Annotated in this window: 109 protein-coding genes and 1 pseudogene; 60 read left to right on the forward strand and 50 right to left on the reverse strand. The window is 72.1% G+C overall.

Going from position 1 to position 108,558, the window contains the following annotated elements:
- Positions 1-157: 157 nt before the first annotated feature.
- From AC27LF_RS30875 to AC27LF_RS30900, 6 genes are all read right to left on the reverse strand, one after another.
- Positions 158-919, reverse strand: a complete 762-nt coding sequence (locus tag AC27LF_RS30875; protein ID WP_479660902.1) for a hypothetical protein — start codon at positions 917-919, stop codon at positions 158-160.
- A gap of 155 nt (positions 920-1,074) precedes the next feature.
- Positions 1,075-2,109, reverse strand: coding sequence for a UvrD-helicase domain-containing protein (locus AC27LF_RS30880; RefSeq protein WP_479660901.1), 1,035 nt, complete (start codon positions 2,107-2,109; stop codon positions 1,075-1,077).
- Positions 2,096-3,706, reverse strand: coding sequence for an ATP-dependent nuclease (locus AC27LF_RS30885; protein WP_479660900.1), 1,611 nt, complete (start codon positions 3,704-3,706; stop codon positions 2,096-2,098). Before AC27LF_RS30885 ends, AC27LF_RS30880 begins: the two co-directional genes overlap by 14 nt.
- A 690-nt stretch (positions 3,707-4,396) precedes the next feature.
- Positions 4,397-5,041, reverse strand: coding sequence for an ATP-binding protein (locus AC27LF_RS30890; RefSeq protein ID WP_479660899.1), 645 nt, complete (start codon positions 5,039-5,041; stop codon positions 4,397-4,399).
- Positions 5,023-5,373: a hypothetical protein gene (locus AC27LF_RS30895; protein WP_479660898.1), complete on the reverse strand. Its 351-nt coding sequence runs from the start codon at positions 5,371-5,373 to the stop codon at positions 5,023-5,025. Before AC27LF_RS30895 ends, AC27LF_RS30890 begins: the two co-directional genes overlap by 19 nt.
- Positions 5,370-5,684: a penta-EF hand family protein gene (locus AC27LF_RS30900; RefSeq protein ID WP_479660897.1), complete on the reverse strand. Its 315-nt coding sequence runs from the start codon at positions 5,682-5,684 to the stop codon at positions 5,370-5,372. Before AC27LF_RS30900 ends, AC27LF_RS30895 begins: the two co-directional genes overlap by 4 nt.
- 230 nt (positions 5,685-5,914) lie before the next feature.
- Between AC27LF_RS30900 and AC27LF_RS30905 the strand changes: the two genes are divergently transcribed.
- Both AC27LF_RS30905 and AC27LF_RS30910 read left to right on the forward strand, forming a co-directional pair.
- Entirely contained in the window at positions 5,915-7,081 is a 1,167-nt protein-coding gene (locus tag AC27LF_RS30905; RefSeq protein ID WP_479660896.1) for a helix-turn-helix transcriptional regulator, read from the forward strand.
- A gap of 17 nt (positions 7,082-7,098) precedes the next feature.
- Positions 7,099-7,818, forward strand: coding sequence for a 5-formyltetrahydrofolate cyclo-ligase (locus tag AC27LF_RS30910; protein WP_479660895.1), 720 nt, complete (start codon positions 7,099-7,101; stop codon positions 7,816-7,818).
- Positions 7,819-7,848: 30 nt separating this feature from the next.
- Here the strand turns inward: AC27LF_RS30910 and mug are convergent, their stop codons facing one another.
- The 7 genes and pseudogenes from mug to AC27LF_RS30945 form a co-directional block, all read right to left on the reverse strand.
- A complete protein-coding gene (gene mug, locus AC27LF_RS30915; protein WP_479660894.1) occupies positions 7,849-8,418 on the reverse strand; it encodes a G/U mismatch-specific DNA glycosylase in 570 nt (189 codons plus the stop codon).
- 5 nt (positions 8,419-8,423) lie between these two features.
- Positions 8,424-9,866: an adenylosuccinate lyase gene (purB, locus tag AC27LF_RS30920; RefSeq protein WP_479660893.1), complete on the reverse strand. Its 1,443-nt coding sequence runs from the start codon at positions 9,864-9,866 to the stop codon at positions 8,424-8,426.
- Between the two features lie 289 nt (positions 9,867-10,155).
- Positions 10,156-10,485 (reverse strand): annotated as a pseudogene (locus AC27LF_RS30925) (DUF4326 domain-containing protein); the annotation flags it as partial.
- A 10-nt stretch (positions 10,486-10,495) separates the two neighbouring features.
- Positions 10,496-11,305: an SGNH/GDSL hydrolase family protein gene (locus tag AC27LF_RS30930; protein WP_479660892.1), complete on the reverse strand. Its 810-nt coding sequence runs from the start codon at positions 11,303-11,305 to the stop codon at positions 10,496-10,498.
- A gap of 64 nt (positions 11,306-11,369) precedes the next feature.
- Positions 11,370-12,383: a hemolysin family protein gene (locus AC27LF_RS30935; RefSeq protein ID WP_479660891.1), complete on the reverse strand. Its 1,014-nt coding sequence runs from the start codon at positions 12,381-12,383 to the stop codon at positions 11,370-11,372.
- Positions 12,380-13,720: a hemolysin family protein gene (locus tag AC27LF_RS30940; RefSeq protein WP_479660890.1), complete on the reverse strand. Its 1,341-nt coding sequence runs from the start codon at positions 13,718-13,720 to the stop codon at positions 12,380-12,382. Before AC27LF_RS30940 ends, AC27LF_RS30935 begins: the two co-directional genes overlap by 4 nt.
- 274 nt (positions 13,721-13,994) lie before the next feature.
- Entirely contained in the window at positions 13,995-14,420 is a 426-nt protein-coding gene (locus tag AC27LF_RS30945; protein WP_479660889.1) for a GNAT family N-acetyltransferase, read from the reverse strand.
- A gap of 231 nt (positions 14,421-14,651) precedes the next feature.
- Here AC27LF_RS30945 and AC27LF_RS30950 point away from each other — a divergent pair, with 231 nt between their 5' ends.
- The 3 genes from AC27LF_RS30950 (at position 14,652) to AC27LF_RS30960 (ending at position 16,617) form a co-directional block, all read left to right on the forward strand.
- Positions 14,652-15,830 (forward strand): acyltransferase family protein, encoded by a 1,179-nt coding sequence (locus tag AC27LF_RS30950; protein WP_479660888.1) that lies wholly within the window; start codon positions 14,652-14,654, stop codon positions 15,828-15,830.
- Positions 15,831-15,995: 165 nt separating this feature from the next.
- Positions 15,996-16,238 (forward strand): toxin-antitoxin system HicB family antitoxin, encoded by a 243-nt coding sequence (locus tag AC27LF_RS30955; RefSeq protein ID WP_479660887.1) that lies wholly within the window; start codon positions 15,996-15,998, stop codon positions 16,236-16,238.
- A gap of 4 nt (positions 16,239-16,242) precedes the next feature.
- Positions 16,243-16,617 (forward strand): fic family toxin-antitoxin system, toxin component, encoded by a 375-nt coding sequence (locus tag AC27LF_RS30960; RefSeq protein ID WP_479660886.1) that lies wholly within the window; start codon positions 16,243-16,245, stop codon positions 16,615-16,617.
- A 55-nt stretch (positions 16,618-16,672) separates the two neighbouring features.
- Here the strand turns inward: AC27LF_RS30960 and bioD are convergent, their stop codons facing one another.
- From bioD to bioB, 3 genes are read right to left on the reverse strand one after another with little or no spacing between them, the layout of a single operon-like run.
- A complete protein-coding gene (gene bioD, locus AC27LF_RS30965; RefSeq protein WP_479660885.1) occupies positions 16,673-17,407 on the reverse strand; it encodes a dethiobiotin synthase in 735 nt (244 codons plus the stop codon).
- A 1-nt stretch (position 17,408) separates the two neighbouring features.
- Positions 17,409-18,689 (reverse strand): adenosylmethionine--8-amino-7-oxononanoate transaminase, encoded by a 1,281-nt coding sequence (locus AC27LF_RS30970; protein ID WP_479660884.1) that lies wholly within the window; start codon positions 18,687-18,689, stop codon positions 17,409-17,411.
- Positions 18,682-19,854, reverse strand: coding sequence for a biotin synthase BioB (gene bioB / locus AC27LF_RS30975; RefSeq protein ID WP_479660883.1), 1,173 nt, complete (start codon positions 19,852-19,854; stop codon positions 18,682-18,684). Before bioB ends, AC27LF_RS30970 begins: the two co-directional genes overlap by 8 nt.
- 146 nt (positions 19,855-20,000) lie before the next feature.
- On the opposite strand from bioB, the gene AC27LF_RS30980 reads away from it, so the two are divergent.
- On the forward strand, positions 20,001-21,128 hold the full coding sequence (locus tag AC27LF_RS30980; RefSeq protein ID WP_479660882.1) for an 8-amino-7-oxononanoate synthase: 1,128 nt from the start codon (positions 20,001-20,003) through the stop codon (positions 21,126-21,128).
- A gap of 75 nt (positions 21,129-21,203) precedes the next feature.
- Here the strand turns inward: AC27LF_RS30980 and AC27LF_RS30985 are convergent, their stop codons facing one another.
- Together AC27LF_RS30985 and AC27LF_RS30990 are read right to left on the reverse strand one after the other, a co-directional pair.
- Positions 21,204-21,428 carry a DUF397 domain-containing protein gene (locus AC27LF_RS30985; RefSeq protein ID WP_479660881.1) on the reverse strand — a complete coding sequence of 75 codons (225 nt, stop codon included), beginning with the start codon at positions 21,426-21,428 and terminating at the stop codon, positions 21,204-21,206.
- 9 nt (positions 21,429-21,437) lie between these two features.
- On the reverse strand, positions 21,438-22,298 hold the full coding sequence (locus AC27LF_RS30990; protein WP_479660880.1) for a helix-turn-helix domain-containing protein: 861 nt from the start codon (positions 22,296-22,298) through the stop codon (positions 21,438-21,440).
- Positions 22,299-22,510: 212 nt separating this feature from the next.
- Between AC27LF_RS30990 and AC27LF_RS30995 the strand changes: the two genes are divergently transcribed.
- Positions 22,511-22,969 carry an ATP-binding protein gene (locus AC27LF_RS30995; protein WP_479660879.1) on the forward strand — a complete coding sequence of 153 codons (459 nt, stop codon included), beginning with the start codon at positions 22,511-22,513 and terminating at the stop codon, positions 22,967-22,969.
- Between the two features lie 2 nt (positions 22,970-22,971).
- Here the strand turns inward: AC27LF_RS30995 and AC27LF_RS31000 are convergent, their stop codons facing one another.
- The 3 genes from AC27LF_RS31000 to AC27LF_RS31010 all read right to left on the reverse strand — a co-directional run bounded on the left by AC27LF_RS31000 (position 22,972) and on the right by AC27LF_RS31010 (position 24,954).
- Positions 22,972-23,445 carry a C40 family peptidase gene (locus tag AC27LF_RS31000; protein ID WP_479660878.1) on the reverse strand — a complete coding sequence of 158 codons (474 nt, stop codon included), beginning with the start codon at positions 23,443-23,445 and terminating at the stop codon, positions 22,972-22,974.
- A 560-nt stretch (positions 23,446-24,005) separates the two neighbouring features.
- A complete protein-coding gene (locus AC27LF_RS31005; RefSeq protein ID WP_479660877.1) occupies positions 24,006-24,314 on the reverse strand; it encodes a hypothetical protein in 309 nt (102 codons plus the stop codon).
- Positions 24,315-24,321: 7 nt separating this feature from the next.
- Positions 24,322-24,954 (reverse strand): ATP-dependent Clp protease proteolytic subunit, encoded by a 633-nt coding sequence (locus tag AC27LF_RS31010; protein ID WP_479660876.1) that lies wholly within the window; start codon positions 24,952-24,954, stop codon positions 24,322-24,324.
- 140 nt (positions 24,955-25,094) lie between these two features.
- Here AC27LF_RS31010 and AC27LF_RS31015 point away from each other — a divergent pair, with 140 nt between their 5' ends.
- From AC27LF_RS31015 to AC27LF_RS31050, 8 genes are all read left to right on the forward strand, one after another.
- A complete protein-coding gene (locus AC27LF_RS31015) occupies positions 25,095-25,373 on the forward strand; it encodes a type II toxin-antitoxin system Phd/YefM family antitoxin (RefSeq protein WP_479660875.1) in 279 nt (92 codons plus the stop codon).
- 1,167 nt (positions 25,374-26,540) lie between these two features.
- Entirely contained in the window at positions 26,541-26,843 is a 303-nt protein-coding gene (locus AC27LF_RS31020) for an urease subunit gamma (RefSeq protein WP_479660874.1), read from the forward strand.
- A 13-nt stretch (positions 26,844-26,856) separates the two neighbouring features.
- A complete protein-coding gene (locus AC27LF_RS31025) occupies positions 26,857-27,168 on the forward strand; it encodes an urease subunit beta (protein WP_479660873.1) in 312 nt (103 codons plus the stop codon).
- Positions 27,161-28,882, forward strand: a complete 1,722-nt coding sequence (locus AC27LF_RS31030) for an urease subunit alpha (RefSeq protein WP_479660872.1) — start codon at positions 27,161-27,163, stop codon at positions 28,880-28,882. The genes AC27LF_RS31025 and AC27LF_RS31030 overlap by 8 nt, the downstream gene beginning before the upstream one ends.
- Complete coding sequence (locus tag AC27LF_RS31035; RefSeq protein WP_479660871.1) at positions 28,882-29,556, forward strand: urease accessory protein UreF; 675 nt, start codon at positions 28,882-28,884, stop codon at positions 29,554-29,556. The genes AC27LF_RS31030 and AC27LF_RS31035 overlap by 1 nt, the downstream gene beginning before the upstream one ends.
- A 410-nt stretch (positions 29,557-29,966) precedes the next feature.
- Entirely contained in the window at positions 29,967-30,644 is a 678-nt protein-coding gene (gene ureG / locus AC27LF_RS31040; RefSeq protein ID WP_479660870.1) for an urease accessory protein UreG, read from the forward strand.
- The gene (locus AC27LF_RS31045; RefSeq protein ID WP_479660869.1) at positions 30,632-31,423 is read left to right on the forward strand and encodes an urease accessory protein UreD; all 792 of its coding nucleotides are present in this window, start codon (positions 30,632-30,634) and stop codon (positions 31,421-31,423) included. Before ureG ends, AC27LF_RS31045 begins: the two co-directional genes overlap by 13 nt.
- Before the next feature lie 119 nt (positions 31,424-31,542).
- Complete coding sequence (locus AC27LF_RS31050) at positions 31,543-33,138, forward strand: alpha/beta hydrolase (protein WP_479660868.1); 1,596 nt, start codon at positions 31,543-31,545, stop codon at positions 33,136-33,138.
- A gap of 43 nt (positions 33,139-33,181) precedes the next feature.
- Here the strand turns inward: AC27LF_RS31050 and AC27LF_RS31055 are convergent, their stop codons facing one another.
- The 5 genes from AC27LF_RS31055 to AC27LF_RS31075 all read right to left on the reverse strand — a co-directional run bounded on the left by AC27LF_RS31055 (position 33,182) and on the right by AC27LF_RS31075 (position 36,964).
- Complete coding sequence (locus AC27LF_RS31055; RefSeq protein WP_479660867.1) at positions 33,182-34,207, reverse strand: NAD-dependent epimerase/dehydratase family protein; 1,026 nt, start codon at positions 34,205-34,207, stop codon at positions 33,182-33,184.
- Positions 34,208-34,389: 182 nt separating this feature from the next.
- Complete coding sequence (locus AC27LF_RS31060) at positions 34,390-35,115, reverse strand: lysophospholipid acyltransferase family protein (RefSeq protein ID WP_479660866.1); 726 nt, start codon at positions 35,113-35,115, stop codon at positions 34,390-34,392.
- A gap of 51 nt (positions 35,116-35,166) precedes the next feature.
- Positions 35,167-35,712 (reverse strand): hypothetical protein, encoded by a 546-nt coding sequence (locus AC27LF_RS31065; RefSeq protein ID WP_479660865.1) that lies wholly within the window; start codon positions 35,710-35,712, stop codon positions 35,167-35,169.
- Entirely contained in the window at positions 35,709-36,599 is an 891-nt protein-coding gene (locus AC27LF_RS31070) for a hypothetical protein (protein WP_479660864.1), read from the reverse strand. Before AC27LF_RS31070 ends, AC27LF_RS31065 begins: the two co-directional genes overlap by 4 nt.
- Positions 36,596-36,964, reverse strand: a complete 369-nt coding sequence (locus AC27LF_RS31075; protein ID WP_479660863.1) for a hypothetical protein — start codon at positions 36,962-36,964, stop codon at positions 36,596-36,598. The genes AC27LF_RS31070 and AC27LF_RS31075 overlap by 4 nt, the downstream gene beginning before the upstream one ends.
- A gap of 23 nt (positions 36,965-36,987) precedes the next feature.
- On the opposite strand from AC27LF_RS31075, the gene AC27LF_RS31080 reads away from it, so the two are divergent.
- The 6 genes from AC27LF_RS31080 (at position 36,988) to AC27LF_RS31105 (ending at position 44,909) form a co-directional block, all read left to right on the forward strand.
- The gene (locus tag AC27LF_RS31080) at positions 36,988-39,855 is read left to right on the forward strand and encodes a CHAT domain-containing protein (RefSeq protein ID WP_479660862.1); all 2,868 of its coding nucleotides are present in this window, start codon (positions 36,988-36,990) and stop codon (positions 39,853-39,855) included.
- A gap of 77 nt (positions 39,856-39,932) precedes the next feature.
- Positions 39,933-41,048, forward strand: a complete 1,116-nt coding sequence (locus AC27LF_RS31085; RefSeq protein WP_479660861.1) for a tetratricopeptide repeat protein — start codon at positions 39,933-39,935, stop codon at positions 41,046-41,048.
- Between the two features lie 430 nt (positions 41,049-41,478).
- Entirely contained in the window at positions 41,479-41,994 is a 516-nt protein-coding gene (locus tag AC27LF_RS31090; protein ID WP_479660860.1) for a hypothetical protein, read from the forward strand.
- Positions 41,995-42,071: 77 nt separating this feature from the next.
- Entirely contained in the window at positions 42,072-43,541 is a 1,470-nt protein-coding gene (locus AC27LF_RS31095) for a flotillin family protein (protein ID WP_479660859.1), read from the forward strand.
- A 228-nt stretch (positions 43,542-43,769) separates the two neighbouring features.
- Positions 43,770-44,165, forward strand: coding sequence for a DUF6153 family protein (locus tag AC27LF_RS31100; RefSeq protein ID WP_479660858.1), 396 nt, complete (start codon positions 43,770-43,772; stop codon positions 44,163-44,165).
- Positions 44,166-44,249: 84 nt separating this feature from the next.
- Positions 44,250-44,909: a DUF305 domain-containing protein gene (locus AC27LF_RS31105; RefSeq protein WP_479660857.1), complete on the forward strand. Its 660-nt coding sequence runs from the start codon at positions 44,250-44,252 to the stop codon at positions 44,907-44,909.
- A 49-nt stretch (positions 44,910-44,958) separates the two neighbouring features.
- On the opposite strand, the gene rocD is transcribed toward AC27LF_RS31105, so the two are convergent.
- The 3 genes from rocD to AC27LF_RS31120 all read right to left on the reverse strand — a co-directional run bounded on the left by rocD (position 44,959) and on the right by AC27LF_RS31120 (position 47,625).
- Complete coding sequence (gene rocD, locus AC27LF_RS31110) at positions 44,959-46,176, reverse strand: ornithine--oxo-acid transaminase (protein ID WP_479660856.1); 1,218 nt, start codon at positions 46,174-46,176, stop codon at positions 44,959-44,961.
- Complete coding sequence (ddaH, locus tag AC27LF_RS31115; RefSeq protein WP_479660855.1) at positions 46,173-46,985, reverse strand: dimethylargininase; 813 nt, start codon at positions 46,983-46,985, stop codon at positions 46,173-46,175. Before ddaH ends, rocD begins: the two co-directional genes overlap by 4 nt.
- Positions 46,986-47,139: 154 nt before the next feature.
- The gene (locus AC27LF_RS31120) at positions 47,140-47,625 is read right to left on the reverse strand and encodes an Lrp/AsnC family transcriptional regulator (RefSeq protein WP_479660854.1); all 486 of its coding nucleotides are present in this window, start codon (positions 47,623-47,625) and stop codon (positions 47,140-47,142) included.
- A 77-nt stretch (positions 47,626-47,702) separates the two neighbouring features.
- Between AC27LF_RS31120 and AC27LF_RS31125 the strand changes: the two genes are divergently transcribed.
- The 4 genes from AC27LF_RS31125 (at position 47,703) to AC27LF_RS31140 (ending at position 51,857) form a co-directional block, all read left to right on the forward strand.
- Entirely contained in the window at positions 47,703-48,455 is a 753-nt protein-coding gene (locus AC27LF_RS31125) for a LytR/AlgR family response regulator transcription factor (protein WP_479660853.1), read from the forward strand.
- An 11-nt stretch (positions 48,456-48,466) separates the two neighbouring features.
- The gene (locus AC27LF_RS31130; RefSeq protein ID WP_479660852.1) at positions 48,467-48,820 is read left to right on the forward strand and encodes a hypothetical protein; all 354 of its coding nucleotides are present in this window, start codon (positions 48,467-48,469) and stop codon (positions 48,818-48,820) included.
- Between the two features lie 21 nt (positions 48,821-48,841).
- Positions 48,842-50,557, forward strand: a complete 1,716-nt coding sequence (locus tag AC27LF_RS31135; protein ID WP_479660851.1) for a sodium/solute symporter — start codon at positions 48,842-48,844, stop codon at positions 50,555-50,557.
- 94 nt (positions 50,558-50,651) lie between these two features.
- Entirely contained in the window at positions 50,652-51,857 is a 1,206-nt protein-coding gene (locus AC27LF_RS31140) for a sensor histidine kinase (protein WP_479660850.1), read from the forward strand.
- Between the two features lie 24 nt (positions 51,858-51,881).
- On the opposite strand, the gene AC27LF_RS31145 is transcribed toward AC27LF_RS31140, so the two are convergent.
- The 5 genes from AC27LF_RS31145 to AC27LF_RS31165 form a co-directional block, all read right to left on the reverse strand.
- Positions 51,882-52,052, reverse strand: a complete 171-nt coding sequence (locus AC27LF_RS31145) for a hypothetical protein (RefSeq protein ID WP_404038591.1) — start codon at positions 52,050-52,052, stop codon at positions 51,882-51,884.
- Between the two features lie 115 nt (positions 52,053-52,167).
- Entirely contained in the window at positions 52,168-53,118 is a 951-nt protein-coding gene (locus AC27LF_RS31150) for a cytochrome c oxidase assembly protein (RefSeq protein WP_479660849.1), read from the reverse strand.
- 408 nt (positions 53,119-53,526) lie between these two features.
- On the reverse strand, positions 53,527-54,552 hold the full coding sequence (locus tag AC27LF_RS31155) for a 6-phosphofructokinase (protein ID WP_479660848.1): 1,026 nt from the start codon (positions 54,550-54,552) through the stop codon (positions 53,527-53,529).
- 257 nt (positions 54,553-54,809) lie between these two features.
- Positions 54,810-55,538 (reverse strand): type 1 glutamine amidotransferase, encoded by a 729-nt coding sequence (locus AC27LF_RS31160; RefSeq protein WP_479660847.1) that lies wholly within the window; start codon positions 55,536-55,538, stop codon positions 54,810-54,812.
- Between the two features lie 31 nt (positions 55,539-55,569).
- Positions 55,570-56,808 carry a Mur ligase family protein gene (locus tag AC27LF_RS31165; RefSeq protein ID WP_479660846.1) on the reverse strand — a complete coding sequence of 413 codons (1,239 nt, stop codon included), beginning with the start codon at positions 56,806-56,808 and terminating at the stop codon, positions 55,570-55,572.
- 151 nt (positions 56,809-56,959) lie between these two features.
- On the opposite strand from AC27LF_RS31165, the gene def reads away from it, so the two are divergent.
- A complete protein-coding gene (def, locus tag AC27LF_RS31170; RefSeq protein WP_479660845.1) occupies positions 56,960-57,499 on the forward strand; it encodes a peptide deformylase in 540 nt (179 codons plus the stop codon).
- 135 nt (positions 57,500-57,634) lie between these two features.
- On the opposite strand, the gene AC27LF_RS31175 is transcribed toward def, so the two are convergent.
- Complete coding sequence (locus tag AC27LF_RS31175) at positions 57,635-58,276, reverse strand: TetR/AcrR family transcriptional regulator (RefSeq protein ID WP_479660844.1); 642 nt, start codon at positions 58,274-58,276, stop codon at positions 57,635-57,637.
- Positions 58,277-58,445: 169 nt separating this feature from the next.
- Here AC27LF_RS31175 and AC27LF_RS31180 point away from each other — a divergent pair, with 169 nt between their 5' ends.
- Positions 58,446-59,672 (forward strand): acyl-CoA dehydrogenase family protein, encoded by a 1,227-nt coding sequence (locus AC27LF_RS31180; protein ID WP_479660843.1) that lies wholly within the window; start codon positions 58,446-58,448, stop codon positions 59,670-59,672.
- Between the two features lie 345 nt (positions 59,673-60,017).
- Here the strand turns inward: AC27LF_RS31180 and AC27LF_RS31185 are convergent, their stop codons facing one another.
- The 8 genes from AC27LF_RS31185 to AC27LF_RS31220 all read right to left on the reverse strand — a co-directional run bounded on the left by AC27LF_RS31185 (position 60,018) and on the right by AC27LF_RS31220 (position 68,949).
- Positions 60,018-60,539: a cupin domain-containing protein gene (locus AC27LF_RS31185; RefSeq protein ID WP_479660842.1), complete on the reverse strand. Its 522-nt coding sequence runs from the start codon at positions 60,537-60,539 to the stop codon at positions 60,018-60,020.
- 7 nt (positions 60,540-60,546) lie between these two features.
- On the reverse strand, positions 60,547-61,761 hold the full coding sequence (locus tag AC27LF_RS31190; RefSeq protein ID WP_479660841.1) for a cytochrome P450: 1,215 nt from the start codon (positions 61,759-61,761) through the stop codon (positions 60,547-60,549).
- An 8-nt stretch (positions 61,762-61,769) separates the two neighbouring features.
- The gene (locus AC27LF_RS31195; protein ID WP_479660840.1) at positions 61,770-62,822 is read right to left on the reverse strand and encodes a type III polyketide synthase; all 1,053 of its coding nucleotides are present in this window, start codon (positions 62,820-62,822) and stop codon (positions 61,770-61,772) included.
- Between the two features lie 1,369 nt (positions 62,823-64,191).
- Positions 64,192-64,425: a DUF6213 family protein gene (locus AC27LF_RS31200; RefSeq protein ID WP_351733442.1), complete on the reverse strand. Its 234-nt coding sequence runs from the start codon at positions 64,423-64,425 to the stop codon at positions 64,192-64,194.
- A 25-nt stretch (positions 64,426-64,450) separates the two neighbouring features.
- Positions 64,451-65,836: an NADP-dependent succinic semialdehyde dehydrogenase gene (locus tag AC27LF_RS31205; RefSeq protein WP_479660839.1), complete on the reverse strand. Its 1,386-nt coding sequence runs from the start codon at positions 65,834-65,836 to the stop codon at positions 64,451-64,453.
- A gap of 103 nt (positions 65,837-65,939) precedes the next feature.
- Positions 65,940-66,410, reverse strand: a complete 471-nt coding sequence (locus tag AC27LF_RS31210; protein ID WP_479660838.1) for an NUDIX hydrolase — start codon at positions 66,408-66,410, stop codon at positions 65,940-65,942.
- Positions 66,407-67,945, reverse strand: coding sequence for an ATP-dependent DNA ligase (locus tag AC27LF_RS31215; RefSeq protein WP_479660837.1), 1,539 nt, complete (start codon positions 67,943-67,945; stop codon positions 66,407-66,409). Before AC27LF_RS31215 ends, AC27LF_RS31210 begins: the two co-directional genes overlap by 4 nt.
- A 29-nt stretch (positions 67,946-67,974) precedes the next feature.
- On the reverse strand, positions 67,975-68,949 hold the full coding sequence (locus AC27LF_RS31220; protein ID WP_479660836.1) for an NAD(P)/FAD-dependent oxidoreductase: 975 nt from the start codon (positions 68,947-68,949) through the stop codon (positions 67,975-67,977).
- A 78-nt stretch (positions 68,950-69,027) separates the two neighbouring features.
- Between AC27LF_RS31220 and AC27LF_RS31225 the strand changes: the two genes are divergently transcribed.
- The 4 genes from AC27LF_RS31225 to AC27LF_RS31240 all read left to right on the forward strand — a co-directional run bounded on the left by AC27LF_RS31225 (position 69,028) and on the right by AC27LF_RS31240 (position 72,239).
- Positions 69,028-69,651, forward strand: a complete 624-nt coding sequence (locus tag AC27LF_RS31225; RefSeq protein ID WP_479660835.1) for a helix-turn-helix domain-containing protein — start codon at positions 69,028-69,030, stop codon at positions 69,649-69,651.
- Between the two features lie 212 nt (positions 69,652-69,863).
- Positions 69,864-70,841, forward strand: a complete 978-nt coding sequence (locus tag AC27LF_RS31230) for an NADPH:quinone oxidoreductase family protein (protein ID WP_479660834.1) — start codon at positions 69,864-69,866, stop codon at positions 70,839-70,841.
- A 226-nt stretch (positions 70,842-71,067) separates the two neighbouring features.
- Positions 71,068-71,931 (forward strand): phosphatidylinositol-specific phospholipase C/glycerophosphodiester phosphodiesterase family protein, encoded by an 864-nt coding sequence (locus AC27LF_RS31235; RefSeq protein WP_479660833.1) that lies wholly within the window; start codon positions 71,068-71,070, stop codon positions 71,929-71,931.
- Between the two features lie 113 nt (positions 71,932-72,044).
- The gene (locus tag AC27LF_RS31240; protein ID WP_404038644.1) at positions 72,045-72,239 is read left to right on the forward strand and encodes a hypothetical protein; all 195 of its coding nucleotides are present in this window, start codon (positions 72,045-72,047) and stop codon (positions 72,237-72,239) included.
- Between the two features lie 124 nt (positions 72,240-72,363).
- Here the strand turns inward: AC27LF_RS31240 and AC27LF_RS31245 are convergent, their stop codons facing one another.
- The 3 genes from AC27LF_RS31245 to AC27LF_RS31255 all read right to left on the reverse strand — a co-directional run bounded on the left by AC27LF_RS31245 (position 72,364) and on the right by AC27LF_RS31255 (position 73,446).
- Positions 72,364-72,723, reverse strand: a complete 360-nt coding sequence (locus tag AC27LF_RS31245; RefSeq protein WP_479660832.1) for a DUF779 domain-containing protein — start codon at positions 72,721-72,723, stop codon at positions 72,364-72,366.
- Between the two features lie 147 nt (positions 72,724-72,870).
- On the reverse strand, positions 72,871-73,218 hold the full coding sequence (locus tag AC27LF_RS31250; protein WP_479660831.1) for a VOC family protein: 348 nt from the start codon (positions 73,216-73,218) through the stop codon (positions 72,871-72,873).
- Positions 73,219-73,266: 48 nt separating this feature from the next.
- Entirely contained in the window at positions 73,267-73,446 is a 180-nt protein-coding gene (locus AC27LF_RS31255; protein ID WP_479660830.1) for a hypothetical protein, read from the reverse strand.
- Between the two features lie 416 nt (positions 73,447-73,862).
- Here AC27LF_RS31255 and AC27LF_RS31260 point away from each other — a divergent pair, with 416 nt between their 5' ends.
- The 8 genes from AC27LF_RS31260 to AC27LF_RS31295 all read left to right on the forward strand — a co-directional run bounded on the left by AC27LF_RS31260 (position 73,863) and on the right by AC27LF_RS31295 (position 83,417).
- A complete protein-coding gene (locus AC27LF_RS31260) occupies positions 73,863-76,334 on the forward strand; it encodes a SpoIIE family protein phosphatase (protein WP_479660829.1) in 2,472 nt (823 codons plus the stop codon).
- Positions 76,335-76,669: 335 nt separating this feature from the next.
- The gene (locus tag AC27LF_RS31265) at positions 76,670-77,599 is read left to right on the forward strand and encodes a hypothetical protein (RefSeq protein ID WP_487227818.1); all 930 of its coding nucleotides are present in this window, start codon (positions 76,670-76,672) and stop codon (positions 77,597-77,599) included.
- Positions 77,600-77,759: 160 nt separating this feature from the next.
- Positions 77,760-78,557, forward strand: coding sequence for an SAM-dependent methyltransferase (locus tag AC27LF_RS31270; protein WP_479661957.1), 798 nt, complete (start codon positions 77,760-77,762; stop codon positions 78,555-78,557).
- Between the two features lie 376 nt (positions 78,558-78,933).
- A complete protein-coding gene (locus AC27LF_RS31275) occupies positions 78,934-80,676 on the forward strand; it encodes a sensor histidine kinase (RefSeq protein WP_479661958.1) in 1,743 nt (580 codons plus the stop codon).
- Positions 80,677-80,754: 78 nt separating this feature from the next.
- Positions 80,755-81,213, forward strand: a complete 459-nt coding sequence (locus AC27LF_RS31280) for a roadblock/LC7 domain-containing protein (RefSeq protein WP_487227771.1) — start codon at positions 80,755-80,757, stop codon at positions 81,211-81,213.
- Entirely contained in the window at positions 81,210-81,566 is a 357-nt protein-coding gene (locus tag AC27LF_RS31285; RefSeq protein ID WP_404034794.1) for a DUF742 domain-containing protein, read from the forward strand. The genes AC27LF_RS31280 and AC27LF_RS31285 overlap by 4 nt, the downstream gene beginning before the upstream one ends.
- The gene (locus tag AC27LF_RS31290) at positions 81,547-82,164 is read left to right on the forward strand and encodes a GTP-binding protein (protein ID WP_479661960.1); all 618 of its coding nucleotides are present in this window, start codon (positions 81,547-81,549) and stop codon (positions 82,162-82,164) included. The genes AC27LF_RS31285 and AC27LF_RS31290 overlap by 20 nt, the downstream gene beginning before the upstream one ends.
- Entirely contained in the window at positions 82,161-83,417 is a 1,257-nt protein-coding gene (locus tag AC27LF_RS31295; RefSeq protein WP_479661961.1) for a cytochrome P450, read from the forward strand. Before AC27LF_RS31290 ends, AC27LF_RS31295 begins: the two co-directional genes overlap by 4 nt.
- A 480-nt stretch (positions 83,418-83,897) precedes the next feature.
- On the opposite strand, the gene AC27LF_RS31300 is transcribed toward AC27LF_RS31295, so the two are convergent.
- Positions 83,898-85,124: a cytochrome P450 gene (locus AC27LF_RS31300; RefSeq protein ID WP_479661962.1), complete on the reverse strand. Its 1,227-nt coding sequence runs from the start codon at positions 85,122-85,124 to the stop codon at positions 83,898-83,900.
- Between the two features lie 271 nt (positions 85,125-85,395).
- On the opposite strand from AC27LF_RS31300, the gene AC27LF_RS31305 reads away from it, so the two are divergent.
- The 12 genes from AC27LF_RS31305 (at position 85,396) to AC27LF_RS31360 (ending at position 98,142) form a co-directional block, all read left to right on the forward strand.
- Positions 85,396-86,154 carry a cupin domain-containing protein gene (locus AC27LF_RS31305; RefSeq protein WP_479661963.1) on the forward strand — a complete coding sequence of 253 codons (759 nt, stop codon included), beginning with the start codon at positions 85,396-85,398 and terminating at the stop codon, positions 86,152-86,154.
- Positions 86,151-87,206 (forward strand): hypothetical protein, encoded by a 1,056-nt coding sequence (locus tag AC27LF_RS31310; protein WP_479661964.1) that lies wholly within the window; start codon positions 86,151-86,153, stop codon positions 87,204-87,206. Before AC27LF_RS31305 ends, AC27LF_RS31310 begins: the two co-directional genes overlap by 4 nt.
- Entirely contained in the window at positions 87,203-88,312 is a 1,110-nt protein-coding gene (locus tag AC27LF_RS31315; protein WP_479661965.1) for a hypothetical protein, read from the forward strand. Before AC27LF_RS31310 ends, AC27LF_RS31315 begins: the two co-directional genes overlap by 4 nt.
- Position 88,313: 1 nt before the next feature.
- Positions 88,314-89,162: a hypothetical protein gene (locus AC27LF_RS31320; protein WP_479661966.1), complete on the forward strand. Its 849-nt coding sequence runs from the start codon at positions 88,314-88,316 to the stop codon at positions 89,160-89,162.
- A 98-nt stretch (positions 89,163-89,260) separates the two neighbouring features.
- A complete protein-coding gene (locus AC27LF_RS31325) occupies positions 89,261-89,803 on the forward strand; it encodes a hypothetical protein (RefSeq protein WP_479661967.1) in 543 nt (180 codons plus the stop codon).
- A gap of 76 nt (positions 89,804-89,879) precedes the next feature.
- Positions 89,880-91,649, forward strand: coding sequence for an asparagine synthetase B family protein (locus AC27LF_RS31330; protein WP_479661968.1), 1,770 nt, complete (start codon positions 89,880-89,882; stop codon positions 91,647-91,649).
- A gap of 34 nt (positions 91,650-91,683) precedes the next feature.
- The gene (locus AC27LF_RS31335) at positions 91,684-93,036 is read left to right on the forward strand and encodes an aldehyde dehydrogenase family protein (protein ID WP_479661969.1); all 1,353 of its coding nucleotides are present in this window, start codon (positions 91,684-91,686) and stop codon (positions 93,034-93,036) included.
- Positions 93,037-93,331: 295 nt separating this feature from the next.
- Complete coding sequence (locus AC27LF_RS31340) at positions 93,332-93,547, forward strand: hypothetical protein (protein ID WP_479661970.1); 216 nt, start codon at positions 93,332-93,334, stop codon at positions 93,545-93,547.
- Between the two features lie 388 nt (positions 93,548-93,935).
- Positions 93,936-94,556: a hypothetical protein gene (locus tag AC27LF_RS31345; RefSeq protein WP_479661985.1), complete on the forward strand. Its 621-nt coding sequence runs from the start codon at positions 93,936-93,938 to the stop codon at positions 94,554-94,556.
- 121 nt (positions 94,557-94,677) lie between these two features.
- Positions 94,678-95,667 carry an Acg family FMN-binding oxidoreductase gene (locus AC27LF_RS31350; RefSeq protein ID WP_479661971.1) on the forward strand — a complete coding sequence of 330 codons (990 nt, stop codon included), beginning with the start codon at positions 94,678-94,680 and terminating at the stop codon, positions 95,665-95,667.
- Positions 95,668-95,895: 228 nt separating this feature from the next.
- Complete coding sequence (gene ctaD, locus AC27LF_RS31355) at positions 95,896-97,548, forward strand: aa3-type cytochrome oxidase subunit I (RefSeq protein ID WP_479661986.1); 1,653 nt, start codon at positions 95,896-95,898, stop codon at positions 97,546-97,548.
- A 3-nt stretch (positions 97,549-97,551) separates the two neighbouring features.
- Positions 97,552-98,142: a hypothetical protein gene (locus tag AC27LF_RS31360; RefSeq protein ID WP_479661972.1), complete on the forward strand. Its 591-nt coding sequence runs from the start codon at positions 97,552-97,554 to the stop codon at positions 98,140-98,142.
- A 75-nt stretch (positions 98,143-98,217) separates the two neighbouring features.
- Here the strand turns inward: AC27LF_RS31360 and AC27LF_RS31365 are convergent, their stop codons facing one another.
- Positions 98,218-98,706 (reverse strand): inorganic diphosphatase, encoded by a 489-nt coding sequence (locus AC27LF_RS31365; protein WP_479661973.1) that lies wholly within the window; start codon positions 98,704-98,706, stop codon positions 98,218-98,220.
- 211 nt (positions 98,707-98,917) lie between these two features.
- Here AC27LF_RS31365 and AC27LF_RS31370 point away from each other — a divergent pair, with 211 nt between their 5' ends.
- Both AC27LF_RS31370 and AC27LF_RS31375 read left to right on the forward strand, forming a co-directional pair.
- A complete protein-coding gene (locus AC27LF_RS31370; protein ID WP_479661974.1) occupies positions 98,918-99,292 on the forward strand; it encodes a hypothetical protein in 375 nt (124 codons plus the stop codon).
- 238 nt (positions 99,293-99,530) lie between these two features.
- On the forward strand, positions 99,531-100,079 hold the full coding sequence (locus AC27LF_RS31375; RefSeq protein ID WP_479661975.1) for a GNAT family N-acetyltransferase: 549 nt from the start codon (positions 99,531-99,533) through the stop codon (positions 100,077-100,079).
- Positions 100,080-100,206: 127 nt separating this feature from the next.
- On the opposite strand, the gene AC27LF_RS31380 is transcribed toward AC27LF_RS31375, so the two are convergent.
- The gene (locus tag AC27LF_RS31380) at positions 100,207-101,865 is read right to left on the reverse strand and encodes an FUSC family protein (protein WP_479661976.1); all 1,659 of its coding nucleotides are present in this window, start codon (positions 101,863-101,865) and stop codon (positions 100,207-100,209) included.
- 88 nt (positions 101,866-101,953) lie between these two features.
- Between AC27LF_RS31380 and AC27LF_RS31385 the strand changes: the two genes are divergently transcribed.
- Complete coding sequence (locus tag AC27LF_RS31385) at positions 101,954-102,541, forward strand: MarR family winged helix-turn-helix transcriptional regulator (protein WP_479661977.1); 588 nt, start codon at positions 101,954-101,956, stop codon at positions 102,539-102,541.
- Between the two features lie 86 nt (positions 102,542-102,627).
- Positions 102,628-103,941 carry an alpha-amylase family protein gene (locus AC27LF_RS31390; RefSeq protein ID WP_479661978.1) on the forward strand — a complete coding sequence of 438 codons (1,314 nt, stop codon included), beginning with the start codon at positions 102,628-102,630 and terminating at the stop codon, positions 103,939-103,941.
- Between the two features lie 47 nt (positions 103,942-103,988).
- Here the strand turns inward: AC27LF_RS31390 and AC27LF_RS31395 are convergent, their stop codons facing one another.
- Positions 103,989-104,651, reverse strand: a complete 663-nt coding sequence (locus AC27LF_RS31395) for a helix-turn-helix domain-containing protein (protein WP_479661979.1) — start codon at positions 104,649-104,651, stop codon at positions 103,989-103,991.
- Between the two features lie 353 nt (positions 104,652-105,004).
- Between AC27LF_RS31395 and AC27LF_RS31400 the strand changes: the two genes are divergently transcribed.
- The 5 genes from AC27LF_RS31400 to AC27LF_RS31420 all read left to right on the forward strand — a co-directional run.
- Positions 105,005-105,274 carry a phosphopantetheine-binding protein gene (locus AC27LF_RS31400; RefSeq protein WP_479661980.1) on the forward strand — a complete coding sequence of 90 codons (270 nt, stop codon included), beginning with the start codon at positions 105,005-105,007 and terminating at the stop codon, positions 105,272-105,274.
- Positions 105,267-106,037 (forward strand): SDR family NAD(P)-dependent oxidoreductase, encoded by a 771-nt coding sequence (locus tag AC27LF_RS31405; RefSeq protein ID WP_479661981.1) that lies wholly within the window; start codon positions 105,267-105,269, stop codon positions 106,035-106,037. The genes AC27LF_RS31400 and AC27LF_RS31405 overlap by 8 nt, the downstream gene beginning before the upstream one ends.
- The gene (locus AC27LF_RS31410) at positions 106,034-106,510 is read left to right on the forward strand and encodes a MaoC family dehydratase (RefSeq protein ID WP_479661982.1); all 477 of its coding nucleotides are present in this window, start codon (positions 106,034-106,036) and stop codon (positions 106,508-106,510) included. Before AC27LF_RS31405 ends, AC27LF_RS31410 begins: the two co-directional genes overlap by 4 nt.
- Complete coding sequence (locus AC27LF_RS31415; RefSeq protein WP_479661983.1) at positions 106,510-107,316, forward strand: SDR family NAD(P)-dependent oxidoreductase; 807 nt, start codon at positions 106,510-106,512, stop codon at positions 107,314-107,316. Before AC27LF_RS31410 ends, AC27LF_RS31415 begins: the two co-directional genes overlap by 1 nt.
- Positions 107,306-108,558, forward strand: a 1,253-nt coding sequence (locus AC27LF_RS31420; RefSeq protein ID WP_479661984.1) for a beta-ketoacyl synthase N-terminal-like domain-containing protein, incomplete at its 3' end; no start/stop codon positions are given. The genes AC27LF_RS31415 and AC27LF_RS31420, both read left to right, overlap by 11 nt.

Genomic DNA, 108,558 nt, shown 5'->3' on the forward strand with positions numbered 1-108,558 from the left:
GATCAACCGCTCACGGCCAGCGTACGGTTGGTTCAACTCAATCAAGACGACCGCGGAGCGGCGAGAGAGCGCCCCGTGATGGTGGCAGACGAGAGCTACTTGACATCTCGGAGTCCACACAAGAAGTGCCCGGCTCTGTGTCAGCCGGGCACTCCGCCTACCTCACCACAAACGACTTACGGTTCTTGAGAAGCGCGTCATCGTTACCGAACAAGGCGAAGAAATCTCCCAGATCGGGAATCACGTGACCCGCACCGCGTGCCGCATCCCCTCGATGGCGAAGCACTTCGACGGTGTACCGCGCCAGTGCCACACAGAGGAAGGTGCCTTCCTTTGCCACGTACTCGCTGTCGTGCTCAGCGATGGCGGCTTCTTCGATGCTCGTCACTGGGGTGCCGTCCTCACGCATGGATCGGATGAGCGCCTTGTCCCCAATAAGCTCGTGGATGGCACTAGCGTGCGCCGCGTTCCGGCGTGTCTGCCGCGCAGGCCGCTTGTCAAGCAGCGGCTTCCCAACTACCTGGAACCAGCGCGCTACTGGGTCAAGAGACGGGGTCTTTCCCGACAGCACGTTAAGGTTGTAGTAGCGGGTAGTCTTGGCGAACTCGGCGAGGAACTTTACCGCGCCGTCGATGATGTCTGGATGCGGCAGTTGCCAGCGAAGCCCACTCTGGTCGAGCCTCGCTCGGATGCGCTGGACGGCGTTGAGCAACTTGTTCAAGTCGTGGCCATACGCGCTCTTTAGTTGCTGATCGCTAAGGAACTTCCCGTCTTCCACAAGCGAGTCGAGCAGGACCGTCAATTTCATGACGCGCTCAAGCCCGATCGTGTAGCTGAAGAAGCCTCCGTAATATTTCTCCGGCTCCTGATAGTTGGCCTTGCGTAAGGTTGTGAGTCCAATGCACAAGGTGGGCTGCAAGGCCAGCCTCGTGAAGAAGCGGCTGGAAGATCGGCGAATCCCACGGACTTGCTGCCGACTTAGTGTTTGTCATGAGGCGTTCCTCTCGTGCACCAACCCCTATCCTGACCAACCGTAGCTACTGGTACGAGAGGATTCACCAGATTTTTGGGCTACTACGGGAGGACGAAGGCCACGCTGTACTTGGCTCGTGTTACCGCGACGTAGAACTTTGCCTGTTCATTGAGCGTGTTGAAGTCGCGAGTCTGGTAGTAGGCGATCATGGGCTTCGTCGGGAAGATGAGTACGCGGTCGTACGTGCTGCCCTTTGAGGCACCCATGTTCATCGCTTCGTGGCCACCAGTGGGCGTCCGGCGATCCCACCGCAGCACGACCGGCGAGTACTTCCGCATGTACTCGTCTACCTCGGAGCTCTTGATCGGAAAGATGCCGTCGTGCCCCGTGATTTCGGCGTTCTTCGAGATCGTGCGAGGAAGTTTCGGGTACAGATCATCCGCGAAATCGCAGATCGCCTGATTACAGCGGTAGCTTTCGACGCGGTTATCGATCTCGCAGCGGCCCTTACGTTCGCCGAACCAGTCGACGATACCGCTTCCCCTGTACCGCTTATTTCTTGGAGAGGTATTCGTCCAGTAGGTCGCCTGGCGGGGGTCACCCACCATCGTGAGGGAGATCGGCGACTTCATTAGAGCGTCGAGCAGGTCAAGGTCATAACCTGCCATGTCCTGGATCTCGTCGACGTAGATGTGGTCGTACATCCCCACGAGCCGATCCACGACCTTGCCGCCGCTTTCTCGGTTCGCCTCATGAGCGATGGCGGCGACCTCGTTGCGGTATGCCGCGCTGGCGGAGTCAAGGTAGTACTTCTTGGGGTTGTCCTTGCGGGCGAACCGGGGCCGCTGGCCCAAGAAGTTGAGTCCGCCCATCACACCGACATCGCCCAGTACATAGCTTTGGTACGGCCGGGCGCACTGGTTCATGAGAAACGTGAACCATCCCACGACGGTGACATGGCTCGGCAGAAGACCGGTTCCGCCGCTCAGTCGGTCCACGATCTGGTTCAGGTTCTCGTTGGTGTACGTCGTCACCAAGACGCGCTTCGTCGGGTCGCCGAGGACCTGGTCGATGATGTGCTGTGTCTTGCGTGAGCCGGCCGCCGCGATGATGGCCCGGTTGTTATGAGACTGCATCCACCGCGTCCTTGAGGTACTTCGGCATGGTGATGGTCTGGTCGCTCTCGAAGATGGCGAGCGCCGAGTCGGTCTTGTGCTTCTTCATGTGATCGAGCAGATCATCGTCAGTGGTGAAGCTCTGCCCGAGGACAGCATTCAGCGTGGCCCGGCCGTTCACCTTGAAGAGCTGCGGCTCCAAGGTTTTGAAGCTCTTGTCCTCCCCGACGTGCACGGAGATGTTGGGCTCCGTGGTGTAGCTCGCGTAGCGCTGCTTCACGTCGCTGGCGTCCTTGCCGTCGTTGTCCGTGACGACAGCGACGAAGTTCTGTGGGAGCAGCATGGCGATGTCGAGGAAGCGCTTGAAGGAGAGTCCTCGCACGTTGATGACGTCGATGCCGCACTCGGCAGGCAACTTGCCGCCGTGCATGTCCATGTGGGCGCGCTGCACTACCAACTCGTCCGATGGGCCTTCAACGAGGATCGACTTCTTCGCCAAGACCAGGCGAAGCGTGTCATACCCGGAGAGCTTCCTGAAGTAGTTCTGCGTACCGTCCGGAAGCCGATCGAGCCGAACCCCTTCGGTTGAAGACAGGAGTACGAGCTTGTCGAGCCCCAGCTTGTTCAGCACGTACGAACTGTGGGTGGTGATGAAGACCTGACGGTCCTTGCACGTCGTACTGATCTTGTGGACGAGCTTGCCGAGGTTCGGGAACGAGAGGTGGTTCTCCGGCTCCTCAACGAGCAAGATATGTGCGTCGTCCACTTTCTTGTTCAGGGCGAGCAGGATCTTCAGCGTGCTCTGCTCTCCCTTGCCGACGAATTGATACGGAAGGTCGTCGAGGTGGGGCACGATGCCGCTTTCCCAACTCGACTTCTGTGACACGTCGATGTTCAGCGTCAGCTCGCGGTCGCTTACATTGCTCGGAGCACCCCGCAGCGCCGCGTTGATCTTCACGATCGACTCGTCCTCAGCGAATGTCTCACGGAGGCCCCGGTAGGCGCGGGTCAACTTCACACGTTCATCGGTCTCAAGGTAGTCATTGAGGATGTGCTTCATGTAGTAGTCGACACCGCTTTGAAGGTGGATGTTCGCGGCGTCGATGAGCGAAGCAGTGGCCGGGATGCTGCGGAACGTGACCCCGTTTCCGTCAAAGGCCAGCCACTCAACCTTGTAGTACTCCGTCGGAATCAGCCGAACCTTGTCCGGCTGCGTGATGAACTCTTCGTATTCCGCCATGTAGTCGGTGTTCAAGGCCACGCGAATGCGCACGCCGGGTTCATCGGCCTTGAGGAGGTTGTTGGTCCCTTTCAGGCCGGCAGTCGCAGGCGACGGCGCAAGAAAGAGGTCGATGATGATTTCTGGAGGAGGAACGTTTCGCCCAGTCTTCAACGCAGCAATCCATTCGGATACGGCGTCTCGGTGGAATAGATACGGCGACAGGTCTTGATAGAGGGGCCGCCCCCGCAGCTTGCCCGTCAAGCCTAGTTCGATTGCTTCCAAAATCGTCGACTTACCTGCGTCATTGTCACCGACCAAGATGTTCATGTCGGGATCAAAATCGAGCCTGAACGCTCGAAAGGTGCGATAGTTCTGAATGACGATCTTAGAAAGCATGCGCCCCCCTAGTGTAAAACTTTCACTTTCCAAAGGCGAGCGTAAGTATGATCAGTAGAACCACTGTCCCCACAGGGCCCCACAACACGCCTTCGAACAAGTGAAGAGGAGCGTAGCAGGCGTCCCGCCAGTTACGCACATAGAGCGAACAAAGTCGAACACGTTATCTATTCCACGCAGGAAGTGCTCTAGTTCTTTCGATTATTTTCGGCCAACTGGCTCGATATTGACTCACCCGCGCGAATGGATGGAAATGACTTACCGGTAACAAGCAGGCGCCTGTGCTTCGCGAAGCACAGGCGCTCTTCTATGAAAGTGATCACTCATGGGCTATGTACGATCAGATGCCTGACCCGCTCCAGTCCTCCCTACGTAACCGCTCCTCTTCCTGTAGCGCAGCCACCGGGCGGCAAGTGATCGTGTCCTACGTGATCCGCTGCGGGGCGGTAGCTGGAGCCGTTCAAGCTGCCAGGCTCGACGGCCCGTGGCGAACCAATGCGACTGCTGCATGCGGGAGATGCGGTGGTGGCAGGCGTACAGCGGCAGTGTCACGTCATGTGCGGTCATCTCGCCGACCAGGGCGACAGGGATACGGACGGCTTCGCAGCGGAAGCAAGCACCCTGGTACCAGTCGAACAGATCCCAGATCTGACCCGGTCTCATCGGGCGTTCACTCGTCCTAGAACGACCTCACCAACGGTCCGCCGGCCGCGAGCCGTAGCTTCCATCGTCCAAGTGCGCAGCGCACAAGTGCTCAACGGTCGTATCCATCAGGTGCTCGAAGAGAGCCGTACGGGCCTGCCGTTCAACCGGTCCGCTGGCCGCACGGATACCTTCGGGCAGCATCAGCGGCGGTCGCTGGTGGTCGAGAGAGGGTTCTTCTACGGCCATCCCGAGAGGGAACTCAGCCCATACGACCTTGCCTCCGCTGCGAGGGCGAAAGACATCCCACTGCTTGGCAAGCGACTCAACAAGCACCAGGCCGCGTCCACCCTCTGCATCAAGCATGGGGCTCTTCCGGACGGGAGCCGCAGCGGTTCTGTCCCAAACATCGGTGTACAGGCTGGCCTCGATGGCGCGGATCTGTATCCCGATGACGTGCTCAGCCTTGATCTGCCAGGGTTTCGGGTTGAAGGCAGTGATGCCGCTGGCCCTGATCGCGTTGGTGACAAGCTCACTCATGATGAGCGTCGTCGTCTCCGCGAGGTCTTCCAACTTCCAACGCGTCAGCGTGTGCTGAACGAACATCCGCGAGCAGGCCACAGCCGAAGGCACAGCGGTCATCCGCAGCGACGCAGCAAGCAGAGGGATCGGGGTCACGGCGTCGGAGGGCATGACAGCTCCTCATCGGTAGAGATGACGATCCACACCTGACCGCCGATTTCTTCTTGCAGCAGCTCTTTCGCGAGGGTCGCGAGGACAGGCAGCGTGTTCAGGTGCTCGCTTGTCGGCACCACTACGTTGCGAATGTCGTGCCGCTGGCAGTACCGGGTCATCGCCTCAAGCGCCGTCGTCCGCGCGGGCTCCTTCTCGATGAACACCTCGGCCAGCGTGAGGCCCTCGCGTTCAGCGAGACGGGCCATGTCACCGCTCAGGCGCACGACATCACCCATGTCGATTCCAGTGAGGGCACGGACGTAGCCGATCGCAGGTTGCGCTTGGCTCATCGCTTGCCCCCTTGAACGATCCACAGCCGTGCGCCGATCTCGCGTTCGATGTGGTCGCGCATGGCGGCCTGGAGCCCTGGCAACCGAGCGAAGTGCCATAGGGACGGCACGATGACATGCTTGATCTCGGTGGTCTTGAGGGCGTCGACGAGCGTGAAGAACGCCGACTCGTCGTCATAGTCGAGGCGTTCGATGAACAGCCGCTCCAAGGAGAAGCCTTCGCGAGTGGCGTGGAACGCCAACTCCCGTTCGGTCGTCTGGATTTCGTCGCGGCTGTCTTCACCTGCGGTGAGCCGCATGTAGCCGAACATGGCTGGTCGCATCCGTTCCTCCCGGGGGACTGGAACGGTTGGCGAGCGGTGGCACCGTCTCAACCACTCGCCAACCTGCCAGCCAGAGAAGCGGTTTGACCTGCGCAAACACCACAGCAAACGTGCTGCACCGATGACGCATCCGTGTGGCACTCCGCGGTCTGGCCTGCACGGATGCGGTCAACGAGGCTAAGGTGAAACCTCGCCCCGTGCACCCGAAGGGATGGGCGATGGCAGCGAAGCGCATACGCCTCGCTCAACGTCGCAAAACGGCAGGCTTCACGCAAGAGGCACTGGCCGACTATCTAGGCGTCGAGCGTTCAACGGTAGGTCGTTGGGAGAGCGCCGAGACCGAACCACAAGCATGGATACGGCCAAGACTGGCGCGAGCGCTCGTGGTGTCGGTTGAGGAACTTCAAGCGCTACTGGACGACGTGACGGTCACTGACACTCGCCCAAGTGAGCGGATGTCGTACGCCCTGGAGAATCCAGCGTCGGCTGACCTGATGGTGGTGGCCTACCTTCACGAGCGGCTGCGTCAGCTGGATGAGTCCTACGACCTTGAGGTGTCGACCGGGCTACTCGGTACGGCCGGACAGCTGCACGGCCAGGTAAAGTTCCTTCGGGAGAATGCTGCGAGTCCGCGCGTGCGCCGGGCGCTGTACGAGGTCGAGGCTGACTCAGCGACGTTCATGGGCCAACTGGTGTGGGATGTCAGTCAACGACGCGACCATCACGCTCCGCTTGGGTACTTCGAGGAAGCGGTCAACGCTGCGCGGCACGCTCGCGATCCATCCACGGAGTCATACGCAACGCTGCGAATGGCTTACGTGGCGCTCTACGGCGAGAAGAATCCGACCAGAGGTGTGACGCTCGCCGAGCAAGCCGCCGAAGCCGCCAAGCTGGTGAGCCCGTCACTAACAGGTCTGTCGCTTCTGCATGTCGCTGAGGGTCACGCCATGACCGGCGCGACGAACGAATGCGAGGCAGCACTGAGGAAGGCGGAAGACCAGTTCGACCGTGTCGACCCGGATGATGTGGCCGCGCCGTACTACACGGTCAACGAATACAACCGGCTCGCTGGCTCGTGTTACCTGTTCCTCGACCTCCCCGAACGCGCCGAACCCATCCTCCGTATGACTACGCGGGCACTGAGTGCGAAGAAGAAGTCTCAGGCCATCGCACTCGGCAACCTGACCTTGGCGCTCATCCGGCAACGGAAGCTCGACGAGGCAGCGGCGGCGATGCACCGCACGATTGATGCGGTCGAACTGACGCGTGGCGGTGGCGGGCTTAATCTGGCGTTTGCCGCTGGTCGGGAGCTTCGGCCGTGGCGCAGTGAACCATGGGCGCAGGAGATCAACGATCGGTTGCTGGCCTTGATGGCGGCGAGTTAGGTACAGGGCGGGAGTACGTGAACGACATCGACCAGGCCAAGCAGGAGCTGCGCGAGAAGGTGTGGCGTCGTCTCATCGACGGTGGCGGCGCACCGGCCGACTCATACGGGAAGATCCCCGGCTTCTACGGTGCCGAGGGCACGGCGGAGCAGCTGGCCGGTCAAGGCTTCTGGCAGCAGGCCACCACCGTGAAGGCCAACCCCGACTGGGCGCAGCTTCCGGTGAGGGTTCGCGCTCTCAAGGACGGCAAGCGCGTCTACATGGCCGTGCCGCGTATGGCGTCGCTCGAACCATTCTACCTGCTCGACCCCAAGAATCTCGGGCTTCCGCCCGAGGAAGCCGCCGAGAAGAAGGGCGCGGCTCAGGTTGCCCGCCGGCTTGCGCCAGAGTCGATGGAACCTATCGACGTGGTGGTGTGTGGCAGTGTGGCCGTGAACCGCTCGGGCGCACGCATCGGCAAGGGTGCCGGGTACTCCGACCTTGAGGTTGCGCTCTTGATCGAAGCTGGCTTGGTGACGGACCGGACGGTGATCGTCGCGCCGGTTCATCGGCTCCAGCTGATCGAGGACGACATCCCCGAGACCGAGCATGACTTCTCCGTGGACTACATCGTCACGCCCGACGAGGTGATTCCGTGTGCCAACCGGCGCCGACCCAGCGGCCTTGTTTGGGCTGACCTTAGCTCGGAGAAGATCGCGGCGATTCCGGCGCTGGCAGCACGGGCCGGGCAGCGGTAGCCGTCGCTGGGGGTGGACTAGACGGCTAGACTACTCCTCGGGGCTACCCGCACACGACGCGTCGGGTGGCCTTGTGACCAGCCGAAACGCACGAAACGCATCCGTCAGTTTGGGTGTAGTCCACAGCGCATTGAGCCCGCTCGGGTTGGGCAGCACCCACACCCGGGTGTCCCCGATGCGCCGTTCCTGCGGCCCCACCTGTGCCCGCCGGTCGTCGAACGCCGCACGGTACGCGGTCACTCCGACCACGGCAAGCCACCTCGGCCGCAGCCGCGTCACCTTCGCGGCGAGCAGCCGCCCGCCCTCGGCGTACTCCGCGGCGGACAGCTCGTCGGCCCGCGCCGTCGCCCGTGCCACCACGTTGGTGATGCCCAGCCCGTACGACAGCAACTCCCGCTGCTCCGACGGCTTCAGCAGCCGCGGCGTGAACCCGGACCGATGCAGCACCGGCCAGAACCGGTTGCCGGGGCGCGCGAAGTGGTGGCCCGTCGCGGCCGTCATCAGACCGGGGTTGATGCCGCAGAACAGCACGCGAAGGCCGTCCGCGACCACGTCCGGCACCAGACGGCCGCGGGCGGCCTCCAGCTCCGCCCGGGTCAAGCGGGTCAGAGGATCGCTCCGGGGACGTAGCCCGCGGCCTGCGGGTGCTGCTTGACGATCTCCTCGATCCGGCCGACGACGACGCCGACCTGGTCGGCCGCCGCACCCGTGAAGGACAGCTTGTCGGCCATGAGCGCCCGCAACCCCTCCCGGTCCAGCGGCAGCCGCTCGTCGGCGGCCAGCTTGTCGAGCAGGTCGTTGCGCTCGGCGCCCTGCTCACGCATGGCGAGCGCCGTGGCGACCGCGTTCTCCTTGATGGCCTCGTGGGCCACCTCGCGGCCGACACCGGCCCGCACGGCGCCCATCAGGACCTTGGTCGTGGCGAGGAACGGAAGATAGCGGTCCAGCTCGCGGGCGATGACGGCGGGGAAGGCACCGAACTCGTCGAGCACGGTCAGGAAGGTCTCCAGCAGGCCGTCCAGCGCGAAGAAGGCGTCCGGCAGCGCGACCCGGCGCACCACCGAGCAGGACACGTCGCCCTCGTTCCACTGGTCGCCCGCGAGTTCGCCGGTCATCGAGGCGTAGCCGCGCAGGACCACCATCAGGCCGTTGACGCGCTCGCAGGAGCGGGTGTTCATCTTGTGCGGCATCGCGGAGGAGCCGACCTGGCCCGGCTTGAAGCCCTCGGTGACCAGCTCGTGCCCGGCCATCAGCCGGATCGTTCTGGCCAGCGACGACGGCGCCGCCGCCAGCTGCACCAGCGCGGTCACCACCTCGTAGTCCAGCGAGCGCGGATAGACCTGGCCGACCGAGGTGAAGGCGTGCGCGAAGCCGAGGTGCCGGGCGATCCGCTCCTCCAGCTCGGCGAGCTTCGACGCGTCGCCGCCCAGCAGGTCCAGCATGTCCTGCGCCGTGCCGACCGGGCCCTTGATGCCGCGCAGCGGATAGCGGCGCAGCAGTTCCTCGACGCGGCCGTGGGCGACGAGCAGTTCGTCGGCGGCGGTCGCGAAGCGCTTGCCGAGCGTGGTGGCCTGCGCGGCGACGTTGTGGGAGCGGCCCGCCATGACCAGCTCGGCGTACTCGCCCGCCAGCCTGCCCAGGCGTGCCAGGACGGCCACCGTGCGGTCGCGCATCAGCTCAAGGGAGAGCCGGATCTGCAACTGCTCGACGTTCTCCGTCAGATCGCGGGAGGTCATGCCCTTGTGGACGTGCTCGTGCCCGGCGAGGGAGTTGAACTCCTCGATCCGCGCCTTCACGTCGTGCCGCGTGACCTTCTCGCGCTCCGCGATCGAGGCCAGGTCGACGGTGTCGAGAACCCGCTCGTAGTCGGCGATCGCCGCTTCAGGTACCTCGACCCCGAGGTCCTTCTGGGCCCGCAGCACGGCGAGCCAGAGCTGCCGCTCCAGCCTCACCTTCTGCTCGGGCGACCAGAGCGTGGCCAGTTCGGCGGAGGCGTAGCGTCCGGCGAGGACGTTCGGGATGCGGGGCTTGGCGGGAGCGGAAGTCACGTGTACGGAGCATACCGGCTGTCCGGATCCGCTCCGGAGCGCGCATACACCCACGGACCGGGTGGGGCGCGTACGCCCACGGTCCGGGTGGGGGGCCGCGCCGATGTTCACCGCGGCCGGCGGTCATGCGGTGCCGCGCGTGCGCACGCCGGGCGCCGGGCGCGGGCTACGGCGCCTCGCCTGCCTGATCCGGCTCGGGGACGCCCTCGGCCGCCTCGCCTGGCTCGGGGGCGGCCTCGATCGCCTCGCCAAGCTCGCCGCCCTCGTCCGCCTCCTCCGTCTCGCCGGTGTCCGCCAGCTCCGCCAGCACCTGGGCGTGGCACATCTCGGGCACGCACCAGCAGGCGAGGGTCCGGTCGCGCAGCCCCGGCACCAGCTCCAGCAGCTCGGGGCGCTCCAGCAGATACGCCCGGTACATCGCCATGACCTCGGCCCGGGTGCCGTCCCGTCGCTTCGCCGCGGTGTGGTGAGCGAACGGGTTGTACAGCGGATGCCGGGGCAGGTCCCAGCCGCCCAGGGCCCAGCGGCGGCCCACGTACACGACGTCCGCGGGGGCGTTCTCCAGGCGGGGGCCGACGTCGTGGATCCGGCCCCTGAGGTTGATCACCCGGGTGGTCATGGCGGCGACGCTACGCCGTGGGGCCCTCGTAGGGGAGCAGTTCGGGGCGCTTGGCCGGGCGGCCGTCGCCGGAGGAACGCCCGGTCAGCCTGCGCCCGATCCAGGGCAGCAGGTGCTGCCGGGCGAAGCGCACGTCCGCGGTTCGCCGGGTGACCCAGCCCGGCGGCGCCTCGGCGGGCAGCGGGACGTGCCACTCGGTGTCCTCGGCGGCGTAGCCGAGCCTCTGCCAGACGGCCTCGGCGACCCGGCGGTGCCCCTCCGCCGTCAGGTGCAGCCGGTCCGCGTGCCACATCCGCGGGTCGGCAAGCGAGGGCGCCCCGTACAGGTCCACGACCAGGGCGCCGTGGCGTTCGGCGAGCGCGTCGACGCAGGCGTACAGCTCTTCCATGCGCGGCCGGAACCGCTCCAGGACGGGTCCGCGGCGCCCCGGGCTGCGCATCAGCACGAGCTGCTTGCAGGAGGGCGCCAGCCGTTCCACCGCCTCCGTCAGCAGCCCCCGCACCCGCCCCATGTCGCACCCGGGCCGCAGCGTGTCGTTCAGCCCGCCGACCAGCGTGACCACATCGGCGTTCATGCCGGCCGCCACCTCGACCTGCTCCTCGACGATCTGCCCGATCAGCTTGCCGCGCACCGCGAGATTGGCGTACCGGAACCCGGGGCTCCGGGCGGCCATCCGCGCCGCGAGCAGATCGGCCCAGCCCCGGTAGGAGCCGTCCGGCAGCAGGTCCGACATGCCTTCGGTGAAGGAGTCGCCGACCGCGACCAGGCTGGAGTGCGACGGACGCGGGGCGGGCGGGAAAGGCGCGGGGATCGTCTGCATGGCGTCAGCGATCGTATCCCGCGCGCGTACCCGCCGGTCGGTCGGGCCGGGGCCCCGCCGGGCCTCAGGCGTGCTGGCCGAACAGCTCCCGCAGCACGTCCTCCATCGTCACCAGACCGGCCAGCCGCCCGTCGGCGCCGATGACGGCCGCCAGATGCGTACGGCTGCCGCGCATCGCGGTGAGCACGTCGTCCAGCGGTGTGCTCTCCCGTACGCGCGCGACGGGCCGCATGTCCCGCAGCCGCAGCGGCATGTCCCGTGGCGAGGCGTCCAACGCGTCCTTGACGTGCAGATAGCCGACGATGTGGCGCCCCTCGTCCACCACCGGGAAGCGGGAGAAGCCCGACTGCGCGGACAACTGCTCCAGTTGCTCGGGGGTGACGCCCACGCGCGCGTAGACCACGTCCGCCAGCGGGACCACCACATCGCGCACCGGACGCCGGCCCAGCTCCAGTGCGTCGTGCAGCCGCTCCTGCGCCCGGTCGTCGATCAGGCCCGCCGCGCCGGCGTCCTTCACGATCTGGGCCAGTTCCGCGTCCGAGAACGTCGCCGTGACCTCGTCCTTCGCCTCGACCCTGAGCAGCTTGAGCAGGGCGTTCGCGAAGGCGTTGACCGTGAAGATCACCGGGCGCAGCGCCCGGGACAGCGCGACCAGGGGCGGGCCGAGCAGCAGCGCGCTGCGCACGGGTTCGGCGAGGGCGATGTTCTTGGGCACCATCTCGCCGAGCAGCATGTGCAGATACGTCGCCAGCGCCAGCGCGAGCACGAAGGACACGGCGTGGCCCGCGCCCTTGGGCACACCCACCGCGTGGAAGACCGGCTCCAGCAGATGCGCGATGGCGGGCTCCGCGACCACGCCCAGGACCAGCGTGCACAGGGTGATGCCCAGCTGGGCGGCGGCCATCAGCACGGACACGTGCTCCAGGCCCCACAGCACGATCTTCGCGCGCCGTTCGCCCGACTCGGCGTGCGGTTCGATCTGCGAGCGCCGGACGGAGATCAGGGCGAACTCGGCACCCACGAAGAAGGCGTTGACGACGAGGGTCGCCAGACCGATCAGCAGCTGTACGGCGGTCACTTCTCGTCCTCCGCGCTCGCGTCGGCCCCGGTGTCGAGCGGTGCGTGCAGCCGCACCCGGGCGGCCCGGTGCCCGGCGGCGTCGACCACGTCGAGCCGCCAGCCGGCGACCTCGACGCGGTCGCCGACCGCGGGAATCCGGCCCAGCTCGGTGGCGACCAGACCGGCCAGGGTCTCGTACGGGCCTTCGGGCACCCGCAGGCCCACGCGGGCGAGCTGGTCGGTGCGGGCGGCGCCGTCGGCCGAGTAGACGGCCCTGCCCTCCTCGTCGGCCCCGGCGGGGGCGAGGTCGGGTGTCTCGTGCGGGTCGTGCTCGTCGCGCACCTCGCCGACGACCTCCTCGACGATGTCCTCCAGGGTCGCCACGCCCGCCGTACCGCCGTACTCGTCGATGACCACCGCCATCGTGCGCTTGCCCGACAGCCGGTACAGCAGCCGGTCCACGGTCAGCGACTCGGGCACGAGCAGCGGCTCGCGCATCACCTGCGCGACGCCGCAGCGGGCCCGCTCCTCGCCGGGCACCGCCAGCACGTCCTTGATGTGCGCGACCCCGACCACCGTGTCCAGGCCGCCGCGGTAGACCGGGAACCGTGACAGCCCGGTCGCCCGGGTCGCGTTGGCCACGTCCTCGCAGGTCGCCTGGACGTCGAGGGCGACGACCTGGACCCGCGGTGTCATCACGTTCTCCGCGGTGAGGTCGGCCAGGTTCAGGGTGCGTACGAACAGTTCGGCGGTGTCCGCCTCCAGGGCGCCCTGCTTGGCGGAGTGGCGGGCCAGCGCCGCCAGCTCCTGCGGTCCGCGCGCGGAGGCCAGTTCCTCGGCCGGCTCCACGCCGAAGCGGCGCACCACGCGGTTGGCGGTGTTGTTCAGATGCGTGATGAAGGGGCGGAAGGCGGCGCTGAACCAGCGCTGCGGACTGCCCACCCGCCGGGCCACGGCCAGCGGCGAGGAGATCGCCCAGTTCTTGGGCACCAGCTCGCCGACGACCATCAGGAACACCGTGGACAGCGCGGTGCCGATGACCAGCGCGATGGAGCCGGACGCGGAGGACGGGACGCCGACGGCCCTGAGCGGGCCCGCGATCAGCCGGGCGATGGACGGCTCGGAGAGCATGCCGACGACCAGGTTGGTGACCGTGATGCCGAGCTGCGCGCCGGAGAGCTGGAACGTCAGATTCCGTACGGCCTTGAGGGCGCCGGCCGCGCCGCGCTCGCCGCGCTCGGCGGCGCGCTCCAGTTCGCCGCGTTCCACCGTGGTCAGCGAGAACTCGGCGGCGACGAAGGCGCCGCAGGCGAGCGAGAGCAGGACCGCCACCAGCAGGAGGAGCACTTCGGTCATCGGTTCACCTCCGTCCCATGATCGGCCAGGGCAGGGAGGATCGCGCGATGTCGCGGACTGGGAGGCTCGTCCATGAGCGGACGCTCACACCTTTCGTCACCGGGGCAGGGGGGCCGGGCGGCCCCATGATCCTTCAATAGTAAAGGACGAGCAAAGGGTGCCGGCCGGTGAGCCGGGCCCCGGCCGCCGCCCGCTCCCTTCCGGTACCCGGCGCCCCGCCGCGCATGCCGCGCGGACCGGGGCGGGGTGTGTCACCGGGGGCTAAGGCGCGTGCTCACAGTGGTTTGACCCAGCGCCGCCAGTGGTCCTCGCGGTGGTAGCCGGCCGCGCCCCAGGCGTGATGGGCCCGCTCGTTGGCCTCCAGGACCATGGCGTCGACCCGTCGGCCCCCGAGGGCGGTGAAGCGCTGTTCGGCCGCTTCGAGCAGGGCGGTGGCGATGCCCTGCCGACGGTGCGCCGGGTGCACGGCGAGCCGGTACGCGGAGCACCGCCATCCGTCGAAGCCGGCGATCACCGTGCCGACGAGGAGTCCGTCGCGCTCGCGCTCGGCGAGGAGCAGCGCCTCGGGGTCCCGTGCGATGAGCCGGCCGACTCCGTCGTGGTCGTCGCTGATGCTGGTGCCTTCCGCGGCCTCGCGCCAGAACCGCAGCACGGCGTCGATGTCGGCCGGGACGGCACAGCGGATGTGGAGATCACTCATGCGGCGAGCCAAGCAGAGCGCCCCCCGGCCTGGCGAACGGTTTCCGCCGCGGGCGCGCTGCCCGCGCAGTGAGACGAAGTGAAGCAATGGAAAACGTTGCGCGACCGGCAGATGAGAGATGTGGTAACTCTCTGTCACGGCATGCGTAATTTATTCTTTCCTGCCCCGATGGCGCGGAAGGCGTGGACGTAGCGTGAACCGTCCGTGGGCCACAAGGCCCGAGGTTGTCTCATGAGGGATGGCTTAGCCCTGATGCACGCTGTGGACGGCAGCTCGTCGACATCCACCGGCGGCGTCGCACTCGCCGAGCGTTCGCCCCAGCCGGAGTCCGCGTCGAAGCGCGCGACCGCCGGGCGGGCCCGCCCCCGGCTGTACGTCGTCGACGGCATCCGCCTGGCCGCCGCCCTGATGGTGGTCCTGCACCACTACGCCGGCACCAAGCGGGCCGACCGGCCGGGCAACGCGATCTGGGACCGGCCGGTGTCCGATCTGATGCCCACGGTGTTCCGGTTCGCCTCCTTCGGCTGGATCGGCGTCGAGATCTTCTTCGTGATCAGCGGTTTCGTCATCTGCATGTCCTGCTGGGGCCGCACCCCCCGGCAGTTCTTCGTCTCGCGGGTGATCCGCCTGTACCCCGCCTACTGGTTCGGCGTCGTCTTCACCACGGGCGTGCTGGTGGCGCTGCCCGGCGTGTGGGACCGGCTCGCCCTGCGCGACGTCCTGCTCAACCTCACGATGCTGCAGGCCGGTTCGGGCGTGCCGAACGTCGACCCCGTCTACTGGACCCTCTGGTCGGAGCTGCGCTTCTACCTCCTGTTCCTGGTCGTCGTCGCCATGGGCCTGACGTACCGCAGGGTCGTGGTGTTCTGCTGTGTGTGGGGCGCGGCGGCGATGCTCGCGCCGGTCGCCGAGCTGCCGCTGCTGAATCTGGTGGCCGACCCGAGCGGCGCCTGGTACTTCATCGCCGGCCTCGCCCTCTACCTCATGCACCGCTTCGGCCAGGACCTGATGCTGTGGGGCATCCTGGCCATGGCGTGGCTGATGGGCCAGCGGGAGCTGGGGATGCGGGTGGAGTACGAGGGTGTCTCCAGCTGGCGCGGAGCCGTACTGATCTTCACCGTGTTCATGCTGGTCATGGTGGCCGTCGCGCTCGGCCTGACCGACCGCATCCGCTGGAAGTGGCTGGTCACCGCCGGCTGTCTTACCTACCCGCTCTATCTGATGCACTACGTGGCCGGTACGACGCTGATCCACCGCCTGCGCGACACGATGGACGTCCGGCTGGTGGTCGCCGTCGTGATCGCGGCCTTCCTGGTGCTGAGCTGGCTGGTGCACCGGCTCGTCGAGCGCCCGGTCGCCCGGGTCCTGAAGAGCGGACTCGACGCCTCGTTCGCAAGGGCCGCCCGCTAGGCGCTCCGCTGGAAGGGCCGCGCTGTGCCGTCGGTCGTCTGCGGCACTGCCCCGCGCGGCCGACGCGGCCTCCGCCCCAGGCCGGGTCCCCGCTACCGGTGCAAGGGGCAAGGCCCGGGGCGGCCCGCTTGCCGCCGCTAGCGGTCCGGCGCTAGCGTCAGGGGTATGGCCAAGACCCAGCTGAACGTACGCGTGGACGAGGGCACCGCCCGGGCCGCCCGCGAGCGCGCCCAGGCCCGCGGCATGAGCGTCAACCGCTATATCGAAGAGCTGGTCCGGCAGGACACCGGGGAGGCCGGCCGCACCTTCGTGGAGGCAGCCGCGGACTTCATGAAGCAGTACGAGGGCGTGTTCGCGGAGGAGTTCGGCGAGGACCGCGGCACCGGCCGGAGCGAAGGCCGGCGCTGATCCGTTGAACGACCTGAGCATCGATCTCGCCTGGCTGCTCATGCTCGCGGAGCAGAAGACACCGGGGGACCCCCAGGTCACCGACTGGGGCGCGCTGGTCGCCGCGGTCGCCCGGCACCGGGCCGAGATATTCGACGTCCCCGTCTACGAGGGCCCGCACGCCCGCGCCGCCGCCCTGCTCCAGCTGCTGATCCATGTGCCCGCGCTGGAGCGGTCCAACGCCCTGTTCGCCTCCGCCGTCGCCTACGCCTATCTCGTCGCCAGCGGCCTGAAGGTCACCACCTCGCCGGAACAGGTCCGCGATCTGGCCCGGCTGGTCAAGGACGGGGAGGCGTCGGTGTCCGACATCGCACGGCGGCTGCACCACTGGACCCTGTGACCCGGCCCGGCCGACGCCCGCCCGCTCCTGCCCGCCGTACCCGAACGCCGCTCCGTCACCGTGGCGGGCCCGCGGGCGGAGCCTGCCGGGTCCGGAAGGACGCCGCGTCCCAGGTGCCCTCAAGGCGCGGGGACAGCCACGTCGGGGCCGCCCTGCGGAACTCGGGCGGTGGCAGGGCGCCGGCCCCGGCCGGCAGGGCGCCGAGCAGCGGGGCGTCTGCCACCTGAGGCAGATCCGCGAGATTGCACCGCGCGGCGAGATCGGCGGACCGGGGCCAGCTGCCGATCACCACCCCCAGCAACTCCACGGCACGCGCGCGCAGTTCACGCGCCGTCAGCTCCGTCGTGTTCAGCGTGCCCAGGCCGGCCGACGCGACCACCAGCACCGGCGCCGCGAGCAGCCGGGCCACGTCCGCCAGGGTGCCGCCCGCCGCGTCGAACCGCACGAGCAGCCCGCCCGCTCCCTCGACCAGCACCAGATCGTGCTCGGTGGCCAGCTTGGCGGCGGCGTCGGCGACCTCGCAGGGACGCACGGGGGCGAGGCCGGACCGCCTGGCCGCCGTCCACGGCGCCAACGGCTCCGGATAGCGGGCCAGTTCGGCCGCCGTCACCGGGCCCGCGAGCCGCGCCGCCTCGTCCGCGTCCCCGCGCTCGCCCGGCCTCAGCCCCGTCTGCGCCGCCTTCAGCACGGCCACCGACCGGCCGGCCGCCAGCGCGGCGGCGGCCACCGCCGCGGTGGTGACCGTCTTGCCGACCTCCGTGCCCGTGCCCGTGATCACCAGAACCGGCATCTCAACCCTCCCGCGCCGCCGCGCACACCGCGGCCGCGATCCGTGCCACGTCCTCGTCACCGGTGACATACGGCGGCATCGTGTACACCAGATCGCGGAACGGCCGCAGCCACACGCCCGCCCGCACGGCCGCCGCTGTGGCCGCCGCCAGGTCCACCTCGTGGTCGAGCTGCACCACGCCGATGGCGCCCAGGACCCGTACGTCACGCACCCCGGGCAGGTCCGAGGCCGGCGCGAGACCCCTCCGCAGGCCCGTCTCGATCCGCTTGACCTCCGTGCGCCAGTCCTGCCCCAGCAGCAGCTCGATCGACGCGCAGGCGACGGCCGCGGCCAGCGGATTGCCCATGAACGTCGGGCCGTGCGCGAGGACCGGGACCTCGCCCCGGGAGATCCCCGCCGCCACCCGCGCGGTGCACAACGTCGCCGCCATCGTCAGATACCCGCCGGTCAGCGCCTTGCCCACGCACATCACGTCCGGCGTCACGGCCGCGTGCTCCGCGGCGAACAGCGTGCCCGTCCGGCCGAATCCGGTCGCGATCTCGTCGAACACCAGCAGCACGTCATGCGCGTCGCACGCCTCCCGCAGCACCCGCAGATACCGGGGCGAGTGGAACCGCATCCCGCCCGCGCCCTGCACCACCGGCTCCACGATCACGGCGGCCAAGTCGTCGGCGTGCCGCCCGATCAGCTCGCGCAACCGCTCGGCGTACGCCTCCTCGTACCCGGCCGGCGGCGGGTCGGCGAAGACCTGGCGCGGCAGCACCCCGGCCCACAGCCCGTGCATCCCGCCCTCGGGGTCGCATACGGACATCGGCTGCCAGGTGTCGCCGTGGTAGCCGCCCCGCCAGGTCAGCAGCCGGCGCTTTCGGGGGCGGCCGAGCGAGCGCCAGTACTGCAGGCACATCTTGACCGCGACCTCGACCGAGACCGAGCCGGAGTCGGCGAGGAAGACATGCTCAAGCCCGTTGGGTGACATGTCGACAAGGAGCTTCGCGAGCCGGACGGCGGGCTCGTGCGTGAGCCCGCCGAACATCACATGGCTCATCCGCGCCAGCTGGCCCCGCGCGGCCTCGTTGAGCACCGGGTGGTTGTAGCCGTGGATCGCCGACCACCAGGACGCCATGCCGTCGACCAGCTCGCCCGAGCCGTCGGCCAGTCGCAGCCGGACCCCGCTCGCCGACGCCACGACGAGCGGTTCGGCGCGCCCGGGCATCGGGCCGTACGGATGCCACACATGCCGCCGGTCCAGTTCCAGCAGCGCGGGGACGTCGAGGTCAGGCATTGGGCGCGAGGTCCGTTCCGGGGCCGCGGCGGCGGACGGCGACCAGGTCGGTGCGCGCCTCGCTCTCCCGTGGCGGGGAGACGGCCGCACCGCACCCGCCGCCGCCCTCGTGGGTCCGGCCGCCCTGCTCGGTGTGCGATCCGCAGCCGCCCGCTCCGGCCGCCCGGTGCTCCGGCAGCGTCACCTCGTCGGCGCCCTCCACCACGAACCCGGCGTCCGCGATCATCTCCAGGTCGGCCCTGCCCGCCTGCCCCTCGCTGGTGAGGTAGTCGCCGAGGAAGACGGAGTTGGCCAGGTGCAGCGCGAGCGGTTGCAGGGTGCGCAGATGCACCTCGCGACCGCCGGCCACCCGGACCTCGACGTCGGGGCAGACGAACCGGACCATCGCGAGGATGCGCAGACAGCGCTGCGGCGTCAGGTTCCACTCCTTGGCCAGCGGGGTGCCCTCGAACGGGATCAGGAAGTTCACCGGCACCGAGTCCGGGTCCAGCGCGCGCAGCGCGAAGACCACGTCGACCAGGTCCGCGTCGCTCTCGCCCATGCCCGCGATCAGCCCGGAGCACGGGGACAGCCCCGCCGCGTGCGCCTTGTGCACCGTGTCCACCCGATCGGCGTACGTGTGCGTCGTCGTGATGTCCGCGTACGTTCCCTCGGAGGTGTTGAGGTTGTGGTTGTAGGCGTCGGCGCCGGCCGCGCGCAGCCGCTCGGCCTGGCCGTCGGAGAGCAGACCGAGGCACGCGCAGACCTCGACGCCCTCGTTGCGTTCCTTGATGGTCCTGATCGTCTCGGACACCCGGTCCACGTCCCGGTCCGTCGGGCCCCGGCCGCTGGCCACCAGGCACACCCGCTTGGCGCCGCCGGCCAGGCCCGCGGCGGCGGCCTCGGACGCCTCGTCCGGCCTGAGCCAGGTGTACTTCAGGATGCCGGCCGTCGAACCCAGCCGCTGCGAGCAGTAGGAGCAGTCCTCGGGACACAGACCGGACTTGAGATTGACCAGATAGTTGAGTTTCACGCGCCGGCCGAACCAGTGCCGGCGCACCCGGCCGGCCGCGGCCACCACGTCGAGCAGGTCGTCGTCCGAGGTGGCGAGCACGGCGAGTGCCTCGTCGCGGGTCGGCGGCTCGCGCCGCAGGCCCTTGTCCACGAGCGTGTTCAGGAAGTCCATGGGGTCCGATCCTGCCCTGCGGGAGCGGTCCCGGCCAAGGAGGGTTCATACAACGCCGACGGTTCGACGTGTGGGCATGGCCACACAATGGACGGCAGACGGCCCGGCTAGGGTCTGTTCACTGCCTACAAATCCCCGGAGGAACCATGGCGTTCGGCTGGATCGACGAGCAGGCCAGGCTGCGCCGCCGTGCCGGACTCGTACGCACGCTGCGCCCCCGTGCCGCCGACTCGCCGCTCCTCGACCTCGCGAGCAACGACTACCTGGGCCTGGCCCGGCACCCGGAGGTCATCGCGGGCGCCGCCGACGCGGCGCGCGCCTGGGGCGGCGGAGCCACCGGCTCGCGACTGGTCACCGGCAGCACGGAGCTGCACGGCGAACTGGAGCGCGAGCTGGCCGCCTTCTGCGGCTTCGAGGCGGCCCTTGTCCTCTCCTCCGGATACGCCGCGAATCTCGCCGCGGTCACCACGCTGGGGCCGCACGGCTGCCTGATCGTCTCCGACGCGGGCAACCACGCCTCCCTCATCGACGGCTGCCGGCTGGCCCGCGGTGTCACCCAGGTGGTCGGGCACGCCCACCCGGAGGCGGTGCGCAAGGCGCTGGGCCCGCACGAGGGGCCCGCGCTCGTCGTCTCGGACACGGTCTTCTCGGTCGACGGGGACGCCGCGCCGCTCACCGCCCTCGCCGAGGCGTGCCGGGAACACGGCGCGGGGCTGCTGGTGGACGACGCCCACGGTCTTGGCGTGCTGGGGGACGGCGGCCGGGGAGCTGCGCACGCGGCCGGTCTCGCGGGCGCCGACGACGTCGTCGTCACGGCCACCCTGTCCAAGTCGCTGGGCAGCCAGGGCGGCGCCGTGCTCGGCCCAGCGCGGGTGATCGACCACCTCGTCAACGCGGCCCGCACCTTCATCTTCGACACGGGCCTCGCGCCCGCCGCGGCGGGCGCGGCGCTCGCGGCCCTGCGCCTGCTGCGCCGCGAACCGCAGCGGGCGGCACGCGCGCGTCAGGTCGCCGCCGAACTGCACGCACGACTGACCGCGGCGGGCCTCCAGGCGGTGCGCCCGGACGCCGCGGTCGTCTCCGTGCGCGCGCCGTCCCCGGAGGAGGCCGTCCGCTGGGCGGACGACTGCCGTGCGGCCGGCCTCACCGTGGGCTGTTTCCGTCCGCCTTCCGTTCCCGACGGTGTCTCACGGCTCAGGCTCACCGCCCGTGCGGACCTCTCCGGGGCGGACATCGAACGCGCTGTAAGGGTGATCGGCGGGGCGCGACCATGAGTCGGCGTGACACGGCCGTGCGCCGCCCGGGCGGAATCGGTCAGTAGCGGTCGGTCGGACGGGGCGGTACGGGGGTCAACACAACGCGGCGAGGAAGTCCGCCCAGCTCTCGGGGGAGAAGAGCAGCGCGGGCCCGGCCGGGTCCTTGGAGTCGCGCACGGCGAGCAGTCCGGTCAGCGGACCGGAGCGCGGCCGTGCCGTCTCCACGCAGTTGTTGGCTCCCGTGCTGTAGCTGCTGCGCAGCCAGCGCACAGCGGGCAGTTGGGCAGTGGAAGGTACGTTCCGAGGCAGTGCGGTCATGGTGCCTCCTTACGCGCCGTCACCTATCGCGGCGATGTAATCCAACGAGTCCTCGGGCGAAAGGGCGTGGATCTGAAGGGAGTTGAAGGCCTCCGTGTAGGCCTGGAGGTCTTCTTTCCGTTCGAGGTAGAGGCTACTCGTCAGCTGGTCAAGAACAACAACATCCAGATCAGAAGTGCTCCGAAATGAGAAGATAACGAAAGGCCCGGTGATGCCGATGTGTGCTCCGGCGGCAAAAGGCAGCACCTGGAGCCTTACCTGCGGCAGCCGTGCCGCCTCCGTCAGCCGTTCCAACTGCCGTGCCATGACGCCCGGTCCGCCGACCTCCCGGCGCAGCACCGCCTCGTCCAGCACGGCGCTCAGCTCCAGCGGCGGCTGCGAACGCAGCACGTCCTGCCGGGCGAGCCGCACCTCCACCAGCGCGTCCAGCCGGTCCTCGTCCAGCGCGTCCACCGCGGCCCGGGTCACCGCGCGGGCGTACTCGGGCGTCTGCAGCAGCCCGGGCACGACCGACGTCTCCAGCGTGCGCATCCCGCTGGCCTGCGACTCCAGGCTGATGAAGTCCCGGTAGGTGGGCGGCAGCACCCCGCGGTAGGCGTGCCACCAGCGGTGTCGATCGCCTGCGTCCTCGGACCCCGCCAACACCAGCAGCAACTCCCGCAGTTGGGCGTCCCGCACGTCGTACGCGTCGAGCAGCAGCCGCACATCGGTCGGTTTCACGCCACTCGCGCCCGTCTCGACGCGGCTCACCTTCGACTGGTGCCAGCCCACCAACCGGGCCGCCTCACCGCTCGTGAGACCGGCGCCGGTGCGCAGGGCGCGCAGTTCGGCGCCCAGTTTCCGGCGGCGTACCGCGGGACCGTGCTGCATGGGCAACTCCTTACTCCTTACGAGCCGCCCAAATACGGTCTGCCGTCGCAGAGTTCACCGCTTCGAGCGACAGATATATGCATATCCCGGTGGATGCCCCGCGTGACCGGCGCACTGATGGCAGTCTGGCCACGAAGCACCAGTCCGGGACCGTACTCGAACCATCCGCTCCGTGTCGGACTGCGGTCCCGTGGGAAAGGGACGACACCGCCATGGCAGACCATCTGGAAGCATCCATCACTCTGCCGAGCGATCCCGCCTCGGTCTCCGCGGCCCGCGCGCATGTGCTGAGCACCCTCGTGGAGTGGGGTCTGCCGTCGGACACGGACGCCGCCGAGACGATCCGCCTCATCGTCTCCGAGCTGGCCACCAACGCCGTGCAGCACACCTTCGGCCAGTCACCCACCTTCACGGTCGACCTCGCGCTCGACCGTGACGCGCGTCTGCGCATCGGTGTCACCGACAGTCATCCGCGCTTCCCGAAGAGACTCCCCGCGGCCGTCCAGCAGGACAACGGCCGCGGCATGGTCATCATCCGCTGGCTCACCGCCGAAAGCGGCGGCAAGCTGCGCGTCCGGCCCACCCGCGAGGGCGGCAAGACCATCACCGTGGAACTGCCCTGGACCGTGCCGGCCCACCCGGTGACGGCGGTGGGCCGGCAGGAACCGTAGGGTCAGCCGACCCGGCCGTACCAGACGCTCCGCGTCCAGATCTTCTGCAGCCGCACCACGTCCCCGGTCTTCGGGGCGTGCCAGATCTTCCCATGACCCGCATAGATGCCCACGTGGTAGACGTTGGAGCCCGAATGGAAGAACACCAGGTCCCCGGCCTTGCGGCTCTTGGCCGAGATGTGGCGCGTCTTGTTGTACTGCTGGGCGGCCGTGCGCGGCAGGGCCTTGCCCGCCTTCTTGAACGAGTACAGCGTGAGCCCGGAGCAGTCGAACCTGCGCGGCCCGGTGGCGCCCCACTTGTACGGTGACCCCTTCTTGGACGCCGCGATCCGCAGCGCCTTCGTCGCCGTGGTCGCGGCCTCCGCGTCGGACGCGAGGCCGGGGACCACGATCGAGCCGCCCACGGCGGCGAGGGTCAGTGCCGAGGCCGTACCGGCCCGGGCCATCAGCGACGGGACACGATTGAGCGCAGTCATGCGCAACCCTTCGTCAGCCGCCTGTGAAGGATGACCTGTCGGATTCGGGCTGGCGAAGTTGCCCGGCCGTGTCGCCACGGCTTCACCCCAAGGGCTGCTCGGAACGGAACAGCGTCCGCTCCGGCGACCCGTCTTGCTCGGGTCCTCCACTCCTGCCGATCCACTCCTGTCGACCGGTCATCCGGGCGGCGGCAGGACTCGGCGTCCGCCCGGACCGCCCCGCCGCGGTGGCGGGGGCTTGTCGTCAGACAGGGATCTTCACTCACAACTGTCCGAAAATCCCAACGGAACCGGGGATGTGTGGCGTTGTTCACCACTCAGCCGTTCGGCTGGACAGTGCTCTGTTCGATACCCGGCCGAGGGGGCTGCGCACCCCCGGACCAGCGCCGAAGCACCTCGGCGCGGCTGTCGACCACTCGCCGTACCCAACTCTCCCGCGCCCGAAAAAGGAAGCCGGGCTACGCCGAACAGGGGTAGACCGTTTGGACCGTTTCGGCCCGTTCTATGACGGCTCGTCGGCTCGTCGGCTCGGCGGCCCGCGGGGGCCCGGTGCGCCCGCGTCAGCCCGCGCCGTCGGGCGGCACGGCGACCCGGGCGGCGCGCCGCTCGCCGTCCAGCACGCGCAGTGCCCGTGCCAGGGTGGCCGTGTGCACCTCGATCTCGCCTCGCGTGTGCATCAGGGCCAGCGCGTCCCGCAGCTCCATCGCGGTGCGCACCAGCGCCTGGGCGGCCCGAAGGCCGTGGTAGGTGTGCTCGGCCCGCGCCGGATTGATCCGGCCGAGCAGGTCGACCGCCTCCAGGTAACGGTCGATCAGCTCGCTCTCGGCCCGGGTCAGGGCGGGCAGCGGCGGCAGTTCAGGCGGCAGCATCCGCGGCTCACCCCGCGTCGGCCGGGCGCGCGGCCCTGCGGCTCGGGATGACCGCGTCCACCAGCCCGTACTCCAGCGCGCCCCGGGCGTCCAGGACCAGGTCCCGTTCCAGGTCCTCGTGGACCTGCTCCGGGGTGCGGCCGGTGTGGCGCGCCAGCATCTCCTCCTGGAGCACGCGCACGCGCGCCAGTTCCTCGGCCTCGATGACCAGATCGCTCGGCTGGCCCTGCACCGGCCGCGCCAGCGACGGCTGCTGGAGCAGCAGCCGCGCGCCCGGCAGCGTATACCGCTTGCCGGCGGTGCCGGCCGCGATCAGCACCGCCGCCGAGGAGCCGGCCTGCCCGAGACAGATCGTCTCCACGTCGCAGGTGACGTACCGCATGGTGTCGTAGATGGCCGTCATCGCGCTGAACGAGCCGCCGGGGGAGTTGACGTACAGCGAGATGTCCTGGTCCGGGGCGCGGTGTTCCAGGTGCATGAACTGTGCCATGACGTCGTTCGCCGCGGTGTCGTCGATCGGTGTGCCCAGGAAGACGATCCGCTCCTCAAGCAGCTTCGCGTACGGATCGAGCGTGCGGAGCCCTGTGCTCGTGCGTTCGGTGAACTCGGGCAGGACGTGGCGGGCGGACGGTCCGGTCATGGCAATACCCCTCCTCGCGGCGCGGCCGCTTGCGGCGACGCCCTCGATGGAAAATGTACAGGACGTACAGACTGGGTGGGTGCGGGTGGGGCGTCCTCGGGGCGGGAAAGGGGTCCGGGGCAGCCCCGTAAGCTGGGGTCATGGCCTACGAGATTCCGGTGACGCAAGCCAGGGCTGAACTCGCCGACCTGATCAACCGGGTGGTGTACGGCGGTGAACGCGTCGTCGTGACGCGCCACGGCAAGCCTCTCGTCGCCCTCGTCTCCGCCGCCGACCTGGAGCGGCTCGAAGAACTCCCGGAACCGGCGGACGAGCAGGTCGTCAGCTCGGTCTCCAGCGTCCGCGAGGCCGCGGGCCCGCACCGCGAACAACGCCGCTTCGGCATCGCAGCCGAACACAGGGGCGCGACGGGCTCCTGACCAAGCACCTCCGCCGCAGACCACCCGCCCGGCACGAGCGCCGCGACCTGCGCCCGGACGGCGGGGCCAGGTGCCGGCCGGGGACGCCGATCGGCTCCGCCGGCGGTTGCGGGGTGGGGGGCGGCGGGGCGCGGATGGCCTATCGGCATCACCGCGCCGCGCGCCGGCCTCGGCTGCGTCTGGGCCCGGGCGGCCCCGTGGGGGCGGGCACGGACGCGCTCAGGATCGATAGGGCAGGCCCGGGGGGCGGGGGGTTGCCCCGCCCCCCCGGCAGGTGCTGGCCGGGGGCCGATTGGCTTCGGCGGTGGTTGCGGGGTGGAGGTGGCGCGCCGGAGTAGGGAGTGTCGGGCGGTGTCACCACGCCCGCGCCGGTCCCGGCTGCCCGCGGGACCCGGCGGCGCCGTGGGAGGGGCCACGGATGTGCTCACGGTCGGCGCGGCCGGGCCGTGCGCCACGGTCTGTGGTCGGCAAGGGGGTCGGTCGTGCGGCGTGGTCTGCGGTCGGCGGCGGGGGTGTTCTGTCCCGGGCGGCAGCCGTCGGCCGAGGATGCCGATGGCTCCGCTGGTGGTTGCCCGGGTGGAGGGAGCGGTGCAGAGCGGGTGGCCGGGCGGTATCACCGTGCCCGTGACGGCAATCGGCTGCTCGCGGGGCACCTCGCGCCGGTCCCGGCTGCCCGCGCGGCCCGGCCGTCACCGCGCCCGCGCCGGCCTCGGCTGCTCGTGGGGTCAAGTGACGCTGCGGGGGCGGCTGCGGATGCGTTCGCGGTCGGTGTGGTCGGGTCGGGTGTCGTGGTCTGCGTCCGGCGGTTCCCCGTGATCACTCGTGCGGCCACCGCATGCGTTCCGCTCGGGTCCGACAGGGTTGCCGCGGAGCCGGTCGCGATCCCCCGGTCGGGCGCGTGGCGGTGCGTTCGCTGTCCGGGCGGCCTCGCGTGGAGCCCGCTCCGGAGCCGGGACTGCGTCGACCGTGCCGACCGGTGCGCCCGTACGGTCCGGTTAACGTCGTTGAAACTCCGGCGCACTAGCGTGCCCGTCCACACCGTCGGAGGTTCTTGTGTCCCGATTGGGTAAGCTCGCCCCATCTGACCCCATGTGAGATTCACCCCTGTCGGCGGTGGCTGCGGCAACCGGACCCGCACGGTCCGGAGCGAGGACTGTGAGGTGGGACGTGCAACTGACCCCGCACGAGCAAGAGAGGCTGCTGATCCACGTGGCGGCCGACGTGGCCGAGCGGCGCCGGGCCCGCGGGCTGAGGCTCAACCACCCCGAGGCGGTCGCGCTCATCACGTCGCACGTCCTCGAAGGCGCGCGCGACGGACGCGGCGTCGCCGAACTGATGGCCTCCGGCCGCAAGGTGCTCACCCGCAACGACGTCATGGAGGGCGTCCCCGAGATGATCCACGACGTCCAGGTGGAGGCCACCTTCCCGGACGGCACCAAACTGGTCACCGTCCACGACCCGATCGTCTGAGCGGGGCACGGCCATGATTCCCGGAGAGATCCTGTTCGCCGACGACCCCGTCGTCTGCAACGAGGGCCGCGAGGTCACCCGGCTCACCGTCCTCAACGCCGCCGACCGGCCCGTCCAGGTCGGCTCCCACTACCACTTCGCCGAGGCCAACCCCGGCCTGGAGTTCGACCGCGGCGCCGCACACGGAAAGCGGCTGAACGTCGCCGCCGGCACCGCCGTGCGCTTCGAGCCCGGCATCCCCGTCGACGTCGAACTCGTCCCGCTGACCGGCGCCCGCGTCGTGCCGGGCCTGCGCGGCCAGACCGGAGGCCGCCTCGATGCCTGAGATCCCACGTGCCGCGTACGCCGACCTGTTCGGCCCGACCACCGGCGACCGGATCCGGCTCGCCGACACCGATCTGCTGATCGAGATCGAGGAGGACCGTTCGGGCGGGCCCGGACGCGCCGGTGACGAGGCGGTCTTCGGCGGCGGCAAGGTCATCCGCGAATCCATGGGCCAGTCGCGTGCCACCCGCGCGGACGGCACCCCCGACACCGTGATCACCGGCGCCGTCATCGTCGACCACTGGGGAATCGTCAAGGCCGACATCGGCATCCGCGACGGCCGGATCACCGGGATCGGCAAGGCGGGCAACCCGGACACGATGGACGGCGTGCACCCCGATCTGGTCATCGGCCCGGAGACCGAGGTGATCGCGGGCAACGGGCGCATCCTGACGGCCGGCGGGATCGACGCGCACGTCCACTTCATCTGCCCGCAGACCGCCGACGAGGCGCTGGCCGCCGGCATCACCACGCTGGTCGGCGGCGGCACCGGACCGGCCGAGGGCTCCAAGGCGACCACCGTGACGCCCGGCCCCTGGCACCTCGCCCGGATGTTCCAGGCGATGGAGCACTACCCGGTCAACGTCGGCCTGCTCGGCAAGGGCAACACCGTCTCGCACGAGGCGATGATGTCGCAGATCCGCGGCGGCGCGCTGGGCCTGAAACTGCACGAGGACTGGGGCTCCACCCCGGCCGTCATCGACGCCTCGCTCACCGTCGCCGACCGGACCGGCATCCAGGTCGCCATCCACTCGGACACCCTCAACGAGGCCGGCTTCGTCGGCGACACGCTCGCCGCGATCGCCGGGCGCGGCATCCACGCGTACCACACCGAGGGGGCCGGCGGCGGGCACGCGCCCGACATCATGACCGTGGTCTCCGAGCCGCACGTGCTGCCCAGCTCGACCAATCCGACCCGGCCGTTCACCGTCAACACCGCCGAGGAACACCTCGACATGCTGATGGTGTGCCACCACCTCAACCCCGCGGTCCCGGAGGACCTGGCGTTCGCCGAGTCCCGGATCAGGCCGTCGACGATCGGCGCCGAGGACATCCTGCACGATCTGGGCGCCATCTCGATCATCTCCTCCGACGCCCAGGCCATGGGGCGCATCGGCGAGGTCGTGCTGCGGACCTGGCAGACGGCGCATGTGATGAAGCGCCGCCGGGGCGCGCTGCCCGGTGACGGCCGCGCGGACAACCGGCGGGTACGGCGCTATGTCGCCAAATACACCATCAACCCCGCTCTCGCCCAGGGCCTCGCCCGGGACATCGGGTCCGTGGAGCGCGGAAAGCTCGCCGACCTGGTGCTCTGGGAACCCGCGTTCTTCGGTGTGAAACCGCACCTGGTCATCAAGGGCGGGCAGATCGCGTACGCGCAGATGGGCGACGCCAACGCCTCCATCCCCACCCCGCAGCCGATCCTGCCGCGCCCCATGTACGGCGCGATCGGACGGGCACCGGGCGCCAACTCGGTCAACTTCGTCGCCCCGGCGGCCATCGAGGACGGGCTGCCCGAACGGCTTGAGCTGGACAAGCGTTTCGTCGCCATCGAGTCGACGCGCGGCGTGACGAAGGCGGACATGAGGGAGAACGACGCACGGCCCCTGGTCCGGATCGACCCCGACAGCTTCGCCGTGCACATCGACGGCGAACTGGTCGAGGTCACCCCGGCCGCCGAACTGCCCATGGCCCAGCGCTACTTCCTGTTCTGATGTCCCGGGCAGCGCTCCTCGTCCTGGCCGACGGCCGCTTTCCCGCCGGAGGGCACGCGCACTCCGGCGGGGCGGAGGCCGCCGTCACGGCCGGGCGGATCACCGATGCCGCGAGCCTGGCGGACTTCTGCCGGGGGCGGTTGCACACGGCGGGGCTCGTGGCCGCCGCGCTCGCCGCGGCGGCGGTGCTCGGCGCGGACCTTGCCGCCCTGGACGCGGCGGCGGACGCGCGCACACCGTCGCCCGCGCTGCGTGGCGCTGCGCGCAGGCTCGGCCGGCAGCTGCTGCGGGCCGCCCGGGCGACCTGGCCGCGCGCCGAACTCGACGCCCTGGCCCGGCAGTTCCCCAAGGGCGTGCACCAGCCGGTGGTGCTCGGCCTGGTGGCTCGGGCGGCCGGTCTTGAGGCGGCGGACGCGGCGTACTGCGCGGCGTACGAAAGCGTGAGCGGGCCGGCGACGGCCACCGTGCGGCTGCTGAGCCTGCATCCGTTCGAGGCGACCGGGGTACTGGCCCGGCTGGCGCCGGAGCTCGACCAGGTGGTCGGGCGGGCGGTGGAGGCGGCCCGGCGCACCGTCACCGACGGCGTCGACGCCCTGCCGGCGACATCCGCACCGCTGCTGGAGATCACAGCCGAGACCCACGCCACCCGACCGGCCCGGCTGTTCGCATCCTGACCGCGCCGCCCACGACGTCTGCCACCCGCCGACCGACCGTTCCCGCCCGCACCGGACCGACCCCGCCTGCCCGCTGACCGACTGTTCTCGCCCGCGCCGGACCGACCGTGCCTGCCCGCCGACCGACTGTTCTCGCCCGCGCCGGACCGACCCTGCCTGCCCGCCGACTGACCGTTCTCGCCCGCGCCGGACCGACCCTGCCTGCCCGCCGGCCCACCGCCGTGCCCGCCCACTCCCGACCGACCGTGACCGCACCACCCGGCTCACCGCCGTCCGCACCCCGCCCGACCGTGGCGTCGCCGCCGCGGTTCCCTCACTCACCCCGCTCCCGACCCCGGCCGCCGCGGCGTTTCGCCCGCGGTCGGCTGACATCCCGGCACCCTGAAGGCCGTTCTGAAGGAGAGTTGTTCATGCATCTCGATCACACCCAGCACGGCCCGGGCGCCGTCGGGGCCGATGCCCGGCGGGCGGACGGATCGCGGCGGGCGCTGCGGATCGGCCTCGGCGGGCCCGTCGGCTCGGGCAAGACCGCCACCGTCGCCGCCCTGTGCCGCACCCTGCGGGACGACCTGTCGCTCGCCGTCGTCACCAACGACATCTACACCCGGGAGGACGCCGAGTTCCTGCTGCGCGAGGCCGTACTGCCGCCGGAGCGGATCACCGCCGTGCGGACGGGAGCCTGCCCGCACACCGCGATCAGGGACGACATCTCCGCCAACCTCGAAGCGGTCGAGGAACTGGAGGACGAGGTGGGGCCGCTGGACCTCGTCCTCGTCGAGTCGGGCGGCGACAACCTCACCGCGACCTTCTCCAAGGGGCTCGTCGACGCGCAGGTCTTCGTCATCGACGTGGCCGGCGGGGACGACATCCCGCGCAAGGGAGGCCCAGGCGTCACCACCGCCGATCTGCTCGTGGTCAACAAGACCGACCTCGCGCCGTACGTCGGCTCCGACCTCGCGCGGATGGCCGCCGACGCGAAGGCGCAGCGGGCCGGACTGCCCGTCGTGTTCCAGTCGTTGCGCTCCGAGACCGGCGTCGCCGAGGTCGCCGCCTGGGTGCGGGAACGGCTCGCCGCGTGGAGGGCGTGACAGTGAGCGGGGTGCGGGCCGCCGCGCGGATCGTCGCCGGGCCGGACGGCCGCGGCGGCACGGCGCTGCCCGTGCTGGAGGGGCGGGGCCCGCTGGCGCCGCGGCGCACCCGGGGCAGCGGCACACAGGCCCGGGTCGTGCTCGTCGGAGCGATGAGCGGGCCGCTCGGCGGCGACCGGTTCGCCGTCGAGACACGGGTGGCCCGGGGCGCCCGGCTGCATGTCGGGTCGGCCGCCGCGACCATCGCGCTGCCGGGCCAGACGAAGGGCGAGGCACACTACGACGTGCGGATCACGGTCGACGACGGGGGCGAACTGCACTGGCTGCCCGAACCGTTGATCTCCGCGGCCGGCAGCGAGCTGTATGTCACCACCCGGGTCGACCTCGCCGCAGGGGCCCGTCTCGTGCTGCGCGAGGAGCAGGTGCTCGGCCGGGCCGGCGAGGAACCGGGGCGGCTCGGCAGCCGGTTGACGGTGCGGCTCGACGGACGCGGCGTGCTCGACCAGGAGTTGACCTGCGGGCCCGGCGCGCCCGGCGGCTGGGACGGTCCCGCCGTCCTCGCGGGACATCGCGCGGTGGGGCAACTCCTCGTCGTACGGCCCGAGTTCGCCGACGACATGCCGGCGGCCCGGCTGCTGGGGGAGGGGGCGGCCGTCTTCCCGCTCGCCGGACCCGCCGTGCTGGTGAACGCCGTGGCCGCCGACGGACTGCGGGTGCGGCGGGTGCTGGACGAGGCGTCGGCGCTGCTCGACCGGGGCGCTCCGCTCAGCGGTACCTGATCGTCCGGCTATCGGATTGGCAAAGAAGGTCAACAACCCCTGTTCCCAGGCTCCTCACAGGGACGAGGATCCCCCTGACATTCGCATGACATTCACCACGACGCAGGGGGAGGGCCCACTTGAGGGAGAACAGACCGAAGAACCGCGTGCTCGCGCTCGGTTCGGCCGGAGCGCTCGTCACCGCGACCCTGATAGCCGGCGCCGTGTCCGCGCCCACGGCCGCCGCCACCTCGGGACACGGCCAGGACCGCGAGGCCCGGGGCGCCGCGATCGCCGCCGAGCGGGCCGCGAAGGCGGGCATCGACTGGCGGGACTGCCCCGCCGACTGGGGGCTCGCCAAGCCCATCCAGTGCGGCTGGGTCACCGTGCCGCTCGACTACGCCAAGCCGGACGGCAAGCAGATCAAGCTCGCCGTCGACCGCATCGGCAACACGGGTACCCCGCAGGAGCGCCAGGGCGCGCTCGTCTACAACCCCGGCGGCCCGGGCGGCTCCGGGCTGCGCTTCCCGACCCGGGTCACCAACAAGAACGCCGTGTGGGCGAAGACGGCCAAGGCATACGACTTCGTGGGCTTCGACCCGCGCGGTGTCGGCCACTCCGCGCCCATCTCCTGCATCGACCCGCAGGAGTTCGTCAAGGCGCCCAAGGCCGACCCGGTGCCCGACTCCGAGGCCGACAAGCTCGCCCAGCGCAAGCTGGCCCGCGAGTACGCGGACGGCTGCTACGAACGCAGCGGCACCATGCTGCCGCACATGACCACGCCGAACACCGCTCGCGACCTGGACGTCATCCGGGCCGCGCTGGGCGAGCGGAAGATCAACTACCTCGGTGTCTCCTACGGCACCTACCTGGGCGCCGTCTACGGCACGCTGTTCCCCGGGCACGTCCGCCGCATGGTCGTCGACAGCGTGGTCGACCCGGCCCGGGACAACATCTGGTACCAGGCCAACCTCAACCAGGACATCGCCTTCGAGGGCCGCTGGCGGGACTGGCAGGACTGGGTCGCCGCCAACGACGCCGCCTTCCACCTCGGCACCACCCGCGCCGCCGTCCAGGCCAAGTGGCTCGAACTGCGCGCCACCGCCAAGAAGAACCCCATCGGCGGTGTCGTCGGCCCGGCCGAACTGCTCTCCTTCTTCCAGAGCGCCCCGTACTACGACTCCTCGTGGGTGCCGGTCGCCACGGTGTTCAGCAAGTACGTCGCCGGTGACACCCAGGCACTGGTGGACGCCGCCGCCCCGGACCTGTCCGACACCGCGGGGAACATCGCCTCGGAGAACGGCAACGCCGTCTACACGGCCGTCGAGTGCACCGACGCCAAGTGGCCCACCAGCTGGCGGCGTTGGGACCGGGACAACACCCGGCTGCACCGCGACTACCCGTTCCTGACCTGGTCCAACGCCTGGATGAACCTGCCGTGCGCGACCTGGCCGGTCAAGCAGCAGACCCCCGTGGACGTGAAGACCGGCAAGGGGCTGCCGCCGGTGCTCATCGTGCAGTCCACCCGGGACGCCGCCACCCCGTACCCGGGCGCCGTCGAGCTGCACAAGCGCTTCAAGGGCTCCCGCCTGATCACCGAGCGGGACGCCGGCTCGCACGGCGTGACCGGGCTGGTCAACCCGTGCGTCAACGACCGGGTGGACGGTTACCTGCTCACCGGCAAGGTCGACGCGGCCGACGTGACCTGCGCGCCGCACGCCACGCCCAAGCCGTGACCGGCTGAGGGGCGGCCGGGACGTCCTCCCGGCCGCCCCCTGCTCACCGTGCGCGCAGCCAGGCGTCCTCGGCCGGGTAGTCGAACAGGTCGGGATACGCCTGTGCCAGCCTCGGAAAGGCCGCGGTCCAGTCGCGCCGGGCCAGTTCGTCCCGGAGCCGGTCGACCGTCTCCGGCAGGCTGCCGGCGTACGTGATGACCGGGCGGTAGTCCAACTCCCGTTCCGCCGCGGTCATGTCGCAGACCACCGGCCGCGGCACCGACCACGGCGTGCTTCCCACGGAGCCCTCGGGCGGCCCGTCCAGCAGGACGGTCCGCGTCTCGACGCCCATCACCTCGTCCACCGCCGCGCCGATCTCCGCCACCGTCGGCGCCTGCGGGTCGCAGGCGTTGAGCACACGCGACCCCGGTCGCGCCGCGGCCAGCCTGACCAGTTCGGCGATGGTGCGGGCGCTCGTCGGGTGGAACCGGCTCCGGCCGCCGTGCGCGAGCACCCGGGTGCCGCGTCCGTCGAGGTTCCGCTTGACGAAGTACAGCTCGCGGGGCAGCGGGCTGTGCGGGCCGTGGACGGCCCCCGCCCGCAGCAGCGTCGTCGGCAACGCGTCCCCGGCGGCGAGGAGTTCACGTTCGAGCGCCGCCTTCCTGGTGCTGTAGGAGGACTCGCCGGGGGGCACCGTGCGCTGGGTCTCCGCGATGGGCACCGGGTACGCGGGGAAGCCGTCCGGCTGGTCCTGGGTGTCAAAGCCCCGTCCCTCGGCGTCCTCGTACACCGACGCCGAGGAGATCACCACCGCGGAGCCGACGCGGCCGGTCAGTGCGGTCAGCTGCCGGGCGTGCTCGGGTCCGTAGGCGACCATGTCGACCACGAGGTCGCAGTCCTCGCCCACCGTCGCGGCCAGGGCCGCGTCGTCGGCGCGGTCCAGCCGGACCGCCCGTACCTCCTTGGGCCAGCGTTCGTCCCGGCCGCCGCTCCGGGAGGCGGCCGTCACCTCCCAGCCGTCCCGCACCAGCGCGTCCACCGTGGGGCGCCCGATCTGTCCCGCCGCCCCGATCACCACAGCACGTCTCATGACCCGACCGTACGGCCCCGGCTCCGCCGCGCCACCCCCGTTCTGCCAACGGCAGAGCCCGACGGCAACGCAGGTCAGCCGTGCGGGTCACTGTGGTGCGCCGTCGTTCGTCTGCGGCTGTGTTGTGGCTGGTCGCGCAGTTCCCCGCGCCCCTTGCGGGGCGCAGGTCCGCGGTTACCGGATCAGCTCAGGGGTGCTCGGGGGAATCTTCGGGGCTTTGTGCCCTCTGTCTCGGTCTGCTCCGCCTTGACCACGGCCGCGTACCGGTCGACGTACTCCTGTTCGGACAGCATCAGGATCGCGTACATGATCTCGTCGGTGACCGCGCGCAGCACCGCCTTCTCGTGCTCCATGCCGGCGTACCGGGAGAAGTCGAGCGGCGTGCCGAAGCGGATGACGACGGGATGGACGTTCGGGACGACCTTCCCCGGCGGCTGCGCCTCGAAGGTGCCGATCATCGCGCACGGGACGACCGGGACACCCGCCTCCAGCGCCATCACGGCGACGCCGACCTTGCCCTTGTACAGACGGCCGTCGTGCGAGCGGGTGCCCTCCGGGTAGATGCCGAGCAGTTCGCCCCGGCGCAGCACGCCAAGGCCCTCGCGGATCGCGGCCCGGCCGGCGTCCTTGCCGGACCGGTCGACCGGGATCTGGCCCGCGCTGCGGAAGAAGAACGCGGTCAGCCGGCCCTTGACCCCGGGACCGGTGAAGTACTCGGCCTTGGCGAGGAACGTGATGCGCCGTTTGAGTATCGCGGGCATCAGGAAGTGGTCCGAGAACGAGAGGTGGTTGCCGGCGACGATGGCCGGTCCGGACGCGGGCACGTTGTCCAGCCCTTCCGTGCGGGGCCGGAAGACCAGCCGAAGCAGCGGCCCCAGCAGCACGTACTTCAGCAGGTAGTAGAACACGGCTCGCCCCTAACGTCGCGTGCACCTGTAGTCATCTGTAACCGTCTTCGGTCACGAGCCCGCCGGGTGCACCCGCATCACGCGCACGCGGCGCCGCTGGAGCCCCGCGACGGTGTAGTCCTCGCGCCGCCACCTGCCGAGGGTGCCGCCCACCAGATCCTCGGCCTCGTCCCGCCGCAGGCCCCGGTGCCTGAACTTGACCAGCGGCGGCTCATAGCCGGGCAGCACGTCGAAGTCGTACACCTCGCAGAATCTCTCGCCGATCGCGCCGTCGGCGGCGTAGTAGGTGACCCATCGGGCGTGGTCCTCCAGCCGGGTGGGGTGCACGCCCGGGTGGCCCAGCACCAGGCCGGCGACGATCGCCGTCACCTCGGGGCATCTGTTGGTGATCGAGGCGACCGGGTCGTTGTCCAGGTCGCCCATGACGACGACCGGCTTCGGCGCGGTGACGGGCCGGAAGACCCGCACATGGTAGTCCGCGTGGCCGTACCAGTGCGGCGACCGGTAGGGCAGCGCGTACTGGTCGATCACCAGGACCGCCTCGTCGCTCGGGGGCGGCGCGTCGGCAAACCCGCGGCGGCGGGAGAAGAAGCTCATGCCCGTTTCCTCAGCAATGTGGTGATCTCGGCGCCGACGTCCTCGGTGAGCGGGCCAGCGCACGGAATGCCGAGGGCTTCCGCGAGCGCTCGGCCGTGCAGGTCGACGGCCGACTCGGTGAGTTCCGCGAACGCCACGCCCGCGGCCCGCGCCCGCCACCAGGCCGTCCCGGCGGTGACGACGCCGACGACCGCGGCCGGCCACCACACGACGCCCACGGCGAGATAGCCGAGCGCCCACGCCACCAGCCGACAGGCCGCGGCCAGCCGCCCCCGGGCCGTGCCGATCTCGGCGCGCACGTCCTCGGGCAGCGTCAGCCACAGCCGGGGCCAGGCCGAGGTGAGGTCGAGCCGGTAGGCCGCCCAGACGCGGGTGTCGACCGCGGCGATCCGGTCGCCCAGCCAGAACGGATGGGTGGGCGGCGCGAGGCTGATCCGGTTGCGCCGGGCGTTCAGCTCACGGGCCCGCGCCGCGGTCGCGTCCGCCTCGGGGCTGTGCTCCGCCCTGGCCGCCGCGACCAGGGCGTGCTCGAACCGCTGCCGCGCGGTGTCCCAGCGCCGGCGGCGCCGGGCGGCGAGCCGGCGGGGCCGGCCGGCCAGCCACGCCCGTTCCACCACGGCGCCCAGCGCGCCGACCGCGAGCCCGAGGCCCGCGGAGCCGGCGAGCAGCCCCGCGAGGACGAGGACCAGCGTGCCGGTGTTGCGCAGCGCGGGCTGTGCCGACAGCCCGTCGAGCCGGTCCAGCAGCAGACCGGTGTCGTACCACCGCCGGTGCCCGAGCGTCACCCCGGCCGCGGTCACGCTCATCAGCAGCACACTGGGGCCGAGCAGCAGGGTGAGCCAGCGTTCCGCCAGCTTGCCGCTCAGGGCCGCCAGGAACCCCGTCACGACCTGAGCCTCGTGACCGCCATCGGCCGCCGGTGCACCAGGCAGTCCACCGGTGCCGCACCCGGCGCCTCGACGCGGGAGCAGGTGCCACCGGGGCAGGCGAGGACTTCGAGAACGGGACGTCCGTCGCCGGCGCCGGGCAGCCGCTCGTAGGCGCGCACCGGGCTGAGGCCCGCCGCGTGCCCGGCCCGCAGCAGCAGCTCGTCCAACGCGTCGAAGTCGTCGGCGAGTTCCGCGGGAGTGGCGCCGCCGCGTATCCGGTCGGCGATGGACTCCGCCCGCGCCCGGATCTCCGGCGAGGTCCGCACCGCGTCGGCTGCGTCGGCCAAACGCTCGCACAGTACGGCGAGTTGGTCAGCGGTCACCGTAGTGAGGATAGCCTCGCGTGATGACCCCCACACCCTTCGACGACGAGATCGAGCGGAACCGGCGGCGGGCCGCGGAGGGCTCGGTGAACGCCATGCTCGACCTGGCCATGGGGCTGCGCGACCGCCACCGGCACACGGGAGATCCGGCGGACCTGCTGGAGGGGATCACCGAGCTGCGCACCGCCCTCGGACACGTCGCCGGCCACCCGGTCGGCCATGTGCTGCGGGTCAACCTCGGCGCCCTGCTGCTGGACCACTACGAGTGCTTCGGTGAGGTGTCGGCGCTGCACGAGGCGATCGCCGCGTGCGAGGAGGCCGTCCCGCACCTCGAAGAGAAGGACCGGCGGGTGGCCGCCACGATGCGGGCCGAGGCGCTGCTCGTGCTGGCCGAGCACACCCGCGACGTCGGGTACGTCGACGAGGCCGTCGCGTCGGCGGCACGACTGCCGCGCGTACCGGAGGTGCTGTTCGTGCTGGGCCGCGCCCTGTACCAGCGGTACATGCTGACCGACGACCCCTCCGTCCTGCCCGAGGCGGCCCGCCTGCTCGACGAGAGCGTACGGACGTCGCCGCCCGGCGACCTCAACCATCTGCTGCGGCTCAACCTCCTCGGTGATGTGCTGCAGACCACCGCCGAACACACCGGTGACGAGTCGGTGCGGGAGCGGGCCGTCGGGTATCTGCGGGCCGCGGTGGCGGGCGCCACACCGGGCCTGTTGCCGGACTTCGAGGTCGACCTCGCCGCCGCGCTGCGGGACCGCGGCCGGTACACCGGTGACGTCGCGGCGCTGCGGGAGGGCGTGGGCCTGCTGCGTGACGTGCTCGCCGCCACCCCGTCCGGCACCCGCCCGTGGGGCAACCGATGCGAGAACTACCTGGTCGCCGTGCATGACCTGATCGAACAGACGGATGACATCGAACTGCTGGACGAGGCCGTGGAGATCGGCAGGTCCGCGCGCGGCCAAGGCAGCAGGGACGCCACGATCCCGCTGCTGCTGGGAATGCTGCACCACGCCCGGTTCCTGCGCACCCGGCTGCACTCCGACCTGACAGCGGCGGTCGCCGCCTTCACCGAGGTGGTCGAGTCGGCCCCGTACGGCGGTTCGGACCACATGGCGGCGCTGGGCAACCTGGGCCGGGTGTGGCTGTCCGCGTACCGCTTCAGCGGCGATCCGGCGGCGCTCGGTCGGTCCGTGACGGCGCTGGGCAGCGCCGTCCGGGCGAGCGCCCCCGGCACCCCCCAGCGCGGCGCCGCCCAGATCAACCACGGTGACGCCCTGTACGCCCAGTACGAGCTGAGCCTGGACCCCGGCGTGCGCGCCGCGGCGGGACACGCCTTCCGCGAGGCGGCCCGCACCGAGGAGTCGCAGCCGATCGTCCGGATCAGGGCCGCACGCGCATGGGCCCGCACCGAGGCGGAGGCGGGACAGTGGAGCCGGGCGCGGGACGCCTACGCGTTCGCGGTCGGCCTGCTGCCGCTCGTGGTGCCGCGGCGTCTCGCCCGCCTCGACCAGCAGCGGCTGCTGGAACAGCTCAACGGTCTCGCCGCCGACGCGGCCGCAGCCGCCCTCGGGGCCGACGACCCGGAGACGGCGGTGCGGCTGCTGGAACTCGGCCGTGGCGTGCTCGGCGGGCAGGTGCTGCAGAGCCGCACCGACCTGTCCCGGCTGCGGGCCGTCGCTCCCGAACTCGCCGAGCGGCTGCGCGACGCATTCGTCCGGCTGGCCCCCTCCGGCCCCGTCGTGGGCGCCGCGGCGGACGAGCGGCACGACCTGGACATCCGGCTGGGCCGGCTGCTCGACGAGGCCCGCGCGCTGCCAGGGTTCGGCGACTTCCTCGCCCCGCCCGAACTGGCCGACCTCCTCGCGGCCGCGCGGAGCGGACCGGTCGTGCTGATCAACGTGAGCGGGTTCCGCAGCGACGCGCTCATCGTCAGGCCCTCGGGCGTCACGGTGGTCGAACTGCCGGGCGTCACACCGGACTCCGTGGCGGAGCGGGCCGCCGAGTTCGGCGCCGCGCTGCGGGCCGCGACCCGTCCCGGGGCGGGCGAGACCGAGGCCCAGAGCACCGTCACCCGGGTGCTCGGCTGGCTGTGGGACGCCATCGCCGAACCGGTGCTGAAACGACTCGGACACACCACGGCGCCGTCCGGCACCTGGCCACGGATCTGGTGGTCGCCGGTGGGACAGCTCGCCCTGCTCCCTCTGCACGCGGCCGGCCGCTCCCCGGGCGCCACCGTCCTCGACCGGGCCGTCTCCGCCTACACCCCCACCCTGCGCGCCCTCGGGCACGCCCGCGCCCGGTACGCCCGGGCACGGGAGGACCTGGTCGTCGTGGCGATCGGCGAGGCACCCGGCGCGAAGGCGCTGCGCGGCGCGGAGCGGGAGGCGAGCGCGATCGCCGCCCTGACCCCGGCCACCCGGCTGACCGGCCCGCAGGCGACGGCCGGCGCGGTCCGCGCCGCGCTCGCCTCGCACGCGTCGGCGCACTTCGCCTGCCATGCGACGAGCGACCCCGACGACCCGTCAGCCGGTCATCTGCTGCTGCACGACGGCCCGCTGTCCGTGCTCGACGTGTCCGCACTGGACCTCACCCATGGACGGCTCGCGGTGCTGTCGGCGTGCGAGACGTCCCTCGGCACGCACCGGATCCCGGACGAGGGCCTGCACCTGGTGTCGGCGTTCCAACTCGCCGGCTACCCGCAGGTCGTGGGCACCCTGTGGCAGGTCAACGATCGTGTCGCCCGGCTGGTCGCCGTGGACCTGCACCAGCGGATCGCGCGGGGCGAGGACGTCGCGACGGCCCTGCACCACGCGGTACGCCGCTGCCGGGAGCGCTACCCGAGGACCCCGACGCTGTGGGCGGCCCACCTGTATTCCGGTCAGTGACGTCCATCTGACGGCCGAACGGTCACGTGGACGTCAAACCCATGGGCAGATGCCGGCTTCGCGAGCAAGCTGGTGGGATGGCGTTCTGGGGCAGGAAGAAGACGCGGCGCGACCGGCCGGAGGTCACCGACCACGTCGTCGGTGACTTCGGCAGTGCCGAGATCACGAGGACCGAGCGGCCCGGGGACGTGCCGCTGATCGACGTCAAGCTGAAGGTGACCGAGGAGTTCGCCCGCGGCGCGGAGTTCGAGCGCACACGGGAGGAGTTGGGCCCGACGCACCCGCGGACACTGCACGCGCTCCACGCGTACGCGGTGGTCCTGGGGCGCAGGCCCGACCGGCGCGACGACGCCGTCGAACTGCTGGACTGGCTGGTCTCCGCCCGCGCGGGCGACGAGGAGAACAGGCTGCTCACGCTGAACGACCTCACTCGGCTCCTTCAGGAGGGAGGCCATCTGGCGCTGGCCGAACAGCGGTTGCGGGAGGCGCTGGCCGGCTGGGAGCGGCTGCGCGGCCAGGACGACGCCCAGACCCTGACGATCGCGACGAACCTCGGGAACGTGCTGCTCGGCCTCGGCCGCCGGGAAGAGGCCGAGGGGCTGATGCGGGACACCGTGGCCCGCCGCACCCGCACCCTCGGCGCCGCTCACCCGGACACGCTGAGCAGCAGGAACACCCTGGCGGGTACGTTGCGCGACTCGCCCGAGCGGCTGGCCGAGGCCGAGCGCATGTACCGGGCGATGCTGGCCGACGTCGACGGCGGCAGTGACCTGGCCCTGACCGTACGGCACAACCTCGCCGCCGTGCTCATCCACCAGGGCCGGCACGGCGAGGCGCTGGAGATGTACCGGGAACTGGTCGAGGCCCGGTCGCGGTCGAAGGGCGACCGGGACCCGGACACCCTGGTCGCCCGGCACAACTACGCGGTCGTCCTGAACCGGCTCGGCCACGCCGGCGAAGCGGAGACCCTGATCGCCGAGGTGCTGGAAGGCTACCGGCGGGCCTTCGGCCACCGGCACGCCAGGACCCTCGGGGTGCAGGTCGACCTGGCGGCGATGAAGGCCAACCAGGGCCGCGCCACGGAGGCGGTGCCGCTGCTGCGCGACGCGATCGACGGCTACCGCGGCACACACGGCCCCGACCACCCGAGGGTCCGCGAACTCACCGGCGTCCTCAGGCAACTCGGCGGATGACCACAGCCCCGACACCGGCGGGGCGGCTGCGGCATCGCTGAACGCCGGCCCAGTGCCCGCACGCTCCGGCGGACACAGTTCGCGGGTCGCCCGTCCGCCCCGGTGGGGGCCTCCCCGCTGTCCACGGCCCGCCCTCGGCCCCGACGCGGCCGCCCTGCGGCTCGACGCCCCCCCGCGACCTCTCCGGCAGACCACGCCGACGAGGACGCCCAGGCCGCCCACAGCGGCATCGCCGTCCCCGCCCCCGTCCCCGTAGTGCCCGGCGCCCTGACAGGTTCCGGTCCGGCGACACACACGCGGCACTCCGAGGGCGATATACGGCATCGAAGGGGCCGGAAGATTGCCGGGGTCGGGCAATGCCGGGGACGGTGGTGCCGTGTGAACATGCGTTCACCGGCACGGTCGCCGCGCGGAAAGGGGGCGGGAGCGGATGGCCTGGTTTCTCGGTCTCGGCATCGCGGGAGTCGTACTCCTCGCGCTGTCCCTCCTCTTCGACGGCATCCTCGAAGGACTCTTCGGTGGTGCCGACGCGCTCGACGGTCTCCTCGACGGCTGGCTGTCGCTCCCGGTCGTCGCCGGCTTCCTGTCGATGTTCGGCTTCTCGGGGGCGATCGTCCTGGGCACCACCGGGCTGGGCGCGGCCGCAGCCACCGCGGTCGGCGTGCCCGCCGGTCTCGGCACGGGCTGGCTCGCCTACCGCCTCAGCCGTGTCCTGCTCGACGACCGGTCCGGTGCCGCGCCGCGCGAGGACGACCTGATCGGCGCCGCGGGCTCCGTGGTGACCGCCATTCCGGCGGACGGCTACGGCGAGGTGCTGATCCACCGGGCCGGCCAGCCGGTGAAGCTCGCGGCGAAGAGTCCCGAGCCGGTGCCGCGGGGCACCGAGGTCTGGGTCGCCGAGGCGCTGTCCCAGACGGCGGTGTCCGTACTCCCGGTGGAACGCTGACCAGCCCGGCGCCCACCCGTTCGACCGAACCACCCTAACGATCTGCCGTCCCCTGGGAGGGCTGAGGGGAATCCATCATGAGTCCAGTCGTCATCGCCGTCATAGGAGTCGTCGTACTCCTCGTCCTGCTCGGCCTGGTGGTCGTCACCCGCTACAAGGTGGCCGGCCCGAGCGAGGCGTTCATCGTCACCGGGCGGCGCGGCAAGAAGGCCACCGACCCGGAGACCGGCCGGGTCTTCACCGACAACAGCGGCCAGAAGGTCGTCGTCGGCGGTGGTGTGTTCGTCGTGCCGTTCGTGCAGCAGAAGTTCAGCCTCGACCTGTCCTCGCGGCACATCCCGGTCGCGGTGCGCGGCGCGGTCACGCTGCGCGGCGTCAAGGCCAACCTGGACGGTGTCGCCATCGTGAAGGTGGGCGGCACCGAGGACTCGATCCGCGCCGCCGCCCAGCGTTTCCTCATGCAGCAGGACGGCATCGTCGGGTTCACCCAGGAGGTGCTGTCCGGCGCGCTGCGCGCCATCGTCGGCCGGATGTCCGTCGAGGACGTCATCCGGGACCGGGCCGCCTTCGCCGGGCAGGTCGCCGAGGAGGCGGAGGCCAGCCTGTCCGGCCAGGGTCTGGTGCTGGACGCCTTCCAGATCCAGGACATCACCACCGAGGGCTCCTACCTGGAGGACCTTGGCCGGCCCGAGGCCGCCCGCGCCCGGCAGGAGGCCGACATCGCCGAGGCGGAGGCCCGGCGGGCGGCCGAGCAGGCCCGGCTGAAGGCGGAGGAGGAGATCGCCGTCGCGCAGCGGACGTTCGCGCTGCGGCAGGCGGAGATCAAGGCCGAGACGGACGAGGCCGCCGCGCGTGCGGCCGCCGCAGGGCCGCTCGCCGAGGCCGCACGCCGGCAGGAGATCCTGACCCAGCAGGAGAAGGTCGCCGAGCGGCAGGCCGCGCTCACCGACCGCCAGCTCGACACCGAGGTCCGCAAGCCGGCCGACGCCCAGCGGTACGCCGCCGAGCAGGACGCCGAGGCCAGGCGCGTGGCCCGGGTGAAGCAGGCCGAGGCGGAGCGGCTGGCCGGGATCGCCGCCGCCCAGGCGGAGGCCGAGCGGGCACGGCTGACCGGTGAGGGCGAGAAGCAGCGCCGCAGCGCGTTGGCCGAGGCCGTCCGGCTGGAGGGCGAGGCGCAGGCCGCGGCGATCGGCGCGACCGGTGAGGCCGAGGCCGAGGCGATGCGGAAGAAGGCCGACGCGTTCGCCCAGTACGGTGACGCGGCCGTGCTGCAGATGCTCGTCGAGGTGCTGCCGCACGTCGTCGCCAAGGCCGCCGAACCGCTGGGCGCCATCGACAAGATGACGGTCATCTCCACCGACGGGGCGAGCCGGCTGACCCGCACCGTCGCCGACAACGTCGCCCAGGGAGTCGAACTGCTCGGCTCCGCCACCGGAATCGACCTCGCCGAACTCCTGAAGGGCATCACCGCACGGGGCACGGGAGAGGCCGGCTCCACGGCCCCCGCCCGCGCCGAGGCCAACGGCAAGATCGAAATAGCCGACTGACACGGCCGGCCTCACCGAGCCCGGGCGGCCCCGCCGCCCGGGCTTCGCCGTGTCCGGCCACGGGCGCACACGCACGCGCCCCCCGGGGGGAACGACGAGGGACAGGGCGTACGACGCATGATCAGGGCGCGTGTCGCGGGCCCGAGGCCGATCGCCCCGTGCGCGTTCCGGCGGGCGGGAAGCGTGCCGTCGTCGGGCCGTCGGGACGGCGGTCCTAGGATGGGCGCGATGATCGGAGACGAACGGCACCCGTTCCCGCCCCCGCGGCGGTGGCGGGTGCTGCTCGTGCTCGGGCTGCTGGCCGGCCTGCTCGGCATGCACGCCCTGGCCCCCGGCGGCGCCACCGCGAGCCCCGGCCATCGCCCCGCCCCGAGCGCGACGGCCGTGGTCGCCGCCGACCCTGACTGCCCGGACGACGGGCACTGCGGTGGACACCACGCGCGGCACGCCGACCCGACCTGCGCGTCGGGCGCCGTGAGCTGGGGACCGGGCCTGCCCGCGCTCGTCCCGCACTCCGTCACCGCCGCCGTGCCCGCCGACCGGGCCGGCTCCTGCCCGGCCGCGACCCCCGAAGGGGCCCGCGCGCCGCCGTCCCTGGCCGAACTCCAACTCCTGCGGATCTAGAGGCCGCACCCACCGCTGTCGGACCGTCCGGCCGACGCGGTGTCCGGCATGCCCACGATCCGTTCGTACAGCAGGAGTTCACGCATGACCATCCGCAGCACGACCCCCCGTACCCCGGCGCGCCGCGCGGCCCTCGCCCTGGCAGCGGCGGGCGCCGCCCTCGTCCTCGCCGCCTGCGGCAGCGACGGCGGCGACAGCGGCCACGCGGGCCACGGCGCCGCGCCGTCCGCGAGCACAGAGGGCGTGGCGCCGTCCGCGAGCGCGGACGCCACCGCCGTATCCCACAACGCCCAGGACGTCGCCTTCGCGCAGGGCATGATCCCGCACCACGAGCAGGCCCTCGACATGGCCCGGCTCGCCGCCGGCCGTGCCTCCTCCGCCCGGGTCAAGGACCTCGCCACCCGCATCGAGAAGGCGCAGGACCCGGAGATCACCACGATGACCGGCTGGCTTCGCGCATGGGGCGAGCAGGTGCCCGCGGCCGGCATGGACCACACCGGCCACTCCGGCATGGCCGGGATGATGGACGACAAGGACATGACCGCGCTGGAGCAGGCCGACGGACCGGACTTCGACACGAAGTTCCTGACCATGATGGTCGAACACCACAAGGGCGCCGTCGAGATGGCCAGGACCGAGAAGTCCAGGGGCGCCTACGGCCCGGCGAAGCGCCTGGCCGACGCCGTCGTGACCGCGCAGAACGCCGAGATCGAGGAGATGCGGCGACTGCTCGGCCGGCGCTGACGGCACGCCCCGCCCTCCCGGCCCCACGGCCGGGAGGGCGGCGCACGCCTCAGACCAGCACCTTCTCCAACGCCCCGAGCGCGGACCGCAGCTCGTCGGCGGTGATCGTCAGCGGCGGCGCCAGCCGGATCGTGGACCCGTGGGTGTCCTTGACCAGCACACCCTCCCGCATCAGCCGCTCGCCGATCTCGCGGCCGGTGCCGATGGCCGGGTCGATGTCCACCCCCGCCCACAGCCCGCGCGAGCGGAAACCGACCACGCCCCGGCCCACCAGCGCGGTGAGCCCGTCCCGCAGGACCACGCCCAGATCGGCCGCCCGGCGCTGGAACTCGCCGGTCTCCAGCAGCTCGACCACCGCCGTGCCGACCGCCGCCGCCAGCGGGTTCCCGCCGAACGTCGAACCGTGCTCGCCCGGCCGCAGCACCCCCAGCACCTCCCGGCCGGCCACCACCGCGGAGACCGGCACGATGCCGCCGCCGAGCGCCTTGCCGAGCAGCACCATGTCGGGCACGACGGACTCGTGCTCCACCGCGAGGGTGCGGCCCGTACGGCCGAGCCCCGACTGGATCTCGTCCGCGACGAACAGACAGCCCGCGCTCCGGGTCAGCTCGCGCACCCCGGTGAGATAGCCGTCGTCCGGGACGACGACCCCGGCCTCGCCCTGGATCGGCTCGATCAGCACCGCGGCCGTCGTCTCGTCGACGGCCGCCTCCAGCGCGGCCAGGTCGTTGTACGGGACGATCCGGAAACCCGGCGTGAACGGGCCGAAACCGGTCCGCGCCGACTCGTCCGTGGAGAAGCCGACGATCGTGGTGGTACGGCCGTGGAAGTTCTCCGCCGCGACCACGATCGTGGCCCGGTCGGCGGGCACGCCCTTGACCTCGTACGCCCATTTGCGCGCGACCTTGATGCCGCTCTCCACCGCCTCGGCGCCGGTGTTCATCGGCAGCACCATGTCGTGCCCGGTCAGGTCGGCCAGCCGGGCCGCGAACCCGGCCAGCCGGTCGTGGTGGAAGGCGCGCGAGGTGAGCGTCAGCCGGTCGAGCTGGCGGTGGGCGGCCTCGATCAGCGCCGGGTGGCGGTGGCCGAAGTTGAGGGCCGAGTAACCGGCCAGCATGTCGAGGTAGCGGCGGCCCTCGACATCCTCCACCCAGACGCCCTCGGCACGGGCGACGACCACGGGCAGCGGATGGTAGTTGTGCGCGAGGACCGGCTCCTCCGCGCGGATGAGGTCGGCGGACGTACGCGTGCGTGCGGGTGCTGTCATGAACGGATCTCCTGGGTGCAGCACTTGATGCCCCCGCCGGCCTTGTGGAACTCCGACAGGTCGACGGGGACGGGGACATAGCCGCGGTCGGCGAGACGCGCGGCAAGGGCCTCGGCCCGCGGCGCGATGAAGACGTGGCGCCCGTCGGAGACGGAGTTCAGGCCGAACGCCATCGCGTCGTCACGGGTGGCGAGCACCGCGTCGGGGTACAGCCGCGCGAGCACCTTGCGGCTGCCGGGGGAGAAGGCCCCCGGGAAATAGGCGATGTTGTGGTCGTCCAGCACGAACAGCGCCGTGTCCAGGTGGTAGAGGTACGGGTCCACCAGGGTCAGGCCGATCACCGGCACGCCGAGGAACTCCTGCGCCTCGCGGTGCGCGTCCGGGGTCGTGCGGAAGCCGGTGCCGGCGAGCAGGTACCGGCCCGTCGGGACCAGGTCGCCCTCGCCCTCGCACACCGACCGCGGGCGGTACACCTCAAAGCCCGCGGTCTTGAACCACAGGTCGTAGTGGGTCGACTCGGGGCGGCGCTGGGGCGCGTGGAAGAGGGAGCCGAAGACCCGGCCGCCGACGACGACCGCCGAGTTCGCGGCGAAGACCATGTCCGGCAGGCCGGGGACACAGGGCACGGTCTCCACCGTGTGCCCGTGGGCCAGATAGGCGCGGATCAGCGACTGCCACTGCTCCTGCGCCAGATCGACGTCGACGCTGGTGTCGGGATGCATCCAGGGGTTGATCGCGTACTGCACGGCGAAGTGCCGGGGTTCGCAGACGAGGAAGCGCCGGGGGCGCGGCACACGGCTGTCGGGCACAGAGGTGTTCCTCCGCTTTCCTGCGGTGTCGACTGAGGGTGGCACCAAGGTAGGAAGCGGCGGAGACGGTGGACAAGAAATGAGAGCTGCGCGGGTGCGCAGGAATGCTGCTTTGTGGGCCGAAAATACGCAGCACTGCTGCGTGGGCCCGGGTTTACTCGGGCGCCGCCTGGGTCGCGGCGGCCTCCGGGCTCTCCGGCAGCAGATGGGACAGCACCATCACGCTGATCGTCTTCCGGATGAACGGCTCCACCCGGATCCGCTCCAGCACCTCCTCGAAGTGCTCGACGTCCCGCGCCCGCACGTGCAGCAGCGCGTCCGCGCCGCCCGTCACCGTCATCGCCGCCGTGATCTCCGGATGGTTGCGCACCACCTCGGCCAGCCGCCGCGGCGGCGCCGCACCCTCGCAGTACACCTCCACATACGCCTCCGTGCGCCAGCCCAGCGCCGACGGCTTCACGGTGGCCGTGAACCCGGTGATCACACCCGTCTCGCGCAGCCGGTCCACGCGCCGCTTGACCGCGGTGGCCGACAGCCCGATCGCCGAGCCGATCTCGGCGAAGCTGCTCCTGGCGTTCGCGACCAACGCGGTGACGATCTTCCGATCGAGTTCATCGAACGGGGCGGTCCTGCTGTTCATGCGGGCACTGTATCCAGCGGGAACGTCCACGCCCGGCACATGTCCACCCGTACCGATTCCACCTACACTCCACCTTCATGCTGCGCGCCCTCGCCGTCGACGACGAACGCCCCTCGCTGGAGGAACTTCTCTACCTCCTGCACGCCGATCCACGCATCGGCAGCGTCGAGGGGGCCGGTGACGCCACCGAGGCGCTGCGCCGCATCACCCGGGCGCTGGAGTCCGGCCCCGACGGGCCCGACGCCATCGACGTCGTCTTCCTCGACGTGCAGATGCCCGGCCTCGACGGGCTGGAGATGGCCCGGCTGCTCACCGGCTTCACGCATCCGCCGCTCGTCGTGTTCGTCACCGCGCACGAGGACTTCGCGGTGCGCGCCTTCGACCTGAAGGCCGTCGACTACCTCCTCAAACCGGTCCGCAAGGAACGGCTCGCGGAGGCCGTGCGCCGCGTCGCCGAGGTACGCGGCGCCCCCCGCATCCCCGTGCACGAACCCGACCCGGACCAGTTGCCCGTCGAACTCGGCGGGGTGACCCGCTTCGTCGCCGTCGACGACATCACCCATGTCGAGGCCCAGGGCGACTACGCCCGGCTGCACACCGACCGCGGCAGCCACCTCGTCCGCATCCCGCTGTCCACCCTGGAGGACCGCTGGCGCTCCCGGGGCTTCGTCCGCATCCACCGCCGCCATCTCGTCGCGCTCCGCCACATCGGCGAACTCCGCCTGGACGCGGGCAGCGTGAGCGTCCTGGTCGGCGGCGAGGAACTTCAGGTCAGCCGGCGCCACGCGCGTGAGCTGCGGGACCTGCTGATGCGCCGCACCACCGGATAGAGGAGGCCGCGATGGAGCCCACCGAACGCCGGGTCGTCGTCACCGGACCGCCCCGCCGCGCCCGCCGCACCCCAGGCCCCCACCGGCCGCGCACCGAGATCGACGAGCAGACCACCCTCGGCCACACCTATGTCCGCTCCCTGATGCGCACCCAACTGCGCGCCGCACTGGCCGTGTTCGCGGTCCTGGTGCTGCTGGTCGGCCCGCTGCCCCTGGTGTTCGCGGCGGCCCCGCAGGCCCGCCGCCTCGAATGGCTGGTGCTCGGCTTCGGCCTGTACGCGCCGCTCGTCCTGCTCGCCCGCTGGTATGTGCGCCGCGCCGAACGCAACGAACGCGACCTGGTGCGTCTGGTCGAGGACCGCTGAGACGGGGGATCGCAGGCCACCGTGAACACCGGCTACGCCATCACCGCCGTCGCCCTCGTCGTCGTCGCCACCGTCCTCGTCGGCGCCTTCGGCCTCAGGGTCTCGCGCACCACCTCCGACTTCTACGTCGCCTCGCGCACCGTCGGACCCCGGCTCAACGCCGCCGCCATCAGCGGCGAATACCTGTCCGCCGCGTCCTTCCTCGGCATCGCGGGACTGGTCCTGGTACAGGGCCCGGACATGCTCTGGTACCCGGTGGGCTACACGGCGGGCTATCTGGTGCTGCTCCTGTTCGTCGCCGCACCGCTGCGCCGCTCCGGCGCCTACACGCTGCCCGACTTCGCCGAGGCCCGGCTCGCCTCGCAGGGTGTGCGCCGGCTCGCCGGGGCGTTCGTCGTCGGCGTCGGCTGGCTGTATCTGCTGCCCCAGCTCCAGGGCGCCGGGCTCACCCTGGCGGTGCTCACCGACGCACCCGACCCGCTCGGCGGGATCATCGTGGCCGTGGTCGTGGTCGCGACGGTCGCGGCCGGCGGCATGCGCAGCATCACCTTCGTGCAGGCATTCCAGTACTGGCTCAAGCTCACCGCGCTGCTCGTCCCCGCCCTGTTCCTGGTCCTCGCCTGGCAGGGCGACGGCGCTCCCCGGCACGCCTTCGACGAGCCGGCCACCTTCCGGGAGCAGCGATCCCTGCGCGTCAAGGACACCCTCGACCTGCGGCTCGACCGGCCGCTGACCCTCACCGTGAGCGGCACGGTCGACGGCCGTCGGCACGACCAGGACCGGGTCGCGCTGCCCGCCGGCACCCACCGTTTCGAACGCGGCACCCGACTGGCCTTCGCGCCCGGCGACCCCGTGCCGGCCGCCGCGCAGGGCACCGGCGGCGGCATGTCCACCTCGCTCGCCACGGGCCGCGAGGAACGCCCGCTGTACGCCACGTACGGGCTCATCCTCGCCACCTTCCTCGGCACCATGGGCCTGCCGCATGTCGTCGTCCGCTTCTACACCAGCCCGCACGGCGTCGCCGCCCGCCGCACCACCGTCGCCGTCCTCGCCCTGATCGGCGGCTTCTACCTGCTGCCGCCCGTGTACGGGGCGCTCGGCCGGCTGTACGCCCCCGAACTCACCATCACCGGCGACGCGGACGCCGCGGTGCTGCTGCTGCCCGGCCGGATGATCGGCGGCCTCGGCGGCGATCTGCTCGGCTCGCTGGTGGCGGGCGGCGCCTTCGCCGCGTTCCTGTCCACCGCGTCCGGACTGACCATGGCCGTGGCGGGCGTGCTCACCCAGGACGTGCTGCCGTCCCGCGGAGTGCGGCACTTCCGGCTCGGCACGGTGCTCGCCATGGCGGTGCCGCTGGCGGCGAGCGTGCTGGTCGGCGGGCTGCCGGTCGCCGACGCGGTGGGGCTCGCCTTCGCCGTCTCGGCGTCGTCCTTCTGCCCGCTGCTCGTCCTCGGCATCTGGTGGCGGCGGCTGACCCCGCCCGGGGCCGCGGCGGGCATGCTGGTGGGCGGCGGTTCCGCGTTCGCCGCGGTGGCCGCCACCATGGCCGGGCTGCCCGGCACCGGTTCCCTGCACGCGCTGCTCGCCTGGCCCGCGCTGTGGTCGGTGCCGCTCGGCTTCCTCACCATGGTGCTGGTGTCGCTGGCCACCGCCGCCCGGGTGCCACCGGGTACGGCGGCCGTCCTGGCGCGGTTCCATCTGCCGGAGGAACTGCACGCTCCGCTGGAGGGGTCATGATGCGCCGTCGGACGTCCGCGGCGGCCTCCTGGCCGATTGCCCAGTTCCCCGCGCCCCTTCGGGGCGCCGTTCGGCGGTGTGCGGAGGTTGGGCCGTGACCGGTTTTCTGGCGGGTCTGTGCGTGGCCGTGCTGCCGTTGCTGGCCGTCGGCTTCTGGCTGGGGCGGCGTACCGCACGCCCGCAGAGCCTCGGCGACCTCGGCACACCCGTCGAGCACGCAACCTTCCAGACCCTGCACACCGCCTCGCTCGCCGCGCCCCCGCTGCGCGCCGGCCTCACCGAGGAGACCGCGCGCAGGTCGGCCCGCAGGCTGCGCACGCTGCTCGGCACCGACGCCCTGTGCCTGACCGACCAGAAGGACGTCCTGGTCTGGGACGGCGTGGGCGGCCACCACCGCGGGGAGGTCATGGAGCGGCTGGCCGGGCCGCTGGAGACCGGCCGCGGCGAGGCGTTCCCGCTGTCCTGTGCGACCCCGGACTGCCCGGTCCGCTGGGCCGTGGTGGCGCCGCTCACCGTCGACGACCGGGTGCACGGGGCGCTGGTCGCCTGCGCGCCGCGGGAGTCGGCCGTGCTGGTCCGGGCGGCGGGCGAGGTGGCCCGCTGGGTCAGCGTCCAGCTGGAACTCGCCGACCTCGACCGGTCCCGCACCCGGCTCATCGAGGCCGAGATCAAGGCCCTGCGGGCCCAGATATCCCCGCACTTCATCTTCAACTCGCTCGCGGTGATCGCCTCGTTCGTCCGCACCGACCCCGAGCGCGCCCGCGAACTGCTGCTGGAATTCGCCGACTTCACCCGCTACTCGTTCCGCAGGCGCGGCGACTTCACCACCCTCGCCGACGAACTGCACGCCATCGACCAGTATCTGGCGCTCGTCCGGGCCCGGTTCGGCGACCGGCTCGCCGTCACCCTGCAGATAGCGCCCGAGGTGCTGCCGGTCGCGCTGCCGTTCCTGTGTCTGCAACCCCTCGTCGAGAACGCCGTGAAGCACGGCCTGGAGGGCAAGTCCGACGCCTGCCACATCCAGATCACGGCCCAGGACGCCGGCGCCGAGGCGCTGGTCGTCATCGAGGACGACGGTGTGGGCATGGACCCCGAGGACCTGCGCCGGATCCTCGCCGGCGAGATCGGGCCCTCCGGCGGCATCGGCCTGTCCAACGTCGACGAGCGGCTCCGCCAGGTCTACGGCGACGACCACGGCCTCGTCATCGAGACCGCGGTGGGAGCGGGCATGAAGATCACGGCCAGGGTGCCGAAGTACCGGCCGGGGGTGCACTCGGCGGCCCGGCGCACCAGCGAGTGAACCCGGCCGGGGCCGAGGCGTCGCTCAGTCGCCCTGGGTCACGACCATGGCCAGGGTGAGCAGTCCCAGCACGACCCAGCCGAACCACAGCCAGCCGTTGCTGCCGAGCGCCACCGAGTAGGCGGTCACCACGACGAGTCCGCCGACGGTGAGCACCCCCATCGCCTTCGTGGAACCGTGCGTAGAACCGGGCATCGCGACACCCTCCTCCTGGTCCGTTCCCTCCATGGTGCCCCGAACCCGGTGGGAACGAATCCGCCCGGTACGGCCGGACCGGAAAGAGACCTCGGCGGGCGCCGCCGGTCCCGGGTCAGCCCTGGCGGGCGTTGAGCGAGGCCAGGTAGGCGTTGTAGGCGGCCAGCTCCTTGTCGCCGTCCCGGTCGGCGGCCCGGTCCGTGCGCCTGGCCTGCCGCTGCTCGGAGCCGTACCACTGGAACAGCAGGGCGATCAGTACCAGCACCGACGGGATCTCGCTGAACGCCCAGGCGATGCCGCCCGCGGCGCTCTGGTCGGAGAGCGCGTCGATACCCAGCGAGGCCGAGGGGTTGCGGAACGTGTCGACCATCGGCGTGGACGCCATCATCAGCGCGATGCCGAAGAACGCGTGGAACGGCATGCCGGCGAACAGCTCCAGCATCCGCATCAGATGCCCGGGCCGGTGCGGGCCGGGGTCGACGCCGATGATCGGCCAGAAGAACACCATGCCCACGGCGAGGAAGTGCACCATCATCGCGATGTGCCCGGCCTTCGAGCCCATCAGGAAGTCGAACAGCGGGGTGAAGTACAGCGCGTACAGGCTCGCGATGAACATCGGGATGGTGAACGCGGGATGGGTGACGATCCGCATGTAGCGGCTGTGCAGCAGCGCCAGCAGCAGCTCGCGCGGACCCTTGTGGCCCCGGGCCGCGACCGGCAGGGCGCGCAGCGCCAGGGTGACCGGGGCGCCCAGCAGGATGAGGATCGGCGACAGCATGCTGATCACCATGTGCTGCACCATGTGCACGCTGAACATGACCATGCCGTAGTCGTTCAGCTTGGTGCACATCACCAGCATGATGGTGAGCACCCCGAGCACGTACGAGACGGTCCGCGCGACCGGCCACGCGTCACCGCGCCGCCGCAGCCGCACGACACCCCACGCGTACAGTGCGAGCCCCAGCAGACAGGCGACGAGAAAGAACGGATCCGCCGACCACCCGAGCCCTCGTCCGAGGGTGAACGGCGGCAGATCCATGGTCATGCCATGCCCGCTGTGATCCATTCCGCAGGCTCCTGTTTCATGGGGTTTGTACGCGGTCTGTCCCCCGACAGCCTAGAACCGCCCCACCCACCCCCCACCCCCGGGGTCCCCCCAAGGAGCGCGGGGAACGGCGCGCCCAGCCACACACAACCCGCACCCGGTCTCAAAGAACACCCCCAACGGCGGCTCCCCAAGGGGCGCGGGGAACGGCGCGCTCAACCACACACAACTCGCACCCGGCCTCAAAGAACACCCCCAACGGCGGCTCCCCGAAGGGGCGCGGGGAACTGCGCGCTCAGCCAAACGAAACCCGCACCCGGCTACAAAGCCCACCCCCAACGGCGGCCCCCCGAGGGGCGCGGGGAACGGCGCACCCAGCCACACACAACCCGCACCCGACACCGAGGACCACTCCAACGCCGCCCCCCGCTAAAGAACACACTCCGCTTCGTCGTACCGCGACACCGGCACCGTCTTCAGCGTCTCCACGGCCTCAGCCAACGGCACGGTCACGATGTCCGTACCCCGCAGCGCCGTCATCCGCCCGAACTCCCCACGGTGCACGGCCTCCACCGCATGCCACCCGAACCGTGTCGCCAGCACCCGGTCGTACGCCGTCGGCGTCCCCCCGCGCTGCACATGCCCGAGGATCACCGGCCGCGCCTCCTTGCCCAGCCGCTCCTCCAGTTCGAGGGACAGCTGCCGGGCGATCCCGGCGAACCGCTCGTGCCCGTACACATCCCGGCCGCCCTCGTCGAAGTCCATGGTGCCGGCCTTCGGCTTGGCCCCCTCCGCGGCGACCACGATCGCGAACCGCTTGCCCGCCTCGAAGCGCTCCCCGACGCGGCGCGCCAACTCCTCGATGTCGAAGGGGCGTTCCGGTACGACGATGGCGTGCGCGCCGGCCGCCATGCCGGAGTGCAGCGCGATCCAGCCGGTGTGCCGCCCCATGACCTCCACGACGAGCACCCGCTGATGCGACTCCGCCGTGGTCTTGAGCCGGTCGAGGGCTTCGGTGGCGACACCCACGGCCGTGTCGAAGCCGAAGGTGACGTCCGTGACAGCGATGTCGTTGTCGATCGTCTTCGGCACGCCCACGATGGGCAGACCGCTGTCCGAGAGCAGCCGGGCCGCCTTCAGCGTGCCCTCGCCGCCGATCGGGATGATCGCGTCCAGGCCCAGCTCCGCGACATGGCCGCGGGCCCGCTCCACCCCGTCCCGCAGATGGGACGGCTGGACCCGGGAGGAGCCGAGGATGGTGCCGCCGCGGGCGAGGATGCCGCCGACGGCGTCGAGGTCGAGCTTGAGCCAGTCGCACTCCAGCAGGCCCTTCCAGCCGTCCCGGAAACCGATGACCTCGTCGCCGTGGTCGGCGACGGCGCGGTGCACGACGGACCGGATGACGGCGTTCAGGCCGGGGCAGTCGCCGCCGGAGGTGAGCACACCAATGCGCATAGCCCGAAATACCTTCTCGACGTGGGCCGGGCGCCGGACCACGCTGTCCGGCTCGATCCCGGCCAGCCTACCGGCGCGAGGGGGCCGCCCCGTAGCGACCGTCCGCCTGCTGGACGCCCCCGCACATGTGAGCGACCAGCCTGCCAACAGCGCCCCGCAGGGGCGCGGGGAACTGCGCGCCCAGCCACAACACACCCGCAGCCGCGCAACGCCCCTCCCGCCCCCGACGGCGCGGAACGCTCAAGCCAGCGCAGCGCTCACGCGGGTTGCTGCGCAGAACTGATCCGCTCGTTGCGCAGCGCCTCGTACCAGCGGTCGTCCACCGGCGGCAGCGCGTTCACATCGAGTGCCAGCTTGAGCAGCAGATCGGCGATCTGCGGGTTGCGGGCGAGTACCGGCCCGTGCATGTACGTGCCGAAGACGGTGTCGTTGTACGCGCCCTCCGTGCCGTCCCCGGTGCCGTTGCCGCGGCCAAGCCGGACCTGGGCGAGGGGGCGGGCCGTGGGGCCGAGGTGGGTGACGCCCTGGTGGTTCTCGAAACCGGTCAGCTGGGGCAGGCCCAGGCGCGGGTCGACGTCCCCGAGGACGTCGCCGACGCACCGCTCGCCCTCGCCGCGCACCGAGACCACGTCGAGCAGGCCGAGGCCGGGCTCGCGCTGGCCGAGGTCGTTGATGAACTCGTGGCCGAGGATCTGGTAGCCCGCGCACACCGAGAAGACGATCGCGCCGTTCTCCACCGCCTTGTGCAGGCCCCCGTCGCGGCGCAGCCGCTCCGCCGCGAGCCGCTGCGGCCGGTCCTCGCCGCCGCCGATCAGATAGATGTCGCCGGAGGTCGGGATCGGCTGGTCGCTGCGCACGTCGAGCCGGGCCACGTCGAGTCCGCGCTGCCGGGCCCGGCGCTCCACGACGAGCGCGTTGCCCTGGTCGCCGTAGGTGCTCAGCAGGTCCGGGTAGATCCACACCAGACGCAGGCTGTTGTCGCTCATGAAGTGATCGTCCTTTGTGTCGGGTGTGCCGTCAGTTTCCGACGCGGCGGCGCAGGTCCTGGAACGCGGTGTAGTTCGCGATGACCTCGATGCGGCCGGGCGGGGACTGCTGGACCGCCTGGTCGAGGGTGTCGCAGACCTGGAAGTGCTGGTTCGCCACCTCCAGACGCACCGAGAGGTCCAGCTTCCGGTCGCCGATGACGACGATCGGGTGACCGGTCAGCCGGGTGTAGTCGACGTCCCACAGCCAGGAGGTGTCGGTGCCGTCGGCGCCGCGCGCGTTCACGGACAGGATCACCGGGGTGGGCGGCGGGTCGATCAGGGAGAAGGTCTCCAGCCAGCCCGCCGGGTTCTTCGCGAGCAGCAGACGCAGATCGCGGCCCAGGAACTGCACGACGTCATAGCGCCCGGCGACGGCCTGCACCTGGTACATGCGCTCCAGGGCGACCTGCGGCGGCACACCGAAGACGGCGGCGACCGCCGCGGAGCTGGCGGCGTTGGCCTTGTTGGCACGGCCCGGCAGCTGGAGGTGGATCGGCCAGGCGGAACCGTGCGGGTCGAGGACGTGGTCGCCGGACAGCGCCCAGCTCGGCGTCGGACGGCGGAAACCGCACTCGCCGCAGTACCAGTCGTCGCCGGGGCGCTGCATCACACCGCCGCAGGACGGGCACGACCAGGCGTCGTCCTTCCACATCTGGCCGGCCGCGACCCAGATCACATTGGGCGAGGAGGAGGCGGCCCACACCACCAGCGGGTCGTCGCAGTTGGCGACGACGACGGCCTTGGAGCCGGAAAGGCCCTCGCGCCAGTTCTCGGCGAGCATCCGGGTCTCGGCGGCCCGGTCGAGCTGGTCGCGGGAGAGGTTCAGCAGCGCGATGCACTTCGGGTCGGTGTCCCGGGCCACGCCCGCCAGGTACTTCTCGTCGACCTCGATCACGCCGTAGCGCGCGTCCGAACCGCCCGCGAGGGCCGAGGTGATACCGGCCGGCATGTTGGCGCCGAGCGCGTTGGAGACGACCGGACCCGCGGCGCGCAGCGCCTCGGCGATCAGCCGGGTGGTGGTGGTCTTGCCGTTGGTCGCCGACACCAGGACGACGTCCAGGTTCTGGGCGAGCCGGGCGAGGAGGTCGGGGTCGAGTTTCAGCGCGACCCGGCCACCGATCACCGATCCGCTGCCGCGCCCGGCGGCGCGGGACGCCGCCGCGACCGCCTTGCCCGCGGTCACGGCCAGCTTGGCCCGCGGCGTGAGCGGGTCCGAGTTGCCTGCCATCAGTTCTCGATCCTCCTTGCGTACGCGCCGCGCCTGAGCCATCCGGCAACGTGGTGTGGACGTCAGCCTATCGAGATCCGTTCGCACACCCGAATCCCGGCCCACGCCTGCGCGGCGGGGTGTGGGCCCAGGGAACCGTACCCTTGCGGCCATGCGAAACGGTTCGATCCGGGGAGCCCGCGGGCGGGTCAGGCCCCTCACCCTGCACGGCGACCCGGTGCTGCACGCCCGCTGCGCGGAGGTGACCGACTTCGGCGCCGGCCTTGCGGAGTTGGTGGAGGACCTGTTCGCGACGATGTACGCGGCGCGCGGGGTGGGGCTAGCCGCGAACCAGGTCGGCGTGTCCTCGCGGGTGTTCGTCTACGACTGTCCCGACGACGAGGACGTGCGGCATCTGGGGCATGTGGTCAACCCGCGGTTGGTGACGGCGGACGGGGTGGTGGTGCGCGGCCCCGAGGGCTGTCTGTCGCTGCCGGGTCTCGAAGCGGCGACGGAGCGGTACGACCACGCGGTCGTCGAGGGTTTCACGGTGACCGGCGAGCCGGTCACCGTGCACGGCACGGGGTTCTTCGCCCGGTGCCTGCAACACGAGTGGGACCATCTGGAGGGCGGGGTCTACGCGGACCGCCTCAACGGCTGGCGCCGCGCCCGCCTGCTCCGCCGGGTGAGGCGCGCCCCGTGGCGTTCCTGACCGCGGTGTGTCGTTCGTGGTGCGGATGTGTGTCGGGTTGTCGGGGGGTGCGGGTGCGGGTGCGTTGCGGCCGTTTGCGCCCGCGCGGCGGAGCCGCACATCGATACGGCCCCGCCCCCCTTCGGGGCGCCGGCGTCAGAAGCCTGGGCTGCCCAGTCTGTCGGCTGCCGCGGCCAGTCGGCCCCACAGCAGGTCGGCCAGGCTCTTCACCAACTCCGCGCGTGAGCAGGGGCGTTCGCCCAGCCACCAGTCGCCGGCCGCGTGCATCATGCCGACGATCCCGTGTCCCCACACCCGGGCCAGCTGCTGGCTGCCCGGCCCCAGGTCCAGCCGGTCCCCGATCACCTGGGCCAGCTCCTCGCCCATCCGCCGCAGCAGCGGAGCGCTGTGCTTGCCGACGTCGAAGCCCTGATCGCTCTGCGAGCCCTCCGCCGGATGCATGAGAAAGCGGTACACCTGCGGCCGGGCCTCGATCGCCGCGAGATAGGTGTCCAGGGTGGCCTCGACCCGCTCCCGCCGCTCCGCCGGGGCGTCCAGCGCCGCGCGCAGCGAGTCGAGCAGCGCGTCCGTGTGCCGCTTGGCCAAGGCCGCGTAAAGGCCCCCCTTGTCGCCGAAGTGGCGGTAAAGGATCGGCTTGGTGATGCCGGCCTCCGCCGCGATGGCGTTCATCGAGGCCTTCGGGCCATCACGCAGCACCACTCTGTCCGCGGCCTCCAGCAGCTCCCGCCGTCGGCGGTCGGCGGACCGCTGCTGGTCGGTCCGCTGCGTGGTGTCCATGTGATCTCCCCACCCGTGCTGATTCGGTGACGCCTGCGCAAACTAACACTGTCGGTGCCCCTGACATCGAACGGGAGGGCGACGGGTCGGTCGGAGTTGACTTTTCCTACCAGTGGGTAACAGACTCCTGTTACCGCAAGTAACATGCACGTGCCGCGCTGGAGGGGACATGGCCGAGTTCACCATGGAGCTCAACGACGAACAGAAGGAGGTCAAGGAGTGGCTGCACGGCTTCGCCGCCGACGTCATCCGCCCCGCGGCCGCCGAATGGGACGAGCGTGAGGAGACTCCCTGGCCGGTCATCCAGGAGGCGGCCAAGGTCGGCATCTACTCCCTGGACTTCTACGCCCAGCAGTACTTCGACCCCACCGGACTCGGCATCCCGATGGCCATGGAGGAACTGTTCTGGGGCGACGCGGGCATCGCCCTGTCCATCGTCGGCACCGGCCTCGCCGCCGTGGGCGTCCTCGCCAACGGCACCGAGGAGCAGATCGGCACCTGGATCCCGCAGATGTACGGCGACGCGACCGACGTCAAGGTCGCGGCCTTCTGCTCCTCCGAGCCCGACGCAGGCTCCGACGTGGCCTCGATGCGCACACGTGCCGTGTACGACGAGGCCAAGGACGAGTGGGTGCTCAACGGCACGAAGACCTGGGCGACCAACGGCGGCATCGCGAACGTCCACGTCGTCGTCGCCCAGGTGGACCCGGAGCTGGGTTCCAAGGGGCACGCCTCGTTCATCGTGCCGCCCGGAACCCGGGGGCTCACCCAGGGACAGAAGTTCAAGAAGCACGGCATCCGCGCCTCGCACACCGCCGAGGTCGTCCTGGACGACGTGCGCGTGCCCGGCTCGTGCCTGCTCGGCGGCAAGGAGAAGCTGGACCAGCGGCTGGCCCGGGCCAGGGAGCGGGCGCACACGGACGGCGAGCGGGTGAAGAACGCGGCGATGGCCACGTTCGAGGCGTCCCGCCCGGCGGTCGGCGCGATGGCCGTGGGCACGGCCCGGGCCGCGTACGAGGTGGCCCTCGACTACGCCAGGACGCGGGAGCAGTTCGGCCGGCCGATCATCGACAACCAGGGGATCGCCTTCCAGCTCGCGGACATGCGCACCCGGATCGACGCGGCCCGGCTGCTGGTGTGGCGGGCGTCCTGGATGGCCGTCAACGGCAGGCCGTTCACCGCGGCCGAGGGCTCGATGTCCAAGCTGTTCGCCAGCGAGACCGCGAAGCAGGTCACCGCCCAGGCGATCCAGATCCTCGGCGGCAACGGATACACCCGCGAGTACCCGGTGGAGCGGATGCACAGGGACTCCGCCATCTACACCATCTTCGAAGGCACCAGCGAGATCCAGCGCCTGGTGATAGCCCGCACCCTCTCAGGCATCCCGATCCGCTGACGCCAAAGGGCGCCGACAACGGCACCACGGCGGCCCCCGCGACCGTCCTTGCCCGACGGGGCAGTTGGTGTGGGCGATGTCTCCGCCGCGCCGAGCACGTGGTTCGGCTGCCCTGACGGGTGGGGACCGGGACCGCGTGTCCGGGCGCATCCCCGAGCCGGCACGCCTCACCGGCGGCGGCCCGCACGGCGGCCCTCGGTGAGCTCATGCGACGGGCATCCGATCGCCCGACGGCTGGGGCCGCCGCCGGGGCCGGTGGTTCCGCTCACACCACTCCCGACGGACCCCGCCCGGGCGCCCGGCGTCCCGTAGCGGGTCGTGGCGGCTCCCGGGCGGGGCCCGTGGTCACGTGTGGCGTAGCGGGGTCAGTTGTTCGATGTCGTAGCGCTTGCGCAGCGCCTCGATCGCGTCGTGGTCCGGCGGACCCCCGTCGCCCAGGATCTCCAGCAACTCCTCGAAGTACCGCTCGTGATCGGGCGGCGGAGACGCCTGGAAGAACATCTTCGCGGGGTTGTCCGTCGGGTTGGCGAAGGCGTGCGGGCAGCCCGGCGGCACCACGATGACGGTGCCGGGCGTCGCCCGCACCACCTTGTTGCCGGAAAGCGACTCCCACTTGCGCCAGCTGTCGGGCGTGCGGACCCGCGGTTCGAAGGCCAGCACGTCCAGTTCGCCCTCCAGCACGTAGAACAGCTCCTCGCTGCGCGTGTGCACATGGGCGCCGACGTCGAACCCGGGCGGGACCTCCACCTCGAAGGTGGAGGCCGTCCGCGAGTGCGTGCCGGTCACCTTGAACGTCACCCGCTGGGCCGGCGCCTGGACGATGCGCCCGTGTCCCGGCGGTACGAGCAGCCCCTCCGTCGCGGTCATCGTCACCTCACCACGTCACGGGCAGCGTCTCGGGGCCGCGGACCACCGCGCCGCCGCGGAACGGAACCTCGTCCGGCGGCACCGCGAGCCGCATCCCCGGCACCCGCTCCAGCAGGGTGTCCAGCAGGAGTTCCGACTCCAGCCGGGCCAGCATGCCGCCGGGGCAGTGGTGCGGGCCGAAGCCGAACGCCACATGGTCGTCGGGGTCGCGGTCGAAGTCGACGGCCCCCGGGTCGGGGAAGACGTCCGGGTCGCGGTTGGCGGCCTGGTACGACACATGGACCGGGTCGCCGGCCCGGATCCGTACGCCGGAGACCTCGACGTCCTCCAGGGCGATCCGGGGCAGCCCGACCGCGTTGCGAAGCGGGGCGCACCGCAGCAGCTCATCGACGGCCCGGGGCCTGATCTCCGGCTCGGCACGCAGCCGTTCGAGCAGATCGGGACGGGTCATCAGCAGGTGGAACATCCGCCCGCTGTGGTGGGTGACCGCCTCGCCGCCGATCTGCAGGAGGACGGCAAGACCGACTGCCTCGTCCAGCGACACCTCGCCGCGGCCCACGGCGCCGCCGAGCAGCGAGGCGACGTCCTCGGACGCACTGTCCAGGCGCACCCCGATGAGATCCGCGAAGTACCCGTACATCTCGTCCTCGGCCCGCTCGCCGTCCTGCTCGCCCCGCGCACAGGACAGGATCTGCCGCGTCCAGGTGTGCATGTCCTGCCGGTCGGCGCCGGGAACGCCCATCAGCTCGCAGATCACCGCGATGGGGAACGGACCGAGGACCGTCGCGGTCAGATCGGCCGGCGGGCCCGCCCTGAGCAGGTCGTCGACCAACTCGTCCAGCAGGGCACGGGCCTTGTCGCGCACCCGCCGCACGCCCGTCGCGGTGAACGCGGCGGCCACCGAGCGGCGCAGCCGGGTGTGGCCGGGCGGGTCGCGGAAGGCGACCGCGCCACGGGAGGGGACGACATGCGGGGCCGGCCGGGTGCCCTGCTGGTCCATGACCGCCTCGCGGCCGAACCGGGGGTCGTCGGCCACCGCCCGCACGTCCTCGTACCGGGTGACCAGCCAGGCCCAGCCCGCGCAGCCCGGCAGCCGGATCCGGGTGACCGGACCCTCCCGCATCAGCTCGTCGAGCACCGGGTCGAGGGCGGCCCCGGCCGGCTCGGGCGCCGTCCGGTTCCGTACCGTCGGCACGGACCCGGCGAGTGTCTCTTCCGCCATGTCGTCGCTCAGCCCCTCTGCACCCAGCTGCCCACGGTCATCTCGGCGGTGATGCCGGGCCCGAAGCCGGCGAGCAGCCCGCGCGCACCGTCCTCGGCGCCGCCCTCGTCGAAGAGCCGGCGCAACGCGTCCAGCACCACGGCGCTGGCGATGTTGCCGTACTCGGTCAGCGTGGACCGGCTGAACCGGAACGCGTGCGGCTCGACCTTCAGGAACTTGCTGAGGTCGTCGAGTATTCGGGGTCCGCCCGCGTGGATGACGTAGAAGTCCAGTGCGGACGCGTCCCAGCCGTGGGTGCCCGCGAGGTCCTGGAGCGCCGGGGCCAGCGGTTCCATCGTGGTGGGGACCCGCTTGTCCAGCAGGAAGTGGAAGCCCGTCGCACGGACGTCGTAGGCGATCCAGTCCTCGGTCTTCGGGATCAGATAGGACCCGTTGCGCTGGAGCTGTACGCCGGTGCCGCCCTGACCGCGCACCACGGCCGCGGCGATGCCGTCGCCGAACAGGCCGTTGGAGAGCAGCGAGCCGACGCCCAGGTCGGTGGGCTGGTAGCACAGCGAGCAGAACTCGCAGGCCACGATGAGGACGTTGGCCTCGGGGTAGGCCGTGCAGTAGTCGTGGGCCCGGTTGATGGCCGCACCGCCGGCCGCGCAGCCCAGCTGGGCGATCGGCAGCTGACGGGTGGTGCTCGGGAAGTCCATCTCGTTGATCAGCCACGCGGTCAGCGACGGCATCATGAAGCCGGTGCACGACACGTAGACGATGACATCGATGTCAGACGTCAGGAGTTCGGCGTCGTCGAGCGCCCGCTGGATCACCGCGGGGACCCGGGCCTTCGCCTCCGCCTCGTAGACCTTGTTGCGTTCCTCGAAACCCGGGTGCTTCAGAGTCTCCTCGATGGGCTGCACGATGTGCCGGGTGCGTACGCCCGTGTTCTCGATCAGTCGGAGGGCCAGTGGCAGCTGCGGATGGTCCGCGTGACGCGTACGCGCCAGTTCCAGTGTCTCCTCCATCGTGATCACGTTCTCTGGTACGGACACCGAGGGTCTGCACAAAGTCGCCATGAGCCGTCCCTGCTTTCGCCGTCCGGGGGTCTTCGCCCACCGGTGAGAAGGTGGTGCACTCAGGTTCGCCCGACGGGGCGACGATCTCGCGCCGGGTTACTCCGAACCGGGGACAACGGGTCGGGGACGGGCCTCGGCCCACGGCGCCCCGGCGGGGGACGCGATGCCGCCAACAGCCAAGGAAACACTGGCCTCCACGGCCCTCAGGCCGGTCACCGACCCGGGGGCGAATCGGCTCCTCCCGATGATCGCGGAGCGTGGCGCCGGCCGGGTCGCGCTCGGGCCGGCCGGACCTGGAGCGGCGGTGGGCGGTGGCCGCGGACCGGCGCACTGTTACGTAGCCGGCCCAACGGGGCGCCGACCGCCCGAAGTCGACCCCCGTTCTTCACCCTGCCGGCCGCATGCGAGGAGATGCCGCCCGCGTCCGCCGCGCGAACGAGGACCGGCCCGCCGGCCCCGCCGCCGGTCCCGTCCGGCTCGCGCCGCCTGCCTCACCCGCCGACGCCCAACCCACCGAGGCATGCCCGGCCGCGTGCCGCGCCGTGCCGGGGCAGATCGCATACCCCCGCTGGAGGGCGGTGCCGCACAGGAACTGGTAATGCGCGTCGGCGAGTTGGCGGCCGGCGCGGACGACGAGCCGCCCGCCGTCCGGTCGCGGCGAGCACCAACTGCCCGACGCGGAGCGGGTTTCACCCCCGCACCGCGGATCTGCCGCGCCGTCACCAGGGCCCGCCGGACAGACCCGCGCCCACTTCACGTTCTCCGCGCGACCGTTCCCGGGACCGGACCCGCGGGCGACCGCATCCGCGCAGGCGGCCCCCGGACACCGGCCGCCTCGACAAGGGTCGCGTCCCCCTCAACGGCAGCTGTGCCGGCCGCAGGAAGGGCGTCGCGGAGCGCGCCGTTCGGTCGGCCGCGAGGGGACGCGGGCAGCCGTGCGCGGTCCCGAACGGCTGCCGCCGACGCGGAGCGTTCAGGCTGCGGTCGGCTGCTGCCGTGGGGCATGCAAGCCGGGTCGACGCGGTCGGCCGGGTGGGCGGGTGCGGTCGCCCGCGGGTCCTTCGTGTCCTGGTCACCGGTCAAGCCCGTCGTGCCCGCAGCCCGTGCCGCCCTGTACCGATGCGGGGCGCGCGCACGTGCGCGCGGGCCGGTCTCGGCGCAAGTGCCCCGGACGAGATCCCCGAGCAGCGCCCGGACCGGCCCGGCGGGGGCGGCCGTCCGGCCACCCCGCACGGCGCCCGGCCCGCGATGCCCGGCGCGCCGTACAGGTCGGCCCGACTGCCGGACGGCGGTCCGGAGGGGGACCGCGGGAGCCGGTCTCCGGCGTACGCGGTCCTGTTCCGGACGCCACCGGCACGCGGTGTCCGGGCTATGGGGGGCCGCTGCTGTGGGCGATGCAGGCCACGTCGATGCGGTCGGCCAGCTTCGCGAGTTCGATGGTCAGGGCGGCCACCGTGTCCTCGTCCAGACCGTCCTGCCCGGCCTCGACGAGTCGCAGCCACCGGCCGCCCACCGTGCGGAGCAGCTTGCTCACGTCGGCCGCGGCCACCTGAAGGGCACCGCGGTCGTCGACGATCAGAGGCAGGGTCACTTCGCGGTTCACAGATCGGATCGTAGCCCCGGAAACGTCACGGACCCTGCCATACCGTGGTGATGTTGCAGAACTCGCGGATCCCGTGCCCGGACAGCTCACGCCCGTACCCGGACCGCTTGACCCCGCCGAAGGGGAACGCCGGATGGGAGGCGGTCATCCCGTTCACGTACACGCTGCCCGCCTCCAGGTCCGCCACGAACCGCTCGGTCTCGGCCTCGTCCCGCGTCCACACGTTCGAACTGAGCCCGAACGGCGAGTCGTTGGCGATCAGCACCGCCTCGTCGAGGTCGTCGGCCCGGTAGAGCGTGGCGACCGGCCCGAACGCCTCCTCGCGGTGGATGCGCATCTCGCGGGTGATCCCGGCGAGCACGGTCGGCAGGTAGTACCAGCCGGGCCCCTCCGGGCGGTGGCCGCCGCACAGCACCCGCGCCCCGCCGCGCCGTGCGTCCTCCACCAGCTCCTCCAGATCGGCTCGCCCCCGCTCGGTGGACAGCGGGCCGACGTCCGTGTCCTGCGACATCGGATCGCCGACCGTCAGCGCCCGCATCCCGGCGACGAACCGTTCGGCGAAGGCGTCGTAGACGTCGGTGTGCACGATGAACCGCTTGGCGGCGATGCACGACTGCCCGTTGTTCTGCACCCGTGCGGTCACCGCGACCTGAGCGGCCCGGTCCAGGTCGGCGGACGGCATGACGACGTACGGATCGCTGCCGCCCAGCTCCAGCACCGTCTTCTTCACCATCTCCCCGGCGACGGAGGCGACCGCCCGGCCCGCGGGTTCGCTGCCGGTCAGCGTGGCGGCCCTGACCCGCTCGTCGCGCAGCACGCCGGCGACGGCCCCGGAACCGATGAGCAGGGTCTGGAAGCAGCCCTCGGGGAAGCCAGCCCGGTGGAAGAGGTCTTCCAGGTAGAGGGCGGTCTGCGGCACGTTGGAGGCGTGCTTGAGCAGACCCACGTTGCCCGCCATCAGGGCCGGGGCGGCGAACCGGATCACCTGCCACAGCGGGAAATTCCACGGCATCACCGCGAGCACCGGCCCGAGCGGCCGGTAGCGCACCCGCACCCGTGACGCGCCCGAGTCCCGCGCGTCGGAGTCGGCGGGTTCCTCGTCGGCCAGCAGTTCCTCGGCGTGCCCGGCGTACCAGCGCATCGCCTTGGCGCACTTCGCGGCCTCCGCGCGGGCCTGCCCGAGCGGCTTGCCCATCTCGGTGGTCATGGTCCGCGCGATGTCCTCGGTGTCCTCGTCCAGGAGGCGCGCGGCCCGCAGCAGCAGCCGTCCGCGGTCCGCGAAGCCACTCGACCGGTAGGTGCGGAACGTGGCCTCGGCGAGCTGGAGCCGGCGCTCGATCTCCTCCTCGCCCATGGCCTCGTACGTCTTGAGCGTCTCGCCGTTCGCCGGGTTCACCGTCGCGATGGGCATGGCCGACCTCCCTCCGAGCGGTCTGTGCTACGACCTTCCCGCGCGGCGCGGGGCTCCGCAAGGCGTGCGGGTCATGGCGCTCCGCCGCCCCGCGGGGCGGCGCTCACCGGCCCGCCGCGTGCTCGGCCAGCCGGTCGAGGAACGCGGCCTGCGCCCGCACGATCAACTGCCCGGCCCGGTCGAGCCCGAACCAGGCCACCCGGTCCAGCTCCGGGAACTCCTGGGTCCGCCCGGAGCGCGGCGGCCACTGCATCCGGAAGGTCCCGGGCACCACGTCCGCGGGGTCCAGGTCCCCCTCCACCGCCCACGCCGTGACGACCTTGCCGCCCGCCTGTCTGACCTCGCCGAGCGGTACGGCCGCACCGTCCGGCGGCGGCAGGCCCAGCTCCTCCCGGAACTCGCGCCGGGCCGCGTCCCAGGCGCTCTCGTCATCCCCGTACTCGCCCTTCGGCACGGTCCACGCCCCGGCGTCCCTGCGGGCGAAGAACGGGCCGCCCATGTGGCCGAGCAGCACCTGAAGACCGTCCTCGGCGTGCCGGAACAGGAACAGGCCCGCGCTGCGCCGCCCGGTCACGGCCGTACCTCGGGGTGCGCGGCGAGCAGCGACGCGACGGTGTCGGCCTGCTCCGGACGCTTGTCCTCGCGGTAGCGGATCACCCGGGCGAAGCGCAGGGTGACGCCGGCCGGATAGCGGGAGGACCGCTGCAGGCCGTCGTAGGCGATCTCGACGACGAGTTCGGGGCGTACGGTGACCACCCAGCCGTCGTCCGCGACGGCCAGCTCCCGCAGCCGCTCGGTCTGCCAGGTGAGCATCGCGTCGGTCATGCCCTTGAACGTCTTGCCGAGCATGGCGAAACCGCCGTCCGGGCCGCGCGCGCCCAGGTGCAGGTTGGAGAGCTTGCCGGTGCGGCGGCCGTGTCCCCATTCGGCGGCCAGGACCACCAGGTCCAGGGTGTGCACGGGCTTGACCTTCAGCCAGGACGCCCCGCGCCGGCCCGCGCTGTAGGGCGCGTCCAGCGCCTTCACCACGACGCCCTCGTGGCCGCGTTCCAGGGTCTCGGCGAGGAACCGCTCCGCCTCCCGGACGTCCCCTGGGCCGGCCACCAGGGCCCGGCGCACCCGCATCGGCTCGGGCACCAGCCGGGCCAGCTCGGCGTGCCGCTCGGCGAACGGCAGGTCCAGCAGGTCGCGGTCGCCGACCGCGAGGGCGTCGAAGAACACCGGCGAGACGGGGACCTCCCGGGCGGCCCGTGCCACATCCACCCGGGAGCCGACCCGCCCGGCCGTCTCCTGGAACGACCGGGGCCGGCCCGCCGGGTCGAAGGAGATCACCTCGCCGTCCAGGATGAACCGTTCACCCATCAGCTCCAGGGCGGCGGCCGTCACCTCGGGCAGCCGGTCGGTGATGTCGTCCAGCGTGCGGGTGTGGACGCGCACCGAGTCGCCGTCCCGGTGCAGCTGGATGCGGATGCCGTCGAGCTTCTCCTCGACCGCGCAGGCACCCAGCTTCTCCACGGCCTCCGCGACCGAGGCGGCGGTCCGCGCCAGCATCGGCTGCACCGGGCGGCCGACGATGAGCCGGAACCGGTCAAGGGCGCCGGGGCCGTCCGCGAGCAGCGCCGCGGCGACCGCCTGGAGCGACCCGGCGAGCATCACCGCCCGCCGGACCTCCGCCGGGTCCGCCCCGGTCGCCTGCGCCAGGCCCTCCACGGCGACGGCGTCCAGGGCGCCCTGGCGCACCTCGCCGGTGAGCAGCCCGAGCAGGAAACGCTGTTCGTCCTCGGTGGCCGCGCCGAACAGCGCGCCGACCAGCCGGGCGCGCTCCGCCTGCGAGCCGGGTCCTGCGAGCTTGCCCAGCTCGGTGAGGCGGGCGTCCACCTCGCGCACCGTGAGGGACGGCTCCGCGGCCGGCGGCACGCGCCGGCCGAGCACCTTCCAGCCGACGCCGAGCCGGCCCTGCGGCAGCCGGCCCGCCAGATACGGGATGACGATCGGCACGTCGTCCGGCTCCGCGTCCCGGAACAGTTCGGCGAGCAGGGCGGTCTTCCGGGACCGGGCCGCGGTGGCCGCGACCTCCCGGGACACGAGGGCGAGCCGGGCCAGCAGCATGCAGCCATGGTGCAACGCGGCAGCCGGGACTACACCCCGACGGCCGCGTCCAGATCGGCGAAGAGCAGTTCCCCGTTGATCGCCGCGCCCGCCCGGTAGCCGCGGCTCGCCGCGTTCACCACCTGCTCGGCGAAGCCGCTCGCGTTGCCCGCCGCCCACAGGCCCGGCACGCTCGTCAGGCCCCGCTCGTCGACCACGGGGAAGGTGCCGAAGGGCGTCTCGCGCATCTCGGCGCCCAGCCGCACCAGCAGATCGGTCTGCGGCACCGCCCGCGGCGCCACGAACAGCACCTCGCGCTCGTGGACCGTGCCTTCCCCGGCCCCGGCCAGCCGCACCCCGGTCAGCCGGTCGTCGGTGACCGCGAGGCCCGCGACCTCGCCCGGGACCACCCGTACCCCGGCCGCCGCCAGTCTGCGCAGATCCTCGTCGGACAGCTCGTCCTCGGCGACCCGGTGCAGGAAGAAGGTCACGTCCTTCGACCACTGGGTCACCATCAGCGCCTGGTGGACGCTCAGCGGGGAGGTGGCGAGCACGCCGAACGCCCGGTCGCGCACCTCCCAGCCGTGGCAGTACGGGCAGTGCAGCACGTCCCGGCCGAACCGCTCGGCCAGCCCGTCGACCGGCGGCAGCTCGTCGTGCAGCCCGGTCGCCACGACCAGGTGCCGGGCGCGCACCGTCCCGCCGCCGGCCAGCGTCACGCCGAAGCCGTCGTCGCGGGTCACGTCCACCGCGCGGTCCCGGACCAGCTCCACGCCGTAACGCGCGATCTCCGCGCGGCCCGCGGCCAGGAACTCGGCGGGCGGCATGCCGTCGCGGGTCAGATAGCCCTGCATGTGCGCGGCGGGCGCGTTGCGCGGCTCACCCGCGTCGACGACCAGTGTGCGGCGCCTGGCGCGCCCCAGGACCAGCGCCGCGGACAGCCCGGCCGCCCCGCCTCCGACGACGATCGCCTCGTAGGTCCCGGTCTCGTCAGTCCGCTGGGCCTTCTCGGTCTTCTCGGTCATGGTTGACCACCTCCACGGAGACAGTCGCCCGCACGCTGCCGTATTGACAAACGCGTTTGCCGAAACTGCAATGGACGCATGACGGACGCGAACGACCGTGACATGGACCGCGTGGACGACACGGATGACGTGCTCGCCGAGGTCGGGCCGCGCCTGCGGCGCATCCGCAAGGAGCGCGGCGCCACGCTCGCCGGGCTCTCGGCGGCGACCGGTATCTCGGTGAGCACGCTCTCGCGCCTGGAGGCGGGCCTGCGCAAGCCATCCCTTGAGTTGCTGCTGCCGATCGCGCGGGCGCACCGGGTGGCGCTGGACGAACTGGTGGGCGCACCGCCGGTCGGCGACCCGCGGGTGCCCGCGGCCAGGCCCATCGAGCGGTACGGGCGCACGCACTGGCCGCTGAGCCGTCAGCCCGGCGGGCTCCAGGCGTTCAAGGTGCTCGAACCGCAGCGCAGCCAGCAGCCCCATCCGCGCACCCATGAGGGCTACGAGTGGCTGTACGTGCTCTCCGGTCGGCTGCGGCTGGTGCTCGGCGAGCACGACGTGGTGCTCACGGCGGGGGAGGCGGCGGAGTTCGACACCCGGGTCCCGCACTGGTTCGGGTCGACGGGGGAGGGGCCGGTGGAGTTCCTGAGCCTCTTCGGGCCGCAGGGCGAGCGGATGCATGTGCGGGCGCGGCCGACGCGGCGCGCCGAGGACGACTGACGGCGGTCGACCGGGCTGACGGCGGCCGAGTGCGACCGACGGCCGACCACGGCTGCCGGTGGCCGGCCGTGGCCGGCGGTGGCCGAGCGTGACTGGCCGTGGCTGACCGTGGCCGGCCGGTGTCGGCTTGGGCGGCTGTTCCCAGGGTGGCAAGCGACCGCTTAGTATGCGGGTTGAGTCCGGTCAGGCGACACCGTCCGTGGAGGCCCCGCATGCAGGCATGGCACGTGCACGAGATCGGCGAACCGAGCGAGGTGATGCGGCTGACCGAGACGGAGCGGCCCACGCCCGGCGCCGGCCAGGTCCTGCTGCGGGTGCGCGCCGCGGGCGTCAACTTCCCTGACGCGCTGATGTGCCGCGGCCAGTACCAGGTCCGCCCGCCGCTGCCGTTCACCCCGGGAGTGGAGATCTGCGGCGAGACCGCGGACGGCCGCCGGGTGATCGCCACCCCCGCGCTGCCGCACGGCGGCTTCGCCGAGTACGCCGTCGCCGACGCCGCCGCCCTGCTGCCCGCGCCCGCCGCACTGGACGACGCCGAGGCCGCCGCGCTGCACATCGGCTACCAGACGGGCTGGTTCGGCCTGCACCGGCGGGCCCGCCTGGAGGCCGGCGAGACGCTGCTCGTGCACGCCGCCGCGGGCGGGGTCGGCAGCGCGGCCGTCCACCTGGGCAAGGCGGCCGGGGCCACCGTCATCGGCGTCGTGGGCGGCGCCGACAAGGCCGCAGTCGCCCGGGAACTGGGCTGTGACACCGTCATCGACCGGCACACGGAGGATGTCGTCGCCGCGGTCAAGCAGGCCACCGGCGGCCGGGGCGCCGACGTGGTGTACGACCCGGTCGGCGGCGACGCGTACGCCCAGTCCGCGAAGTCCGTCGCCTTCGAGGGCCGCATCGTCGTCGTCGGCTTCGCGAGCGGCACCGTCCCGAGCCCGGCGCTCAACCACGCCCTGGTGAAGAACTACTCGGTTCTCGGCCTGCACTGGGGCCTGTACCGCACCAAGGACCCCGAGCTGGTCCGGCACTGCCATGAACGGCTCACCGACCTGGCCGCGCGAGGTGCCATCCGGCCGCTGGTCAGCGCCCGGGTACCGCTGGAGGAGGCCGCGGCAGCCGTCCAACGCGTCGCCGCCGGCGCAACGACCGGCCGGGTGACCGTGGTACCGGGGCCGGAACACGGGGGCGTCGCCTGACAGGTGCCGGGTGGCTGCGCCGCCGTACCGGCCCGGCGTCGGGGAACCGCCTTGCCCTACCCGGGTGTTGCCGATGGCGTGACAGCGGGGGCGGGCCGGGGGCGCAGCCGGGTGAAGTGAACGGGCGGCGGCGGTCCGGCCAACTCCCCGCACGTACCGGTCACTCGGGCCGCGACGGCACGCATACTCCCTTCGGTCCCACCCGGCCCCACCAGGGAGGCAGAGCATGGCCCTCACCACCCGTCGCAGAGCCCTCACGACCCTCGGCGCCGCCCTCGCGGGCGCGGTCGCCCTGCCCGCCGCTCAGGCGTGGGCGGGCGACGCCTCGCGCGGCCCGCGCCCGCTGTGGCACGCCCACGCCCACAACGACTACGAGCACCCGCGTCCCCTCTTCGACGCCCTCGACCACCGCTTCGGCAGCGTCGAGGCCGACATCTTCCTCGTCGGCGACCAGCTCCTCATCGGCCACGACGTGACCGACCTCGACCCGTCCCGCACCCTCGAATCCCTCTACCTCGACCCGCTCGCCGCCCGCGTGCGGGCGGGCCACGGCGCGGTGTACCGCGGCGCGCGCAGGCCCCTGCAACTGCTCATCGACATCAAGACCGAGGGCTCCTCGACCTACCTCGAACTCGACCGTCATCTGCGGCGCTACAAGCACCTGTTCACCACCTACGCGCACGGCCGGGTGCACCCGGGGCCGGTCACCGCGGTGATCTCCGGCGACCGTGCCGCCCGTACGCCGATGGCCGCCCAGAGCGAGCGCCGCGCGTTCTACGACGGCCGGCTGACCGACCTCGGCAGCTCGGCACCGGCCTCCTTCATCCCGCTGATCAGCGACAACTGGACGCTCAACTTCAGCTGGCTGGGCGAGGGCACCTTCCCGGCCGCCGAACGGCAGAAGCTGCGCGGCATCGTGGGGGCGGCACACGCGCGCGGGCAGCAGGTCCGCTTCTGGGCCACCCCGGACGCGGCGGGCCCGGCCCGGGACGCGCTGTGGGCCGAACTGCTCGCCGCCGGCGTCGACTACCTCAACACCGACGACCTCGCGGGCCTCGAAGCGTTCCTTGACGCACACGCCGCGGCGTAGCGGCACCGCGAACACCACTCGATCGGGGGGCACGTCAGCCGCCCGGACGAACCCTCCGCTACGCCACACTTGCGGCCGAACGCCGCGAACTGGCGTGGCGGAGGAGGTTCGCGATGGCCGTTTCCATCTCTGTGGTGCTGCTGCTCCTGATCCTGGCCGTGGTCTTCCTGCGCAACGGCGCGCTGAAGATCTCCCACGCCCTGGTCTGTGTGCTGCTCGGTTTCTATCTGGCGAGCACGAGCATGGCCCCGACCATCCAGAGCGGGCTCACCGCGACCGCGGACCTGGTGAGCGGCCTGCGGCCGTGACCCGCCGAGCGCGAAGCGGCTTGCGGTTCGACAGCGCGCCCCGAAGGGGCGCGGGGAACTGCGCGACCAGCCACGACGGTGCCGCAGACGACCGACGGCACATCGCGGCCCATCCCGCGGAGCGCTACGCGTCGACCACTCGCGAACGGGTGAGGAACCGCACGCCCTCGGGGGCCTCCAGGGAGAAGCCGCTGCCCCGTCCGGGCACCACGTCCACGATCAGCCGGGTGTGGCTCCACCCCTCGTACTGGCTGCGCGACATCCAGAACGTGACCGGCTCGTCGACGCCCTCGACCTCCAGCTCGGCCAGCAGCACATCCGAACCGCCGGTGCGGAACTCGCCGTCCGGGTAGCACATGGGGGCGCTGCCGTCGCAGCAGCCGCCGGACTGGTGGAACATCAGCGGGCCGTGCGCGGCGCGCAACCGGCGGACCAGGTCGGCGGCCTGCGGGGTGAGTTCGACGCGCGGAGTTTCCTGATACATGATCACCGTCCTGGTCGAGGGCTGTGCGGCCTCCAGTCTCACGGCTCGTCAGGGCGCCGTCCACCGTGCCGAGTTGCCCGGTACGGCCGAACTCGGGTGCGGCACCGTCGCCCGGGCGGGCACGCTGCGGTTCGCGCCCGCGGGTCCTCAGCGGTGGCTGAGGACATTGATCACCCGCCCGTCGGGGTCCCGTACGAAGAAGCGGCGCACGCCCCACTCCTCGTCGGTGAGCGGATGCACGATCTCGGCGCCCTTCTCCCGCAGCGCGGCGTGGGCCGCGTCGACGTCGTCGACCTCGATGCTCACGTCCGGCACCACCGGCGCGGTCCGGTCCTCGGTCAGCAGGCCCAGCTGTGCCGTCGGGTTCCCGGGGGAGGCGAGCGTGACGATCCAGCCCAGGTCCATGACCACCCTGAGGCCGAGGGCCTCGTAGAAGTCGGCGCTCTCGCGCGGCGCGGCCGACCGGGCATTGGGCACGACACGGCGAACGTTCATCTGGCGGCTCCGTCCATCGTCCGACGACCGGGTGCGGGCCCGACGAGCCTAGTCCTTCGTGTGCTCCATGACGGCGATCGTGCCCTGGGCCACCGCGCACAGCCGCTCGGTGCCGTCGGCCGCGAGCGTGAAGAGGCCACAGCGGCGGACGGCGAGGGTGCGGCCGCCTTCTGCGCAGCGCGCCGCGCACCGGCTGCGGACCACCGCCGACCGGCGCCCGCTGGACACCGCGGAGATCACCACGGCGCGGCCGGGCGCGCTGTCGGCGGTGCGCGACCGGCCGGGCCTCAGCCAGGGGCGACCTCGCCCGCACCCTCGGTCTGCGCGAGCCCGCGGTCACCGTGCCGGCCCGCCGGCTCACCGCCGCCGGGCTGCCGGCGAAGGCGCCGCACCCGCCAGGGCATCGCGCCGTCGTCCTCGAACCGACCACGGCGGCCGACACCGCGCTGGACACCGCCCGGCCCGAGTCCGACCGTTTCGGCGCCGAACTGCGCGCTCTTGTGTGGGGTGGGGCCTGGTCACGGTCCGCCACCACGTCATTCCGCTCCGCGCCCGGACGTTCGGTGTCCGGGGGCCCCGGTGGCTCGGGCCGTGCACATCCGGCGGCCAAGCAGGACCATATTGTCGTGTAGAGGATGGGATAGATGGCATCTGGGCGAAATGGATCCGAAGCGCCTCCGACCGCCGGGCCGCGCGATCCGCTCGACGCGTCCAACGACGCGGTGGCGGTGATCTCCGCACGGGGCACCGTCGTCGGATGGACCAGCGGTGCCGAGGCGCTGCTCGGCTATGGCGCACCGGAGGTCGTCGGCCGCTCCGGCGCCCGGCTGCTGGCGCTGGCCGGGGATCCCCTGCGGCTCGCGGGCATCGTGGAGCGGTGCCGCGACGGCGTGGGCTGGAGCGGCCTGATCCCGCTGCGGCACCGGGACGGCCACCGCGTCGAGGTCGACCTGCGGGTGTCGGCGGCGTTCCTGATCGGCGGGGAGGAGTGCTTCCTGGTCTCGGCCCGGGAGCAGCTGCCGCAGTGGACGATGGGCCAGTCCGTACTCGACGGGTTCCTGACCCGTTCCCCGGTCGGCATGGCCGTGATGGATCCCCAGCTGCGCTACCTCTGGCTCAACGACACCCTGGAGCGGTTCGGCGGGGTGCCCCGGGAGCAGCGGCTCGGCAAGCGGCTGAGCGAGCTGCTGCCCGGCCTTCAGGCGGAGACGCTGGAAGGACTGATGCGCAAGGTGATGGTGACCGGAATCCCGGTCATCGACTACGAGTACGAGGGCTGGAGCTGGGCCGATCCGCACCGCCAGCACGCCTACTCCTCGTCGTTCTTCCCGCTGGTCGACGCCGCGGGCTCGCTCACCGGCGTCTGCTACATGGTTCTGGACATCACCGAGCGCTGGCACGCGCGCCGCCTCCTGTCCATGGTCAACGAGGCCGGGAGCAGCGTCGGCAGGACCCTCGACGTGATGCGGACCGCGCAGGAACTGGCGGACTTCGCCGTGCCGCGCTTCGCCGACTTCGTCGTCGTGGACCTGCTGGAGCCGGTGCTGAGCACACAGGGCCACGGGACGTGGCTGTCCGACGCCGGACCGGCCACCGCGCGGCCGGTGATGCGCCGGGCCGGCATGAGCTCGGCGCGGGACGGCTGCCCGGAGGCGGTCGCGCAGATCGGCGACCGGGTGGACTTCATCCCCCCGCCGCACGACCTGAACCTGCTCGTGGAGGGCGACCCGATCTTCACCCCCGTCCTCGACGCCGACGACCCGCTGTGGGTGTCCGAGGAGCCCGTCCGCGCGGCCCGGATGCGCGAGTACGGACTGCACTCCATGATCGCCGTGCCGATGCGGGCCCGGAACACCGTCCTGGGCCTCGCCACGTTCATGCGCTCGCTCAACCCGGTCTCCTTCCACCCGGACGACGTCCTGCTGGCCCGGGAGCTGGTCGCGCGGGCCGCGCTGTGCGTCGACAACGCCCGCCGCTACAGCCGCGAGCACACGGCGGCGGTCACGCTCCAGCGCAGCCTGCTGCCGCACGTCCTGACCGGCGGCACGGCCATGGAGGTGGCCTCCTCCTATCTGCCGGCCAACGCGACCGGCGGGGTCGGCGGCGACTGGTTCGACGTGATCCCGCTCTCCGGTGCCCGGGTGGGGCTCGTCGTCGGCGACGTCGTCGGGCACGGCATCGCCGCCGCCGCGACCATGGGCCGGCTGCGCACCGCCGTGCAGACCCTCGCCGACATGGAGATGCCGCCCGACGAGCTGCTGGCCCATCTGGACGACCTCGTGCTGCGGCTGAGCGAGGAGGAGCCCGACGACGAGGCGTCCCACCAGACCGTGACCACGTTCCTCGGGGCGACCTGCCTGTACGCCGTCTACGACCCGGTGACCCGGCGGTGCGCGATGGCCCGCGCGGGCCATCCGCCGCCGGTGGTGGTCACCCCCGACGGCCAGGTCTCCTTCCCCGAGCTGCCCGCCGGGCCGCCGCTCGGACTGGGCGGGGTGGCCTTCGAGGCCACCGAGATCGAACTGGCCGAGGGCAGCCTGCTCGGCCTGTACACCGACGGCCTGGTCGAGGGGATCGACCGCGACATGGGCGTGGGCATGGCCCGGCTCGGCCAGTTGCTGGCCCGGCCGGACCTCGACCTCGACACCCTGTGCCGCGGCGCCGCGCAGCAACTGGTGCCCACGCCGCAACTCGACGACATCGCGCTGCTGCTGGCGCGCACCCACGGCCTGGGCGCCGACCGGGTCGCCTCCTGGGAGGTGCCGCTCGACCCGGCGGCCGTCGCCGACCTGCGCACCCGGGCGACCCGGCAGGTGGCGCGGTGGGGCTGCCCGGAACTTGCCATGACCACCGAACTCATCGTCAGCGAGCTGGTCACCAACGCGATCCGCTACGGCTCGCCGCCGGTGCGGGTGCGGCTGATCCGTGACTCCCGGCTGACCTGCGAGGTCGCCGACGCCAGCAGCACCGCCCCACGGTTGCGGCACGCCCGCAGCATGGACGAGGGCGGCCGCGGCCTGTTCCTCGTGGCCCAGCTGGCCCATCGCTGGGGCGCCCGGTACGTGGCCGACGGGAAGATCATCTGGGCCGAGCAGGAGATTCCGCCGCCCTACTGAGACCTCCTGGCGCATGGCGAACTCGTGAAGGATTGACGGGAGTTGTGAAAGGTGACAAGAATTCAGCTACTTCGCTGTGACTGAAGTGAGCGAAGGGGTGCGAGTGGTCCGGCCCGATCCGGTCCGGCCCGCCCGGCTGTCGCCGACGTATCCGAAGTGTCCGACATATTCGATGTATCTGATGTATTCCGTGTGTCCGTCGTGTGCCCCGTCTCCATCGGTGCCCGTCGGCGTCTATCGGGGTTTGTCGGGGGTCCGTCGGCCGCGTCGGTCGGCGCCGGTGTGCCTGCCTCGCGCCCGCCACCTCCCACACATCACTGACGCAGAGGCTCATCTTGTCGCGTTCGTATCGCCCCAGAACCGTCGCCGCTCTCGCCGCAACCGCCGTCGTCGCCGCCGTTCCCGTGCTCGGGACGGCGGGCGCGGCGAGCGCCACGACGGGCGCCGGCTGCCAGTCCGCCACGGTCCAGTACCGCATAGTCGGCGCCGACGGAAACGCCGTCGGCGCCGACTGGACCTCGCAGGGCGGCTTCCACCAGTGGGACACCGTCCCCGGAACCGTCGAGGTCCGGCTGGCCCCGGGCCAGTCCGTGGCCGAGGGCTGCGCGTACCCCGTCTCCCTGGCCGAATACACCACCGAGGGCCCCGACTGGGAGACGTCGGGCCGGCAGACCCTGGTCGACAAGGCCACCGTCCACCTGACCGCAGCGGACGTGGCGGGCTCGGACGACGCGCGGCGGACCTGGCAGCGGCTCACCGTCAAGTCGCCCGACTGCTACGGCCAGATCGACCTGTACGGCGACGACGTCACCTACGACGGCGGCACGGGCGAGGGCCACGGCCCGGCGCCGTACCGGCCCGGCAACGTCGCCACCCCCTATCACCTCATCGCGGCGTGGAACGGCGGCGACAAGGCGTGCGCCCCGTCCGCGCCCGACTCGCCCACCCCGACCCCCTCGGAGCCGACCCCGACCCCGACGGCCCCCGCGACGCCCGCCACCCCCGCGGACAGCACGCCGCCCGCCGGCACCACCAGCGCGCCGACCACTCCCAAGCCGGCCAAGACGCCCCCCACCAGCGCGGACGTCCCGCCCCTGCAGTCGGCCCCGCCCGCCACCCCCGAGCCGTCGCCCCACGACAGCGCGCCGCCGCTGGCGGAGACGGGTTCGGGTGCCCCGGTCGGCCCGATCGCCGGCGCCGCGGCTCTCGTCGTCGCCCTCGGCGCCGGGGCGCTCGCCGTGGCACGGCGCTCGCGCCGCTCGTGACCCGGGCAGGCCGAGAGCCCGGCGCCCCGCGCGCCAGAAGCGGCCGTGCGGGGTGTGTGAACCGCCAACTGCCGCCGGGCAGAGTGAAGTTGATGTGAAAGGCTGTGATGGCCGGCCGCGGGCAAGGGGGTCGCGGCGGTCACCGAGAGGAGAGCGCAGCGTGCGACAGGACGGCTTCCGCGCCGAGGAGATCGACACCAGCAGGCCGCACCCCGCCCGGATCTACGACTATCTGCTGGGCGGCAAGGACAACTACCCGGTGGACCGCGACGCGGGCGACGCGCTCGCCGCCGCGGCGCCCGAGGTGCGCATCGGCGTCCAGGCCAACCGCGCCTTCCTGCGCCGGGCCGTCCGGTACGTCGTCGGCGGCGGCGTCCGCCAGATCCTCGACATCGGCACCGGACTGCCCACCTCGCCCAACGTGCACGAGACGGCGGCCGAACTGGCCCCGGACGTACGGGTCGTGTACGTCGACAACGACCCGATCGTGCACACGCACGCCGGCGCGCTGCTCGGCGGCTCCGGCGGGCGGGGCATCGTGCTCGGGGACCTGCGCGACCCGCGGGCCCTCGTGGACCACCCCGGCGTCCGCCGGGTCATCGACTTCGACGAGCCCGTCGCCGTGCTCCTGGTGGCCGTCCTGCACTTCCTCACCGACGCGGAGAAGCCGGGAGAGGTCGTCGCCACCCTGCGCGACGCGCTCCCGGCAGGCAGCTACCTGGTGCTCTCGCACGCCACGGGCGACTTCGCCGACCGCAGCGCCGCCCAGGCCGTCTACAGCAGGGCCACCGCGACCCTGAACCTGCGCTCGCACGCCGCGGTCGAGCGGTTCTTCGACGGCTTCGAACTCGTCGAACCCGGTCTCGCCCAGGTCCCGTTCTGGCGCCCCGACGCCCCGCCGCCGGACGGCTCCGCCGCGATCGGCTTCTACGGCGGCGTGGCCCGCAAGGCGGCCTGAACGCTCGGCGCACGCCATCTCGCCAACCGTAATCGGCTGAAAATCGTCGCCCCTTGGGCCGGTCAACGACGGCGTGGTCGGTCCACGTCCCGTGGGACGCCAAGTAACCCCTGTGAAAGACGGGGCCTTTGGGACATTGCGCCGCCGGTACCGATCAAAAATCCTTACCACGCACTTCCGTTCGGGTGGCCAAATTCCGACGAAGTTGGCTCCTGGGCGGACTGTGCAACTTGTCCGGTATCCGCGGTCGGCGGGATGGCTAGCATGAGCCGGGTGCCGTCCGGACGGACCCGCTGCCCGTGGGAGCCGTTCCGACCTGCGGTCGATGCGTGCCGATCGACCTTGCCCTGCTCTCAAGGACCAGAGGGACCGCGGAATGTCAGTGCCTGCTCCCACCAGCCAGCCCCGGACCACCAAGGCGTCCCGCGCCGCACGGGCCGTCCCCCCGGCCGTGCTGCTGGTGACCGCCGCGGCGGCCGGCGGCGTCTCGGCGGCGGCCCCCGATGCCGCCCGCGGCTGGACGCTGGCGGTGGCCGGGGCCTCCTGGCTCTGTCTGTCCTGCTCCGTCCTGGTCGGCTCCCGCCTCTCGCGGCGCGCCCGCCGCACCGCCGACCAGCAGGCGGCGCAGATCGGCACCCTCAACGCCCAACTGGCCCAGCAGCACGCGGCATCCCTGCACGTGGCGAACGTCGCCCTGCCGGCCGTGGCGAAGCAACTCCTGGACGGGGCGGGCGCCGACGAGGCGCTGGCGGGCGCCGCCTCCGTCGCCGAACCCGAACTGCGGCGCATCACACACACCTTCGCCACCCTCATGGAGGACGCCGTACGGCAGGCCGCCGCGGTCCGCTCCGAGCACCACGAGGCCCAGCGCGAGACGGCGCGGGCGACGGCGGAGCTGGAGCAGCTGACGCAGCGGACGCTGCCCGCCGCCGTCGCCCGGCTGCGCGAGGGCGCCTCGGCCGATGTCGTGCTGGCCGAACTCGACTGGCCCAGCCTGCCGTTGCTGCGCACACCCGCGGAGCTGTTCGTACGCGAGATGGCCCTCAGCGAGCGGCGCGCCGCCGCCGCACAGGCCGCCTCGGCCAAGGCACTCAGCCGCGTCCAGGCCAAGGCCGTCAGCATGCTCGCCGACCTGCGCGAGATGCAGGAACGGCACGGGGAAGAGGTCTTCGGCGACCTGCTGCGCCTCGACCACGGCACCTCCCAGCTCGGCCTCATGACCGACCGGCTGGCCCTGCTCATGGGCGGGCGCTCCAGCCGCGCCTGGAACAAGCCCATCGTGATGGAGAGCATCCTGCGCGGCGCGGTCGGCCGGATCGCCGCCTACCAGCGGGTCAGGATGCACTGCTCGACCCAGGCCGCGATCTCCGGCTACGCGGCCGAGGGCGTCATGCATCTGCTCGCCGAACTGATGGACAACGCCGCCAACTTCTCGCCACCCATCGACGAGGTCCACGTCTATGTGGAGGAACGTACCGCCGGAATCGTCGTGACCATCGAGGACAGCGGACTGAAGATGGCCGACGCCGCGATGCGGCACGCCGAGAAGGCGGTGGCGGGGCAGGCGACCGACCTCGCCTCGCTCCAGGGCACCCGACTCGGCCTGGCCGTGGTCGGCCGGCTCGCCGCCAAGTACCGCATCAGCGTCAACTTCCGGCCCTCCTCGCGCGGCGGCACCGGCGTCGTCGTCCTGCTGCCGCCCCAACTGCTCGCCCAGCAGCGCGAGCCCGCCCCCGGCACGTCCGAGCCCCGCGCGGAAGCGGTGATCCCCACCCCCGGACCCGCCCCCGCCGTGGAGAACGACCTGTTCGGCACGGACCGCCCGGACACCCCGCGCGCGACCGAACCGGAGCCGCCCCTGCAACGCCCGGCCGGCTCCACCCCCAACGGGCTGCCGGTGCGCGCCCCCGGCCGGACCATGGCCGAGGCCGAACTCGAACGACAGCAGCGCAAGGCGGCCGACGACGCCCCCGCGCGCGACGAAACCCGGCCGGGCGCCCGCGGGGCGGCCCGCGACGCCGGCGCGCAGTTCGGCGCCTTCCACCGCGGACGCCGGGCCGGCGCGGGCGGCGGCGCCCCCTCCGGCGCCGCGGAGTCCGAGCCGCCCGTCCCGGAGTAGCACCACGGCGCCTTCCGTACGGCGCCCAGAGCCCTGGCATCCCTGCCCCCATGTTCGCGAGATTGGAGGAACGGGCCGGTGACCGGACAACCGGGCACCACCGTCCCATCACCTGCCATGCAGACCACCGACAACAGCCTGACCTGGCTTCTGCAGAACCTCCTGGAACGCACCCCCGGGACGCGTCACTCCCTGGTGCTGTCCCGGGACGGCCTGAAGCTCTGCTGGACCGAGAACCTGACGCTGGACCAGGCCGACCAGCTCGCCGCGATCTGCTCGGGCATCCAGGCACTCGCCCAGGGCGCCTCCGTGGAGTTCGGCAACGGCACCGGCGGCGTCCGCCATTCCATGACCGAGTTCCACGGTGGGCTGCTGTTCATCGTGGAGGCGGGCGAGGGCGCGCACCTGGCCGTCGTCGCCGACGAGGACGCCGACCCGGGCGTGGTCGGCAACCAGATGACGGAACTGGTCGAGCAGATCGGCGAGCACCTGCGGGCCGAGCCCCGCCAGCCCGTGGCGGGGAGTGCCTCCTCGTGATGCGCAGGCCCGTGGACACCGGTGATCCCGATCGGCTCTACACGGTCACGGGCGGGCGCAGCCGTGCCGACGACTCCTTCGACCTGGTCACATTGGTGGTCAGCGAGTGCGAGCCGACCGCCGGCATGCAGTCGGAACACGTCAGGATCCTCGAACTGTGCCGGCATCCCACGGCCGTGGTCGAGATCGCCGCGGAGCTGAAACTCCCGATCACCGTGGTGCGCATCCTGCTCGGTGACCTGCTGGCCACCAGCCGGATCACGGCACGCCACCCGCGCGCGGCGCAATCCTTCGCTTCGCTTCCCGAAACCGCCCTTCTCAAGGAGGTGCTCGATGGGCTCCGCAATCTCTGAGCTGCCTTCCAGCCGCGCGCCCTTGGCCGATGCCGCCGAGACCGGACTCAAGATCGTCGTCGTGGGCGGATTCGGGGTCGGCAAGACCACCTTGGTCCGCTCGGTGAGCGAGATCCGGCCGCTGAACACCGAGGAGGTCATGACGCAGGCCGGTGTCGGCGTCGACGAGATCAGCGGGGTGCGAGCGAAGACCACCACGACCGTGGCCTTCGACTTCGGCCGGATCAGCCTCAACGACCGCATGGTCCTGTACCTGTTCGGCGCCCCCGGGCAGGAGCGCTTCTGGTTCCTGTGGGACCGGCTGTTCTCCGGCACACTGGGCGCGGTCGTGCTGGTCGACACCCGGCGGATGAACGACTCCTGGTACGCGATCGACCGTCTCGAACAGCACCGCACGCCGTTCGTGGTGGCCGTCAACCGCTTCGACGACGACACCTCGCGATACTCCCTGGACGAGATTCGCCAGGCGCTCAGCCTGCCCGAGCACGTGCCGCTGATCGAATGCGACGCGCGGGTGCGGGCGTCGGGCAAGGACGTGCTGATCACCCTCGTGGATCACCTTTACCAGATGGCCGCGGTCAAGGAGAACGCATCGTGACCGACACCGGATCCGACCCCACACCGCCCCCGGGCTGCCCGGCCCACGAGGGCGCGGTGCCGCTGGCCGGTCTGGAGTACCAGCAGGCGCCCGCACAGCTGTACCGCAGCCTGCGGCGCGAGCACGGCGCCGTCGCGCCCGTACTGCTGGACGGGGACGTGCCCGCCTGGCTCGTGCTCGGCTACACCGAAGTCAGCTATGTGACCAGCCATGACGAGCTGTTCGCCCGGGACTCGCGGCGCTGGAACCAGTGGCCGGCCATTCCCGCCGACTGGCCGCTGCTGCCCTTCGTCGGCTACCAGCCCTCGGTGCTGTTCACCGAGGGCGAGGAGCACCGGCGCCGGGCCGGCGTGATCACCCAGGCACTGGAGGGCGTCGACCAGTTCGAACTCGCCCGCGACTGCCAGATCATCGCCGACCGGCTCATCGCCTCGTTCGCCGGCAGCGGCCGGGCCGAGCTGATGAGCGCCTACGCGCACGCCCTGCCGATGCGGGCCGCGGTGCAGATGTGCGGGATGCCGCACGAGGGCACCGACACCCAGCAGCTCGTGGACGACCTGCGGATCTCGCTGGACGCCGCGGAGGGCGACGACCCGGTCGCGGCCTACACCCGGGTGGGGGAGCGCATCCAGCGGCTGGTCAAGGAGAAGCGGGACAAGCCGGGCCCGGACGTCACCTCCCGGATGCTGCTCGACCCTGCGGGACTGACCGACGAGGAGATCGTCCAGGACCTGATCTCCGTGATCGCCGCGGCCCAGCAGCCGACCGCCAACTGGATCGGCAACACGCTGCGGCTGCTGCTCACCGACGAGCGGTTCGCACTGAACGTCTCGGGCGGCCGGCTCAGCGTCGGCGAGGCGCTGAACGAAGTCCTCTGGCTGGACACGCCGACCCAGAACTTCATCGGCCGCTGGGCGGTGCGCGACACCCAGCTCGGCGGGCGGCAGATCCGGGCGGGCGACTGTCTCGTGCTGGGGCTCGCCGCGGCCAACACCGATCCGCAGATCTGGCCCGAGTCGCACGTCGGCGCGGAGAACTCCGCCCATCTGTCGTTCAGCAACGGCGAGCACCGCTGCCCCTACCCGGCCCCGCTGCTCGCCGACGTCATCGCCCGTACGGCGGTCGAGACGCTGCTGGAGCGGCTGCCGGACCTGGTCCTGGCGGTGGAACCGGAGGAGCTGACCTGGCGCCCGTCCATCTGGATGCGCGGCCTGACCGCCTTGCCGTCCCTCTTTACACCGGTGGTGCAATAGCACACCCGACCGCACAACAGCACACCGCTGACGCACCCGTCCCTGGCGGTGGCGTGCCCATCTGTGGCGGTGGCGGGCCGGTCTGTGGGGGTGGCGCACCTGTCCGTGGGGGTGCCGCGCTGGTCCGTGCCGGTGGCGTGCCCGTCCGTGGGGGTGGCGCGTCTGGCCGTGATGGTGCGCACCCGTCCCGGGTGGAGGCGGGCTGGTTCCGTCCTGGAGCGGTGCGGCGGGCCGGGTCACGATGCGCGGGTCGTGACCCGGTCCGGCCGCGCGCGGCGGCCCGCCGGCCCGGGCGGCGCCCGACGTGCACCGGCGTCGGCCCGGTCGGCATGCGCCTGAGCCGTCGGCGGCGCGGCGGCACATGGCCTGATCCGTCAGCGGTGTGGCGGTGTGGCGGTGTGCGGTCCGAGCCTGAGGCGGTGCGGTGGTGTGGTGTGAGCCGGGCGGGCTCAGCCGGTGTGGGGTGTGAGTCGGGTGGGCTCAGGCGGTGTGGGGTGTGAAGCGCACCGGCAGCGACTGCGGGCCCCGGGTGAACACGCCCTGCTCCACCGGGTCGAATCCGTCGGCCAGCCGGGCGTCCGGCATCGCGTCCAGCAACTGGTCGACGCCGATCTCGACCTCCGCCTTCGCCAGCAGCGCGCCCACGCAGAAGTGCCGGCCGAGCGCGAACGCCAGATGGTCGGCGGCGGCGGAGAACGCGGTCGTCGTGGTCAGGTCGTCACGGAAGATGTCGAACCGGTCGGGGTCGGCGTACCGGCCCTCGTCACGGTTGGCGGCGCCGATCAGGCAGGTGACGGTGGCGCCCGCCGGTATGGTGCCCCCGCTGAGCGCGACCTCGGTCGCCGACTGCCGCATGATCATGTGGACGGGCGGGGTGTAGCGCAGCGTCTCGGCGAAGGCGCGGGGGATCAGCGCGCGGTCCTCGCGGACGGCCGCCAACTGCTCGGGGTGCGCCAGCAGGTTGGCGAAGATGCTGGCGATCGCCTTGTCGGTGGTCTCACCGCCCGCGGCGAGCAGCAGGCTGCAGAACGCCTTGATGTCCTCGTCGCTCATCCGCACGCCGTCGACCTCGGCGGCGCACAGCGTGGACAGCAGGTCGTCGCCGAGGTTCTGACGGCGCTCCCGGATGATCGGGAACATGTACTCGGCGAACTCCACCCGGGTGCGCTCACCTGCCGCCGCGACCGCCGGGTCACCGGACAGGTTGCCCAGGAAGGCGATGACCGACGTGTACCAGCCGTGGAACCGCTCGTGGTCGCCCTTGTCGAGGCCCAGCATGTCCGCGATCACGTTGACGGGGAAACGGGTCGCGTAGTCGTGGACCAGGTCCGCGGAGCCCGTGTGCCGGAAGGCGTCGATCAGCTCACGCGAGTTGCGCTCGATGACGGGCAGGAACTTCTCCTGCAGATCGCTGCCGCGGAAGGCCGGTGCGACCAGGGCCCGCCGTACGGAGTGCTCGCGACCGCTCAACTGCAGGATCGTCTTGCCGTGCACGGGCTCGATCTGCCAGTTGTAGTTGTCGGTGGTGAACTCCCCGTTCTTGTCCTTGAAGACGCGCTCCACGTCCTCGTAGCGCGAGATGATGTAGCTCTGGGTGACGTCGTGCCAGATGAGGGGCGCGCTCTCCCGCATCACTCGGTAGGCAGGGTAGGGATTCTCGGCGAACTCGGGTGAGAGTATGTCGGGTACCTGCTGAGCGGTGGACATGGGGCTCCTAGAGTGAGTCACGGCATGCGGTCACAAGGTTATTGATCAACTACGCACCCCGACAGCCGTGTCTCCGCCTACTGGTCCCCTTACGGCCACCCTTGGCCGAAAACCACCCCTGGCCGCACGGTCGGCCCTTCCCTTGCCGGGCTCCCGTTCACCCGGTGTTCGGCCGCGTGTCGGCCGTTGGTTCCCGGGCAACCTCGCCGCGTTCTGGATCAGCGGACTACCATGCGCTTGCGTTCGTGGGCGGCACATGGGGGAGGCGCGGTTGTCCGGCAGCTCGCGTGAGGATTCGGCAGGCAGGACGGCCCCGGGCACACCGGCCGTCGAGGACGGCCGGGGAGGGTGGGCCAGGCTGCCGCGCGGTGTGCGGCTGTACCGGCTGCGATCCGACGGCTCCGTCCTCCTCGGCGACCGTGACGGCGCCCGGGACCTGGGACCCGAGCGGGACCTGCTCCGGTTCATCGACGACGGGCAGTTCGCCCACTATCTCGTCGGGGACGCCGCCACGTCCCCGGAGCGTCCCTCCAACGCCACCGTCAAACTCGGCATCGTCGGCCCGCGCAGCGCCTTCACCCCGCATGCGCACGGCGGAGAGCACTACGTCCTCAGCCTCGGGTACGCCGCCTGCGGACTGTACGACGACGAGCGCGGCCGGGTCACCGAAGTCCCGCTCGCCCCGGGCGAGTTGATCCGCATCCCGGAGATGATGCCGCACTCCTTCGCCAACCGGGACACCGCCCCGCTGACCATCCTGGCCGCCAACACCGGCTACGGCATCGACCACGACGACTACGCGATCACCGCGCCCGAGGCGGAGCGCAGGGCGGCCCAAGGGGAGTACGGCGGCGCCGGGCCGCACCCGGGCACGAGCACCCTCGCCCGCACCGACTACCTCGAACTCGCCGCCGCCCTGCGCGACATCGAGCGGGTCCAGCAGGCGCGGGGACCGGGCGTCACCACCGTGCGCGAGCGGCTGGCCGCCCGACTGCGCCGGATCGCACAGCAACTGGAGGGCCGTCGATGATCTGCCCGCACTGCGAGACGTCCCTGCTGCGCAAGGAACGGCCCGGCAACACGTGCGGCACGTGCGGCCGCAGATACGCCCTCGACCCCAAGACCAACCCGCTGGGCCTGCACGACCTCAGGGTCCGCCGGATCGTCGCCCGGCTCACCCAGGACGGCCGACTGCCCTGCACCCCGGGCCAGTTGTGGTATGCCCTGGCGCGCAAGTCGCTGCGGGCGAGCCAGGTCGACACGGGCTGCGCCATCGTGCTGGGTGTCTTCGGCGCCATCGCCCTGTTCATCGCCGCGGGCTCGGAGGTCATGGCGTTCGGCGTCATAGGCGGCCTGCTGCTGCTCGCGGCGCTCGGCTTCGTGATCGCGCGGGCGATGGGCGTCGGCCGGGGCCGTCCCCGGCTCACCCGGACGGACTTCTGCACCGGCCCGCTGGCGGAATGGAAGAGCGTCTACGGCTCGCTGCCGCCCGGCGTGATCGACGACGGCCGCTACCCGTCCCCGGGCGCCGTACCGGCGCACGACGCGACCGGCCCGGCACCGGCCATCCCGTCCGACGGGCTCGTGCTGGTCTGCCCCGACCGCTCCGTCGCCGTCTTTCTCGACGCGGCGGGCCTGACCGCCCGTCACCGGCTCACCCTCGTGGCCGACCCGGCCGCCCTGCCCGCCGCACCCGGCGCTGGCCCCGTCCTGATCCTCCACGACGCGGACGCCCGCGGCCTGCTGCTCGCCCGCCGCGTCCGCACCGCGCAGCCGGGGCGCCCGGTCGTCGACGTCGGACTTCCGCTCGGCGCCGTGCACGGTCTCGCGCGGGCCGTGTCCGTGCGCGGCGAACCGCCGGGACCGACCGTCATGGCCCGGCTGCGCGACAGCGGGGAGTTCAGCCGCGACCAGCTGAGGTGGCTGGCCAAGGGGTGGGGGTTCCCGCTCGTCGGGGTGCCGCCCGCCAAGCTGCTGGCCGTCGTCTCCCGGGCCGTCGAGCGGGCCGGCGCCGCGGCCGACACACAGCGGCGGCGGGCCGCCGACGTCGGATTCATGACCTGGCCGCGGGAGGGCGGATGATCTGCCCCCACTGCCAGGCGTCCCTGCCGCGCAAGGAACGCGCGGGCAGCGTGTGCGCCCGCTGCGGGCGCGCCTTCGCCCTCGATCCCAAGGTGCACGGCCGCGGCATGCACGACATCCGCATCCGGCGCGTCGCCGAGAGGGCCACCGACGGGGGCCGCCGGCAGGTCACCGTCACCCAGCTGTGGTACCTGGCCCGCAACGCCAACCGCACCTGGACGGCGGCCCCGGCGAGCGGACGCCCCGCGTGGGTCGGCCGCTCGGTGGCGATGGTCCTCGTCGCCGGTCTCGTGGCGCTCGCGTTCCTGGTCGAAGAGGGGTCCCTCGCCGGCCTCCTCTGGTGGGCGGGCGCGGCCGCGGCAGCCGTCGTGTACGTGGTGGCGAAGGGCAAGCCGTACCGTCCCGCGCGCCGCGCCGGAGCCTATCTGTCGCCCTCGCTGCGGGACTTCCGGGCGATGATGTGCGTGCGCTGGGTCGAGGCGTACGGGAGCCTGCCGCCCGCCGTCGTCGACGACGAGACGTACCGGGAGCCGGCCGCCGGCACGGCGCGGCACACCGGCGGGCAACCGGAGCCGGACCCGGTCCAGTTGCTCTGCCCGGACCGTGCCGTCCGCGTGTTCCTGTCGGCGAACGGCCTTCCCCGGCGGCTGAACCTGACGCTCGCCGCCGGCCTGGAAGAACTCTCCGGGACCGGACCCGTCGTGGTCCTCCACGACGCGAGCCTGCGCGGGCTCCAGCTGGTCGCCGACGCCCGCGCGAGCCGGCCGCCGCGGGCGGTCGTGGACGCGGGGCTGCCGGTGCGGGCGGTCGTCGGCAACAGCGCGGCCGTGAAACTCCACGAGGAACCGCCCACGGAGGCACTGCGCAAGACGCCGCCCTGGCTGGCACGGATCGCCCGGACCGCACCCGAGGAGGCGCGATGGCTGACCCAGGGCTGGCGCAGCCCGATCGCCGCGGTCCCGCCCGCCCTGCTGGCCGCGGCCGTCGAGCGAGCCGTCCGGGAGGCCCGCGGCGCCGCCGGCCCGCAGCGGCAACCGGCCGCCGCGGTCGGCTTCATGAGCTGGCCGCGGCCCGCTGAACCACCGCTGACGAAGGACGGAACCTGACATGCCGACGGCCACGCGATCCACCGGCCCGGCCGGCCGGCTGCTGCTGGAGCGGGCGATCACCGTCGCCGCACGCCGCGCCGCCTCCCCCGGCGGCCTCCGCTTCACCGAGCGGCAGCTGTACTACGAGACCTGCCGGGTGCTGCGCCCGACACCCGCGCCGGTGCGCCGCATCCCGTACAGTCCGGCCCCGCCGCTGAGACTGTCCCGGTTCACCGAGGTGCTGCACGGCAGCAAGCCGGCCGGACTGCTGCCCGCTCCGCCCGCGGGCCGCGCGCTCGGCGGGCCCGCGCACGAGCCCGACCTGTACGCGTACGGACTGCCCCGGCTGCTGATCTGCCAGGACCGTGCCATCGCCCGGATGCTGCTGGCCAACCATGTGCATCTGGAGGCGGCCTGTCCCGTGCTGAGCGCGACGGACGATCTGCCGCTCGACTCCCGTCTGGTGGCGGCCCTCCAGCGGGCCGAGGACGCCACCGTGCACGTCCTGCACGACGCGAGCCCCGCCGGGATCGCCCTGCCCGCGCGGGTGCGCGAGGCACTGGGCCCGGTGCCCGTCCGGGTCGTCTCGCTCGGTCTTGTGCCCCGGCACGTCCAGGCGCTGCGCCTGGTGTCCGGGCGCCGCCCTGGCCCGGTGCCGCCGCTCGGACCCGTGCCGCGCGGGCTCAGACCCTCGGAGGTCGACTGGCTCGCCGACGGCCGGTTCGCCGAGGTCGCCGCGGTACCGCCGGCGCGGCTGCTGCGCGCCGTGCTGCGGCTCACCCGCGGACCCCGGCCGGCCCGGCACTCCGTCTGGGGCGAACTGCGCGAGCTGCGCACCGCCGGCTTTCTGACCTGGCCCGACGCGTGATCTGCCGCGATGTACGGCCCGGCCCCGCACCCACGCCTGACCCGACCCCGCCTTGAGGACCGTATGCCCGAGCACCGCAGACCCAAGGACCGAAGCGCATGATCCGCCCACGCGAAATCGGCTACACGGACGAACTGCTCGCCGACCGCAGCGTCCACCGCACCTACGAGGACGGCCGGCAGGAATGGCGTCGCCGCGGCCGGGCCGGCACGGTGCACTGGCGCGACGACCAGGGCGGCACGGGCACCGACGAACTGCTGGGCGACAAGATCGTCAAGCGCACGCTCGCCGACGGCACGGTGACCTACGGGCGGGACCTCGGCTATGGCCGGACCCTGTGGGGACGCGGCGAAACCCTCATGATCAACCGGACGTCGTTCGGCGGCCGGATGGGCGCCGTCCTCGTCGGCATCGGCGTGGCGTCCCTCGCCGTCACCGCCGCCCAGCTGCCGCCGCTCAGCCTCACCCCGGAGGAGGAAGAAGAGCTGCGCCAGCAGGCGCGGGCCTCGTCATCCGGCGGCGACGGCGGCGGTGACGCAGGCGGCACAGACGGTGGCGGCGACGGTGGCAGCGACGCCGACTGGGACGGCGGGGACTGGGGCGACGACGGCGGCGGCTGGAGCGACGACGACTTCGGGTGACCGCCCGCCCCTCGGCCCGACGGAAGGACGCGCGTACCCGGACATCCGGGCACGCGGCAACAGGAAAGGACCTGCGATGGCGCGCTTCTGCGTCTGTCTCGCGCCGGGAGGCGGCCCCGCCGACGGCCGGCCCGGCGCGGCCGACCTGCACCTCGCCGCCATGGGCGCCCCGGCCGTCGCGCCGGGACTCGCGCTCGTGCGGGACGAACCCGGCCACGCCGAGGGGCCGTTCGACGCGCACGGGATGCGCGCCGTCGGCGAGGTCACCCTGCACAACCGCGCCGAACTCCTCGCCGCCCTCACCGCCGACGGCGCCCCCGCCCCGCCCGGGACCGCCGACGGCGAACTGCTGCTGCGCTGCTGGGCCCGGCTCGGCGCGCCCGGTGTCGCGCTGGCCGAGGGCATGTTCGCGCTCGCCGTCCTCGACGGCGACGACCTCGTGCTGATCCGCGACCACGTCGGCGCCCGCACCCTCTTCTACGCCCGTGCCGCGGGCGCCTGGGCGGCCGCCACCTCGCTGCGCGCCCTGCGCCGCTGGCCCGCGCTGGGCACCCGCATGAACCTGTCCGCCGTACGCTCCTTCCTCACCTTCGCCTATCTGCCCGGCGACGAGACGCTGCTGGAGGGCGTGCGCGAAGTGCTGCCCGGCCGGGTGCTGCGGCTCGCGGCCGACGGCACCGTGACCGAGACGGTGCACTGGGAACCCCGGGAACGGCTCGACGGGCCGGCCGGCGGATCCGAGGACCACGTGCTCACCCTGCGCGCCCTGCTCGAAGAGGCCACCGCACGGCGGCTGCCCGACGCCGAGGCCGTCGGCGTCCTGCTGTCCGGCGGGATCGACAGCTCCCTCGTCACCGCGCTCGCCGCGAAGCTGCACAGCCACCCCGTGCACACCTACTCCATCAGCTTCGGCGACGAACTGCCCAACGAACTCGGCTACTCGGGTCTCGTCGCCGCCCACTGCCACACCCGGCACCGGGTGCTCACGGTGTCCGGCACGGCGGTCGCCGCCCGGCTCGCCGACACCGCCGCCCTGCTCGACAGCCCGGTCGGCGACCCGCTGACCGTGCCGAACCTGATGCTCGCCGAGGCCGTCGCCGGCGACGGGCTGCGCACCGTGCTCAACGGGGAAGGCGGAGACCCGGTGTTCGGCGGGCCGAAGAACCTCCCCATGCTGGTTCAGGAGATGCACGCCGGGACTCCGGGAGCGCATGAGTCGCCCTGGTACGAGGACCGGGCCACCGCCTATCTGCGTTCCTACCGCAAGTGCTGGACCGACCTGCCCGACCTGCTGACCGCCGACGCGCTGTCCGCACTGGAGCGGGCGCCGCGTCCGCAGCGCTTCGTCGAGCCGTACCTCACCGGCCCGGACCGGATGACCCACCTCCTCAACCAACTGCTCCACTGCAATCTGCGCACCAAGGGCGCCCATCACATCCTCACCAAGGTGGAACGGCTGACCGCGTCCCAGCAACTCCAGGGCCGCGCCCCGCTGTTCGACCGGCGCGTGGTGGACCACGCCTTCGCCACCCCGCCCGCGCTCAAACTCCGGGGCACGGCGGAGAAGTGGGTGCTGAAGGAGGCCGTACGGGACCTGCTGCCCGCCACCGTCGTGGACCGGCCCAAGAGCGGGATGCGGGTTCCGGTGCAGCAGTGGCTGAACGGGCCGCTGCGCGAACTGGGCGGCGACCTGCTGCTCGGCCGGGCCGCGCGACGGCGGGGGCTGTTCCGGCCGGACACCGTCCGCACCTGGTTGCGCGGCGCGGGCACGCTGCTGCCCCGGCAGGGCGGCAAGCTGTGGCTGGTGCTCACCCTGGAGCTGTGGCTGCGGGCGTACGACCTGTGAACCTCCGCGAACGGACCGAGGAGACGACCGACTCGTGAACACCCTTCTCATCGACCCCCGCACCGGCCGGGACCGGGGCAGCGCCCCCGTCGCGCGCGAGAGCGAGGTGCGGTCGGCGGTCGCGGCCGCCCGCGCCGCCCTGCCCGGCTGGCGCGGCCTGACCCCCAGGGAGCGGTCCCGGCGGCTGGAACGGCTGGCCGCGCTGGTGGAACAGCACGCCGACGCGTACGTCGCTCAGGAGGCCGCCGGCACCGGCAAGCCCGCCGGTGAGACCACGGGCGAGGTGGCACAGGTCGCCGACCTCTTCCGGTTCTACGCCTCCGCCGTCCGCGCACAGTCCGCCCCGGCCGCCGGACGGCTGGTCGACGGCCACGAGAGCTGGGTGCGCTTCGAACCCCTCGGGGTCGTGGGCGTCGTCGTGCCCTGGAACTACCCGCTGATGATGGCCGCCTGGCGGTGCGCCCCGGCCCTCGCCGCCGGCAACACGGTGGTCGCGAAGCCCGCCGAGACCACCCCGGACAGCCTGCGGCTCCTCGCCGAGCACGCCGCCGAAGCGCTCGGCCCCGACGTCCTGAGCGCCCTGCCCGGCGACCGGCAGACCGGCCGGCTGCTGGTCGAGGCCGACATCGACATGGTCGCGTTCACCGGCAGCGCGGCGGCCGGGGCCGATGTCGCGGCGCGGGCCGCCGGGCGCCGGGTCAGTCTCGAACTGGGCGGCAACGCACCCGTGTTGGTCCTGCCGGACGCACCCGACGACACCTGGGTCCAACTGGCCCGTGCCTGCACCTACAACGCCGGGCAGAGCTGTGCCGCGCCCGCCCGGGTCATCACCCTGCGGGAGAACTACGAGCGGACGGTGGAACACCTGGCCGCCGCGGCCCGTGACCGCCTCGCGGGACGGGACTTCGGACCGCTCAACAACCCGGACCAGCTGGCCCGTCACGACGGCATCGTGGGGGCGTCCGCCGCCGGCCGGAACATCGCCGCCGACATCGCGCCGGGGCCCGGCGAGGAGAACGGCTTCTGGCGGCCCGCCCGGATCCTGGCCGACCTCCCCGACGACGACCCGGCGGTGGTGGAGGAGGTCTTCGGACCGCTGCTCACCGTGCAGTGGGCCGCGGACCCGGACGCGGCCGTGGCGCTCGCCAACTCCGTGCCGCAGGCACTGGCGGCGAGCGTGTGGACCCGCGACCTGAGCACGGGCCTGGATCTCGCCGGCCGCCTGAACGCGGGGGAGGCATGGCTGAACTGCCACCTGGTGCAGACCGCCGAACTCCCGCACGGCGGCCGTGGGGCCTCCGGTCACGGCACCGACCTGAGCACACTGGCCCTGCCCGAGTACCAACGCCCCAAAACAATCACCGCCCGCCTGACCCCCGGAAGGTGAGCCCCTTTCCACCCGCCTGACTCCAGAGCGCGCTCCCCTTCCCGCACGACCGGCTCCGAAGCGGAGCACCCGAAACGCACAGCGGCATCGGGCCGGCGGGTGCCTGAAGCTCGCCGCGGCATCGGGTCGGCGGTGTGTGCTTGGGGACTCTTGGCGGCGTCAGGCCGTTGGCGTGGCCCGAACTCACCGCGGCATTGCGCCGGATGTGTGGACGTGAGGCGTGCCGCCGCTGTTCGCGGGGTGCGGGGGTGCGGGGGTGCCGGGGCCGCCGCGCCTTGGCGGGGGCCGCCGTTCGGTGGTCGTCGCCGTCCGGCGTGCGCGGCCCTACGCCCTCGGGCTCGATGCCGTCCCGCAGTTCGCCACCCGCGTCGCCCAGCGGGACGGGCCGGTGGCAATCGGCCCATCGCCGGGCAGCAGCACGGCCAGCGGGACGGCGGTGCACGCGGTGCGGGCCCGGCGGGCCATCCAGTGGGAACTCCCGATCCTGCGGCGCGCCGCGCCGGTCCCGTGACCGGTCGGCGGGTTGCGGCACGGCGGCATCCCCGGCCCGCGCCCAGGACCACCTGGGCGTCCGCCGACGCCCAGGTCCACGGCCCGGCCGGGGCGAGTCCCGTGACGGGTCGCCGCTCGCGCACTGCCCGCCTCCCCGCCGACGGCCGGCCGCCCCGCCGTCCCACGCCCCCGTCGATCCTCGTGCGCGCGCAAGCCGTGATGTCCCCCCTCCCCGGTGCCGCGCAGCGGAAGGCGTGCTGCCAACAGGTACCGGAGCGCGGGACGTTCGGGCCCGTGAGCCGGGACCAGCAGCCCCTTAGCACGGGTGTCGACGGCGCGGGACATTGAAGGCGCAACGAGAGTCGCCCCCATCCTGCGTGACACACCCTTCGGAAGGGATGAGCACCATGGCCGTGCACGACCAACCCCACCCGCACCGGGTATTCCGCTTCCCGTCCCCACGCAGGGCGGCAACGGCTCCCGCCACCGACGAGACGACCGCCGCCGCGACCGCCACCCGCGCCTACGCGTTCGCCGGGCTCCGCATCCTGACCGGGTTCGTCTTCCTGTGGGCGTTCCTGGACAAGACGTTCGGCCTCGGCTACGCGACCCCGTCCGGCAAGGGCTGGATCGACGGCGGCTCACCCGCCGAGGGATTCCTCAGCGGTGTCGCGGCCGGACCCATGAGGTCCACCTTCCACGACTGGGCCGGAGCGGCCTGGACGGACTGGCTGTTCATGCTCGGTCTGCTCGGCATCGGCCTCGCCCTGATCGCGGGCATCGGCCTGCGGCTCGCCGCGCTCGCCGGCACCGCCATGATGGCGCTGATGTGGATCGCGGAGTGGCCGCCGGCCAAGCACCTGTCCGACGGTTCGGCGAGCATGTCGACCAACCCGTTCGCGGACTACCACGTGATCTACGCCGTCGTCCTGATCACCCTCGCCGCCGCGGGCGCCGGCGCCACCTGGGGTCTGGGGAGGGCATGGGCGCGGCTGCCCCTCGTCAGCCGCAACCGCTGGCTGCTGTGAGGGCCGCACGCCCTCCCCACCGGGGCACCTCCGCTCACCGGCGGGGGTGCCCCGCACCCTTGCGCGCCCCCCGGCGGCACGACGCGGGGGAGTGGCCGTTCACCGAGAAACAGGAGGCATCATGCGCGCCCGAGCCGTGCTGGACCCAGCCACCGTGGAGCCGCTGCTCGCGGCCGCCGTCGCGGCACCGTCGATCCACAACACCCAGCCCTGGCGTTTCCGCGTGGACCCCGACAGCCAGGTGCTGCAGGTCCACTCCCTGCCGGGGCGCACCCTGCCGCTGACCGATCCGACGCACCGCGCCCAGTATCTGTCCGTGGGCGCGGCCGTCTTCAACCTCCGGCTCGCCGCCGTGCACCTGGGCCGGCGGGCTGAGGTGCGGCTGCTGCCGGACCCGCACCGACCCGGCCTGCTGGCCGCCGTACGGCTGACCGATCCGCTCGGCACGGACGAGGAACACCTGGACCGCGGTCTGCACGAGGCCATCGCACGACGGCACACGAGCCGGATGCCGTTCACCGGACGCCCGGTGCCCGAGCCGATCGTGGCGGAGATGGCGGCGGCCGCGCAGGCCGCGGCCGCCCGCCTGCACATACCGGACATCGCCGGTACGCGACGGCTGCTGCGCCTGACCGCCGCGGCCGAGACACGCAACCACGCCCACCCGGCACGCACGGCCGAAACCCTCGCCTGGATCAACGCCCCGGGCGCGGACACCCCCTACGGCATTCCCCTCACCGCCCTCGGCCCGTCCGACGCGGGCAGGCGGATACCGATGCGGGACTTCACCGGACCGCTGCGCCTCGTCCCCCGGCCCGCCGTGTGGTTCGAACGCCACGTCCAACTGGCCCTGCTGTGGACGCCGCACGACCGCAGGGACGACTGGCTGCGGGCCGGGCAGGCGCTGCAGTACGTACTGCTCACGGCGACCGCCCACGGTCTGCGCACCTCACTGCTGCACCAGGCCATGGAATGGCCCGACCTGCGGGCCGCGACGGCCCCGCCGCACCACAAGCGGTGCCATCCGCACATGCTGATCCGGTTCGGGTACGGACCGGACGGCACCGGCACCCCGCGGGCCCCCGGGCTGCCCGCGCCCGCCGCCGGGTGAGGAGGGCCCGTTGGGCCCCACCCGAGCGCCGATCCGGGGCTGTTCGGCCCTATCAGCCCCGGGTGCCCCTGCGGCGATCATGAGGCGGCGGCCGGGAAGGCCAGGTTGACACCCGCACCCATGGCACTTCCCGGTTCGCCGTCCGATGGCAGAAGGGGAGGACACCGTCCGGTGGACGAGACGCAGCAACAACAGGTGGGGACCGAACGGTCGGGGGAGCCGGCGGTGATCTCCGCGTCCGCGGCGACGTCCGGCCGCACAGACAGGGCGATGGCCGCACGGCCGTCGTGGACGGAGTGGCTGACGACCACGGACCACAAGAAGATCGGGACGATGTACCTGGTCAGCGCGTTCGTGTTCTTCATCGTCGGCGGGGTGATGGCGCTGTTCATGCGCGCCGAACTGGCCCGGCCCGGTCTGCAGATCATGTCGAACGAGCAGTTCAACCAGGCGTTCACGATGCACGGCTCGATCATGCTGCTGATGTTCGCGATGCCGCTGTTCACCGGTTTCGCCAACTGGATCATGCCGTTGCAGATCGGCGCGCCGGACGTGGCCTTCCCGCGGCTGAACATGCTCGCCTTCTGGCTGTTCCTGTTCGGCTCGTCGATCGCGGCCTTCGGCTTCCTCACCCCGGACGGTGCCGCCGACTTCGGCTGGTTCCTGTACGCCCCGCTGTCGGACGCCGTCCACTCGCCGGGCCTCGGCGCCGACCTGTGGATCATGGGCGTGGCGCTGTCCGGCTTCGGCTCGATCCTCGGCGCGGTCAACTTCATCACCACGATCGTGTGCATGCGCGCGCCGGGCATGACGATGTTCCGGATGCCGATCTTCACATGGAACGTGCTGCTGACCGCACTGCTGGTGCTGATCGTGTTCCCGGTGCTGGCCGCGGCGCTGTTCGCCCTTGAGTGCGACCGCACGTTCGGCAGCCACGTCTTCGACGCCGCCAACGGCGGAGCGCTGCTGTGGCAGCACCTGTTCTGGTTCTTCGGGCACCCGGAGGTGTACATCCTGGCGCTGCCGTTCTTCGGCATCGTCTCCGAGGTCGTCCCGGTCTTCTCCCGCAAGCCGATGTTCGGCTACATGGGCCTGGTCGCCGCGACCATCGCCATCGCCGGCCTGTCCGTGACCGTATGGGCGCACCACATGTATGTCACCGGCGGTGTGCTGCTGCCGTTCTTCTCCTTCATGACCTTCCTGATCGCGGTACCGACCGGGGTGAAGTTCTTCAACTGGATCGGCACCATGTGGAAGGGCTCCCTGTCCTTCGAGACACCGATGCTGTGGACCACGGGCTTCCTGATCACCTTCGTCTTCGGCGGCCTGACCGGAGTGATCCTCGCGTCACCGCCGATGGACTTCCACCTCTCCGACTCGTACTTCGTCGTCGCCCACTTCCACTACACCGTCTTCGGCACGGTCGTGTACGCGATGTTCGCCGGATTCCACTTCTGGTGGCCCAAGTTCACCGGCAAGATGCTCGACGAACGCCTCGGCAAGATCACCTTCTGGACGCTCACCGTGGGCTTCCACCTGACCTTCCTGGTCCAGCACTGGCTCGGCGCGGAGGGCATGCCCCGCCGGTACGCCGACTACCTGGCCGCCGACGGCTTCACCGCCCTCAACACCCTGTCCACGGTAGGGGCGTTCCTGCTCGGCCTGTCGATCCTGCCGTTCTTCTACAACGTCTGGAAGACCGCGAAGTACGGCACGCCCGTGCAGGGCGACGACCCCTGGGGGTACGGCCGTTCGCTGGAGTGGGCGACCTCCTGCCCGCCGCCGCGCCACAACTTCGCCGGGCTTCCGCGCATCCGCAGCGAGTCCCCGGCGTTCGACCTGCACCACCCCGAGATCGTCGCGTTCGAGGAGGCGAGGTAGCCCATGCCCCAAGCGGTTCTCGCCCTCGGACTCGCGGCGGTGACCGTGGCGGGCGCCGTCTGGTACCTGCCGGCGCTCGCCGACCTGCGCGCGGGAGCCGACCGGCCCGTGTCCCGGCGCGGCGCGGCGACGGCCTGCGTCAGCGGCTGGACCACGAGCGGGATCGTCGCGGCACTGCTGTTCGTCTCGCCGTCGTGGTGGGTGCCCTGTGCCGCGGCGGTGGCCGGCGCCGTCCTCACGGCGGGCCTGCGGGTACGCGCGGTCGTGCAGCGCCGCCGCGAGGCAGGTGAATCGGCGCGCGGCTGGGCGGAGTTGGGCCGCGTGCAGCAGGCGTCCGGAACCGCGCGTGCCCGGACCGTCGTCGCCCTGCTCATCGGCCTCGGGCCCGCTGCCGCCGTCGTGGCCCTCGGGGCGGTCGCGTGGCCCGAGCACGCGCCGGACCGGTGGGCGGTCGCCGTGCTCCCCGCCGCGGTGGTCGGTCTTTCCCTCGCCGCCGCCGTCGCCTGCCTCACGACGACCCGGACCACACACACCAGCCGCACCGGCACGGCCGCACACCGCCGCAGCACCGGCACGCCCGGCCACCACCGATAAAGGAGCATGGCCCCCGCGCGGGCTACGCGGGGCATCCTCACCGGCCCCATCGCCAGGGCGGCCCGGGGTGTGGGCCTACCGAGGGGCCTCGGCGGCGCGTTCGCGTGCCATGCCGATCTCCGCGTATGCCGCGTCCCGGCCCTCCCAGTGCGAGCCCTCGACCGACTTGCCCGGCTCAAGGTCCTTGTAGACCTCGAAGAAGTGTGTGATCTCCAGCCGGTCGAACTCGGGTACGTCGGCGATGTCCTGGACAGCGTGGTACCGGGGGTCGTGCGCGGGCACGCACAGCACCTTCTCGTCGGGGCCTGCCTCGTCCTTCATGCAGAACATGCCCACCGCCCGGCACTCGACGACGCACCCGGGGAAGGTCGGATCACCGGTCAGGACCAGGGCGTCCAGCGGGTCGCCGTCGCGGCCGAGCGTACCTTCGATGTACCCGTAGTCGGCCGGGTACTGGGTGGAGGTGAACAGCATCCGGTCCAGCCGGATGCGATGGAGGACATGGTCCATCTCGTACTTGTTGCGGGAGCCCTGGGGGATCTCCACGATCACATCGAAGTCCACGATGTCCTCCTCATATGGTTCCCCGTACCTCCAGTGTGCCCCTGTGCCGGTCCAGGGCCGGCCTCCCCGCAGCGGAGCGCCACGCACCGCATCCATGCGTCACGGAGAGGTACGACCCAATCCAAATGGGCGGCGCCCCCGTACCACAACCAGAGGCCGCGGCGCGGGCCGCGCCGCCTGGTCGGCCGCTTCCCGTGCCGCGGCGTCTTCGATGCGACATGCGATCGAAAAGAAGGATGTATCCATCATGCGAGCGCACCACGTGATGCGTCTTGTCGCGGCGTCCGCGGCGGGCGTCCTGGTGGCCGGCGGCGCCGCGATCGGCGCGACGGGCACCGCCGCCGCGGCGACACCCACCGTGCACACCCGTGTGACTACCGACCGGTGCTTCGACCGCGACTGCTTCGACAATCGCTTCGATCACGGCTTCGACCGCGGCTTCGGCTTCGACCACGGCTTCGGCTTCGACCACGGTTTTGACCGTGGCTTCGACCACCGATTCGACCATCGATTTGACCACCGATTCGTCCGCGATTTCGACGACCGCTTCGACAACGGAGCCATCGTGATCGTCGCCCTCCGGTAGTGGTGGGCAAGGAACAGGGACTTGCGGACCGAAGGGGCGCCTGACGGGCATCTGCCTGGCCAGGCGCCCCGCTCTGATCGCGGTGCGCCGGCACCGCCTGCGTGCTGCGGAGCCCGGTGGGTCACACGGGCCTGCGCGAACGGCACCCGGCGCCCCCGCACCGGGACCGTGCCGAGCGGTACATTGCCGTCACGCTCGTCATGTGAACGCGCTTGTCAGGTGAAGGGGGAGGCCGCTCATGTTCTCGCTGCCGCTGTGCGACGGTGCGCGCCTCGGGCCGCTGGAGGTCCGGCATGCCGAGGAGTTCGCCGAGCATCTGGACCGGGCCCGCGAGCACATCCGCCCCTGGGTCGGGCCCGCGTTCGTCACCGACGACCTGGACGGGGCGCGCGCCACACTCAGGCGGTACGCCGAACGCCAGGCCGGCGACGGCGCCCGCCTGTGCGGCATCTGGCGGGACGGCGTGCTGGTCGGCGGCGTGATGTTCACCGATCTCGACGCCACCGCGGGTTCGTGCGAGATCGGTTGCTGGCTGGAGCCGTCAGCCGAGGGCCACGGCCTGGTCACGCGGGCGTGCGGCGCGCTGCTGGACTGGGCGTTCACGGTCCGCGGGCTGCACAGGGCCGAGTGGCACTGCCGCGCCGACAACGACCGAAGCGCCGCGGTCGCCAAACGGCTCGGCATGACGCTCGAAGGCGTACGCCGCGAGGCATGGCTGTACGGGGGAGTGCGGTACGACCAGCAGCTCTGGGCGATCCTCGCTCCCGAATGGCGAGCCCTTGCGTGATGCCCAAGGCCGGCCTGAGCGACGTCCTCCGCGCGGCCGTCCCCCGTCGGCGGTGACCGTCACAGGGGCTCCAGAAGACGTCGGCGCGGAGCACGGGTGGGCCGCCGTGTGCGCCGATTGACCCCGGTCATGCGCCACGGTCCGCCGCCCGGCCGGCCGGGCCCCGTACCGGTTCGGCGAGCGCGTCGGTGGGTGTCGGTGGTGGGCCGAACTCGGCGGTGAGGGCGTCGAGTCGGGTGTCGATCCCGGACAGGGCGAGCAGAGCCTCCGTGACCGCCTCCGCCTCCGGTCCGGCCGGCCTGACCGTGGCCGGCGGTGCCGGCCGGGAGGGGCTGGGCGGCGGCGCCGGGCGGCGGCCGATCGCGCGGCGCACGGCCAGGGCGTGCGCCGCGACCTCCGTACGGCGCCACGCCACCCGTGGGTCCTCGGTGAGCGCGTCCGGGGCCGCGGCAACGGCGGCGACGAGGCGGGACACGGGCCCGGCGCAACGGCGCAGCGCCGCCGCGACGCGCAGCGGACCGAGGTCCGGCCGCCACCGTGCGGACCGGACCCTCGGGACGGGCAACGCGGCCAGGACCTTCAACGGCGCTGTGGCGACGACCAGTTGATCGACTCGGTGGGCGAACCGGGCCCGTGCCGTGCGGATCGCCCGGGTGTCGTGCCAGTCGGCCTCCAGCAGTTCGCCCAGCCCGGCCAGCGCCGCCGCCGTCCGGGCCCGCACCACGGCCGACGTGCGGATCGGCAGCACCAGCCAGGACGCGGCGAGGCCCAGGACGGCCCCGGCCGCGATCCCCGCGAGCCGGGTGCCCAGGAGATCACCGGAGTCCTGCCCGAACCAGTCGTACAGCAGCGACAGCACGGCGGTCACACAGCCCGCCCAGAACGCATAGCTCAGTTCGCGCAGCCAGCCGGCCACGGCCAGCACCGAGAAGATCACCACGACCGCGGCATCCGACCTGGGCCCGAACGATCCGGCGACGGCCCCGGCCACGACCGTTCCCGCCGAGGCGCCGACCGTCCGCCACACGCCCTTCACCAGGACGTCTCCACGGCTGCGCGCGCCGCTGCAGACGAGGAACGCCGTGAGCACCGTCCACGCCCAGTGGTCCGGCCACAGGATGCGCCCGACGACGAACGCGCAGGCCAGCGCCACCCCCATCTGCAACGCCATCCTGGTGCCCGCCCGCATGCCCTTGCGCGCAGGAGCGGCCGGGGCGGCCACCGCGGCCGACGGCGGCCTGCGGACCAGGCTCGTGCGCTGCGCCGCCCGGGTCACCGCGGTCCCCCAGGCGACCGCGACCAGCGCGGTCACCGCCGCCCACCAGGTCCGCTCGTGCCCGCCCAGGGCCGCGATCCCGCCGGGCACCACCAGTACGGCCGTCAGCGGCAGGACGAGGAGCGTGCCCGCCCGGGTCGCCCGCAGCCCGAAGCGTCGCACCCAGATCGATCCGGCCATCGCGAGGGTGAACACCACGTCACCGACGTCGGGACGGTGCTGGATCAGGGCGCTCAGCTCGGTGGCGCCGGCCGCCGCGCACGGCAGCACGACGCAGGCCACGAGCCGGTCGGTCCGGTCGAAGACGAGCTGGACGCGGCCGAAGGACGCGGAGATCACCACGGCCTGCACGACGCTGTCCACGCGCAGCCCGGCCTCGTGCTCGATGAACAGCGACCAGCCGTAGGTGCCGAGCATGGTGACCACGCCCACCGCCGTCGCCCGCAGGTGCCACCACCCGGGGTCGAAGCGGACCGCCGTGCGCAACGCGGCCGGATTAGTACGCAGCACGTAGAATCACCGCCAGGTAGGATGCCAGAAGCATGGCCGTCGAGAGTTCATCCACTCGAAATTTAGTAAGTGATACCTTAGCGTTGTGATGTCAGAGCGACCAGCGCAGCAGACCCTGCCCACGGAGGTGCGGCAGGGCGTCGTCCGGCTCGCCCGCAGGCTGAGCGCGGAGCGCCCCGCGGACGGCCTCAGCCTGAACAAGAGCAGCGTCCTCGGCCATCTGCTGCGCAACGGCCCTATGTCGGCCGGCTCACTCGCCGCCGCCGACCATCAGCAGCCGCAGTCCCTGACCCGGGTCTTCGCCGAGCTGGAGCGCGAGGGTCTGGTCGTGCGCAGCCGGGACGACCGCGACGGGCGGCAACGGGTGCTGGAGCTGACGGACGAGGGCCGTGAGGCGCTGGTCCGCGACATGGCACAGCGCGACGCATGGCTCGACATCGCCCTCGCCGACCTCACCGAGACCGAGCGCCAGGTCCTGCTGCTGGCCGCCCGGCTGATGACCCGCCTCGCCGACTCGCCCACCCGACGCGCCGACACACCCGCACACGTCGCCGAGACACCCACACACCTCACCGACACACCCACACGCCTCACCGACACATCCACCGGCCCGGTGGACACACCCGCACACCTCGCTGACACACCCACCCGCCTCCCAGGCCCCCCGGCCCCCTGACCCGGCCGACCGCCCCCGATTCCGCCCGCCCGACCGGCCCTGATCCCGCCCGACCGCAGATCCCCCCCACACGCACGGAGGCTGCCGTGTCCTGGTCCGACCACGCCATCTGGTGGCACGTGTACCCGCTGGGCTTCCTCGGTGCCGAGCGCGCCACCCTGCCCCCCGACGCGCCACCACGGCACCGTCTTCCGGCCCTGGCCGACTGGCTGGATCATCTGATCGGCCTGGGGTGCAACGGCCTCGCGCTGGGGCCGGTCTTCGCGTCCGAGACACACGGCTACGACACGGTCGACCACTTCCGGATCGACCCCCGCCTGGGCACCGAGGACGACCTGACCGAGCTGGTCGAACGGGCCGCGGCCCGCGGGGTGCGCGTCCTGCTCGACGGCGTCTTCCACCATGTGGGCCGGTCCTTCGGCCCGTTCGCCGACGTGGCGCGGCGCGGCGCCGACTCCCCGTACGCCGACTGGTTCGTCCCCGAGGGCGACGACTTCCGTACCTTCGAGGGCCATCACCGTCTGGTCGCGCTGAACCACGCCTGCCCCGCCGTAGCCGACCATGTCACCGATGTCCTCGGGCACTGGCTCGACCGCGGCGTCGCCGGCTGGCGGCTGGACGCCGCCTACGCCGTCCCACGGCCCTTCTGGCGCACCGTCACCGACCGGGTCCGGGCGCGCTTCCCCGAGGCATGGTTCAGCGGCGAGGTGATCCACGGCGACTACGCCGCACACGTCACCGAGGGCGGCCTTGACTCCGTCACGCAGTACGAGCTGTGGAAGGCGATCTGGAGCTCGCTGAACGACACCAACCCGCACGAGCTGGCCTGGGCGCTCAAACGCCACAACGCCCTGCTCGGCACCTTCGCCCCGCAGACGTTCGTCGGCAACCACGACGTGACCCGTATCGCCAGCCGGCTGCGCGAACCCCGTCACCTGGCGCACGCCCTCACGGTCCTGTTCACGGTCGGCGGCACACCGTCCGTCTACGCCGGCGACGAACGGGCCCGGCGGGGTGTGAAGGAGGAGCGCGAGGGCGGGGACGACGCCGTCCGCCCCGCGTTTCCCGCCACGCCCTCGGGCCTCGGCACCGAGGGCCTGCCCGTCCAGCGGCTCCACCAGAGCCTGATCGGCGTCCGCCGCCGCAACGCCTGGCTGGTCCGCGCCCAGAGCGCCCTGCACACCGTCGGCCAGGCCGTGCTCTCCTACACCCTCACCGACCCCGACACCGGCTCCGCCGTCGCCGTCGCGCTCAACTACGGGTCCGAACCGGCCACGGCCGCGCTGCCCGAAGCCCCCTGGACGCACGCCGCGGGCGACGCGGTCGTCCCGTCCGGCGCCGGCGCGGTGTCCCTTCCCCCGCTCGGCTGGAGCGTCGCCACGGCCGCGAGGACACCCTGAATTTACACCGAATTATCGCGCCCGCAGCGTTATTTCAGCCCGGTGAATCAGCGACTCCCGGAATGCCGTTTACCGAAACGAAAGAAAGAGGACGGCGCCTCGGCCCTGCCGGAGCTGAGCGCGCGGGCCCATGCATTGCGCCACAGCGCTATTTTTTCGTCGTGCTGACCGCAGGCGCGCACATATGCGACGAGAAGTTCCTCCGACGGCATGCGCTGGCCCGCCAGCACATCGGCCAGAGTGCTGCGGGGCAGCGGTCCCGCACCGAGTTCACGGGCCCGCCTCTGCATTTCCCGAAGGGACGGCCGGCCGGCGTCCAGGTGTAATCGGTGCATGGCCTCCAGCAGATGGGCCGGGTGGTAGACGAATTCCGGCCGGTGCCCCGGGCGTGAGACGAGCGGCGGCTCGCCCGCCCCGTCCGCGGCATCGGCCCGCTGCGCCGCGCGCTCCCAGCGCACCCGCGCGTCGCGCCGGGTGCCGCCGCAGACCAGCGCGTACGCCTCCACCACGTCACGGCGCGGCAGGACCGTGCCGCGGTCGGCACGGGACAGGGTCACCGCCGAACAGCCCTGCCCGGCGATCCGGGCGTCCTCGATCAGCTGCGCCATCCGCCGGTATGTGAGCCCCGAACGCGCGCGCAGCGAACGCAGCCACTGGGCGAGTTCGTAGTAGTGCGCGGACTGCGGAACCGGTGCCTTGCTGCGACCCACCACTGCCCCCTGACCTCATGGATCCTGGACCTGCGGAGTTCGTTTTCCCGTGCTGATACGAAACCCTATAAATCGCCTTCATGAAGGGTCAAGAAGCCTTTACCCACCTTTACCTTGCCACTCTTTCATGATCCAGCCATCCGTTGGTTGCTTCATTCTGTCCGAGAAGCGGACGAACAAATTCTGTGGTCAACGAGCCGTTTTCGCCAGGCCGTCCTGCAATATTCGAGCCGGTGTCCGGTGGCCCCCGCACTGATATTCTTGCAGTTCCGTTCCCGGCTCTGTTGGCATGGATTACGGCGGCCCGCGAGACCGGCCGCAAATCCACTGTGACACCCTCGCGGAGGAACGTGATGACCACGACATCGAATGCCACGCTCGACGACATCATCGATCTGATCAAGGACGTCAAGCCGGGCCTCGCCGACCAGAGCGTCGAGCCGGGCCAGTCCGTGGTCGAGGACCTGGGCCTCGACTCGCTCGACCTGCTCCAGCTCGCCCGCCGGATCAACCGGCAGTTCGGGGTCGAGTTCGACCTCGACGGCTGGAACGCCGACGCCGACCGGCACCGGCGCAGCGTCGCCTCGATCGTGGCCGTCGTGGCCGCGGGCGACCGTGCCTGAGCCGGCCGCGACCCGCCGGGTCGCCCTGGTGACCGGCGGATCGCGCGGCATCGGCGCGGCCATCGCCCGCCGGCTCGCCGCGGACGGACTGGCCGTGCACGTGGTGTGCCACAGCGCCCAGGACGCCGGACACCGCGTGGTCAAGGAGATCGAGGCCGACGGCGGACGCGCCGTCCTGCACCGGGCGGACGTCGGCGACGAGGCCGAGGTCGAGGACCTGGTGGAGCGGGTGACCGGGCAGGAGGGCGCACTGCACGTCCTGGTCAACAACGCCGCCGTCATCGACGACCAACTGCTCGCCGTGACGCCCACCCACCGCTGGGAGCGGGTCCTGCGGACCAACCTCACCGGGCCCTTCCTGACCAGCAGGGCCGTCCTGCCGGCGATGCTCGACCAGGGCTGGGGACGCGTCATCAACGTCTCCTCCAACTCGGCGCGCACACCCGGCCCCGGACAGAGCGCGTACGCCGCCTCCAAGGGCGGCATCGAAGCGCTCACCCGCGCCCTGGCCGTGGAGGTCGGACGCAAGGGCATCCGGGTCAACTGCGTGGCACCCGGCAAGGTGCGCACCGAGATGACCGCGGCCGTCGCCGACCGGCTCGGCGCGGACGGCGACGGCACCCGGTGGGGCCTGCCCGAGGACATCAGCGGTCTCGTGGCCTTCCTCGCCGGCGACGAGGCCGACTACATCCAGGGCCAGACGTTCACCGTGGACGGCGGCCGCATGGTCATGCGCAGCGGCTCGGGACGGCGATCGCGGTGAGCGGGACCGTGAAGTACTGGGAGGACCTGGCCGAAGCACCCGTACGGCGGTTCGGACCCCTCGTGTTCGGCGGCGCGCTGCTCGACCAGCTCCTCGACCTGATGGGCGAGCGGCATCCGGTGCACGACAGCGACGACTTCGCCCACGGCACGGACCGCCGACAGCGCATCGTGCCCGGCGGATTCATCCACTCGATCACCTCCGGCTGGGTGGTCCAGCACGGCTCCCCGGCGGCCATCGTCGGCATGCGCCGGCTGAGCTGGGACTTCGTGCGACCGCTCTACCCGGACACGCCGTTCTGGTTCACCACCCGCACGGACCGAGCGGCAAAGATCGACGACCGGCTCGGCCTGGTGGAGACCACCCGCCGGGTCCTCGACGAGAACGACCGGGTCCACGCCATCGGACGGATGAGCGTCGTGCTGCTGCGGCGGGCCGCCCGCCCGGCCGCCACGACGGGAAGGGAACACTGATGAGCAGTCAGTACCAGCCGCTCAAGGGCCGGGTGGCCCTGGTGACCGGCGGTTCGCGCGGCATCGGCGCCGGCATCAGCCGCAAACTGGCCGCCTGGGGAGCCACCCTGGCGGTCAACTACGTCGACCGGGAGGGCCCCGCCAAGGAACTCGCCGCGGAACTGGGCGAGCAGGGCACGGAAGTCACCCTGCACCGCGCGGACCTGAGCGATCCGGCACAGATCGAGAACCTGCTCGCGGAGATCGGCGAGATACACCACGATCTGCACATCCTCGTCCAGAACGCCGCCGCCACCAAGTTCACCCGGCTGGAAGACGCCACCCTCGGCGACTGGCAGTTCGTCCAGGACACCAACTCCCGCGCCACCTGGCTGCTGGCCAAGCACGCCGTCCCGCTGATGCGGGAACGGCAGGGGGCCCGCTTCATCACCATCACCAACTCCACCACCACCCGCATCATCCCGCGGGCCGGCCTCTTCGCGGCGGCCAAGGCCGGCCTGGAGGCGCTGACCGACTACCTCTCCTACGAACTGGCGCCGTACGGCATCGTCGCCAACTGTGTGCGCCCCGGCCTCGTCCAGACCGGCGTCTTCAAGGTGCGCCCCGACTTCGCGCACGGCGTCGCCAAGGAACTGGCCGTCTCCCCGTGGCCGGGCGAGAAGATGACCACGGCCGAGAACAGCGCCGACGTGGTCGCCCTGCTGTGCCTGGAGGAGGCGTCCTGGATCGCCGGCCAGACCCTCACCGTCGACGGCGGCTACCGACTGTGGGGCGGCATCGGAAGCGGGGGCCGTCGTGGCGAGTGAACGTCCCGGCATCGTCGTCACCGGGACCGGCGTGATCTCCCCGGCCGGACCGGGCACGGCCCGGCTGTGGGAGGCCATGGCCGCCGGCCAGACCTTCTTCGAACACCCGGACGGCGCCGGCCTGCCGTGGCCGACCGCGGCCGTGGACTCCTCGGAGATCGTCTGGCCCACCGGCAAGGCATGGGCCAACGCCTCCAAGTACGCCAATCAGTCGGCCCGTTGGGCGGTCGCCGTGGCCCGCGAGGCCCTGGAGCAGGCGGGGATCACCGGCGAGACGGAGGACGTGCGCGCGGGCACGGTCATGGCCGTCGCCAGCAGCGGCGACGAACTGAGCGACGTCATCCCGCAGCTCGCGTCGGCGTTCCGGCACGACTCCCGGCCGCTGGTGAAGTTCCTGCACGACGAGGTGCCGGACTACTCCTACATCCGCGGTATCCCCTCCCAGCTCGGCCAGTTCGTGTCCATGGCGAGCGGATTCCGCGGCTCCAACGTCGCGGCCTACGGCGAGGCCGCCGCCGGCGGCACGGGCGCGCTCGCGCTGGCCGTGCGACTGCTGGAGTCCGGCGAACTCGACCGGGTCCTGGTGGTCGGCGTCGGGGCGCCGCTCACGGTCACCGGCATGGCCGCCGCCGACCAGGACGAGCCGTTCGGCACCCGCGCCACGACCGGGGCCGGGCCCTTCGACGCCGAACGGTCCGGCACCCTGCCCGGACAGGGCGCCGCCGCCGTCCTGCTGGAACGGGCCGACGTCGCGGCCGGCACCGCCCGGGCCCGGCTCCTCGGCTGCGAGGTGCTGGCCGCCGCGGACCTGCCGACGGCGGCGGGGCTCGCCGTCGAGGCCGTGCTCACCGCCGAGGACGCCGCGCCCGTCGCCTGGTGGGCGCACGGCGCCGGCTCGGTCCGTCTGGACCGCGTCGAGGCCGAGACCGTACCGCCGCGCCTGGGCGCGATGCCCGTCACCGGTTCCAAGGGCACCGTCGGCAACGCCTTCGAGTGCTCGGCGCTCATCGACACCGCCCTCGCCGTGGAGAGCATCACCCGCGGCGAGCTGCCCCCGGTGGGCCTCCTGGGCCGCCCCGACCCCCGCCTGCGCGGCCTCGACCCGGTCATCGGCGCAGCACGTCCCCTCCCGCCGGCCGCGACGGTGCTGCTGACGGCGCTGGGCCAGGGGACCGAGGCGACGGCGGCGGGCGCGCTGATCCTCGCGGCGGCCGCCGGACGCACGACGGACCAAGAGAAGGC

This window comes from Streptomyces diversicolor (genome assembly GCF_057537855.1).

Coding starts and splice junctions, on each gene's coding strand:
- AC27LF_RS31030 (WP_479660872.1), top strand. CDS start 27,161: ATGCCTGAGATCCCACGTGCCGCGTACGCCGACCTGTTCGGCCCGACC.
- AC27LF_RS31155 (WP_479660848.1), bottom strand. CDS start 54,552: ATGCGCATTGGTGTGCTCACCTCCGGCGGCGACTGCCCCGGCCTGAAC.
- AC27LF_RS31215 (WP_479660837.1), bottom strand. CDS start 67,945: ATGCTGCTGGCCCGGCTCGCCCTCGTGTCCCGGGAGGTCGCGGCCACC.
- AC27LF_RS31035 (WP_479660871.1), top strand. CDS start 28,882: ATGTCCCGGGCAGCGCTCCTCGTCCTGGCCGACGGCCGCTTTCCCGCC.
- AC27LF_RS30945 (WP_479660889.1), bottom strand. CDS start 14,420: ATGAGTGATCTCCACATCCGCTGTGCCGTCCCGGCCGACATCGACGCC.
- AC27LF_RS31400 (WP_479661980.1), top strand. CDS start 105,005: ATGACCACGACATCGAATGCCACGCTCGACGACATCATCGATCTGATC.
- AC27LF_RS31095 (WP_479660859.1), top strand. CDS start 42,072: ATGAGTCCAGTCGTCATCGCCGTCATAGGAGTCGTCGTACTCCTCGTC.
- AC27LF_RS31080 (WP_479660862.1), top strand. CDS start 36,988: ATGACCCCCACACCCTTCGACGACGAGATCGAGCGGAACCGGCGGCGG.
- AC27LF_RS31205 (WP_479660839.1), bottom strand. CDS start 65,836: ATGCCCATCGCGACGGTGAACCCGGCGAACGGCGAGACGCTCAAGACG.
- AC27LF_RS31260 (WP_479660829.1), top strand. CDS start 73,863: ATGGCATCTGGGCGAAATGGATCCGAAGCGCCTCCGACCGCCGGGCCG.
- AC27LF_RS31330 (WP_479661968.1), top strand. CDS start 89,880: ATGGCGCGCTTCTGCGTCTGTCTCGCGCCGGGAGGCGGCCCCGCCGAC.
- AC27LF_RS31300 (WP_479661962.1), bottom strand. CDS start 85,124: ATGTCCACCGCTCAGCAGGTACCCGACATACTCTCACCCGAGTTCGCC.
- AC27LF_RS30895 (WP_479660898.1), bottom strand. CDS start 5,373: ATGAGCCAAGCGCAACCTGCGATCGGCTACGTCCGTGCCCTCACTGGA.
- AC27LF_RS31120 (WP_479660854.1), bottom strand. CDS start 47,625: ATGAACAGCAGGACCGCCCCGTTCGATGAACTCGATCGGAAGATCGTC.
- AC27LF_RS31165 (WP_479660846.1), bottom strand. CDS start 56,808: ATGGCAGGCAACTCGGACCCGCTCACGCCGCGGGCCAAGCTGGCCGTG.
- AC27LF_RS31345 (WP_479661985.1), top strand. CDS start 93,936: ATGGCCGTGCACGACCAACCCCACCCGCACCGGGTATTCCGCTTCCCG.
- AC27LF_RS30985 (WP_479660881.1), bottom strand. CDS start 21,428: ATGACCGCACTGCCTCGGAACGTACCTTCCACTGCCCAACTGCCCGCT.
- AC27LF_RS31230 (WP_479660834.1), top strand. CDS start 69,864: ATGCAGGCATGGCACGTGCACGAGATCGGCGAACCGAGCGAGGTGATG.
- rocD (WP_479660856.1), bottom strand. CDS start 46,176: ATGACAGCACCCGCACGCACGCGTACGTCCGCCGACCTCATCCGCGCG.
- AC27LF_RS31000 (WP_479660878.1), bottom strand. CDS start 23,445: ATGACTGCGCTCAATCGTGTCCCGTCGCTGATGGCCCGGGCCGGTACG.
- AC27LF_RS30890 (WP_479660899.1), bottom strand. CDS start 5,041: ATGCCCTCCGACGCCGTGACCCCGATCCCTCTGCTTGCTGCGTCGCTG.
- AC27LF_RS30880 (WP_479660901.1), bottom strand. CDS start 2,109: ATGCAGTCTCATAACAACCGGGCCATCATCGCGGCGGCCGGCTCACGC.
- AC27LF_RS31090 (WP_479660860.1), top strand. CDS start 41,479: ATGGCCTGGTTTCTCGGTCTCGGCATCGCGGGAGTCGTACTCCTCGCG.
- AC27LF_RS30950 (WP_479660888.1), top strand. CDS start 14,652: ATGAGGGATGGCTTAGCCCTGATGCACGCTGTGGACGGCAGCTCGTCG.
- AC27LF_RS31275 (WP_479661958.1), top strand. CDS start 78,934: ATGTCAGTGCCTGCTCCCACCAGCCAGCCCCGGACCACCAAGGCGTCC.
- AC27LF_RS30940 (WP_479660890.1), bottom strand. CDS start 13,720: ATGACCGAAGTGCTCCTCCTGCTGGTGGCGGTCCTGCTCTCGCTCGCC.
- AC27LF_RS31130 (WP_479660852.1), top strand. CDS start 48,467: ATGGAGCCCACCGAACGCCGGGTCGTCGTCACCGGACCGCCCCGCCGC.
- AC27LF_RS30885 (WP_479660900.1), bottom strand. CDS start 3,706: ATGCTTTCTAAGATCGTCATTCAGAACTATCGCACCTTTCGAGCGTTC.
- def (WP_479660845.1), top strand. CDS start 56,960: ATGCGAAACGGTTCGATCCGGGGAGCCCGCGGGCGGGTCAGGCCCCTC.
- AC27LF_RS31310 (WP_479661964.1), top strand. CDS start 86,151: ATGATCTGCCCGCACTGCGAGACGTCCCTGCTGCGCAAGGAACGGCCC.
- AC27LF_RS30980 (WP_479660882.1), top strand. CDS start 20,001: ATGGCGTTCGGCTGGATCGACGAGCAGGCCAGGCTGCGCCGCCGTGCC.
- AC27LF_RS31065 (WP_479660865.1), bottom strand. CDS start 35,712: ATGAGCTTCTTCTCCCGCCGCCGCGGGTTTGCCGACGCGCCGCCCCCG.
- AC27LF_RS31240 (WP_404038644.1), top strand. CDS start 72,045: ATGGCCGTTTCCATCTCTGTGGTGCTGCTGCTCCTGATCCTGGCCGTG.
- bioD (WP_479660885.1), bottom strand. CDS start 17,407: ATGCCGGTTCTGGTGATCACGGGCACGGGCACGGAGGTCGGCAAGACG.
- AC27LF_RS30995 (WP_479660879.1), top strand. CDS start 22,511: ATGGCAGACCATCTGGAAGCATCCATCACTCTGCCGAGCGATCCCGCC.
- AC27LF_RS31005 (WP_479660877.1), bottom strand. CDS start 24,314: ATGCTGCCGCCTGAACTGCCGCCGCTGCCCGCCCTGACCCGGGCCGAG.
- AC27LF_RS31100 (WP_479660858.1), top strand. CDS start 43,770: ATGATCGGAGACGAACGGCACCCGTTCCCGCCCCCGCGGCGGTGGCGG.
- AC27LF_RS31150 (WP_479660849.1), bottom strand. CDS start 53,118: ATGGATCACAGCGGGCATGGCATGACCATGGATCTGCCGCCGTTCACC.
- AC27LF_RS31320 (WP_479661966.1), top strand. CDS start 88,314: ATGCCGACGGCCACGCGATCCACCGGCCCGGCCGGCCGGCTGCTGCTG.
- AC27LF_RS31290 (WP_479661960.1), top strand. CDS start 81,547: ATGGGCTCCGCAATCTCTGAGCTGCCTTCCAGCCGCGCGCCCTTGGCC.
- AC27LF_RS30900 (WP_479660897.1), bottom strand. CDS start 5,684: ATGTTCGGCTACATGCGGCTCACCGCAGGTGAAGACAGCCGCGACGAA.
- AC27LF_RS31160 (WP_479660847.1), bottom strand. CDS start 55,538: ATGAGCGACAACAGCCTGCGTCTGGTGTGGATCTACCCGGACCTGCTG.
- AC27LF_RS31175 (WP_479660844.1), bottom strand. CDS start 58,276: ATGGACACCACGCAGCGGACCGACCAGCAGCGGTCCGCCGACCGCCGA.
- AC27LF_RS31315 (WP_479661965.1), top strand. CDS start 87,203: ATGATCTGCCCCCACTGCCAGGCGTCCCTGCCGCGCAAGGAACGCGCG.
- AC27LF_RS31245 (WP_479660832.1), bottom strand. CDS start 72,723: ATGTATCAGGAAACTCCGCGCGTCGAACTCACCCCGCAGGCCGCCGAC.
- AC27LF_RS31235 (WP_479660833.1), top strand. CDS start 71,068: ATGGCCCTCACCACCCGTCGCAGAGCCCTCACGACCCTCGGCGCCGCC.
- AC27LF_RS31180 (WP_479660843.1), top strand. CDS start 58,446: ATGGCCGAGTTCACCATGGAGCTCAACGACGAACAGAAGGAGGTCAAG.
- AC27LF_RS31085 (WP_479660861.1), top strand. CDS start 39,933: ATGGCGTTCTGGGGCAGGAAGAAGACGCGGCGCGACCGGCCGGAGGTC.
- AC27LF_RS31225 (WP_479660835.1), top strand. CDS start 69,028: ATGACGGACGCGAACGACCGTGACATGGACCGCGTGGACGACACGGAT.
- AC27LF_RS30990 (WP_479660880.1), bottom strand. CDS start 22,298: ATGCAGCACGGTCCCGCGGTACGCCGCCGGAAACTGGGCGCCGAACTG.
- AC27LF_RS30970 (WP_479660884.1), bottom strand. CDS start 18,689: ATGCCTGACCTCGACGTCCCCGCGCTGCTGGAACTGGACCGGCGGCAT.
- AC27LF_RS30955 (WP_479660887.1), top strand. CDS start 15,996: ATGGCCAAGACCCAGCTGAACGTACGCGTGGACGAGGGCACCGCCCGG.
- AC27LF_RS31195 (WP_479660840.1), bottom strand. CDS start 62,822: ATGGCGACTTTGTGCAGACCCTCGGTGTCCGTACCAGAGAACGTGATC.
- AC27LF_RS31415 (WP_479661983.1), top strand. CDS start 106,510: ATGAGCAGTCAGTACCAGCCGCTCAAGGGCCGGGTGGCCCTGGTGACC.
- AC27LF_RS31325 (WP_479661967.1), top strand. CDS start 89,261: ATGATCCGCCCACGCGAAATCGGCTACACGGACGAACTGCTCGCCGAC.
- AC27LF_RS31010 (WP_479660876.1), bottom strand. CDS start 24,954: ATGACCGGACCGTCCGCCCGCCACGTCCTGCCCGAGTTCACCGAACGC.
- AC27LF_RS31185 (WP_479660842.1), bottom strand. CDS start 60,539: ATGACCGCGACGGAGGGGCTGCTCGTACCGCCGGGACACGGGCGCATC.
- AC27LF_RS31385 (WP_479661977.1), top strand. CDS start 101,954: ATGTCAGAGCGACCAGCGCAGCAGACCCTGCCCACGGAGGTGCGGCAG.
- AC27LF_RS30930 (WP_479660892.1), bottom strand. CDS start 11,305: ATGCAGACGATCCCCGCGCCTTTCCCGCCCGCCCCGCGTCCGTCGCAC.
- AC27LF_RS31370 (WP_479661974.1), top strand. CDS start 98,918: ATGCGACATGCGATCGAAAAGAAGGATGTATCCATCATGCGAGCGCAC.
- AC27LF_RS31250 (WP_479660831.1), bottom strand. CDS start 73,218: ATGAACGTTCGCCGTGTCGTGCCCAATGCCCGGTCGGCCGCGCCGCGC.
- AC27LF_RS30905 (WP_479660896.1), top strand. CDS start 5,915: ATGGCAGCGAAGCGCATACGCCTCGCTCAACGTCGCAAAACGGCAGGC.
- bioB (WP_479660883.1), bottom strand. CDS start 19,854: ATGGACTTCCTGAACACGCTCGTGGACAAGGGCCTGCGGCGCGAGCCG.
- AC27LF_RS31125 (WP_479660853.1), top strand. CDS start 47,703: ATGCTGCGCGCCCTCGCCGTCGACGACGAACGCCCCTCGCTGGAGGAA.
- AC27LF_RS31145 (WP_404038591.1), bottom strand. CDS start 52,052: ATGCCCGGTTCTACGCACGGTTCCACGAAGGCGATGGGGGTGCTCACC.
- ureG (WP_479660870.1), top strand. CDS start 29,967: ATGCATCTCGATCACACCCAGCACGGCCCGGGCGCCGTCGGGGCCGAT.
- AC27LF_RS31055 (WP_479660867.1), bottom strand. CDS start 34,207: ATGAGACGTGCTGTGGTGATCGGGGCGGCGGGACAGATCGGGCGCCCC.
- AC27LF_RS31350 (WP_479661971.1), top strand. CDS start 94,678: ATGCGCGCCCGAGCCGTGCTGGACCCAGCCACCGTGGAGCCGCTGCTC.
- AC27LF_RS31105 (WP_479660857.1), top strand. CDS start 44,250: ATGACCATCCGCAGCACGACCCCCCGTACCCCGGCGCGCCGCGCGGCC.
- AC27LF_RS31190 (WP_479660841.1), bottom strand. CDS start 61,761: ATGGCGGAAGAGACACTCGCCGGGTCCGTGCCGACGGTACGGAACCGG.
- AC27LF_RS31360 (WP_479661972.1), top strand. CDS start 97,552: ATGCCCCAAGCGGTTCTCGCCCTCGGACTCGCGGCGGTGACCGTGGCG.
- AC27LF_RS31375 (WP_479661975.1), top strand. CDS start 99,531: ATGTTCTCGCTGCCGCTGTGCGACGGTGCGCGCCTCGGGCCGCTGGAG.
- AC27LF_RS31220 (WP_479660836.1), bottom strand. CDS start 68,949: ATGACCGAGAAGACCGAGAAGGCCCAGCGGACTGACGAGACCGGGACC.
- AC27LF_RS31025 (WP_479660873.1), top strand. CDS start 26,857: ATGATTCCCGGAGAGATCCTGTTCGCCGACGACCCCGTCGTCTGCAAC.
- AC27LF_RS31015 (WP_479660875.1), top strand. CDS start 25,095: ATGGCCTACGAGATTCCGGTGACGCAAGCCAGGGCTGAACTCGCCGAC.